Genomic DNA, 115,343 nt, shown 5'->3' with positions numbered 1-115,343 from the left:
ATTTTTACAAGTATTCTAAAGAATATACCATAATATATAAAAAATAATAACTATAATAACGTTAGGAAAGCGTTTACTTAATTGTTTTTTAGGAGGGCTATCTATTATGACAAGAGATATTAAGAACATTATTTCACAAATGACATTAGAAGAGAAGGCAAGTCTATGTTCTGGATTAGACTTTTGGAATACAAAAGGAATTGAGCGATTAGGGATTCCTTCTATTATGGTAACTGACGGACCACATGGTCTTAGAAAACAAGCAGAGGGGGCAGATCACTTAGGGATTTATAACAGTATCCCGTCGACTTGTTTCCCATCGGCAGTAGGATTAGCAAGTACATGGAATAAAGAGCTAATCAATCAAGTAGGGGTTGCATTAGGAGAAGAATGTCAGGCTGAAAATGTAGGGGTTCTTCTTGGACCAGGTGCAAATATAAAACGTTCGCCGCTATGCGGAAGAAACTTCGAATATTTTTCAGAGGACCCGTATTTATCATCACAAATGGCTGCAAACCATGTTAAAGGTGTACAAAGTCAAGGGGTTGGAACATCATTAAAACATTTCGCTGCTAATAACCAGGAGCATCGAAGAATGTCTGTAGATGCAATTGTTGATGAAAGAACATTGCGTGAAATTTATCTTGCTAGTTTTGAAGATGTTATTAAGGAAGCACAGCCTTGGACAGTAATGAGTGCTTACAACAAAATAAATGGAGAATACGCTTCGGAAAATACGTATTTATTGAATGATATTTTAAAAGATGAATGGGGATTTGAAGGCTTTGTCGTATCTGATTGGGGCGCAGTAAATGAGCGTGTTGCAAGTTTAGCGAATGGTTTGGAGTTAGAGATGCCTTCAAGTTTCGGAATTGGTGAGAAGAAAATTATTGATGCAGTTAACGGTGGTGAGTTAACAATAGAAAAACTTGATCAATCAGTAGAGCGTCTTCTCAACATTATTTTTAAAGCCGTGGATAACCAATTAGAAAATGCTGTGTATAGTAAGGAAGCGCATCATCAGCTTGCAAGAGTAGTTGCAAGTGAAAGTATGGTGATGTTACAAAATGAAGATTCCATCCTTCCATTGAAAAAAGAAGGAACAGTAGCAGTAATTGGCGAGTTTGCAAAGCAACCACGTTATCAAGGCGGTGGAAGCTCTCATATTAATCCAACAAAGCTTGAAAGTATTCTTGAAGAAATTAAAATGGTATCAGGTGAAAAAACGAATATATTATTTGCACAAGGCTATGACCTTGCAAGTGATGATGTGGATGAAAACATGATTAATGAAGCGAAAAAAGTAGCAGAGAGTGCAGATACAGCTGTTCTTTTCGTTGGACTTCCAGATCGTTATGAATCAGAAGGATTTGATCGAAAACATTTACAAATGCCAAAAAATCACGTGCAATTAATTGAAGCTATCGCTGAAGTACAAAATAATATCGTTGTAGTTTTAAGTAACGGTGCGCCAATTGAAATGCCATGGATAGGAAAAGTAAAAGGAATACTTGAAGGCTATTTAGGAGGGCAAGCGTTAGGCGGAGCGATTGCTGATATATTATTTGGTGACGCGAACCCAAGTGGGAAACTAGCAGAAACATTCCCGAAAGTGTTAAGCGATAACCCATCTTACTTAAACTTCCCTGGTGAAGGTGACAAAGTGGAATATAAAGAAGGTGTGTTCGTTGGCTATCGTTATTACGATAAGAAAAAGATTGAACCATTGTTCCCATTTGGGTTTGGATTAAGCTATACAAACTTTGAGTATTGTAATCTTTCAATCGATAAGAAAGAAATAAAAGATACGGATACGGTTTCTGTTCGTGTAAACGTGAGAAATACTGGTAAAATAGCAGGGAAAGAAATTGTTCAGCTGTATATAAAAGATGTTGAAAGCAGTATGATTCGGCCTGAAAAAGAATTAAAAGGGTTTGAAAAAGTAGAATTGCAACCGGGAGAAGAAAAAACGGTTAGCTTTACTCTAAATAAAAGATCATTTGCTTATTACAATGTTGAATGGAAGGACTGGCATGTTGAAACCGGTGAATTCGAAATTTTAGTAGGGAAATCTTCAAAAGAGATTGTTTTACATGATGGCATTTTTGTTCAATCAACAACTATAATTCAAAAACCTGTCCATCGTAATACGTTACTAGGGGAAATATTTATGGACCCAATCTTAGCGCCAATCGCAAAAGAGCTTATGGAGAAAGCATTAAAAGACAGCCCGTTTAGTAGTATGGCTGAAGGGGATAGTGATGCCTCTGAAATGATGGAGGCTATGTTGAACTATATGCCGTTACGAGCGTTAGTGAACTTTAGTGCCGGTGCTTTTACAGAAGAAATGTTGAGTGAAATCATTGGGCTATTAAACGATGCGCAAATGAGCCAATAAGTAACGTAAAAAAACGCAGTTTGCAACTAAACTGCGTTTTTTATGTTCTATAAAGTTTTGAAATTCTAAAAAAATAGAAGGTATAATTCGATAAAAATAGAATTTAATACTTAGTAAAATAAGGAGGCGATAAAATGGAAGTCTTTCACGTAACGAGTAGAAAGAGGGAAACGTACAATGTTCAAATAAAGTATTCGATACTTTTCGAATGTGCACTAGGTATTGCGGCAATTACTCATAAAAGGTTAATCGATACTCTTGAAAAGAGTCAAAATGAATGGGAAGAAATTAAGGAATCATTAACAGAAGAAATGAGAGAGCACCTACAGTTTGTAGAAGAACATAATACGTGGAAAGCATTGCTTCAGTTATTGTATGAAGGAGAGTTTCAGGATCTATCACAGTTTCATGCTACAATCGATTCGCTTTCAGAAGAAGATTTGAAGTATATATGTTTACCGTTTTTAGGCGAGAAGTATGAAGAGAAAAGACATTTAGCAGCAAGTGGAGACGTAACTGCAATACATGAACTAATGGAACTGACACATGATCATCAGTTTTTCTCCGCGTATATTCGTTTTATATGTGATGTTCATGTACAAGTGCTGAAATCCCATTTAATCACTGTTATGACAGGATGGTATGAGAGTGTTATTCAGAAAGAGGAAGAGCAAATACTATCTATATTAAAACGAGATTATGAAGCGAAAAATGAAATGAATAAAAAGATGAAACCAGAAGAGTTTGTCGAGTGGGCGACTGGAGGCGTGAACTATATGCCAGAGCCAAGTGTTCACTACGTACTTCTTATCCCACAACTGACTTACAGACCGTGGAATATTGAAGCGGATATTGAAGATACGAAAGTGTTTCATTACCCAGTCGCAAACGAAAGTATTCATCCTGAAGATCTGTATGAACCGAATTATTTTTTAGTTCAAAAACATAAAGCACTTGGAGATGAAGCGAGATTACGCATTGTAAAAATGTTGTTTGAACAAGAACGAACTTTGCAAGAAATTACAGAAAGACTGCAACTCGGTAAATCGACTGTTCACCATCATTTGAAATTGTTACGTGCAGCGAAGTTAGTAGATATACATGACGGGAAATATGTATTAAGAAAGAAGGCAGTACAGTCGCTAGCGAAAGAATTAGATGCGTTTTTAAATAGATAATATGCAACAAGAATGCACATAAAGGGAGGAATTTAATAGAAAAGTTGGTGTATGAAATTGAAAAATGTGTTGAAAAATCGTTCGTTTTTTTTCATGTGGATTGGTAGCGCGATTTCAGAATTGGGCGGGGCTTTCGGAACGTTATGTAATTCAATTCTTGTTTACGAATTAACAGGGTCAAAAACAGCATTAAGTAGTATGTGGTTATTGTACTTTATTCCATCTCTTATATTACAACTAATAAGTGGCCCATTTATTGATAAGTGGAGCCGGAAGTGGATTATGATTTTTTCGCAATGGGTGCGAGCTTCAGTTTTCTTACTACCGTTAGTCATGTTACTTACTAGTAGTATAGAAGTTTGGCATATATACATCGTACAAATAATAATTGGGATTATTACGCCGCTATATATACCTGCAAGTCAAGCAATTACACCGAGCATTGTAAGTAAAGAACAGCTCCAAGACGCAAATGCGTATATTGATGGGACGGCTCGTCTGATGATGTTTCTTGGACCGATATTAGGCGGAGTAGCCATTCATTTGATTGGAGTAGAAGTTACATTATCTTTCGTATGTATTTGTCTATTTGTTAGTGGTGCATTATTACTTAATATAAAAGAAAAGAGAACGACACAACCAATTCGGAAAACGTGGTTAGAACAGTTTCTTCACGGTTTTACATATTTTTTCACAAAACCAGTTATTGTTTGGCTCGGTATCTTTCTTACTTTCGTGCAATTTGGGGTTGGGGTAACGTTGGTTACAAATCTGCCTTATATAAAAGATGAGCTGTCAGCAGGGTATGCGGAGTTTGGTTATTTTATGGCTGGTTTCCCGTTTGGCTATGTAATTGGATCTATACTAGTCGGAAAAGTAACATATAAAAGCCCGCGTACACTTATGCTTGGTGGATTGTTTATAGGAGGACTAACTTACATTTTTCTAGGGTTCAATCATAGTATAGTAATTGCGGTGTTTATTGAAGTTGTTGCAGGCATTTGTATTTCATTTTTCAATGTTCATAACACAACAATTTGCCAACAAACAGTACCAAACAATATGATAGGACAAATATTTTCAGTGCGTTTATTTTTCATACGATCCGCTATGCCGTTAGGTGTGTTATTAGGAGGCATATTAAGTGAAATGTGGGGAATAAGAGCACTATACTTTATTATCGGTACGATTATATGTGTTACGTCTTTAATAGGGTTATTCCTTCCATATTTCAAATTTTTAGATGAAGCTGTTGAAGAGAAAACAGCATAATTCAAATAATTATAACTTTTTAATTGAAAATAATTATCATAATCAACTATAATAGAAGAATACTAGTATTCGTAATATAAAGAGGGAGTGGAATTGTATGTTTATTGAAACGAAAACATTTACAGTAAAAGAAGGTACATCAAATATAGTTGTAGAACGTTTCACTGGAGAAGGCATTATTGAAAAATTTGAAGGCTTCATCGACTTAAGTGTTCTTGTGAAAAAAGTAAGACGCGGAGACGAAGAAGTTGTCGTTATGATTCGCTGGGAATCTGAAGAAGCATGGAAAAATTGGGAAACAAGTGAAGAACATTTAGCAGGGCATAGAGCGAGTCGTGGTAAACCAAAACCAGATCATATCATTAACGTTGATCACGCAGTTTATTATGTAAAATCATCGAAAGCGGCTTATCAACAGTCGTAATATATATGTAAAGGTAGAGGATATTTGTTTAGTAATAAACAAATATCCTCTTTTTTTGATGTATAGTAAAATATGGATGTGATGTATGATTAATTGTTTCGTTATAAATGGAGGTAAATGAAGTGAAAAAAATGTTACGAATGACAGCTTTAACGACAACGTTATTATCAGCGTGTAGTAATAATAATGTGAAAGAAGAAGTATCTAACAATGAGGAAGTAAAACGTGAAAGTAGTGCAAAAATAGTAGATCAGAAAGAGTATATTATTATTGGTAAGAATTATAATGAAATATCTTTAAAAGATGCTAGCTCAAATAAAGAAGACAGTGTGAAGGTAAGTTTAAATGATTTAAATCCAACAAAATGGGAAGCACCTGTAAGAAACGGTATCCCAGATATAGGTGATCATATTTCTTTAGAAAAAGAAGAGGGGAAATATACACCTACATTAGTAAAAGATCTTGTTGGTGAAATAAAGTATGATGGTACAATTAAATATAAGATTTTAGAAGCAACTAATAAATCAGTAAAGTGGTTTCCGCTAAATAAAGAGAACAATGGAGGATATGTTCCGCCAGAGATGGTAAAAGTAGTGAATGCTTCGAAAATAAAAGCTGGAGATATAGTTACAATTCAAGATAAAACAAAAAGCAGTAAAGACGCAATTGTATATGAACTGACAATCGTTGAATAAGTATGTAGAAGATTATAAGAAAAGTACAATATATTTAGCTGAGGAATAACTCCATAATAATATGTTTGGAGGTTACAAATGTTAGAAGTACAGACATCTATTAAACATGAACAACATAAAAAATTAGTGCAAACAATAGTAGCTGAAATCTTATCAATAGATAAGGTAACTGGATGTATGCTTATCGGATCTGTCGCAAGAGGTGATGCATATCCTGATTCGGATTTAGACTTATATATTCTGTTAGAAGACGGACAAAAGAAGAAGTTTCATTCTGAAACGAGAGAAGAAATTTTGGTTGAATATAAGTATGCGGATGTTAATCAAATTCTAGTGAATTTTAAAAACAATCCGATGGAACTATATTCATTTTTAGAAGGGGAAGTTTTATTTGATAAAAGCGGCGAGTTGAAAAGGTTAAAGGAAATAGCTACAAATGAGTTTGAAAACTATCATGTTTCTAGCGACAAAATGAAAGGTATTTCTCATTGGTTGCATAGTTCGCTCATTAAAATTCAGTCTGCTTTAAAAGCAAATGATGAGTTAAAAGCTTCATACATCGTTCATACGTCAACTTGGACATTGTTAGAAGGGATATGGGCTATTAATAACAAACCTACACCGCCAGCGGGATCTGTTTTAAGGTATATTCAAGCGTTGCCTAATAAACCAATCCATTTGGAGGCATTGCTTCATAAACTATTTTTAGGTGCTACGACAGAGCGTACTTCTGCAGCAATTTTCTTGATTGAGTGGGTTTTACACAATTTGAAAAGTAAATAATGTGGTTATTTTATATCGGTACATTAATATTTCACGTCGAATGGTTCATGTAATTGCATTCATTAAAAAAGCGTTCTAGGCTATAGAGAAAAGTATTAGACTATAAAGCATAGTCTTAGATGGAACGCTTGAATATCTTGTCTTACATATTTAAGTGTTACGAAAATGAGTCTACATACCCTGTGTTTAAAAGGAGATGAGTGAATGAAGTTAAATCATTTGAATCTATGTGTTGATGATTTATTAGAAGCAAGACATTTCTTTGAAACATTTTTTGATTTTCAATTTTTAGAGCAAAAGGGAAAGGCACTAGTAGTGATGAGTGATGAAAGTGGATTTATACTTGTACTAAGTGATCCAAAAGCATTTAAAGGAAATATGGAAGTGATGTATCCAGAAGCTTTTCATATTGGTTTTTTAGTGGATACTTCAAATGAAGTTGATCAAACATATAATCGTTTAGTATCTGGCGGCATTGAAATAGAAAAGGCACCGTATTCTATGAGAGGTAGTAGTTACGGTTTTTATTTTACAATGTTTAACGGATTGTTAATTGAAGTGTCCTGCCTTGACTATAAACATGGTAAGAAAATTCAATAGCAACCAACAAGAGTAATTGTTTAATGTTGTAAATATAGCCCCTTATCCAGTTTGGAAAGGGGCTTGATTATTTTAAGGGACATAAAAGTAAAAATAAACGAATTTTAGTCAGGAAAAGGGTTTGTGAGACAGCCTTTTTATTAATCTATCTGAATTTCAAATTCAAGCACAGCTTGATCTTTCCTAAACGGTATATTAAGTTCTTTAAATCGTAAGCTTATTCCAGACAAATTATCAGGAAGGGCAGGAGATATAACGAAATGATGACTAAAATGTCCATCAGTGCCGCCACCACCTTCTGGCCAGCAATCATATGTATCATCTATTGATAATTGGAAGAAACTATGATGCTTATTTTCATTAATAACTTCATCAGAGGAATCCCAATCGCTATATAAATAAACTACACTAGCATTTGCATATTGGCGAATAAAAGTTACCGTATACATAATACCTTTATGTTCATACGTTTTAAAAACAGGTATATGTTTTTTGAATGTAGTTGGTTCGACGCGAGGTTTAAATTCACCTTCGTCCATCATAGAAGAGAATAGTGAATTTAAATAATCCGGATAAAATCCGTATTGCTTTGCCCATTTGTAAATGGCTTCATCATGTGGAAATCCTGGATCACCACCTGAAAGTTCTTTCCGTTCTTTTAATAGGGCACAAATTTTTTCATCGATCGTATATAATCTTTCATCGTAATAATCAGTAGGGCGTTCAAAAGTCATACGTTGCATAATCATTCCTCCTTTTCTTTATTTTAACAAAAAAAGAAAGGACGATACATTTTTAAATGTAAATATTAATTGTAAATCTAAGATCATTCATAACTCAAATATTGTAGATTTAAAATGAAGTTTGATAACAAGGTCTATTTTGCAGAGGAATTGCTTATGTATAAAATAATAATAATGTATGAATCAAGCAGGTTTCCCATATGGTAAAGTACGAAACTATTATAAGTAGTACAGTGATATGAATAGGAGGTTATCGCTATGACAGCTGTATTTAAAGATATGGCATTCCAGCTAAAAACGGAGCGACTCGACCTGAATATGTGGGAAGAATCTGATGCGGTCTGGTTGAGAAAGTTAATTGGTGAACGTGGTGTGGACATGCCAACCATTGAATCTGTTCGTAGCCATCTTATCGAAATGCGCAAGAAAGCAGCTGAAAATGGTATTTCTCTTCTTACTATTCGTAGGAGAGAAGAAGGGGATTTCATCGGATACTGTGGCTTAATCATCGGTCGGTCCACGCTTGAAGAACCGGAAATTGCATACGAGTTGTTCCAAAGTGCTCATCGTAATGGTTATGCGACAGAGGCAGCATCAGCAGTGCTTGAGGCTGCGATTGCTACGGATCGTCATAGACTTTGGTCTACTGTAGGGGCTTGGAATACGGCGTCTTTTCGGGTATTAGAAAAGATAGGGTTTAAGCGGCATCACAGTACGTGGGGGGAGCGCGGCGAGATTGTATGGAACGTACGTGATCTGTAGAAATCTGATCAAATTCGGAACGATAAAAAATATACAAGAAAGCCCATATGTTAGATTACTTAGTAATCTAACATATGGGCTTTTCTTTATAGAAAATATTGATTTTGTTTATATTTTAGCTTAATTTTTTACATCTTCAAATAATTGAAGTGCCTCTTTCACATTCAAGCCATTCTTCACAATGCCATGAATCGCTTGAATCATGGCAGCAGGATGTTCAGATTGCCATATGTTTCGGCCCATGTCTACGCCGATTGCGCCTTCTTGCAGTGCATTGTACGTAATGTTTAATGCGTCTTCAATTGAATCTAGTTTTGGTCCACCAGCGATTACGACTGGAGCAGGGCAAGTACTTGTAATTTTTTCGAACCCTTCGCAGTAATACGTTTTAATAATGTCAGCGCCCATTTCAACGCATACGCGGGAAGCGAGTGCTAAAAAGCGAGCTTCACGTTTTTGTAGTTCTTTCGCAACAGCGGTAATACCGAGTACTGGTAGACCGTAATCGTGAGCTTCTGAAACTACATTTGCGAGATTTGAAACTGTTTGTGTTTCATAATCTGATCCGACGAAAACAGAAACACCGACGCCAATTGCGTTTTGTTTCACTGCTTCTTTGACAGGTGTAACAATTGTTTCATTCGCTAAATCTTTACCGACGACAGTAGCTCCGCCTGAAACACGCATAACCATCGGTGTGCTGCAGTTTTCAGGAATACAGGAGCTAAGTACACCGCGCGTTAAAAAGAGGGAATCTGTATAAGGAAGTAAGTTTTTAACTGTTTCAAGTGGTTGTTCTAGCCCGTGAATGGGCCCTAAAAAGTAGCCGTGGTCTATCGCTAACATAACCGCTCTGCCATCAGGTAAAATTGTATTTAATCGATTTTTAAATCCCCAAGTCATTTGAAATCACTCCTTCGTTAATGTTGGATTTTCAGTTTGTACCGTATCTTTATTTGGTAAATGTGGTGACTTAATAAAAACTGCTTTAAAAGGTTTGTCAGAATGGTTAATAAGATAGTGAGATTCATGAGGGCGAACTTGCAGGACATCGCCTTGTTTAATCGGAACTCTTTCGTTATTCACATAGAAATCAATTTCACCTTCTAATGCATAAAAGACTTCCTCACACGTCGTATGATAGTGGTTTTGAAACTCTTGCCCAGCCTGAATGACAACAAGGCCAAGATCAATATTCGGACCTTGTATTAAATATTTCGGCCCGTTATCACCGAAGCGATAGGAAAAGTCATTTTCATTCGCTTTTAACATTTATTTCACTCCTTCATGTAATGTAATCTGTTACAGTGCACCAGGCGCAATCCACATATGTGAGGTGAGCCCTTTATCAGCTAAAGCGAGTTGACTGTCATACACAGTTTTCCATGTTTCATAGAAGTCTTTATATAGTTCATGATTTTCAGTAATTGGCTCGAATGTGTGCTCCCACTGTACAAACTGTTCAGCAGTTTCTTCCATAGATGAATATATGCCAGCGCCAACTCCAGCAGCAATCGCAGTTCCTAAAGCAGCTGCTTCTTTCACAACTGGTACTTTTACAGGAATACCGAGTACGTCTGATAAAATTTGTGGCCATAGTTTTCCTTTAGCGGCACCGCCAGCAAAAATGACTTCAGAAGGGAATGTCCCTGTGAGATTTTCTATTAATTTTAAGTTACCAAGTGTAACGAAGGCAGCATTTTCCTCAATAGCACGGAACAGTTCTTTTTTTCCGCATTTGTCAGCATCTAAACTTAAATTTAAAAAAGAAGGTGCAGCATGACGCCAAGAAATATAGTTCATAACGTTTGAAAAGGTAGGGATAATACCATGTGAACCGACAGGTACGTCTTTCGCTTGTTCTTCTAATAATGCATAAGCATCTACACCGAGTTTGTCAGCAAGTTTCTTTTCCTCTTGGCAAAAAGCGTCTCGAAACCAGCGCATAACAAGGCCAGGGAAAAAGGCAATTGTTTCATATTGCCATAGGTTAGGTACGACGTGACAATTTACCCGAATTGCAGCTTGTGGATCTGTTATCGGCTCTGTAATATTCACTTCTAGTTGCCAAAAACTACCGCCGCATATTAATGTTTGATTAGGCTTCACGACTCCAGTTCCGAGCGATGCCATTTGAGCATCTCCGCCCCCGGCGACGACAGGAATTCCTTCACGTAATCCAGTTAATACTGCACACTCTTTTGTAACGTTTCCGATAACGGTACCAGCTTCATTTACTGTTGGTGAAAATGGCAACGTTAGACCGCACTCCTTAGCGACATCGTTAGCCCACACTCTATTTTCTAAGTCAAAAATACCAGACGTACATCCATTTGAAGGGTCGATTTGCAGTACGCTGCTTAATTTATATAAAATCCAATCATTTAACATCGTAAAAGAATGAATATTGCTATAGACGTCTGGTTCATGTTTTTTAATCCAAAGTAGGCGGGGTAAAGCACCTAATGAAAAAGTTTGCCCAGATCTTGTATATAAATCTTCTTCAAGATGTGACCGAATTTCTTTTAGTTCACTAACTTCAGTTGATGCGCGCCCATCAACATTTGCGCATGCCCATATTTCTTGCCCATCTTTATCATATAAAACAAAACCTTCCCGCATACTAGTAGCGCTAATAGCTTGAATAGAAGAGGGAGGTATATTACTTCTTTGCAGAACTTCTTTCGTACATTGTTGTACAAGTTGCCAGTTTTCAATGACATCAAAATTCATAGAACCTGGGTAACGAGGATCCGTTTTATGAATCCATTCTTTTTGACTGACCGCAATTTGATTACCTAATAAATCAAAAAGAACAGCTCGAATGCTTCCTGTACCAGCATCAAAAGCTAATAAATGAGACATTAACAATCACCATCCTTTCGTAATAAGGAGAGAGCCGTTTCCTCATCGGTAATTAATGTATGAATGAACTTTCCTTTTAAAGCACCAAAAATTGCATCTATCTTTTCTGTACCTCCAGCAACACCAATGACATGCTTCATTTTGCGAAGGATATAGAGCGGTGTACCAATAAGGCGGTTGTGATGCGGGAGCTTTAATAAATCCCCATCCGTATTATAAAACTGCCCTAAAATATCGCCCGCCCCGTTTTGACTACGAATATATGTCATCTCACATAGTGTTAATTTTTCTTCTTTTACAATCGTAGCGTCTTGAGATAATCCTCCAATACCAACAACAGCCGTATGAGCAAGTGAAGCGACATGAAGCATATCCTTTACACTTGGTTCTGATAAAATGCTTTGTGCCATTTCAGTTGTAGATGCTAGAAACGGCGTAGGGATAATATGAAGATCGCCTTGCATGTAGTGTAAATAGTTTTGTTTTCTCGGGATATAGTGATTTACTCCGCCAGTTAGCGTTACGATTGAAAGATTAATGGAACTTTCAAAATGAATATTTTCTAGCATTTTGCTAATTGTTTCTCCCCAGCCAATTCCGAGTAAATGACCTTGCTGGAGCTGAGTTTCTAAATATTGTGCAGCAGCTTTTCCGAGAGAAGCGTGATAATTGTTTACTGGAGTAGGGATTATGAAAGCATCTTTTAAGTGGAATTTTTTCATTAGGTCACGTTCAATACTTAAACAGTGCAAACCAGTACCTTTTACGTGAAATGTAACGATACCTTCACTGCGTGCCTTATCTAATAACCGGACGACTTTATTTCTAGAAATATGAAGAAGTGAAGCGATCTCCTGTTGTGTTAATTGATCTTTATAATAGTACCAAGCTACTTTAGTTAATAAATTCTCTTCAAAGTTCAGCTGTGTCATACTCGTCATCCCTTTCAACAATTGACCAATGCTTAAACATATGTGCCGTATATTTTGTTTATTCCAGTTGAAAATTGAATAGGTGGGGGTTTTATTCATTACCGTTGATTAATAGTCTGACTCCCACCTAACTTCTTTGGCCAAGATGTATATTGAAATGGGAGTCATACTAAACGTTAATGTGAGTGAAAAAAATGTACAAAGTCTTTATCGGTAGGGAAAAGCTTAGAGGTAAAGAGAATTGGAAACATGTATGTTGAGGAGAGTTCTATTGATGAGGATAATTTTTAGTTGAGAGTTAATATTTATTTGTCTTTTTTTGTCGGTAAGTCGATATTCATTGTCGAATCGTTGGTATATTGAAAAAATCGTCGATATAATTTCATTCACAATACTTTTTCGCCAGATAAGCAAAAAAACGTCCGAATATATCGGACGTTTTTTCTTTAGTTATGAACCGTTTCTTTTTCATTTAATCCAAGTGTACGACCAGTCGAAGTGTGAAGGTCTTGGAACAATCTTGGGTTTTCAGTTAATGAAATGCCGTAAGAAGGGATCATTTCTTTTATTTTTCCTTCCCATTCTACCATGCGGCTTGGGAAACATTTTTCTAATACTTCAAGCATGACGTGAACGGCAGTAGAAGCACCTGGTGAAGCACCTAGTAAAGCAGCGATTGATCCATCAGCCGCACTAACAACTTCTGTACCGAATTGAAGTGTACCTTTACCGCCAGCATCAGTATCTTTAATTACTTGCACACGTTGCCCAGCAACTACAATATCCCAATCTTCACTTTTCGCGTTCGGAATGAATTCGCGTAATTCTTCCATACGCTTTTCGTGTGATAACATAACTTGCTGAATTAAGTATTTTGTTAGTCCCATTTCTTTTACACCAGCAGCTAACATCGTTAAGACGTTATTCGGTTTTACAGAACCAATTAAGTCAAGGTTTGAGCCAGTTTTTAAGAACTTAGGAGAGAACCCAGCGAACGGTCCAAATAGTAAAGCTTTTTTATTGTCTATATATCTCGTATCAAGGTGAGGTACAGACATTGGCGGAGCGCCAACTTTAGCTTTACCGTATACTTTCGCATGATGTTGCTCTACAACTTTTTGGTTTTTACATACCATAAATAGTCCACTTACTGGGAAGCCACCGATATGTTTTGATTCAGGGATACCAGTCTTTTGTAGTAGAGGTAGGCTACCGCCACCGCCGCCAATAAAGACGAATTTTGCAGTATGATGCTCAATTTTACCACTATTCATATCGTGTACTTTTACTTCCCACAAACCATTCTTTGTGCGTTTAATATTTTCGACACTATGTTTGTAGTTTAGCTCGACATTTTTAGTTTGTAAGTAATCAAACAACATACGTGTTAATGCACCGAAGTTCACATCTGTTCCAGAGTCAATCTTCGTTGCAGCCATCGGTTCGTTAGGTGCACGTCCTTCCATAATGAGTGGAAGCCAATTTTTTAATGTTTCAGGAGCATCGGAAAATTCCATACCTTGAAACAGTGGATTTTTTGAAAGCGCTTCAAAACGGTTTTTTAGAAACTCAACATTTTTTTCACCTTGTACTAAACTCATATGAGGTAGAGGCATAATAAAATCTTGTGGATTACGAATTAATTTACTTTTTACAAGATATGCCCAAAATTGTCTTGAAAGCTGGAATTGCTCATTCACTTTTACAGCCTTACCAATATCTATAGATCCGTCAGATTTTTCGGAAGTATAGTTCAGTTCGCATAGCGCAGAATGCCCTGTACCTGCATTATTCCATTCATTAGAGCTTTCTTCCCCGGCACTTGCGAGTTTTTCAAAAACTTTAATTTCCCATTCAGGTGCTAATTCTTTTAGTAATGAGCCTAACGTTGCACTCATAATTCCTGCACCAATTAAGATAACGTCTGTTTTTTGCTGCATGTTGCTCATGATAATCTCTCCATCCCCTATATTGGCAAAAAAGAATAGGTGTTCACTATATCTAAGCCGTAAAAAGAAAACACCGCCTAGGCCCCACCTAGGTATTTACCTTTTTTGTCTCAATTATATAACCATCTCATACTCTATTATAATAATTAATAGACTAAAATATCTAGTGTTATCTGATAATTTTAAACTATTTAACGTTTTATTCGCTAAAAATCTTATTTAACAAGCTCTTTTAAGGTGGTAAATAGAAAAAAATTACAGTTTGAAATTATCTCGAAAAAGCTTACGTATCGTAAAGTGGGTAGAAAGGATACCTTTTTATGGAATTTTTGTACTGTAAATAGTAAGGTTATTCTGTTAAATAATAAAAGGAGGGATACCAATGCGTACACAAGAACAAATCGCAAACTTATTTCGAAATTTTTCAATAAAGGAATGTAAAGGGTCAAGTGACTTATATGAATACTTATCAATACAAATTGCTGAAGATGAGGAAGTGCTTACACTATCTTCCTACGCTCAAGTAGGCCAACCAGTTCCAAACTTATTATTAGGCGCCGTACATTATTTATTACTTGCAGGGAAAGAACATCAGTTAAAAACGTATTATAGTAGCTTAGTTGAAAATAAGAATACAAATTTAGACAAAGCGTTTGATCATTTTAAAGACTTTTGTAAAAAGTACCGAGAAGATATCATTACTTTGTTACAAACGAAACTCGTTCAAACGAATGAAGTAAGGCGATGTGCGTACTTATACCCAAGTTTCTGCTACATATTTAATAAAGTGAAAAAGCCGTTAGCGTTAATCGAAATTGGGACAAGTTCTGGATTACAACTATTCTGGGATCAATATAGCTATTCGTATGGAACAGATGAAACATACGGAAATATAAATTCGAATGTACATTTAACTTCTGAAATAAGAGGGGAGAATGTGCCTCATTTTCTAAAAGAAAGTCCATCTGTCGTAGAAAGAATCGGACTAGACTTACATGTAAATGATTTACATAGTGATGAAGATTATTTTTGGCTCCGTGCACTCATTTGGCCAGAACATAAAGAACGACTTGAAATGTTTGACCAAGCAGCATCTTTAGTGAAAAATGAATCTGTCCAATTAATAGAAGGAGACGGGGTGGAGCTATTACCATCTATTATTGAACAAATAAGTGAAGATGCTGTAATCTGTATTTTTCATACACACGTCGCAAATCAAATACCAGAACAAGTAAAACATAAATTAGAGAAACAAGTGCAAGAAATCGGTGCAAAACGTGATGTATTCCACCTGTATAACAACATGTGGGACCGGGACCTTCATATTGATTATTATATTAACGGAAACGAATATCGTGAAACGGTTGGGGAAACGGAAGGGCATGGGAGATGGTTTAGTTGGAAGCTTGAAAATCGAACTTTATGCTAACGAAGGCCTAAAATTCATGAGCTTCCTCACCAATATTCGTAATAAAAACAGTTGACAGAAGGTAATCCGTCAACTGTTTTTTCTTTTTATTAAACTTGTTTTATGTATCCAATGTAAGTGTTAAACATGTCCCTGCTGCATGTTGCAAATAGCTCATGAGATAATTAGAAGCCACTGGTTAATGAGCTATATTACTAGTTTAAGAATTTATAATTTCAAACGAAAAAACCAAGGGAAAGTAAATATTTAAAATGAATATATAATACATGCGAGAACGAGCACAATTGGATAGGGGGCTTTCAAATGCATATGAACGAACGAATGAATTTGCAGGTAACTAGTCAGGCTCTTCAGGTAATGAATAACGGAATTGCTGTTATAAGTCATGATGGAATCATCACATATAGCAACAAACTATTCTGTAGCATGTTACATAAAAAAGAGAATGAAATAATAGGTGAGCATATATCAATGATTATTCCTGATCGTAAGAAGTTAGTAGTGAATCAAAGTGATAGTTTGTACAGGTATGAATGTAGGAGTGGCAACCAAGTTTTAATTGTGTATGAATCCCGTGTATATCAGAATGAGACAGAATACGGATCAATTGCCATTCTGGAAAGCAAGGGGAAAAGTATACAGTCTTTGGAAAGCATCATAAGTCGATATGAAAGTGCCTTACATTTACTGTCTGAGTGCATTCTAGGGGTAAATGAACAAGGAATTGTCAATTTTTTAAGTGGTTCTTATGCACAATTTTTAGGGATTGATGATCCGAAGGAAGCGATTGGAAAGCATTGTACGGAGGTTGTTGAGAATACGAGGATGCATATTATCGTAAAGACGGGACAGATGGAAATTGGGCATATTCAGCGTATAAGTAATCGGAATATAATTGCAACGCGCATACCTATCATAAAGGAAGGCAAGATTATTGGAGCAATTGGTAAAATTATGTTTCATGATATACAGCAGTTTAAAGCTTTGGGAGATCAAATTAGTGAAATGGAATCAAAGTTATCTTACTATCAAACTGAACTGCAGCGGCTGCAAGAAGGGCGACTTTCCTTTCAAAGCATTATAGGAGAGAGTGCAAAAATGAAAGAAGTCAAAATGATGGCTTTAAAGGTTTCTAAAAGTCGGTCTACCGTTTTGATAAGAGGAGAAAGTGGTACAGGGAAAGAACTCTTTGCACATGCGGTACATCGTGCAAGTCCGCGTGCTAATGGCACATTTATTCGTTTGAATTGTGCTGCGATTCCAAGGGAGCTTTTGGAGGCTGAATTGTTTGGATACGAAGAAGGGGCTTTTACAGGAGCGAAAAAAGGCGGTAAGCCTGGGAAGATTGAATTAGCCGATAAGGGAACGTTGTTTTTAGATGAAATTGGTGATATGTCTTTGGATATGCAGGTGAAGTTGCTTCGTGTATTGCAAGAGAAAGAGATTGAAAGAATTGGAGGTACGAAAATTCAAAAGGTTGATGTCCGTTTCATTGCGGCGACACATCGAAATCTCCGTGAAATGGTGCAAAGAGGGGAATTTAGGGAGGATTTATATTATAGGTTGAATGTGTTTGAGATTGATATTCCGCCGTTGCGAGAGAGAAAAGAAGATATGATACATATAACGGAATTTTTAATTAAGAAATTGAATGGTGAGCTAGGTAGTAATGTCCTTTCGTTGGATAAGAGAGTAAGAGGCATATTCATGGAACATGATTGGCCAGGGAATATAAGAGAGCTAGAAAATGTGTTAGAACGAGCGATGAATGTTATAGAAGAAATGATTATTCAAGTGCATCATCTTCCTGCCTATTTACGGAAAAAAGATTTGGAAGAAGAGTTAAACCATGAAACATTTACAATGGACCAAGATAAGCATGAGGTGAGTTATTTACTTCAGGCGGAAGTGGAAGCTGCTGAAAAACGTGCGATTACGAGAGCTTTGGAAAAAACAGCTGGAAATATAAAAGGGGCAGCCGAGCTTTTAGGAATTCATCGGGCCAGCTTATATAGAAAAATAGAAAAATACGAAATGTCATGAAGAAGAGCAAAGGGCAAACAGGCCCTTTTTTTGTTTGTAGCAATAAACATTGTCTCTCGTTTGCGACATTTTCTTATATATGCGACATGGTTGCTAATATTTGTTGCGTAAATGCGACTTGTGAAATTAGACAAGTAAGGGAGAGTACGAAGGAATAAGGGAATAGGGAATGAGTCGATTTTTGGCATACTTCTTGCTATATAAATAAAAAGGATTAAAGCAGGAAGGGGATGGAATTCAATGTTGGAAAATCAAAGTTTACCGCATTTTATTATGCAAAGTATCGAAAAAACACCTAGTAAAGTGTATTTACAATTTGAAGAACAAAGGATTACATATGAGGAGCTTTATCATCGAATTGCAAGAGCCATAGCGGGATTTTGTGAGCTTGGTATTCAAAAAGGAGACAAGGTTTGTATTATGCTTCATAACACTCCTGAATATCTGGATGTATGGTTTGCTTTATCTTTTATGGGAGCAATTGCGGTGCCTCTAAATGTGCATTTAAAAGGGGAAGGTTTGCAGTATATTGTATCTCACTCTGATTGTAAGTTAATTATCGTTGATAAGGAATTTGTTCCTGAAATTTCCTCTTGTTTGTCATGTATACATCGGGACATTCAAATTGTTGCTTACCAAAAAAATGAAAGCGCGGTCATTGCAGGTAATGGTAAAGATCGATCAGTAATTGAATTGAAAGATGTACTAAATACAAATAATCATCATCTTCCAAATACATTTGTTTCCGCCACTTCTATTAACAGTATCCTTTATACCTCTGGAACGACCGGCTTACCTAAAGGGGTTATGTTAAGTCATTCTGCTTATGTAAATTCTGCGAAATCATTTGCCAATTATATGGTTGGCGCAAGTTCAAAAGATGTCTTATTTACAGCGCTTCCGTTATTTCATATAAACGCTCAGGCCCATACAGTACTTGGCTCCATTTCTTCCAATGCGACGATTGCTCTTGGTAAGCGGTTTAGTGCTTCTAGATTTTGGGATGAAATTCGCAGTCATGGCGCAACCATTTTTAATTCTTTAGGATCTATGATTCCTATTCTCTGCAAGCAGCCAGAAAAGGAAGACGATCATGACAATTTAGTAAGGGTGACGGCTTGCGCCGCTACGCCTAAGGAGTTTTGGAAGCCATTTGAGGAACGGTTTGGCGTCCGAATTGTGGAAGGTTACGGATTAACGGAAACGACGGGTTTTTGTGTAACGAATCCATTGCATGCCAATAAGCCACCTTCTATAGGAAAACCATATTCTTACGTAGAGACGAAAATTGTTAATGAGGATGGAAATGAAGCACGGACTGGTGAAATTGGAGAGATTTTTATTCGTTCCTTTCAGGGACAAGCATTCATGGAAGGCTATTATAAAATGCTTGATAAAACAGAGGAGGCAATGAAGGAGGGATGGTTCAATACAGGAGATCGAGGTTATCTAGATGAGGAAGGTTATTTATATTTTTGCGATCGAATCAAACAGTGTATCAGGAGGCGTGGTGAAAATATCTCCTCTTGGGAAATCGAAAAAGTTGTGAATAATCATCCAAAAGTACTTGAATCAGCGGCCATCGGTGTCCCATCAGAAGTGGGGGAAGAGGATGTTAAATTATATGTGATTGTAAAGAAAGATGAAACGATGTCCCATGAAGAGATTATAGATTGGTGTCAAGAACGTATGGCTTACTTTATGGTACCTAGATATGTTCAGTTCAGTGAAACTTTCCCGAAAACCGCGACGGAACGGATTCAAAAGTTCAAGCTGAAGGAGGAAGGGATCGGCAACGCTTGGGATCGCGAACAGGTCGGTTATGTAATTAAAAGAACAAGTTGATGTGCTGATTTTACCTTATTATATATTGGAAAGAAGGGATTGGATTGGAAAATAAGCGGTTTGTTACATGGTCCAAAGAAGATGGAATTGCAACGATTATCATTGATAATCCTCCTGTGAATGTACTGAGCATTGCTGTGGTAGAGCAACTGACGGTAGTGGTCGGTGAAATCGAACGGGACGATGAAGTAATTGTTGTACTTCTAACTGGCGTTGGTGGAAAGGCCTTTGTTGCAGGAGGGGACATTAAGTCGTTTCCGGAATGGATTGGGAAAGGGAGTGAATATGCGGAGGGAAAATCATTGTGGCTTCAGAATCCGTTAAATAAAATAGAAAGATTGCCGAAGCCTGTAATTGCTGCTATTAACGGATTAGCGCTTGGGGGCGGGTGTGAATTAGCTTTATCGTGTGATTTACGGATTATTGAAGAACACGCCCAAATTGGGCTTCCGGAAGTGAAATTAGGCTTGTTTCCAGGTGCGGGAGGAACGCAACGTTTGCCTCGATTAATAGGAACTGCAAGTGCAAAGGAAATGATGTTTACTGGTGAACCGCTCACTGCCGAAGTAGCTTGGCGAGTTGGTTTGGTGAATCATGTTGTTCCGAGTGGCGAATCGCTGAATAAGGCGAAGGAATTAGCATTGAAAATGGCTCGGTTTTCTCTTCCTGCATTATCTTTGATGAAGCAATCTATCGATAAAGGGTTATCTTCTTCTCTTGAGGACGGATTAAAAATAGAAGCTGAAAATTTTGGACATGTCTTTCAAACGAGTGATGTAAAAGAGGGAGTGGAGGCTTTTATAGAAAAGAGGGCACCAATCTTTCATCATAAATAAAAAAATATAACTATAATATGCAAAAAGTAATGCCTGCTCTGGCAGGCATTACCACAATATATACAAACAAAAAAGGATACAAAGTTAAAAAATCCATATTATGGAGGGGAATTGAGGTTATGGATTTATTGATTGTATTGTTATCGCTTGGCTTACTTATTTTTGTAGCTTACCGAGGATTCTCAGTCATTTTATTCGCTCCTTTATGTGCGTTGCTCGCTGTATTTTTAACAGAACCAGCGAATGTTTTACCGTTCTTTTCTAATGTTTTTATGGCGAAAATGGTCGGATTTATAAAATTATATTTTCCTGTATTTTTGCTTGGAGCGATATTCGGTAAAGTGGTAGAAATCACTGGAATAGCAGAAAAAATCGCGAAAATTATTATCCATTTTATAGGCGTGAAAAGAGCAATTCTTTCCATCGTATTAATGGGAGCGATTCTTACATACAGTGGTGTCAGTTTATTTGTCGCAGTATTTGCGATTTATCCATTTGCGGCGCAATTATTTCGTGAGGCGGATATTCCGAAACGTCTCATTCCTGCAACAATCGCATTCAGCGCATTTACGTTTTCGATGGATTCACTTCCTGGATCGCCTCAAATTCAAAATGTTATTCCAACTACGTTCTTTAAAACAGATATTTATGCCGCTCCTACATTAGGAATTATCGGAGCACTGTTTATCTTCATATGTGGTATGTTGTATTTGGAAAAGTGTAGGAAGAAGGCTGCTGCTAAGGGAGAGGGGTACTTCGGACAAGGCGGTGCCACTTCTGAGATGGCTGCCACAACTAGTGCACAATTGGTGCAAAATCCGATTGCTTCCAGCGATGTAATTCCAGTTAGTTACTGGATAGCTTTTCTTCCGCTTATACTGGTTGGCGTAATGAATAAAGTCTTTACAGCATTCATCCCTGTTTGGTATACAAAGGGATTTGATTTTGCATCCATAGGTTTGAAGGAGTACGGAACAATTGATATGGGACAAGTCGTGGGGATTTGGTCTGTGGAAATGGCACTACTTATCGGTATATTGTCTGCTATTTTATTAAATTTCCAAGCAATAAAAGAACATTTCCAATCTATTACAAGCGTGGGCGTAAGTGGTTCAATTTCAGCTGCCATGAACACCGCGGCTGAATATGGGTTTGGTGCCGTTATAGCAGCTTTACCTGGATTTGTCATGATTCAAAACTATTTAACGGGGACTTTCTCAAATCCTTTAATTAGCGGAGCGGTCATGACGAATATATTGTGTGGACTGACGGGATCAGGATCGGGTGGAATGAGTATTACATTAGGTTTAATGGCAGAAAAATATATTGAAGCGGCAGCGAACTTTGATATTCCGTTAGATGTGCTGCATCGTGTAATTGCAATGGCGGCAGGAGGTATGGATACTTTACCTCATAACGGAGCAGTTATAACCTTACTTGCAGTTACAGGATTAACGCACCGGGAGGCTTATAAAGAGATATTTGGTATTACGATAATTAAGACACTTGCCGTATTCTTCGTTGTTGGAATGTATATGATGTTTTCTATTGTATAGCAGGGAGTTTGATCGTCAGTTAAAAAGAACGTAGCTATCAATTAATTATGAATAATAGTAATCAGAAATAGCCATCATTTTATGAAACGATGGCTATTTATATGCTTTCAATGAAATGCCTAAAAAACGCCAATGATTCATTTTTATAATTTAGTATTTTTAACGGGGCTATTATATTTTCTATCGTGTTTACTATTAATAAAGGGGGAATCTAGATAAATAATAGGTGCAAAATATTATTATGTAAATAAAATGAGGGGTAATTCTAAACTGCTAAATAAAACACACATATTTATCTATTTTATTTAGCAGTTTGAACAATATTAAAACAGTTAAAAAGGCGGAATACTTTGTGGGAAGTTAAAAACATTTTTTGGATCATATTTTGCTTTTACTTCCATTAATCGGTCAAAGTTGCAACTGAAGTATGCATCTGGCCAATCTTTAATGGATAGGTCGGGAGTATTAACGTATACACCTTTTGTAAATGGCAGCATTGCTAAGCGAAAGTCTTCCACCCATCGAATACTTGCAGCCGCACCTTCTGGTTGCTCCCAAGTGGCGAATATTGACATGTTTGATAATGCTTTTCGGTAATAATAAGCAGTCGCTTCATTTGGTACTTCAGCAACAGCACCGCCTAATCCGTGGAAAAATACGGAGGTGGTGGAATGAGGAGGTGAATTTTTAATAAAGTGATCAATTATGGATATTCCTTCTTCTGGTAGGAGTTCATATACATATGGACCAACACTTTTAAAAGGTAACGGTGTTGCAGGTTGCTTTTCAGCTATTTTCACTGCCGCGTCTGCCCATGGTATTTCTTCTATAGTTACTTGTAATGGTGAACCGGCTTTTAATAATGGCTGTAGTAGCAACTGCAATTCTTGAACAGAGCCGATAAATACACCTTGCATTAATAAAGATAGTTCAAACTCTGCAGACAGGAAAAGAGTAGTTGTAAGTCGTTTATCAGCACAAGGTAGTGTGTAATTTTGCCAAGTGTTTACTACGTCTTTTAAATCGGATATTCCCCAGCTTATTTCTGCATAGCCTACCGTATTAATTTTATGCGTCCGAAATTTGAACGAAGTACATATGCCAAAATTACCACCACCAGCACCCCGTGAAGCCCAAAAGAGGTCAGAGTTACACTTTGTATTAGCACGTATTATACAGCCGTTTGCATCTACCATTTCTAATTCAATTAAATGATCGAGAGTTAATCCAAACGGACGAGAGAGAATGCTATGTCCGCCTCCTAAAGTAACACCTGCAATACCAGGTGTCGGACAAACTCCACTTGGCACAACTAATCCTTCAGCTGCAAGTGCTTCAATTAAAGAAATGTTTCTCCAGCCTGTTCCGATTGTTACAGTCCCACTTTTGTGATCTATTGCTAATTGTTTCATTTCACTTACATCAATTACAAGGCCTGCATTACTAACGGATAATGCCTCGTAATTATGACGGCCAGAGCGCATACGCATAGGGATGTTATGCAGCCTTGACCAGCGAACAGCATTCACTACATCTTGTGTATTTTGAGCAAATACAATGATTAACGGGAATTTGTTAAAGAAAGTGTTGAACTCCTCACGAGCTGAATTATAGTCCGGATCATTAGGTGTAACGATACGACCAGTAAGTTCGATTTTTTGATTACTCATTTTCTCTTTCTCTCCTTGTCACAAAATAAAATGCTTTTAACGTGAAAAAGCAGCAAGTAATACAATGACTCTACTTTATGAGTAAATGAAGAAAGAAAGGTGATTATTCCGATAAAGAAAAAGGCAGTGCTTCATATGTAGCACTACCTTTCTGTAATTATATGTATATACTCAAAATCTCCCCAGGCAATCCATCAATCTCGCAAACTTTTTCAGTGGTGAAACCGACGTTTATTAAAATTTTGCGAGAGGGGACATTGTTCGGATCAATAATTGCTTTTAGTACGTTTATATCTGTCTGCTTCGCTATATTCATGAGTTCCATTGCAATACTGCTACCGTATCTTTTTCCCCAGTGCTCTGGCAAAATCATATAACCAATTTCAGCTTCTCTAACATTATCTTCGTTTACCGTAACATGTCCAAGACCAACATATTCATTTGTAATAGAATCATACACTTTATCCCGCTTTAATGGGCAGTAAGACCCCCACCTCAAAATTCAGCGAAAGCAAAGAATTTAGGTGGGGATCGGGCTGCCCATAAAAGTCCGATTGGTGAGGGCTAATAATCAGTGGGGGATGAAAAAACCCCCACTGATTAAAGTTTCACTTTATAGTAGCTGAATAGTTGATGGTTTTCATTACGTTTTAACAGACTTGTAAATTCATTTTGCGCTTCATCTAACGGAGTAGTGCGCTCAGTAATTTGTTCCATTACTTGTTCATTTGATACGAGTTGGAAATATAAATTGAAATCTGTTTCTTCAAATTTAATAAAATACACCTTTTGCATAATATTCCTCCAAACCAATTTTCAATTGTTCTTCAGAAAAGAAAAAGAGACATTAAATCGTAATTTCAATTTGATTACCTTCAGGATCGCTTATTACACTTTCGTAATAGCCATCTCCAGTGAAACGTGGCCCATTTAGTAAAGGATAACCAGCATCTTTTAAGATTGTAGTAATTTCATTTACACGTTCCTCACTGCCTACTGAAAACGCCATATGTGCATAGCCAGTTATATTAAGATTAGGCTCATTTTCAATACCTTTTTTGCGCATAAGTTCAAGCCTTGCTCCAGTTTCAAACGTAATAAAATAAGATTCGAATTGTTTCGCTTCATTATGATATAAAGAGTTTGCTTTACCATTAAAGTACTTCGTATAGAAAGTACGCATGAATTCTAAATCATTTACCCAAATTGCAATATGTTCTATTTTCATAGTTTTCACCAGCCCTAACTTAACTAATTAGGCTTTCACTTTATAAAAATTGTTTCTGTATTGCAAGAATTTTGACTGGGTGTTAAAGGAGGGTGTTAATTTTTGGTTATACATGAGCATATAATGTGTAAGTAAAGAATCAACATAGTTTTTACAGAAAAGGGTGAATGAAGTATATGAATCCATTTGAGCAAATGATGTACGTTGGTGTCATCATGTCTATTGTACTATCTGTAATGATTTTAGGATCTTTATATTATAATCCGCGTCTTTCGTTAACTGATTATCCAAAAGATATTCAAAAGGTAGTTTTTCCAAAATCGATTTATGAAGAAAAGCAAACAATCTACTTTAATATTGCATATCATGCGATTCTTTTCGGTACTCCGTTCGTTTCTACATATATACTACATAAACATGAAAAATTATTGTATATAGATGCCTATTTACATACTTTTGGTATTTTAATGATCTTCAATTTAGTTGATTTGTTTATAATCGATTGGCTAATTTTTTGCTGGATTACCCCGGAATTTGTTGTTATTCCTAGTACAGAGGGGATGAAGGGATATAAAGATTATAAGTTTCATTTAAGAGGTGCTATAGTTGGCACAAAATTTTTAGCAATCGTAAGTTTATTTTTGGCGGGAATTGCGACAACGATTTAGTATGCAAAAGGGCATGAAGAGTTTATAGAAGATGAAGAGATTGATAATGTATAGAATTACAAATGAGAATTTGATACTATTGAAGTGGAAAGTTTTAAAAACAGTATATTAAGCGGTATTAATATACTATTGCAAATGTTTTGATACGCTGTGGAATTTCCTGGTTTTATGGAAATTTTTCATAGAATACAAAAAACGTAATGGAGGCTAATATGAAAAAAGTAATTGGAGCAGCAACAGCAACTGTTTTTGGGTTGGGGGCTTTTACCACAACTGCTATCGCAGAAACGATCGTAACAGCAGATGTACTCAACGTACGTGAAAAACCGACAACGGAATCAAAAGTTGTTGAAAAGGTAAAAGAAGGACAAGAGTTAAAAGTAATAAATACCGAAGATGGATGGTCAAAAATTGATTTAAACGGTAAAGAAGTGTTTGTAAGTTCAGAGTTTACAAAAGATGTGTATCATGTAACAGCGAATTTGTTAAATGTCCGTTCTGATGCAAATACTGAATCAGAAATACTTGGTAGACTGAAAAAAGATGATGTTATTGAATCAACGCATCAAGTAAAAGACGGATGGCTGCAATTTGAGTATAAAGGAAAAACAGCCTATGCAAATGTTTCTTTCCTAACAAGTACAGCACCAGTTGAAAAAAAAGCTGAAGAGAAAACAAAGCAAGTAGCAAAAGTACAAAAAACGGTTAAAGCTAAGGAAGAAGTGAAAACACAAAAGGTAGCAAAGCTTAAGGAAGAGGCGAAAGTCCAAGAAGTAGTAAAACCTAAGGAAGAAGCGAAAGTCCAAGAAGTAGTAAAACCTAAGGAAGAAGCGAAAGTACAAGAAGTAGCAAAGCCTAAGGAAGAAGCGAAAGTCCAAGAAGTAGTAAAGCCTAAGGAAGAAAAGAAAGTCCAAGAAGTAGTAAAGCCTAAGGAAGAAGCGAAAGTCCAAGAAGTAGTAAAGCCTAAAGAAGAAACGAAAGTCCAAGAAGTAGTAAAGCCTAAGGAAGAAGAGAAAGCACAAGAAATAGCGAAGGCTAGAGAAGAAGAGAAAGCCCAAGAGATAGCAAAGGCTAAAGAAGAAGCAAAAGCCCAAGAGATAGCAAGGGCTAAAGAAGAAGAGAAAGCAAAAGAAATAGCCAAGGCTAAGGAAGAAGAGAGAGCAAGAGAAATAGCCAAGGCTAAGGAAGAAGAGAGAGCAAGAGAGATAGCCAAGGCTAAGGAAGAAGAGAAAGCAAGAGAAATAGCCAAAGCTAAAGAAGAAGCAAAAGCAAAAGAAGAGTCTAAAAATAACATACAGTCTGCTAAACGTGAATTAACGGTAGTAGCGACAGCATATACTGCTGATCCAAGTGAAAATGGTACATATGGTGGACGCGTTTTAACTGCGATGGGGCATGATTTAACGGCTAATCCGAATATGAGAATTATCGCAGTAGATCCGAAAGTAATCCCATTAGGATCTAAAGTATGGGTAGAAGGTTATGGCGAAGCTATCGCTGGTGATACTGGAAGTGCTATTAAAGGAAATCGTATTGATGTTTTAATGGGCTCAAAAAGTAAAGCTATGAATTGGGGAAGACAAACTGTTAAAGTTAAAATTTTATAATAAATATAGTTAACTAGATAGAAGTCAGTTCTCTTTATTGAGACTGGCTTTTATTTTTGGATCGCAACATCAGTAAGAATCGCATCAAATATATCTTTTTGCGTGAAGTTATCTGTAAAAATAGCTTCTCTGGTAACTTCAATTGTATCGTGCGGATTATACCATTTTTCTAGGGAATCCTTACCGAATTCATGTCGTTTGTCCCTTGTGTTATGTCGTCGAATCGTTTCTTTTAATGATAAATCAAAGTAATATGTATAGACGTTTCCTTCAAAAAAATGTATTAATTCTTTCAGCATATCACCGTATCTACGACTGTTTAAAATGCCTTCTAAAATAACAAATTTACATTTTCCTTTTCCGTACTTTGTAATTTCAAATAGTAAATCATGGGATAAATTCCCCATCGTATCGTGTACTCTAAGCATATCTCTACGTACAACATCCTGTGATACTAAAAGTGTACCTTGTCCGAAATGTTCTTGTAGTTGCTTTGCGACTGTTGTTTTACCACTTGCGGAGTTGCCTCTAAGAATGATTAAAGTTGATTTAAGTATAGGATTAGACATAATGTATTCCCCCAGCGCGAATGAGTATATAGAAAATTTTAACAAATAAAGTGCGGAAAGTGTATAATTAATAGGATTGAAATAAAAAGGTGGGAGTTAAATGGAACATGAATTAAATAAGGCGCAGCCGATTTGGAAAAGGACATGGTTTCGCTATCTAGGGGCATTTATAATTGTTCAATTACTATTTATTATTTGTGAGATTACAGGATGGGCACCAAATTTTAAGCCAAGTGGAGAGTTTTTAAATAGAATTTTACATTCTGAATTTTTCACGGAATGGTTCACTCCATATGAAATTCCTCATTTTAATGTGTTTACAGCATTTTTTGCGATTACATTGTTACCATACGCATTAATAGGTGTAATAAAAGAATTCACAACAAGGAAAAATATAAATAATTAAAAAGAGGTATTATATGCTATTTCAAAAAGATCATGTATCGGTACGGTACGTAAAAGAAGAGGATGCACAGGTCATTTCAAAATGGTTAACAGACCCAGAAGTCTTGCAGTATTACGAAGGGCGAGATAATCCGCAATCTGTAGAAATGGTACTGGATCATTTCATACATAATCCCAATAGTCATGAAAAAAGGTGTGTAATAGAGTTTGATAATATGCCGATTGGTTATATTCAAATGTATCCAGTTGATTCTGAGTGGAAAGCATTATATGGCTATGAAGAATCTCAAAATATATGGGGAATGGATCAATTTATCGGTGAGCCGACTTATTGGGAAAAAGGAATTGGAACGAAACTCGTTCAGGCAGCAATTACATATATTATGGAGAACACGGGAGCAGAAGCAATCGCAATGGACCCGAAAGTAAATAATGAACGTGCGATAAACTGTTATGAAAAATGCGGATTTAAAAAGGTGAAGATATTAAAGGAACATGAGCTGCATGAGGGGAAATTAGAAGATTGTTGGATGGTGGAGTATAAATAAAAGGAGCTGGGTGAAATGAAAAAAGCTTTAATAGTAATTGATGTGCAAGCAGGTATGTATACAGCAGGAATGCCAGTACATAATGGGGAGAAGTTTTTAGAAATATTGCAAGAACTTATTGGGGAATGTCGGTCTAATGATATTCCAGTTATTTATGTACAACATAACGGACCAAAAGATCATCCGTTAGAAAAAGGTACAGAGGGCTGGAAAGTGCATGAGGCGATTGCTCCGCAAAAAGGGGATCGTATTGTTGAAAAGACGACGCCGGATGCATTCCATAAGACAAACTTAAACGAAGTGTTACAAGAAAAAGGGATTGAACACGTTATGATTTCAGGTATGCAAACAGAGTACTGTGTGGATACGACAACGAGAAGAGCGTTTAGTGAAGGCTATAAAGTAACGCTAGTGAGTGATGCACATAGTACGTTTCATACAGAAGTGTTACGTGCGGAAGACATTGTACAGCATCATAATGTAGTGTTTGGAGCGTTTGCTAATGTTGTTGCGTTAAAGGATTTGAAAGTGACTGCCTCTAAATAAGAGGCAGTTTTTTATTATAAGGTATATTTGAAACATTGTTCATATAATTTCACGTATCGTATTGAATATATGAAAAAGGAGCACCACATAATTAAAAGGGCGCTCCTGCATCAAAAAGTTACTTCTTCTTATCTTTATCCAATATATTCTGCTCTTCAGCAAATTCCGTACCATATGCAAAGCGGCGATTAATATGAATGTTATCATTGTTGTGCCTTGTGTGTGAGTTAGAAAAGCGATGAACAATTACTTCAGATAATGTAAAGACAGTAGCGGAAAGGAAACTGCCCCATGCAATTTGCATGTAATTGTCTAATAAAATATTACCGAAAATCCATACGCTTAAATACGTTAGTAAGAAATCCGACATAATGGCACCGGTATTGCCAATTCGGTTTAATATGATTTTATCGACGAACATATAGGATACGATTGTAACAAAGAGACTAAATGAAATAATTTGGACGAATGTTGCAGGGAAAAATAAAGCGAGTCCAATACTAAATGCGATAATGCACGATATAAACTTAATAAGTACTACAGTAAAACCATTCAATATTTACACCTCCGATTTATACATAGTTTTACAATAAATTTAGGAGTTCATACATTGTAACAAATATATTTACATAAAACTTTTTCACGTTCGTTTTTTTTGTCTAAATATTAAAAAAACAAAGAAAAAATGTTATAGTAAAATGAGAGTATATGACATTTTTAGGTAAGGGGGAATCCATGGTGTGGATTACTTCAGAAGTAGAAATTCCAGATGAGTTAATTGATCATCTTGAACAAGGAAAGTTAGTACTATTTGTAGGAGCGGGAGTTTCTATGAAAGGGAAATCAAACTTACCGAATTTTGATGATCTAGTTGATGAAATTGCGAAAACGTTATATGTGGAAACTCGTGAAATAACAGAACCACATGATTATTATCTTGGTAAAATTGCGAAAACAAAAGATGTACATCAAGTTGCAAGAGATTTAGTTCATACTGAAAAGTCAAAGCCGAATCCGCTTCATTATGCGATTCCGAGGTTGTTTCCTTTAGATACAGAAGTCCGTATTGTAACGACAAATTTTGATCGGCATTTTACAACTGCGATGAAAGAAATGAATAGAGAATTAAACGTATATTACGCACCTGCGTTACCTACAGGTCGAGCGTTTAAAGGTCTCGCTTACATACATGGCAATATAGAACAAGAGAAAGAAGCATTAATATTAACAGATGGTGATTTTGGAAGGGCTTACTTGACGGAAGGATGGGCAAGAAGATTTTTAGTGGATTTATTCTCGAATTATACCGTTTTATTCGTTGGATATAGCCATAATGACCCAGTAATGAAATATTTAGCGACGGGTTTACCGCCAAGTACAAGGCGTTATGCATTTGTTGCACAGGGGGAAAATACGTACCACTGGGAGCATTTAGGAATACGGCCGATTGTATATCCGAATAAAGGAAATAATCATCAATCACTCGTTAAAGCAGTGAAGCGATGGGCGGAATTAATGGGAGATAATTATATTACAAAACGAATGCGAATTCGTGACATAGTAACAGTTCCGCCTTCAGTAGAGCAGGAACAATTATCATACATAAAACAATCCATAAAAAAAATTGAAACAGTCCGCTACTTTGTTGAATTTGCTCATGATTATGAATGGGTGGAATGGCTTGAAGCAGAAGGAAAATTACAAAATTTATTTTTAGTTACATCAAATGATAATGAGGTAGATGAACTACTTGCGGAATGGTTAGTGGAACAATTTCTTTTTAGTCATCAAAAAGAATTATTTCAATTAATTTTTAAAAATCATTCTAAACTATCTCCGTTATTATGGAAAACAATTTGTAGCTACTTAAACGAGACGAAAATTGAGATGGACCCGTTGTTGTTTGCGAGATGGACACTTCTTTTACTAGAAACAGCTGAAAAAGATAGTAAATCAATTGAAAAAATTTCTTATTTACTGCAAAAATGTTCTTTTCCTGAGCATAAAGAGATTGCTTTATTGTTACTAACGTTTATTTTGGATGGAAAGCTTAAGTTGAAGCGGGAAAGAAAATGGGGAAATGATACACAAGAATCGATAGAACTTGAGGAATCGAGTCGTTTACCATTGTCTACATTTTCTTATGTGGAGCAAATGTGGAATGAGAAAATGAAACCGTATATTTCCTATTATGCCGTACCAATTATGATGATGGGAATAGAAAAGATGCGACTGTTATCACTACGACAAACGGCTTTGAAAAAAAAGGATAAGGAAAATGCTGAAAAAGAGTTTCAGCAAAATGATCTTGCCTTTTTAATTCAAATTGTAAAAGAGTGTTTAGCTTATTTATGTGAAAACAATGAAAAAAAAGCAAATTATTATATTACAGAAATGATAGAAGCGAACAGCGTGCTTCAGACCCGAATTGCAATTGATGCAATGAATAAAAACATATTTATTAGCGCTGATGACAAAATAAAATGGTTGTTACAGGAAGGACTTCTTTTAGATGTCACGTATAAACACGAAGTTTTTCAACTTATAAAAAATCATTTCGCATCTTCTCTAGAAAAAACAAAGGAAGAAGTCATACAGATTGTACTGAAAGACCTTGCAGAGGAGAGAGCATTTGATGTTTGTTTAGTATTAGATTTATTGTTCACTTGTGATTCAAATAGTCCATCTACAGCAAAAGGTTATGAGGTAATGAAGCAAAAACATCCTCACTTTCATTCTGAGCGATACAGTGTACAAAAGAAAGAGACGGCAGAACAAAGTATTACTTGTAATGTAACTGCTGATGGATTATTACAGCTGAAAGACGATGAAATTATGAAACAAGTTCGGCAATTTTCTCAAGACGGAGTTTTTGAACAACGTCATTTTTTAGAGATGTTATCGAAAGCATGTAAATTGAATATAGAATGGAGTATTTCATTTGCTTATCAATTAGTTAGTATGCATGAAATAAGTAATGAAGTATGGTTTGTTTGTATTAGAGAGTGGCGAAATAACCGAGGACTGACAAATGAACAAATCCAAAAAGTTATTCCGCTATTGCAGAAATTTGTTAGAAATACTGCTTTTCATTGGTTAATAAGTAGTTTTCTATATGAAATTAGTAATCGATTAGAGGAGCTAGAGGAAAATAGCATACGCAATGTGAAACGGTTTGCTTTTTCGGTATTCCCTCAAGTAATGAAAAGTGATACGGATTTTAAGCTTGGAAAACAAGATTTTTACAATGAATCAATCCAGCATCCTGTTGGGAAAATGACAGCTGTATTATTAAAACTGTTATCATATGATCATTTATACGATCGAAACGTGTATGAATATTTATTTTTATTTGAAGAACAAGTAAGAGTTAGTTCGGAGCGGACAAATTACATGTTAGCTCGTTTAGTAGCAGATATAACATTTCTTTATCATATTGAGAAGCAATGGTGCCGAAAATATTTGTTACCGTACTTAGATTTAAAGAAGGAAAATGAGATTACGAAATATGCATGGGCAGGCTTATGTTACACGCAAATCAATTTGCCTTTATTTACAGAAATGAAGCGATTTATTAAGTATGCGGTAGAACATTTGGAAGTATTGCATCCGCATACGAGGGAAGCTTTCTTGAAATGGCTTAGTTTTGTATTTATTAAATGTGTACTGTATTGGGAGCAAAAAACAGATTGGTTATACCCGTTGCTTATACAAGAGAATGAAGAAAATAAAATTAAATTTATGCAGTTTTTATGCTATTACGTCAAAACGTTAAGTGTAAAAGAACAACAAAAATTTTGGATAGCTTGGCTCAGTATATTTTTGCGAGAGCGACCGAAAATGGGTGAAATCACAGCTAGAGAATACGTAATGCTTTTACGTATTATTTTATTTATGGATGAAATAGTAGAAAGAGGATTATCGATAATATGTAAATCATTTTCGGACGTGGGTGGAAAAGGGAATCAAACGGAGATAAAACAGTTATTGAACGAAATACTTGAAAAGACAGAGCGTATAAAAATGTCCAAAGATTTGTATGCAAATGTATTTTTCACTTTACTGCAAACGCTTCAGGAAGCCGATTTACTTGAAACGGAAATCATTCGAATAAAAGAAGTATTAATCCGGTATGGAGTAGAAAAGTATGTATTAAATGCAATAGATAATGAGATAATTCGCATCGGAATTGTGATGGAGAATTTACAAGAAGAAATGTAGGGCGAAAGTGGAATTTTAAAAAATATATAAAAAGTTGTTGACAGTGTTTTGAAAAGCGTTCTATAATACGAATCATACTTATTCAATTTCAAAAAACATTTGAATAAACAAAGTGCAATGAAGAGATCACAGTAGTGGTTAGTCTTACTGTAACAGAGAGCTGGTGGTTGGTGTGAACCAGTACAGGGATAATCATGAATTACAGTCTTGGAGCATCTTTTTCGTAGTAAAGATAGTTTTATCTTTATGAAGAAAAAGCGGTCAATTGATCGTTAACAGTGAAGAGAGGTAGACGGAAAGTTAGTCTACAACTAGGGTGGTACCGCGATAAATATCGTCCCTACTGATTTATTCAGTAGGGACTTTTTGTATTTTAGTGGTCCAACTTGAAAATTAAATATACATGCGTTGAAAGGAAAAGCAGTAGTTGTTGTTTCCCTGTAACAGAGAGCTGGTGGTTGGTGCGAACCAGTACAAAAACAAGAGCGAATTACAGTCCTAGAGCATCTTTTTCGTAGTAAAGATAATATTGTCTTTATGAAGGGAAAGACGGTCAGATGATCGTTAACAATGAAGAGAGGTAGACGAAAGAAGTCTACAACTAGGGTGGTACCGCGATAAATATCGTCCCTACTGATTGAATCAGTAGGGATTTTTTGTACAAAAAAGTGGGTTTTTATCTAGTAGATAGTGTCCTTATAGTAAGTATTCGTTTAAAATAAGAAGAGGTATCGATTCCACTTAAAATTTGTATAATTTATCAGTTCAGAAAATAGAGAATTTTTCATTCTCTTACTATACTTTTAAAACATTAGAGGAGGATTTCCAAATGGCAAATCATGAATTAGATCAATTACGTAAACAGGTAGATGAAATTAACTTACAACTATTACACCTTTTAAACAAACGTGGTGAAATCGTTCAAAAAATTGGAGAGCAAAAGCAAGTACAAGGTACGAAACGCTTTGATCCAGTACGTGAGCGTGAAGTACTTGATATGATCGCAGAACATAACGAAGGACCATTCGAAACGTCAACGGTTCAACATATTTTCAAAACAATCTTCAAAGCAAGCTTAGAATTACAAGAAGATGATAACCGTAAAGCATTACTAGTATCACGTAAAAAGAAACAAGAAAACACAATTGTTGATGTAAAAGGTGAATTAATTGGAAACGGAACACAAACGTTCATTATGGGACCATGTGCGGTAGAAAGCTTAGAACAAGTACGCCAAGTAGGGCAAGCGATGAAAGACCAAGGGTTAAAATTAATGCGCGGTGGTGCTTTCAAACCGAGAACATCTCCTTACGATTTCCAAGGTTTAGGAGTAGAAGGATTACAAATTTTACGCCAAGTAGCAGATGAGTTTGACTTAGCAATCATTAGTGAAATTTTAAATCCGAACGATGTTGAAATGGCATTAGACTACGTTGATGTAATTCAAGTTGGAGCACGTAACATGCAAAACTTCGATTTATTACGAGCTGTAGGTAAAGTTAACAAGCCAGTATTATTAAAACGTGGATTAGCAGCAACAATTGATGAGTTCATTAACGCAGCTGAATACATCATTGCACAAGGTAACGACCAAATTATTCTATGTGAGCGTGGTATCCGCACATACGAAAGAGCAACACGTAACACATTAGATATTTCAGCAGTACCGATTTTAAAGAAAGAAACACATTTACCAGTTATCGTTGACGTAACGCATTCAACTGGACGTAGAGACTTATTATTACCAACAGCGAAAGCAGCACTTGCAATTGGCGCGGATGCAGTAATGGCTGAAGTACATCCTGATCCAGCAGTTGCATTATCAGATTCTGCACAACAAATGGATATTCCAGAATTCCATAGATTCATGGATGAGTTAAAAGGATTCAAAAATAAATTATCTTAATTCCATATCATATATGCGCTGAAGAGGAAACAGTAGTGCTTATTTCCCTGTTATAGAGAGCTGATGGTCGGTGTGAATCAGTACAAAGATAAGCATGAATTACAGCCTTGGAGCATCTTTTCCGCCAACTGTTGGAGGGAAGGACGGTCTAATGATCGTTAAAGAAGAAGAGAGGTAGACGAAAGTTGTCTACAACTAGGGTGGTACCGCGATAAACATCGTCCCTACTGAGCGCTCAGTAGGGACTTTTTTGTACAAAAAAATAGTAAAGGGGCAAGAGAAATGAGATACATTACAGCTGGAGAATCACATGGGCCGCAGTTAACAGTTATTTTAGAAGGTGTACCAGCAGGTTTAACATTAACAGCGGAACATATTAATAAAGAATTATTAAGAAGACAAAAAGGGCACGGACGCGGAAGACGTATGCAAATTGAAACTGATACAGTTGAAATTGTAAGTGGTGTTCGTCACGGGATGACACTCGGCTCGCCGATAACGTTAATCGTAAAAAATGATGATTTCAAACATTGGACGAAAGTAATGGGTGCAGAGCCAATTTCGGAAAAAGAAAGTAAAGAAATGAAACGTACAATTACAAAACCACGTCCAGGGCATGCGGATTTAAACGGGGCAATTAAATACGGTCACCGTGATATAAGAAACGTGCTAGAGCGCTCATCTGCAAGAGAAACGACAGTTCGTGTAGCTGCTGGTGCAGTTGCGAAACAAATTTTAAAAGAATTAGGCGTAGAAATTGCAGGGCATGTACTTGAAATTGGCGGAGTAAAAGCAAAACATATTTCAAACTTATCAATTGAAGAGATTCAAACCATTACTGAAAACTCACCAGTTCGATGTTTAGATAAAGAAGTAGAACAAGAGATGATGGATGCGATAGATAACGCTAAAAGTAGCGGAGATTCAATCGGCGGCATTGTTGAAGTCATTGCAGAAGGCATGCCAATAGGGGTTGGTAGTTACGTTCATTACGATCGTAAATTAGATGCAAAACTAGCTGGTGCAATTATGAGTATTAATGCATTTAAAGGTGCTGAAATTGGCATTGGTTTTGAAGCAGCAAGACAGCCAGGAAGTAAAGTGCATGATGAAATTTTATGGGATGAAGAAAAAGGATACACGAGAAATACGAATAATGCCGGCGGCTTAGAAGGTGGTATGACAACAGGCATGCCAATTGTCGTAAGAGGTGTGATGAAGCCAATACCTACATTATACAAACCGTTAGCAAGTGTTGATATTGATACGAAAGAATCATTCCAAGCGAGTATTGAAAGATCTGATAGTTGTGCAGTACCAGCAGCAGGTGTAGTAGCTGAATCTGTTGTAGCATGGGAACTTGCACACGCACTAGTCGAACAATTCGGAAAAGATCGTATAGAATTAATTCAGCAAAACATTACGCAACATAATAAATACGCAAAAGAATTTTAATAAAAAGGTGGTTTTAACATGCAAGTAAAAGATCAACTCTCATCATTACAACCATATACACCAGGTAAATCACCTGAACAAATGAAAGAAGTGTACGGAAATCATACATTTGTGAAATTAGCATCGAATGAAAATCCATTCGGCTGTTCCCCGCGTGTGTTAGATGAGTTGCAAACATCGTGGTTGGAACATGCTTTATATCCTGACGGAGGTGCTACAATGCTCCGTCAAACAATTGCAAATAAGTTACATGTACAAATGGAACAAGTACTTTGCGGAAGTGGATTAGATGAAGTCATTCAAATAATAAGCCGTGCAGTACTTAAAGCAGGAGATAATATCGTGACGGCTGGTGCGACATTCCCTCAGTACCGTCATCATGCAATTATTGAAGGCTGTGAAGTGAAAGAAATCCCTTTAAATAACGGAGTATACGATTTAGACGAAATTTCGTCAGCGGTAAATAATAATACGAAAATCGTATGGATTTGTAATCCAAATAACCCGACAGGCACATATGTGAATGATCAAAAATTGTCTCAATTTATTGAAGGTATTAGTGAAAATACGTTAATTGTCATTGATGAAGCGTACTATGAATACGTAACAGCAAAAGATTTCCCAGAGACATTACCGCTTTTAGAAAAACATAAAAACATTCTTGTACTTAGAACGTTTTCTAAAGCATACGGATTAGCTTCTTTCCGCGTTGGATACGCGATTGGACACGAAGAGCTGATTGAGAAATTAAATGTCGTACGTTTGCCATTTAACGTATCTTCATTAGCGCAAAAAGCAGCGACGATTGCTTTTGGTGATGACGAGTTTATTGAAGAAATAGTTCGTGTGAATACAGAAGGATTACAACAATACGAAAGCTTTTGTAAGGAAAAAGAAATTCCATTTTATCCATCGCAAACAAATTTCATCTTCTTGCCAGTTGAGAATGCTGGGGAGATTTATGAAGCTTGTGCACACGCAGGATTTATTATTCGTCCGTTCCCAAATGGTGTCCGTATTACAGTCGGAACAGGGGAGCAAAATGAAGGAGTGATTTCAGTGTTACAACAACACTTTGAAAATAAAAAAAGAAAGTCTCGAGATGAGGCAAATGCGTAAAAAGGTAGTTTTAATTGGAACAGGTTTAATCGGAGGCTCTCTCGCATTAGCAATTAAGAAAGAGCACGATGTAACGATAACAGGTTATGATATTTTTCAAGAACAAGTAGAGCGTGCACAAGAATTACACGTAGTAGATGAAGTAGCGGTAGATTTACAGCATGCGTGTGAAGAGGCGCATTTAATTGTTTTTGCTTCTCCAGTTGAAGAAACGAAGAAGTTATTACACAAATTAGCGTCATTTCGTTTACGAGAAGATGTTATTGTAACCGATGTTGGTAGTACAAAAGGGACGATTATGAATGAAGCGGAAGCTTTATTTTCAAAGGAAGTTTCTTTCATTGGTGGACATCCAATGGCAGGTTCTCATAAAACGGGCGTTGAAAGTGCAAAAGCACATTTATTTGAAAATGCATTTTACATTTTGACACCGATGAATCATGTGCCAAATGAACATGTGGAAGAACTAAAGCGTTGGTTACAAGGGACAGGATCTCATTTTCTCGTTTTAAATACGGAAGAACATGATTATGTAACAGGAATTGTAAGTCATTTTCCGCATCTTATTGCAGCAGGATTAGTAAAGCAAGTGGAGAAACATGCAGGAGATAATCCACTTATTCATCAACTAGCTGCTGGAGGTTTTAAAGACATTACACGTATCGCATCTAGTAGCCCAAAAATGTGGAGTGATATTGTTAAGCAAAATCGTGAGCATTTAATGGTATTATTAAAAGAGTGGATCTCTGAAATGGAAGATTTATATGATACAGTTTCTACTGGAGATGCAGGCGAGATTCAAAACTATTTTGCAGACGCGAAAGAATACCGTGACTCTTTACCAGTACGAAAAAGAGGGGCAATTCCTGCCTATCACGACTTATACGTCGATGTTTTAGATAAAGTAGGAGCATTGGCTCACATTACGAGCATTTTAGCGCGCGAAGAAATTAGTATTACGAACTTGCAAATATTAGAAGCGCGTGAAGGATTGCTTGGGGTGTTACGTATTAGCTTCCAAAGAGAAGAAGATCGTATGAAAGCAAAGCTAGCGCTTGGAGAAGAAAAATACCAAACTTATGAAACAATTTAAATGAGAAGGTGAAAACGTGAAGGAAAGAACGATACAACCTGTTAATAACGGATTAAATGGCAACATTACAATTCCAGGTGATAAATCCATTTCACACCGCGCTGTCATGTTCGGCGCGATTGCAGAAGGAAAAACAACAATTAAAGGTTTCTTGCCTGGTGCAGACTGTTTAAGTACGATTTCTTGCTTTAAAGAAATGGGAGTAGACATCGTGCAAAATGGTGATGAAGTCACTGTAGTTGGTAAAGGATTAGAAGGTTTACAAGAACCGAAAGCTGTATTAGATGTTGGTAATTCTGGTACAACAATACGTTTAATGTCAGGAATTTTGGCAAATACACCATTTTTCTCTTGTGTACAAGGTGATGCATCTATTGCAAAAAGACCGATGAAACGTGTTACAAATCCATTAAAACAAATGGGTGCAAACATTGATGGCCGCGAAGAAGGAACGTTTACACCGTTAACGATACGTGGCGGGAATTTAAAAGCAATTGAATACACTTCACCTGTAGCAAGTGCACAAGTTAAGTCAGCTATTTTACTTGCAGGACTTCGAGCAGAAGGTGTAACAGCTGTTACAGAACCACATATTTCACGCGATCATACGGAAAGAATGCTTGAAGCATTTGGCGTTAAAGTAACGCGCGAAGGAAAAACAGTAAAACTTGCAGGTGGACAAAAGCTAACAGCAACAGACGTTCAAGTGCCAGGTGACGTATCGTCAGCAGCATTTTTCCTAGTAGCGGGCGCAATTATTCCAAATAGTAAACTAGTATTACAAAATGTAGGGATGAATCCAACTCGTACTGGTATTATTGATGTATTAGAGAAAATGGGTGCTAGGTTTACTGTAGAACCAATTAACGAAGGAGCATCAGAACCAGCTGCAAACATTACAATTGAAACATCCTCATTAAAAGGAACTGAAATTGGCGGAGATATTATTCCAAGATTAATTGATGAAATTCCTGTAATTGCTTTAGCAGCAACACAAGCAGAAGGAATTACAGTTATTAAAGATGCGCACGAATTAAAAGTTAAAGAAACGAACCGTATTGATACAGTCGTTGCAGAATTAACGAAGCTAGGAGCTCGCATAGAAGCAACTGAAGACGGAATGATTATTTACGGGAAATCAGCTCTAAAAGGTAATACAGTAAATAGTTACGGTGACCACCGCATCGGAATGATGCTTGCGATCGCTGGATGTATTGCAGAAGGAAAAACGACGATTGAAGATGCAGAAGCAGTAGGCGTATCATATCCTACATTCTTCGAAGAACTTCAAACGTTAGCTAAATAAAGTGAAACTTTAATCAGTGGGGGGTTCTTAATCCCCCACTGATTATTAGTTGAACCAATCGGACTTTTACGGGCAGTTGATCCCTCACCTAAATTCTTTGCTTTCGCTAAATTTTGAGGTGGGGGTCTTACTGCCCGTTAAAGCGGGATAAAGTAATAAGAAGCAGATACGGGATGTATCTGCTTTTTTATATTGGATTCGTTTCGTGAAGTTCATATAATTTCATTCACCGTACTGCAATATTAAGAATTATGGTACAATTCAAACAAGGAATGGAGGAGAAGTATATGAACGTTATACGATTAAAAGAAGATAAATTCAAAGAAGCATTACGCTTATCAGAATACGCTTTTCAATATAAAGTTGAAGAGGAACGATTGCAGCAGCAACTTAAAAAGATGAAAGAAAGTCATGAAATATACGGTATTATGGAAGGGGAAGATTTAGCAGCAAAACTGCATCTCATTCCGTTTCATATATACATAGGTAAAGAAAAATTTAAAATGGGTGGCGTTGCAGGGGTAGCGACGTATCCAGAGTATAGAAGAAGCGGGTATGTAAAAGAATTGCTTCAACACTCACTACAAACGATGAAAAAAGATGGATATACAGTATCGATGCTACATCCATTTGCCGTTTCGTTTTACCGTAAATATGGATGGGAACTTTGTGCGAACCTCCTTGTATGTCAAATGACAAAGAGCGATTTAGTAATGAAAAAACAAGTAAACGGTACTGTGAAACGATTCAATAAAGAAAATCACTCTGAAGAGGTCGAGAAACTTTATGAAACATTTGCAAAACGTTTTTCCGGTATGCTAGTTCGCGATGAAAAATGGTGGTTACAAGCTGTTTATGATGATTTAACATTAGGGATTTATTACGATAAAAATAAAACGGCAGCAGGCTACATGCTATATAAAATTGAAAACAGCAAAATGACAGTAGAAGAATTTGTTCCACTGCATAATGAGGCGCGAAATGGCCTGTGGAACTTTATTTGTCAGCATGATTCTATGATTAAAGAACTTGAAATGACTGTAAGTGAAAACGAACCGCTATTATATACACTGCAAGAGCCACGCGTGAAGGCAGAAATAAAGCCGTATTTTATGGGAAGAATTGTAGATGTAGAGCAGTTCCTAAAACAATATGAATTAAATTGGAACAATGTACAGCAAGAAGTGATTTTACATATTACAGATTCGTTTGCACCGTGGAATAACGTATCAGTGAGGCTTGCGAATCATGAAATAACAATTATGAAAGAGGAAACAATAGATAAAGGAATTAAGCTGGATATAAATGCATTATCTACAATAATGTTTGGATACAAACGTCCGTTAGAACTTAATGAACTAGAATTCATTACCGGAAGCGAAGAGGAAATACAAGCATTTGAAAATATAGTTCCAGCACGTAAAGCATTTATTTATGATTTCTTTTAAGATTTAAATAGGAAATGGGGCTGTCTCAAATAAAAATTTGGGACGGCGTTCTCTTTAATTGTCGGTTTTTATCGGTAAGTCTACATATTTTGAAAATCGCTGATATAAATTGATTCACAAACAAGGGATTAAAATGGCAACTATACGTAGTTACGCACTTGACTTTTAGTTCCTGTAATTTATAATTAAAAACGGAATGAATTTTCATTCCTGAAAATAGAGGTGGAAAAAATGGCTAAAAACAAACAAGAGGATATTTTTGATGCTGCGATGCAACTTTTTGCAGAGCGTGGTTACGATGGTACGACAATTCCAATGATTGCTGAAAAAGCAAATGTCGGTGCGGGTACTATTTATCGCTATTTTGCAAATAAAGAGGCACTAGTTAACTCATTATTTTCAAAAAGTATGTTACAGCTTTCTGAAATGATAAAAACGGATTTTCCTGTTGAAGCAAATATTCGTGAACAGTTTAGTCATACGTATAACCGTTTATTTGAATTTGCGAGAAACAATGTGGATGCTTTTTTATTTACAAATTCTCACTGCGATAGTTATTTTCTTGACGAACAGAGTAAGAAAATATTTGATGATTTTATAGGCTTCTTTATGAATATTATTGAAGATGGAATCGCAAAAGGTTTTCTTCGTCCATTGCCTCCAGTTGCTTTAATTATTATTGTATATCAACCGTTAGAAAAATTAACGAAAGTAATTGCAACAGGGCAATTAGAATACTCGAAAGAGTTAGTAAAAGAATTGGAAGAAAGCTCTTGGAATGCTATTAGAATCATTTGATTCTATAGCTTTATAAGGACAGGAATGAATATTCATTCCTGAATAGATTTAAAAAATGAAAGTAGGAGAGGATATTTGTGCAACCAAGGGAATGAACATTCATTCCGGAAAGAGTAGTTTAATAGAGTTTATAAAATAAATTAATAGAACGATAGGAATGAACGTTCATTCCTAAAAATAGTTTCAAAATAATAGGAATGAATATTCATTCTTAAACTAACGTGAAACTTTCAAAACGGGAGATGATAAATATGAGTAAGCTAAAAAATTGGAGAAGTTTATCTTTTCTATTATGGATAGTTATTACTATTACAATGATCGTAACGATGCCTAATATGGATAAATTAGTGAAAGAAAAAGGGCATATTACGATTCCTAATACAGAGCAAAGTAGTATCGCTGACAAAATGATAAGAGAGATGGATAAAGACGGGACAGAAAAATATGATGTTATAGCTGTTTTTAATAGTGGAAGTAAAGCAGCTTTAACAGCGGAGCAAAAAGATGAAATAATAAAAACAATCAACGCCCTGCAAAATGAAAAAGAGCAATTAGGAATTAAGGAAGTTGTTTCACATTTAGATAATAAAGACTTGGAAAAACAATTGATATCTAAAGACAATACGACTATTTTAACGCAAATCTCTGTGGATAAAAAACATGGTGAAATATCAAAAATTGCAAATGGGCTTCATAATAACATTAAACCGAAGGGCGTTAAAACGTACTTAACAGGAAGTGATTTAATAGCGGGTGATTTTCTTACATCCTCTCAAGAGGGAGTGAAAAAGACAGAAATTATTTCTATCATTTTCATTTTAGTTGTATTAATCATTGTATTTCGTTCACCAATTGTTCCAATCGTTTCTCTTCTTACAGTTGGTGTATCGTACTTAGTTTCAATGGGGATTATTGCTCATTTAGTAGATCAATTTAATTTTCCGTTTTCTAATTTTACACAAGTGTTTGTAGTTGTTGTCCTGTTTGGGGTTGGAACAGATTATAACATTTTATTATATACAAGGTTTAAGGAAGAATTAAGTAAACAAGAAAATGCATTTTTAGCTACGAAAGAAACGTTTAAATCGGCAGGGAAAACCGTTTTATATAGCGGAATAGCAGTACTAATTGGTTTTGCATCTCTTGCTTTAGCGAGTTTTAAACTGTATCAATCTACTTCAGCCGTAGCAATTGGTGTCGCAGTATTATTACTCGTATTAACTACGTTAAATCCATTTTTCATGGTGCTATTAGGAAAAGGAATGTTTTATCCAGTAAAAACATTTAAAGGCCATGAGGATAGTCGTTTATGGGGATTTCTTGCGAAAAACTCAGTAGTAAGACCATTCGCAGCTTTAATCATTGTATTTGTGATATCGATTCCTTTCGTAATGAAATACTCTAATACACTAAATTACAATGATTTATTTGAAGTAGATAATAAATATGAGTCGAAAATGGGGATAAACGTAATTGAAGAGCATTTTCCACCTGGTTTTTCTTCACCAAGTACGTTAGTCATTCAATCGGATAACAAGTTAGACGAGGCGAGTTCTCTTCAAACTTTAGATGAACTAACTGATAAGATTTTGAAAGTGAAAGGTGTTTCAGAAGTATATTCACCGACGCGTCCAACTGGTGAAAGGATAAAAGAACTATATATAAATAAACAAGCGGGAGAACTAAATACAGGTTTAGGAGATGCTAATGGTGGTATAAAGGAAATTAATGATGGATTAACTACTGCGAAAGATGAAATGGGTAGTAAAGACTCAAATAGTCTTGCAAACGTTCAAAAGTTAATTGATGGAACAAACGAAGCGAAAAACGGTGTAACAGCATTAGGAATAGCTTTACATCAACTATCAAGTGGTATAAATGACGGAGCACAAGGTGCGCAGCAAATTGAGAGTGGATTAACTTCAGTAAATGAAAATATAAACGTTTTATCTAATGCAACTTCACAACTTCATGCTGGTTATTCGCAGTTAGAAAAAGGTTTAAGTTCTTACGATCAATACTTCGGAAGTATTTCTCAAGCCATTGATGGTGCGAAAAAAGGCTATGAACAAATTGAAATGCTAATGACCAATTTCATTCAAACGAAACCAGAATTAGCAAATGATCCGAACATACTGCAAACGATAGGAATTGCTAAAGAGGCTCAAAAGCAATTAGGTGTGCTTTCCAATGAATTAAATCAATTAGCAACGCAGCATAAAGCAGCGATGGGCTCATTTAAAGAAGCAAATCAATCGTTATTGAAAGTGGATAACGGCTTAAAAGAAATGAACAATGGAGTTACTAAATTACAAAAAGGAGCAGCTGATCTTAAAAATGGATTAGATGAAGGTGCTTCAGGTTCAAAACAAATTGCGAACAAGTCATCTGAGTTACAAACCGGATTAACAAATATAAATGATGGGCAAGGCCAATTATTAACCGGGCTGAAAGACTTGCAAGAACAGATGGGGCAATTACAATCAGGATTATCTAAAAGTACAGAAGGGCTTGAAAAGGTAAGTAACGGACTAGGGGATGCTCAGAAATATTTAGGAGAACTGAATGAATCAAAAAGCTCTGAGGAATTTTATATTCCAAAAGAAGTTTTAGACGGAGAAGATTTCCAAAAAGCATTGAATACGTATATGTCACATGATAGAAAGACTGCTAAAATGACAATCATTTTAGACGTAAATCCGTATTCAAAAGAAGCGATGCCAATCATTGAAGATATTAATAAAACGATAGACGGTACGTTAAATGGTACAGAATTAAAATCAGTCAAAAAAGCGATCGGCGGTACAACTGCTAGAAACGTTGATTTAAAAGAAGTAACAGGTCAAGATTTCTTACGTACAGCTACGATTATGTTAATTGGAATTGCGATTGTATTACTCGTTATTACACGGTCATTTTTAAATACAATCTTTATTATTGGATCTTTAATATTAGCTTATTTTGCATCACTTGGTATAAGTGAACAAATTAGTACACACTTACTAAACGTAGAGTCATTAAGCTGGAATGTACCATTCTTTAGTTTTATTATGATTGTCGCTTTAGGTGTGGATTATAGCATTTTCGTAATGATGCGTTACAATGAGTTAGAGGGAGACCCAGCAACGAAAATTGTAAATGCCTCTCGTCACATAGGAGGAGTCGTATTATCAGCGGCACTTATTTTAGGTGGTACATTTGCTGCATTAATCCCTTCAGGTGTATTGACACTTATACAAGTAGCATCTGTTGTTAGTGTTGCGCTGTTACTATTAGCTATTATTGTAATGCCAATATTGTTACCTGCTTTAATAGGGTTAACGAATAAAATGAAGAATTATACGAAGAAATTAAGCAAAAGAAAATAAGAAAAATCCCCTTTTAAAAGGGGATTTTTCTTATTTAATAAACTTGTCCATCACATCTTTATATTTTACAAATTCTTCATCTTTCATATCTCTATTCATTATGAAATTTGCTTCTATATAATATTGTTTCGTTAAAAACATACATTTTATTCAAGGTAGAAAAGGGATGAATAGCAATCAACCGTTGCTATTCATCCATCTTCTACTATATAATAGCTATAGTCTACAATAATTGAGTCGTAATATGCGATTTTTTAAGACAATCGGTGAGAAAACGCTGAAATAAGCGGTATTAGTAGGAGGACACAAATGATTACAGTAAGTAACGTTAGTTTGCGTTTCGCGGATCGCAAATTATTTGAGGATGTTAACATAAAATTCACGCCGGGTAACTGCTACGGTTTAATCGGAGCAAACGGTGCTGGTAAATCAACATTTCTAAAGATTTTATCTGGAGAAATCGAACAATCAACAGGTGATATACATATTACGCCAGGTGAGCGTCTAGCAGTATTAAAACAGAACCACTTCGAATATGAAGAGTTCCCAGTATTAGAAACAGTAATTATGGGTCACACGCAACTTTATAAAGTAATGCAAGAGAAAAATGCCATTTACATGAAAGAAGACTTTAGTGATGAAGATGGTATGCGTGCTGCTGAACTTGAAGGTGAGTTCGCTGAGCTTAACGGTTGGGAAGCAGAATCAGAAGCTGCAATCCTTCTTAAAGGTTTAGGTATTGGTGAAGATGTTCATGATAAGAAATTGTCAGAATTAACTGGGGCAGAGAAAGTAAAAGTATTACTTGCTCAAGCTTTATTCGGTAAACCAGACATTCTATTATTAGATGAGCCTACCAACCACTTGGACTTAAAAGCGATTCAATGGTTAGAAAACTTCTTAATGAACTTTGAAAATACAGTAATCGTTGTATCCCATGACCGTCACTTCTTAAATAAAGTTTGTACGCACATGGCTGATCTTGATTTCGGTAAAATTCAACTTTATGTTGGTAACTATGACTTCTGGTATGAGTCAAGCCAATTAGCTTTAAAATTAACACAAGATGCTAATAAGAAAAAAGAAGAGAAAGTAAAAGAGTTACAAAACTTTATTGCACGCTTTAGCTCAAACGCATCTAAAGCGAAACAAGCAACTTCTCGTAAAAAATTATTAGATAAAATTACATTAGATGATATTAGACCATCATCACGTCGTTATCCATTCGTTGGCTTTACACCAGAGCGAGAAATTGGAAATGACTTATTAACTGTTGAAGGTCTTTCTAAAACGATTGATGGCGAAAAAGTGTTAGATAATGTGTACTTCACTTTAAATAAAGGTGATAAAGTTGCATTTATCGGTCGTAACGATATTGCGATGACAACATTATTTAAAATCCTTATGGGTGAAATGGAGCCAGATAGCGGTTCATTCAAATGGGGCGTTACAACATCTCAATCTTACTTCCCAAGAGATAACTCTAAATACTTTGAGAACAGTGACTCCAACTTAGTTGATTGGTTACGCCAATTCTCTCCACAAGATGAGTCAGAAAGCTTCTTACGTGGTTTCTTAGGCCGTATGTTATTCTCAGGTGAAGAAGTTAAAAAGAACGTTTCTGTATTATCTGGGGGCGAAAAAGTTCGTTGTATGCTATCTAAAATGATGTTAAGTGGTGCAAACGTAATCACACTTGACGATCCAACGAACCACTTAGACCTTGAGTCTATCACTGCATTAAACAACGGTTTAATCGCATTTAAAGGTACAATGTTATTCACATCTCATGACCATCAGTTCGTACAAACAATTGCAAACCGCATTATCGAAGTAACGCCAAACGGTGTAATCGATAAAGAGGCTACTTACGATGAGTTCTTAGAAAATGAAGAACTTCAAAAACAAGTAGATGCAATGTACAAAGGTCAATAATAAATGATGAAAAACCTCGCTCTCGTAATGAGAGTGAGGTTTTTTTATAATCATTGATTTTATGAACCGTGAATAATTATACAGAAATAACTTTAGAGGTTGAAAGATATTTTGATGTTGCATATAGAGAAATGGCTGCAGCATGAATAAACTTGAAATACATGAAGCGATATAAAATGCATCAAAAAAACAAGTGTTTTCTATTGTGAATTTCATTATATTACATTAATGTTCCAGAACTGGAGACATATTTATTTGCGAAGCAGTGAATAAAGGTATATAGTATGTGGAGTCATAATTAGTGGATGAGACTTGGGAGAAAACAGAAAATGTTACAAAAGTATTTTGTTAAATAGAAACCAAGGTCAAAATGTTTGAAAAGAAATAGTTGAATAAATAAAAGCTACAAATTATAATTACTAATATTCTTCATATAGTTAAAAAAATAAAATCTATATGAAGATGAAAATTGAATAGAGAGACAGACTTATATCAAAATAAGCCTTGGATGATCAAAAGAGGTGGAGAGATGAAACAATTACTATTAAAGAGTAAGAAAGTGTTAAGCAATCACTTTGGATTTTTCGTGTTTGCCATTATTTTATTCTGGTTAAAAACATACGCAGCATATGTGACAGAATTTAACTTAGGGATATCCAACACAATCCAAAAGTTTTTACTGTTTTTCAACCCGTTAAGCTCGGCAGTTCTATTTTTAGGACTTGCATTATTCGCAAAGGGGAAACGTGCTTACATTTGGTTAATTGTTATTAATTTGTTAATGTCTATACTTTTATACGCAAACGTAGTATATTATCGTTTTTTCAGCGACTTTATTACGTTCCCGACATTAACACAAACGAATAACTTTGGAGATTTAGGTGGTAGTATTTTTGCATTGCTACACGTATATGATCCACTATATTTCTTAGATACAATCATTTTAATTGTTTTGGTCGCAACAAAATTTGCAAACCCAAAACCAATTCGTGTTGCGAAACATAAATTATCACTAGTATTTGTAGCAGGTATTTTATTATTCAGCATTAACTTAGGTCTTGCAGAATCTGATCGTCCTGAACTATTAACTAGAACGTTTGATCGTAATTATATTGTGAAATATTTAGGGGCATACAACTATACGATTTATGATGGCATTCAAAGTGCGAAAGCATCAACAGAACGAGCGTTAGCTGATGGAGATAATATGACAGAGGTTAGAAATTATCTTGCGTCAACATATGCAAGTCCAAATCCTGAGTACTTCGGTAAAGGTAAAGGAATGAACGTAATTTATATTCATTTAGAATCATTCCAAAACTTTTTAATTAATTACAAATTAAATGGGCAAGAAGTTACACCGTTTTTAAATTCATTTACAAAAGATGCGAATACGTTATATTTTGATAACTTCTTCCATCAAACAGGTCAAGGTAAAACATCTGATGCGGAGTTCATGCTTGAAAACTCAATGTTTGGATTACCACAAGGATCTGTTTTTACAAATAAAGCTCATAACACGTATCAATCAGCACCAGCTATTTTAGGGCAACAAGGATACACATCAGCAGTGTTCCACGGTAACTATAAAACATTCTGGAACCGTGACGATATTTATAAATCATTTGGTTTCAATAAATTCTTTGATGCGTCATACTACGATATGAACGAAAAAGATGTAGTAAACTATGGATTAAAAGATAAACCGTTCTTTAACGAATCTATTCCGTTACTACAAACACTGAAACAACCGTTCTATACGAAGTTCATTACGCTATCGAACCATTTCCCTTATCCGATTGATAAAGAGGAAGCGACGATTGAACCAGCTAAAACAGGCGATTCATCAGTAGATACGTATTTCCAAACAGCACGTTATTTAGATGAGTCTGTAAAAGGATTCTTGGATTACTTGAAACAATCTGGTTTATACGATAACTCAATTATCGTTATGTACGGTGACCATTACGGTATTTCCGATAATCATAGTACAGCAATGTCTCAAATAATGGGTAAAGAAATGAACTCATTTGAAAATGCACAACTGCAACGTGTACCATTAATCATTCGAGTTCCAGGAATGAAGGGCGGCGTACAGCATCAATACGGAGGAGAAATTGATGTTCTTCCAACGTTATTACACTTACTAGGTACTGATACAAAAAATTATGTCCAGTTCGGATCCGATTTATTATCACCAGAGCATAAACAAGTTGTTCCATTCCGTAACGGTAACTACGTAAGTCCAACAGTTACTGCACTGAACGGCAAATACTATGATACAGCGACTGGTAACCCTGTTGAATTAACAGACGAAATAAAACAAAATGAACAAATGGTTCAAAAATCATTGAAATACTCTGATCAAGTCGTAAACGGTGACTTATTACGATTCTATACACCGGAAGGATTTACACCGGTAGATCGTTCGAAGTACAACTATAACCATCGTGATAAAAATAAAACGAAGGTAAAGACGACTGAAGACGGGGAAACGAAATAAATATTAAAGAGCGCTACTCCTATGAGTAGCGCTTTTGTTTGTGCATATACCGTTGTTATGATATAGAAATATCTTTCTTTTTTTGTTTCATCTTTCCAAAGAATACTACACCGGCAATGATAATAATGATAAAGGCCCATTTTATGAAAGGGTTACTTTCGAAAAATCCAGCGAACCATTTCTCATCTACAATCATTTTCGCGGCAGTATAAGCTAAAACAGCTGCTCCAATTGTAATGATGACAGGGAATCGGTCCACCCATTTTAAAATTAATGTACTACCCCATACTACGACTGGAATGGATACTAATAGTCCGATGATGACTAAAGAAAAATTACCATGCGCAGCTCCTGCAACAGCGAGCACATTATCAATACCCATTAATGCATCAGCAATGATAATGGTTTTAATAGCAGACCAAAATCCTTCTTCTGCTTTAATATCATGATCTTTGCCTTCAGCAATTAATTTGTATGCAATCCATATAAGGAGTACACCACCAATTAGAAGTAGTCCTGGTATTTTTAATAACCAAACGACAATTAAGGTAGCGAGGGCTCTAATCGCGATTGCCCCGATAGTACCCCATATAATCACTTTCTTTTGCTGTTCTTTCGGTAATCGCCTTGCTGCTAATCCAATTACAATGGCATTATCACCGGCTAACACTAAATCAATTACAATGATGGCAAGTAGGGCAGACAAATATTCGGCTGAAAGAAAATCCATATACACATCACTCCTTAAGAGTAATATGTGCTAAAGTGTTGATAATATAAAAATAGGATTGAATTTGTATATTCAATCCTAAATTTTTTACTGTATTTTTATATATGTTTTAATTTCGTACTAGTCGTTTTTAGAATAACATGTTTTGTTTTTAAGTTAAATTAATGTAATTTTTATTTTCTATTGATATAAAGGAAGGGAATCGAATATAAGAGAAGTAATGCCCAATACGAAAAAAAGACTCAATAACCTACTAGAGGAAATAGAGTCTTTCATATTACATACGATTATCATGCCAGAAGTTTAATGGGAAGTGTTCGTTCTCATTATAGGCTTCTAATTCATATCCTTTTTCTTTCAGTCCTTTTATAATTCCAGGTACTGCTTTAACGGATTGAGGATGAATGTCGTGCATAAGAATAACTTCAGTTGGTTTGTTAGCAACGTTAAGAACGTTTTCTACAATTTTAGCTGATGCAGCGTCAACAGGCATTTTGTTATATTTCCAGTCTAAAGAATCAATTGTCCAATCCCAAACTTTTAAGCCATTTTCGACAACTTTGTTGCGAAGAGCTTCGTTTAATCCTGGCATTGAGCCGTAAGATGGACGAGTTAATACAGGCGATTTACCTAGAACGCCGGCGATTAAGCCTTGATCTTCCTTCATTTCATCTACGTAATGACCTTCTGTGTAAAGTTTCTTGTAGTTATGAGTCATACTGTGCATCCCAACATAGTGGCCTTCAGCATCTTCACGTTTTACAAGTTCCGGGAATGCTTTTACATTTGAACCGATTAGGAAGAATGTTGCTTTTGCATTTTCTTTCTTTAACATATCTAAAAGCTCGGCTGTGTATTTTCCAGGACCATCATCAAATGTTAAGTAAGCGACTTTTCTGACTTGCCCGTTATATTGTTTTGGAGCTTCTTTCGGTGCAAGAGATGATTGAATTTCACTTACAAGTTGAACAGATTTTGTTTCATCCTCTGTACTTGCTAGAGCAGTATGTGTTGATCCTAAAGTTGCTTCGTATGTAAATAATATCCCCGCGCAAATCAACATAGCCCTTTTTACTAAAGTTGTCATTCGAATTCCATTGTGCATAATTTTCCTTCTCTCTATAAAAGTTCTACTCTACTATATTAGCAATTATAGGGCGGTAATTGCAAAAAAACTTTTTTACAAGCACAAAAAAGTTTGGTCAAAAGTATGCAAGATTTTGTATCAATTGTAGTCTTGAAAAAATAGGGTAATTTTAAACTTTATTATGAAAATTTTCAAGCATTAAATTTAATTCTTTTAATAATGAAGTATATGCTTTTTTAGACGAACGGGTATCAAAACGAAAAGGGATTCATCATACTTTCGTATCACTTCATTTTCATTCCAATTATTGATTCGAATATTTTTGTTTTCTATTAAAATATTGGTATAAGAACAATTAAATTTAATAAAGGAGTGGGAATATGGTTAATTATATTTGCACTACATGTGGAGTGCAGTATCCTGAAAATGAAGAAGCGCCTTCTAGTTGTAAAATTTGTAATGAGGAAAGGCAATATGTGAATCCAATTGGGCAGTCATGGACAACATTAGAAACTATGCAAAATAGCAATTTATACAAAAATGAAATAATAAAAGAAGAAAGTGGTTTGTATAGCATTACTACAAAACCTAAATTTGCAATTGGACAAACAGCATTTTTAATACAAAGTAAAACTCTAAATGTTATGTGGGATTGCATTAGTTATTTAGATGATAAGACGATTCAGAGTATATATGATTTAGGTGGTATTCAAGCAATAGCACTTTCTCATCCACATTATTACTCTACACAAGTAAAATGGGCGGAAACATTCAATGTACCTATCTATATTCATGAAGATGATAAAGAGTGGGTGGTTCGCCCGAGTAAACAAATTAAATTTTGGTCTGGGGAACATTTGATATTATCGAAAGAACTTACATTGCATCGCTTAGGAGGCCATTTTAAGGGTGGGACTGTTATGCATTGGAAAGAAGGTAACGAAGGGAAAGGAATTTTGTTATCAGGTGATATTATACAAGTAGTTTCTGATCAAAAATGGGTAAGTTTTATGTATAGTTATCCAAATCTCATTCCATTACCAGCGAATAAAGTTAGAGATATGGCAGAGAAAGTAAAAGATATCCAATTTAGTCGACTATATAATGCATTTCATGGTGTGGTGGAAGATGCGAATAAGGCTGTACAAAGGTCTGCTGATCGGTATATAAAGGCTCTGCAAGGAGAACTTTTTCATACGTAATAAAATATAAGAAATAACTATTTATTTCATCTCAATATTTATATAACTACTTTTATATGAATTTAATACTAAAGTCCTACTATTTATAAACTAATAGGTCTTTCAACTTAGGTAGTTCTCATACTAATGAGGGATATGAAAGGAAATATATGTAACTTATAATGATTACTATAAAGCTTTGGAAAATGAAAAGGAGGAGATTTGCATGAAGAATTGGGTTCAATTTAGAATTGCAAGACCAACAGATAAATTTGAAGAAGTTATAAGTTTTTATGAGACGGGGTTAGGGTTAAAGCGTATAGGAGAATTTCACCATCATGAAGGATATGATGGGGTTATGTTTGGATTACCGGATGCCGAGTATCATTTGGAGTTTACAACGCACGTTAATGGAAGTCCATGTCCGGCACCGACAAAAGATAATTTACTAGTTTTTTATATGCCTAATAAAGATGAAATTGAAAAAATAGTGAATCGATTAAGTAATATGGGCTATCATGAGGTAGAACCAGAAAATCCGTATTGGATAGAGAAAGGGATCACAATAGAGGATCCAGATGGTTGGAGAATTGTGCTTATGAATGCATTTGAATAAAGAAGCTCTTTTTGTATGTAATGTAGTGTAACAAAATGATTTAGTCATAAATCCCTACAGCATTTGTAGGGATTTTTATATAAAAAGATTTAGTTAAGAGAGTTATGAAAATGTAGAAAGTATTTTAGCTAAAAATAAATATAATTTATGTAGGAGGAATAGAAGTATGACATTAAAGCATTTTAATGAGTTTGCTAAAAATGTTGGGAACACACCTCTCATTAAATTAGAATGCGAAGAAACGAAGGATTTTTCTATTTATGCTAAATGTGAATGGCACAACCCTACAGAATCGATTAAAGATAGAGCTGCACTTGGAATGATTAATAAATATTTACAAGAAGCGGACAAAAAACAACCTATCTTAGAGTATAGTGGTGGAAGCTTAGCGAGATCAATTAGTTATATTTGTTATTATTTAGAGGTTGAATGCACGTTAGTTTTAAGTTCTGGAACTGGTAAATCATTACTAAATGAACTTGAGTGTTATGGAGCTAACGTGATTTTAGTTGATAAATGTATGGGTTTCTACGCAGTAATTGAAAAGGCAATTGAGATTAGCAAACAAAAACCAGAGTTATACTTTTTATTCCAACATTATAATAACGCAAATCTATTAAGTCATATAGAAGGTACAGGCAGAGAAATTATTACACAAATGAATGGAAAACCAATACACGCATGGGTAGCATCTGCTGGTACTGGTGGAACTCTAATGGGAGTCTATAAAGAAGTAAAGAATTATACCAAAAATGTTGAGCTACATTTAGTAATGCCTGCTGAATTGCCTTATGGTTCCGAACAACCACTGAATGATTTAAAGAAATATGCTGGATCAGGTGGGTTTGGCTTAGGAAGGAAACAACATTTCATAGAACAGGAAGACAATTTGATAGAAAAACAATGGACTTATTCATATGAAGAAACCTTGTATGAAATGGCACGTTTTTATAATGAAACTGGTATGAAAATAGGAACGTCTGCGGCAGCGAATTTATTAGCTGCTAAACAAATTGGAAAAGAAAAAGGTGCGAATTTTAATGTAGTTACAGTTTTTCCGGACGCAGGGTCTATAGAAGAGTGGTCAGATGTAAAGAGCTTACAAAAAATAAAGAGAGAATCAAACAAATAAAAGTTCTTTCAAATTCTATTTCTTACACTTTGGGAAATTGATGAAATGAAAACCTGTATATGTAAAATGTACAGGTTTTTCGTGGTTGTTTTAGTTATATATAGCAACTATAAAATTTCACTTACCGTATTTTAAAAATAAATATAGGAAAACAAGAAAATAATGTAGAATATAACGTACATACATATGTGGAGTCAACAAAATATAAAAGAGGTGGCATATGTTACTTGAAGAAGTAATGCAGCAACTAGAGGAATATGGAACAGAACAAAATCGTAAGATCTTTAAAAATCATGGGGCGAAAGAGCCGTTATTTGGAGTTAGTTTTGCCAATTTAAAATTGTTAAAAAAGAAGATAAAAAAAGATCATGATTTAGCGATTTTATTATGGGAAACAAAAAATATGGATGCAATGACTTTAGCGACTATGATTTTAGATCCGAAGAAAGTTACGACAGCACAACTAAATAAATGGGTGCAGGAAGTTGATTATTATTGTTTAATGGACGTTTTGATGACCGCTATTTGTACGTCGCCAATTGCGATAGAAAGAATGGAAGAATGGACAAAGTCTGATGATGAATGGATCGGAAGAGCAGGTTGGTCATTATTAGCGAATATCGCGATTAAAAATAAAACGTTACATGATGATTTCTTTTTACCGTATCTAGAAGAGATTAAAACTTATATACATAATGAAAAAAATCGTAAAAGAGAAGCGATGAATAGAGCTTTAATTGCAGTAGGTGTTCGGAATGAAAGTTTGGAACGACAGGCGATTGAAACTGCACGCGTGATTGGGAAAGTAGAAGTTGATCACGGTGAAACATCATGTAAAACACCTGATGCAGAAGCCTATATTAAAAAAACAAAAGAAAGAGCTGAAAAAAAGAAAGTGAAATAAGAATAGGAGAACGGCTATGAAACCAATGGAAGCGGCACAAAGCATCATTACATCACAATTTCCGAATTGTGATGTAGCTTTACTGGGAGGAAGTGTTGTACGAGGGGAAGCGACAAAAACATCTGATTTGGACATTGTAATAATAGATCGTAGTTTGTCATCTTGTTATAGAGAATCTTTTTATAGTAATGGATGGCCCGTTGAGGTGTTTGTACATAATTTTGAAACGTATAAAACCTTTTTTAAAATGGATTGTGATCGCGGAAGACCTTCATTGCCACAATTAGTTTCAGAGGGAATTGTATTAAAAGGTGAAAATGAAATTGTTGAGGAATTAAAAAGAGAAGCAAATGATTTACTAAATAAAGGACCAGCTAAATGGACTGAAGAAATGATGAAGCAGAAGCGATATTTTATTACGGATACTTTGGATGACTTTATCGGGGCGACAAAAAGAGAAGAAGAATTGTTTATCGCGAATTTATTAGCTGATTTAGTACATGAATATGTATTAAGAGTAAATCGTAAATGGCTTGGTAATTCAAAATGGTTTATAAGGGTACTTAGAAAATATGATGAACAATATGCAGATCAATTTGTAGCGGCGTTTGATCATTTTTATACAACGGGAGAGAAAAGTAAATTAATTACTTTTGTAGAAAAAACGCTAGAACAGTATGGAGGAAGAATGTTCGAAGGATTTTCTATAGGAAAATAAAAAGGGGATAGCACAATGAATGTACCATTCGTTCAATTAAGAGAACTGACACTAGATGATGTAGAAAGTCGTTATCAATGGTCATTAGATACAAAAGTAACAAAACATCTAGTTGTACCAGATCAATATCCACCGTTTACTCGTGAAGAAACGAAAAAATGGATTGAAGCATGTATAAATCGGAAAAATGGCTATGAACAAAGAGCTATCACTGCAGAGAACGGCATACATATTGGATGGGTAGATCTTAAAAATTTTGATAAAACAAATCAAAATGCAGAACTGGGAATCGCGATTGGTAATAAAGAATACTGGGGTAAAGGGTATGGAATAGCGGCTCTAGATAGTATGTTACATCTAGCATTCTATGAATTTGAATTAGAAAAAGTTTGGCTACGTGTAGATGAAGATAATTTTCAAGCTAGAAAGAGTTATGAAAAGGCTGGTTTTGTTTGTGAAGGGCTAATGAGAAATGATCGATTACGTCAAGGGAAGTTCATTCATCGTTATCGTTATAGTATGTTAAGAAAAGAATACGATTCTTTAAAAAGTGGTTTATAAAAATATTATGTTAACTTAAAGGGGCTGGAATAGTATGATTCGATTACTTACGAAAGAAGATGCGAAACAATATTGGGAGTTACGTTTACAAGCATTACAAGTAAATCCTGAGGCATTTGTAACAACTTATGAAGAGGCGATTCGCCAGCAAAATCCGATTAAGCGAGTGGAAAGTAATTTAACAGCTAATACTAGCTGTACATTTGGTGCTTTTAATGAGGATCAACAATTAGTTGGAGTTGTCACTTTACTAACAGAAGAGAAAGAGGCGTATAAACATAAAGGTCATATCGTTGCGATGTATGTAGATGCAAGTAATCGAAGAAGTGGCCTTGCACGTGAGTTAATACGTAAGGCAATTGAAAGAGCAAGTGAAATGAATTTGGAACAATTAAATCTAGGTGTTGTGTCCACAAACGAACCAGCAAAAAAATTATACGAATCAATGGGCTTTCAAACGTATGGAATCGAAAAAAGAGCTTTAAAAATGAACGGTGTATATAGTGACGATGAATATATGGTGTTATTCTTGTAAGAAAGGGAGTTTAGTATGAAAGATCTCCATTTAGACAAAAATATGAACCCACAAGTAGCGATTTTGTATGCGATGGTTACAGATACATATAAACGATTGCAAAAGTTAGTAGAAGGTACTGATGAGAAGGAACTGTTTTTTAAAGGGGCAGAAAATAATGAAAATAACATCGGACAACTACTTCAACATTTAGCAGTTGTTGATTTACATTGGGTGTATCGCTTAAAAAGAGAAGCAGTTCCACTGGCACTTGAAAAAATATATGGACCTATGTTAAATGAAGTAGGAGAACTGCCAAGTTTAAGAAAACAGACTCTGCAACAATTAATGCAAGATTATGAAGCTGTGCAACGTATGTTATATGAGGAATGTATGAAACTAACAGAAAATGATTTAACACGGGAAGTTTTTTATGAAAAGGGAGAAAGTGCGACTATAAGGTGGGGGATATGGCATATAGCCGATCATAATCGGTACCATCAAGCTCATATTAGTCAGTTAAGAAAACTATATAGGGCTAGAATAGATGCGAGATAAAGATTTCGAATTTTAATTATATTTAATTTGTTGTATAGTATTAAGAAGAAACTAAACAAGGGGTTTTATAATGAAAGCTATTGCAGTAGGAATATTGGCATCATTTTTCTTTGCCTTTACCTTCGTTTTAAACCGGGCAATGGACTTAGAAGGTGGAAGCTGGATTTGGAGTGCTTCATTACGGTACTACTTTATGGTTCCAATGCTTTTACTTATTGTCATGTATAGAGGTAATTTAAAGCAACTCTTTCAATATATGAAAAATAATCCGAAAGAATGGCTAGTGTGGAGTATCGTAGGATTTGGTCTCTTCTATGCACCAATTAGTTTTGCTGGAGCTTTTGGACCTGGTTGGCTCGTTGCATCAACATGGCAAATTACAATCGTCGCAGGAATTTTATTAACACCATTTTTTGCTGTAGATCCATTACATAAAAAACTTCCAATTAAGGAATTAGTTATGTCGGGTATTATTTTATGCGGTGTTGTACTCATGCAAGTAGAACATGCTTCTTCATTAGGGATTCGTGAAACCGTTTTATGTGTAGTTCCTGTCCTTATTGCAGCGTTTGCGTATCCTCTTGGAAACCGGAAAATGATGCAAGTTTGTAAAGGGGAATTAGATGTATTCCAGCGAGTTCTCGGTATGACATTAGCAAGTTTACCATTTTGGTTTTTACTATCTGGTTATGAAGTATCAACAGGCGAGCTACCGTCAAGTAGCCAAGTTTTCCAATGTTTTATTGTAGCAGTTAGTTCTGGTTTAATCGCGACAGTATTATTCTTCTTTGCGACAGATCTTGTAAAAGATGATCCGCAAAAACTAGCAACAGTAGAAGCAACACAATCCGGTGAAGTTTTATTTGCGCTAGTAGGAGAGCTCATCTTACTATCTGCTCCAATTCCGTCATCTTTATCTTGGATTGGTATGAGTCTTGTTATTGTCGGAATGATACTACATAGTTATGTAGCGGTCGTTGTGAAGAAAGAAGAAAAAATAACGGCGTAATGAGATTAGCTCTTTTTATAAAGAGCTAGTCTTTTTTCATAGAAAGGGATGGAAGAATGAATTTACAGCGTGTTGAACAAATTGAAAAAGATCCAATTTTACATGTACTACAGTATGCAATTGGTCCAAGTGAAACTAGCTTAAAGAAAGCAGTTTTATTTTATGAAAAGAATAAAGGGACTTTTTATAAATATGAAGAAAAAGCTTGTATAGGTATTGAAATAATCGGAGCAAATAAAGCGAGAATTTGCCATATAGCAGTCGCTCCGAAATATCGTTATAAAGGAATTGCATTGCAAATGATAAAGGAAGTATTAAGAATACATCAATTGACTTATGTAGAAGCAGAGACAGACAAAGAGGCAGTAGAATTTTATAAGAAAATTGGTTTTCTGGTTAAAAGTTTAGGAGAAAAGTATCCGGGAGTCGAAAGGTTTCAATGCTATCTGGAAGGATAGCATTGAAAATATGCAAATATACATATTAAGTATAGTTTGAAAAAAGTAAGAATTACATTATATAATAAAGGTATCTGGAAAAATATAGATAAAAGAAATTAGGTGTATAACACATGAGAATGGATAAAAGTAAATTTATAAAAATTGCTACTTCAATTGGGGTGTCATCTTTTTTATTAACAGGCTGTGGCGATTATGAAGAAGAAACGGCCCAGAAAGAAAGTACTGCTGTTAAAACAGATGGTGGAAAACAAGGGAATGAACAAGAAACATTAAATTGTGATGATAAAACTCCTACTAATGAAAATGCAGAAAATGATGAGTTATGCAAGGAAAATAACCCATCATTTTCATCGTATAATGAAAATTCACATTTACCAATACTTCCATTCGTAGCAGGATATTTATTAGCAAGCAGAACTTCAAATATGAATTATACAGCAAAACCAAATATAATGAAGAAACCGTATGCAAATAATGTTATTCCATATCGTGAAAAAGACCAAGGTAGAACTGGTGGAAGCGGTGGTGGAGGTTATTACGGCGGAACTAACAGTAACAATAATAACTCTTCCAATAAAGTAGATTTAAATAAACAACAGCCAAATTCCTCAAATAAAGTGACGCCAGATACAAATGCGCCGAAATCATCTACGACACAAACGCCAAAAGTGAATTCTGGTTCCAGTGGAATTGGGAATGCAAAAGCACCAGCCGGATCATAACACGAAAGGATAATGGAGTCATGTATACAGAACAAGAGCAGAAAGAGTATATGAAAGTATGGTTTTCACTTGCGGAAGAGGCTGGTAGGAATGGATTTACATGGCCGAGCCTTTTAGAGAAAGAAGAATGGAATCAATATATGGCAACGGGTATGTATCGTATGCCAGTAAACACGTATACTGCAATTTCAAAAGCGACAGAGGAAATTATGTATGTATTATATAGAACGTATCAATATATTGTAAATACGACAGAAGATTTTCAAAAACTAGGATGTCCAGCTGAAACGTGGGAAATTGTGAGAATGAAACATATTGGTTTGTTTTCATATTTTACAAGGTTTGACTTTATCGTAAATGGCGAAGATATAAAATTAATAGAAGTAAATTGTGATACACCAACAGGTTATTTAGAGCCGTCCGTCGCAAATGAAGTGTTATGCCGTTATCACGATGTGAATCACCCAAATCATATAGAAGAGCATATTGTGCAGGCGTGGGAACAAATTAAACATGACTATAATATAAGTCCTATCGAGACGATTTATTTTACTAGTTATGATTGGCACGATGAAGATCATCAAACAGTTCAATTTTTAAGAAGCTATTGCTTAGATCAATCAACGGACTATATAGGCATACAAGATATCGTCGTTGCAGATGATGGTATATATACGCCAAATGGTGAACGAATCCATTATTTATATAGACTATATCCAATTGAATATTTAGTTTCAGATGCCGATAAAAATGGGAAAAGAATTGGACTTCAGTTTTTAGATCATATAGCGCAAGGAAGAGTGAAAATCATTAATCCACCTGCAGCTTTTCTTATGCAAAATAAAAGTGTTCTCGCATTAATTTGGCAACTGTTCGAAGAGGGAGCTTTCTTTGAGAAAGAAGAGAGAGAAATCATTCAAAACTACTTCATACCAACATATTTTACAAATAAGCCGTTTATAGAAAGAGATGCATCATATGTTTCTAAGCCTTTATACGGCCGTGAAGGCGGAGGGGTATCTATATACGATAATGATGACCTATTAGCTGAAGATAAAACGGAGTATTACTTTGAACAGCGAAAAATATACCAGCAATACATAGAAATGCCTGACTATACAATTGACACATGGGATGGTCCGTATACTGGTAAACTATTAATTGGTTCACACTGTATTAGCGGGAGAGCCGCAGGGCTATTTTTACGTGTAGGCGAGAAAATCACGGGAAACTTATCGATGTTTACAGGGGTTACGATTGAAGGGTAAGAAATATATGAAAAAAAGCATTAATGGTAGAGCACTTTGAAATTAAAAGTGCTCTTTTTATTTTGAAAAAAATATTATTAAAGAGCGTATTAATTAAAGTGGGACAAATTATATAAATATTAGTATAATTCGATAGTGGTATATTTAATGGGAGATGCTATGATATTTAATTTTTTGAAATGGGGAGAAGAATATGAAGAGTGATAATATTTCAAAAACTATTTCACTTAGTACACAAGTATTAAATCAAGGGGAGGTACTTGCTGCATTAGAACGTTCACTAGCTATGATTGAGTTTGATCCCTATGGAAAAGTAATATGGGCAAATCATAATTTTGCATATGCAATGGGCTATGAAGTGGATGAACTATTAAACAGTCATCATCGTCAGTTTTGTACTTCACAGTTTGCTCTAAGTCCAGAATATGATATCTTTTGGAGAAATTTTCGGAATGGAGTCTCATTTCAAAGGAAAATACAGAGAATCACTAAACAAGGGGAAATTATATGGCTAGAAGCGACATATGCCCCTGTTGTAGATAAGAATGGAAAAGTTCAAGCGGTTATTAAAGTCGCTACAGATATTACTGCGCGTGAGAATGGGACGGCAAAGGTAACACTTGAATTGCAAGAGATGGCGGAAAATCTAAAGGAACGTGCGCAAGAAGGGATTAAGCGTAGTCATATGGTTTCCGCGGCCATTAAACAAATAGTCGAACAAACTAATGACAATATGAAGTTATTACACGAGCTTAACGTACAAACTAATATGATACGCGACATGGTAAAAACGATTAATGAAATTGCCACACAAACTAATTTATTGGCCTTAAATGCTGGAATTCAGGCCGCCCATGCTGGTACCTATGGTAGTGGTTTTAATGTTGTTGCAAATGAAGTTCGTAATTTAGCAAATAAAGTTAAAACTGTAACTACAGATGTACACTTTAATGTGGAGAATATAACCAAACAGGTACAAAAGATTAGTGCAGGGACCCTTCAATCAGAAAAGAGAGTTACTGAAAGTTACTCATGTATAGAACAAGCAGTTCATGAATTCAATGGTATTGGTGAAGCGGCCCAGAGACTTGATATACAAGCAAAAACTATAGTAGAGCAACTACAAGGGCAAAAATAACTTCAAATGTTCCTGAAGTTCGAGGTTTAAATACATAAATTGAAAAATATTTATAAGAAACACATTTTAAAATTAAATATGCCATTTTTTGTTGAAATGGGGCATCGTTATCTTATAGAAAAAGAATCACTAACATAAAATGTGATTCTTTTTTTCGGTGTTATTTTTGTTAATTGATAAAAACTACACGTTTTTAAGAGGAATTAAACGCTCTTTCTGTATATGTTAAAAATCAATTTGTTTTTATAGTTCGCTATTTTATAAGTATAAAAATGATTAAGTTAAAAATTAAGAAAAATATGATAATATATGTATGTAGTAGTTTTAAAAAATGGGGGAACAATCGTGAAAATGAATGACATAGTGGCAAGTACACAATTGCCAAATACAATCAAAACAATTACAAATGATTTAAGAGAATTAGGGTTAGAAAAAGGAATGACGGTTATTGTGCATTCTTCGCTCAGTTCTATTGGCTGGGTATCTGGCGGAGCAGTTGCGGTAGTAGAGGCGCTAATGGAAGTTATTACGGAAGAGGGAACAATTATTATGCCAACACAATCTTCGGATTTATCTGATCCGAAACATTGGTCAAGACCGCCTGTCCCTGAAGAATGGTGGCAAATTATTCGAGATAATGTCCCGGCATTCGAGCCACATATTACACCAACAAGAGCAATGGGAAAAGTAGTTGAATGTTTTCGTACATATCCGAATGTAGTACGTAGTAACCATCCGTTAGGAAGTTTTGCTGCATGGGGAAAGCAGGCAGATGAAATAACGATGAATCAGTCGCTATCAATGAGTTTAGGAGAGGAATCTCCATTAAGAAAAATATACGATTTAGACGGATATGTATTATTAATTGGTGTTGGATATGATTCCAATACGTCTGTTCATTTATCTGAAGTACGTACTGGTGCATGTGAGTTAATAAAAGTAGGGGCACCAATTATAGAGAATGGGGCAAGAGTATGGAAAGAGTTTGTTGATATGGATTACGATTCTGATAAGTTTGTAGAAATCGGCGTAGAGTTTGAGCGAAAGGGAACTGTAATAAATGGAAAAATAGGAAATGCAACGTGCCGTCTTATGAAGCAACGAGATATCGTTGACTTTGGAACAGAATGGTTTCGTAAGAAAAATCAGTAAGGGATGGTTACAATGAAGGGAAAAAAGGTATTAATTACGAGCGGTGGTTGTTTAGAAAAATGGGACCAAGTACGCGGGCATACGAATATGGCGAAAGGCACAATTGGGAGAATAATCGCCGAAGGGCTTATTAAAAAAGGGGCACATGTTATATATTTACACGGTTATTTCGCCGAAAAACCGAACGATATATATAATCAATTGGAATTACATCCATTTGAAGGAATTGTTGATTTACAAGATAAAATGAAAAGTATAATTACGCATGAAAAAGTAGATGCGGTTATTATGGCAGCCGCTGGATCAGATTGGATTGTAGACAAAATTTGTGATCAAGATGGTAAGCTACTTGATATGAATGGGAAAATTTCAAGTGATATAGCACCAATTATTCATTTTCAAAAGGCTCCAAAAGTATTAAAACAAATAAAAGAGTGGGATCCAGAAACGGTACTAGTTGGCTTTAAACTTGAAAGCGATATAAATGAAGAAGAACTGTTTGAAAGAGCGAAGAAAAGAATGGAAGAAGCGAAGGCAAGTGTAATGATTGCGAATTCACCACATTCTTTATATTCACGCGGAGCGGTACACCACGTAATTGGAGAAGACGGTAAAGGGAAGTTATGTAACGGGAAAGATGAAACAGCGAAAGAAATTGTCAAAAGGTTAGAAGTACTATGTAATCACATTACTGTTTTATAATTTTAAGTATTTGGATAAGAATGAATCCGCATAATATATATAGGTAAGCGAAACTTTAATTAATGGGAATTTTACTTTTACACGAACATTAACCATTCAAGATGGATACATAGAATAATTGGTGAGGAGTGGATTCTATGGAACATTTATTAAAGCAAGCTATAAAACTAAGAAATGAAAAGAAATATGCACAATCGAGAGAGATACTTATAGGGCTAACAAACTTTACGCGAGATGCCGAAGTGCTGTTTCAATGCGCCTGGATACATGATGTAATGGGACTTGAAACGGAGGCTTTGCCGTATTATGAACAGGCAATTGCAAATGGTCTTGATGGTGAGTCACTTTGTGGTGCATATATCGGTCTTGGCAGTACATATCGTTGTATAGGTGAGTATGATAAAGCAATTACAGTTTTAGAAACAGCTTTGCAGCAGTTTCCGGATAATGATGTGATAAAAGTATTTTTGTCATTAGCAAAATATAACGTAAACGATCATGAATCCGCAATGAAATTATTACTTGAAACAGTTTTGAAAGTAGAGGAAGTAAAAGAATATGAACGTGCCATTTCATTTTATAAAGACCATTTAGACGAGGTTTTTAAATAGAGGGTGAATGTATGAATGCCACACTATCACGAAGGCGAAAAGGTATTTGGTTTGGATTAATATCTTTCATCTTGTTATCAAACTATTTATTGTATGCTCTTCCAATTGTACCAGGTGCTCCGAAAGAAGTAGTGCTTGGCTCTTTGCTAGATTGTATGTTTGTAGTTCCAGTCGTTACGTATTTCTTTATTATTCGAAAAAGATATTCGTTAACGTATATAATACCTGTCGTAATAGCCGGGTATATATTTGCAAGGTTTATTATTCCAAATGACTATTTTCAAGTTTTTTCGTACGTTTCCTATATTATAGTTGCAGGAGAAATTGCGTTTGTATGCTTAGAGTTATTCCTTCTTTATAAAATCGTTAGAATGCTGCCTAACATAATAAAAAAATATAAAGAATATAAAAGAGAGTGTTCTCCATTTTCTTATGCGATTGATGCAGCGTTTGATGCTACTATGGAAAGAAATAAATTAGTAGATATCATTGTAACAGAGTGTAAGTTAATCTATTATGCATTTTTATCGTGGCGTGCAACAGTACCGGAAGGTGAATCTGTATACACCTATCACAAAAAGACTGGTGCAATAGGTGTATATATCATGATCATTCATGCTACCTTAATAGAAAGTATCGGTTTTCATTATTTGCTTCATCAATGGAATCCAGTAGTAGCATGGATTTTACTTGTCTTAAACGTATACGGAATGGTTTATTGTTTAGCTGAAATACAAGCAATGCGTAAAAATCCGATTATCATTACAGAAGAACAAATAATCATTCAAATCGGATTAGGAAAGAAAATTGTTATACCATTTACACAAATTGATAAAATTTCGTTTTATAAAGGAGAATATTTAAAGAAAGAGAAAGAGGTCCTTGACGCAACTGTGATGGAATTTATAAAGGAACCTCCAACATTTGAAATAACACTAAAAGAGCCAGTGAAGGCGCGATTGTTATATGGATTTTCTAAAACTGTAAGTCGTGTTCACTTAAATGTTGATGAGGAACGGAAATTTTATGATATGGTTACGGAGAAGTTGAAACATGAATAATGCTATTGGAGTTCCTTCTAACGTAGAAGGAACTTTTTTGTGAAGTAGAAAATGAAATCATATAAATTTTAACTTAAAAAACAATAAATGAATAGACTGAACGCTTTCTTAGCGGAAATATAAAGAGTTATAATGAAAGAACTAAAATAAAAGGGGCATTTAAAAATGAGTTGCTTAAGTCCGTCAGGGATTGAAATTATTGAAAGAAAAATCCGATATGATGTTACAACTGTAGATCATGCTTGTTTATTAATAGAAACGCAGCCAGATAATATTGTTTTATACCATGAAGTACAGTACTCTTTTACAATGGAAGCGAACGATAAGAAGTTAACGATCCCGAAAGGAAGTTGTACAATTGCATACTACTGGAGGAATCGTCCGTATAATTTATACGTTTGGAGAAATCAGAGTGGGAGTTATCTAGGTTCTTATTTTAATATTGTAAAGAATACTTGTATAACGGATGAAGTGGTATCCTTTGAAGATTTAATCCTTGATATTATGGTACTTCCAAGTGGAGAGTTTTTTATATTGGACGAGGATGAATTACCTGAGCCGTTAGAACAATTTAAAGACGGATATGTAGAAAAAGCTCTTCATACAGTCAAAAATACAATTCAAGAATCGCTTCTGAATATCATTTCAGAAACTGCTACCATTTTTAAAAATAAATAACGTTCATTAAAACCTAGTTGACTTATCGGAAAAATTTGTATAGTATGTAGTTAATTCTATAACGTATAGCTGATTGGAGAAACCAAAGGCATTTCATTTTGTAATGAAATGCCTTTGGTTTTTTTATTATATAAATACTGAATCTGTTCATTTAAATGAATCATTTCAAGGAGGGGGAAAAGTGACTGTTTCAATTAATGGGGTATCAAAATATTTTTCGAAACAAACTGGTACGGTCCAAGTATTAGAAGATATTAATTTTCAATTAGAGAGAGGGGATTTTGTCACTGTAATCGGACCGAGTGGTTGTGGGAAAAGTACGCTTTTGAAAATTGTTGCTGGATTAGATGACGAATTCGAAGGTAAGGTTGTTATCGATGGGGAGCAAATCGTAAAACCGAGTAAGAAACAAGGGTTTATTTTTCAAGAACACCGCTTGTTTCCATGGCTAACAGTTGAAGAAAATATTGCTGCAGATCTATCGTTAAAGGATAAGTATGTAAAAGATAAAGTAAAAGAATGGGTTGAAATCGTTCGATTAGACGGTTTTGAAAAATCCTATCCGAAAGAAATTTCAGGCGGGATGTCACAACGTGTTGCGATTGCGAGAGCTTTATTAAGAGATCCGAATGTATTATTACTTGATGAACCGTTTGGGGCACTTGATGCTTTTACTAGAAGTCATTTGCAAGAAGTACTGTTGAACATTTGGGAGCAGAAGAAAACGACAATGTTATTCGTTACTCATGATATAGACGAAGCTATATATCTTTCAAACCGAATGATCATCATGAGTGCAAAGCCTGGAAAAATACATAAAGTGATTGAAAATAATTTGCCTTATCCTCGAAATAAAACTTCTCAATCGTTCCAACAACTTCGAACGAAAGTGCTACATCAGTTTGAATATGGGGGACTGGTTCAAACGAGTATATAGGAAAAGGGTGGATTATATATGAATAAAACATGTAAAGTTCTTTCATTTGCGTTAGCTATATCTCTATTTTTATTTGGATGCGAAAAAAGTACAGCAAGTAGTAAGAAAGAAGATGTAACCATTCAAATAGGTATACAACAAGGATTAAGCCCGCTCTTACTGGCACAGAAAAAGGGATGGTTTGAAGAGGAGTTTAAAAAAGAAGGAGTTAAGGTGAAATGGACAGAGTTCCAAAGCGGACCTCCTTATTTTGAGGCAATCGCATCAAATCGATTAGACTTTGGCGAAGTTGGCAACTCTCCAGTTATTTCCGCGCAAGCAGCAGGTATTGTATTTACTGAAATTGCTAATACAAGTTACGCAAGAAAAGGAACAGGTATTCTTGTACAAAAAGATAGCAAGATTACGAGTGTAAAAGATTTAAAAGGTAAAAAAATCGCAGTAGCAAAAGGAAGTAGCGCATTTAATTTATTATATCGAGCATTAGATAAAGAAGGTATTAATGCGAAAGATGTAAATGTCATTCAGTTGCAGCCAGATGAGGCACAACCGGCATTTGAATCAGGGTCAGTAGATGCATGGGCAATTTGGGATCCATTCATTTCGCTACATACGTTAAATAAAGGCGCCAAGGTTATTACAGATGGTGAACAATTAAATGTTTCTTCTCCAGAATTTTTAATTGCGCGAACAAAATTTGCGAAAGAACATCCAGAATTAGTTGAGAAATTCCTTGAAGTTTATGAAAAGGCACGTGTATGGCAAGAGTCAAACTTAGATGAAGCAATAAAAATATTTACTTCTGCAAAGAAAATAGATGCTGAAATTGTAAAAGAAGTGTTTGATCACGACAAGCCAATTTTAGTTCCAGTAACGAAAGAAATAATAGCCGAACAACAAAAGACAGCGGATTTTCAATATAAACTCGGTTCTATAAAGAAAGAAATAAAGACAGATAAAGTTGTAGACAATTCTTACGTAGAAAAGGCGTTAAAGGCGAATTGAAAAGAGGTTTTGTAAATTGGAGAATACGAAAGCTGTTATGAAAAGGGCGAGTATAACGATTGGCAAAAACAATGTAAAGAAAGTACGGAAAACGAATGTAAGGGTGTTAGTAAGAGCGATTACGATACCAATTGTCGTATTAATTATTTGGCAGTTAGCTGGCGTATTCGATCTAGTTTCTAAAACTGTTTTACCAACGCCATTAGATATATTTTTAGCTTTTCAAGAACTTATAAAAACAGGAGAGTTATTCGGCCATCTAAGTATTAGTGTATTCAGGGCTGCGGCTGGTTTCTTTATTGGCGGGAGTTTAGGAATTATTTTAGGAACGATTGTTGGATTTTCAACGAGAAGTGAGCAATATTTAGATCCGTCTGTACAGATGTTAAGAACTGTGCCCCATTTAGCAGTTGCACCGCTTTTCGTACTATGGTTCGGTTTTGGAGAAACATCGAAAGTATTATTAATTGCGGACGGCGCATTTTTTCCTTTATACGTAAACGCGTTTTTAGGGATTCGAGGTGTAGATTCAAAGCTATTTGATGTTGCGAGAGTGTTAGAGTTTAGTAAAAGAAAATTAATTACGAAACTGATTTTACCTGCCGCATTGCCAAACCTATTACTTGGAGCAAGATTATCTTTAGGAGTTGCATGGGTGAGTTTAGTAGTAGCAGAACTTATGGGATCTACAGAAGGTATCGGCTATATGATTATGGATGCAAGGCAATTTTCAAACACAGATATCGTATTTGTCGGTATTATTATCTTTGCATTCGTCGGGAAATTTTCTGACTCACTCGTACGTTTACTAGAAGTGAAATTTTTAAGATGGCGAGATAATTTTAAAGGGGAGACAGGGAATTAACATATAAAGTGAAACTTTAATTAGTGGGGGGCTTCATCCCCCACTGATTATTAGTTGAACCAATCGGGCTTTTATGGGCAGTTGATCCCTCACCTAGCTTTTTTGCTTTCGCTGAATTTTGAGGTGGGGATCTTACTGCCCGTTAATGCGGGGTAAATTATTAGGGGTAATTTATATAGAGTATTTCAGTATACGTTTTAATAAAAATAAGGGATGTGTAAAGTTATGAATTTGTTATGGTTTATTCCAGCTTATGGAGATGGTCGATATTTAGGAACGACAAAAAGAGGAAGAGCAGCTGAATATGGTTATTATAAACAAGTTGCACAGGCAGCTGATTATTTAGGATATACGGGTGTGTTACTTCCAACTGGTCAAGGTTGTGAAGATCCATGGGTATTAGCATCGGCACTTGCCGCTGAGACAGAGAAATTAAAATTTTTAGTAGCAGTTAGACCAGGACTAATGTCACCGACAGTAGCAGCGAGAATGGCAGCTACATTTGATAGAATTTCAGATGGGAGGTTACTTATTAATGTAGTAGCTGGAGGTGATCCAGTCGAACTGCAAGGGGATGGATTATATCTTGAACATGATGAAAGGTATGAAGTAGCAGCTGAATTTTTAAAAGTTTGGAAATCTACGCTACAAGGAGAAAGTATTTCTTTAGAAGGAAAACATATTAAAGTTACAGATAGTAAAGTTGTGTTCCCGCCAGTTCAAACACCGTATCCACCAATTTATTTTGGCGGATCGTCTGCTGCAGGTAAAGAAGTTGCAGCTGAACATAGTGATGTATATTTAACGTGGGGCGAACCACCAGAGCAAGTGAAAGAGAAAATCGAAGAAGTAAGAAAACTTGCAGAAGAGAAGGGGCGTACAGTAAGATTCGGTATCCGATTACATGTAATTGTAAGAGAAACAGAAGAAGAAGCATGGGAAGAGGCTGAGAGATTAATTCAATATGTAGATAACGAAACAATTGAGCTCGCTCAAAAAACATTTGCAAGATATGATTCAGTCGGTCAAAAACGAATGACACATTTAAATAAAGGTACACGGGAGTCGTTAGAGATAAGTCCTAACTTATGGGCTGGCATAGGGCTTGTAAGGGGTGGTGCAGGTACTGCTCTTGTAGGAGATCCGCATACAGTAGCAAATAGAATAAAAGAATATGAAGCGTTAGGAATTGATACGTTTGTTTTATCTGGATATCCGCATTTAGAAGAAGCGTATGAAGTAGCAGAATTACTATTCCCATTATTGAAAGACGAGAAGAAACAAGAAAATAAAATTGTTGGTGAAATGATTGCGGATGCATATGCATTAAAAAAATAGTGAGGATTAAAGTTTCACCTATGTTTTGCTTTATTATGTTTACTACCTATTAATATGGAATAAAAAATCGCAAGTATATAAAGTGAAGTGAACCTAAATAGTGGTACATGAAAAAAACACCTCCATCGAATTCGCATACTTAGTATGCAAATCTGATGGAGGTGTTTTTCGGCGGTAAATTCAAATACAAATTAGTACGGGTATCGAAATAGTACTTCTTTTTGTCATGTTAAAAGTTCTTATAATATGATGTTATGTAAATTTTAAATATATACAAAAGGAACTTTTTTGAAAGAGTGTATACATATAAGGGGATAAATGAACTAATTATCGTGTTTTTAGGATTTGTACACGCATTCTTTTATCCTTAATTATTACTATGTAGAGAGATGTAAAAACGTGTAATACGAGGTGAGTATTTTGAAGCGATTTGACAAATGTAAATGTCATTTTCCATGTGTTTTTCCGCCTCTCGTCGTTGGACCAACAGGGCCAACAGGACCAACAGGAGCAACAGGACCAACAGGTTCAACAGGAGCGACTGGACCGACCGGGACAGTTTCAGCTATTTTACAACCATTCGCAAATAGTAGTATTAATACGCAAACAATTGCTAGTGGGGGTCTTGTAGTACTTCCAACAGCACCGGGGCCAAATATACAGGTTGTTGGAATAACTTATAATAACGTAGATACCTTTACAATTGTTACACCTGGTCTTTATTATCTTAGTGCCCAATTAAACTTTAATGTAGGCACAGCACCAAATTCTAATTTTGCAATAGCAATTAATGGAGTTCCTATTGCACCCGCTTCAAATGCAAATGGTGCAGGTATGATTACAATATCACAAGTAGCTAATTATGCTGCTGGCACTACAATAAGCATTTTTAATAATTCACCAACTTCAGTAACTATAGAAAATGGTGTAAATACAACTGGAGCTATACAAACTTTTAGTGCAGGTAGTTTCGCACTGTTTAGATTTGCTGACGGACCAATTTAATGAATAAAACGAAAGAATTCGCCTTCCTCAAGGGAGTGTAGGTACTGTACTTGTTGCAGATCAGATAGAATAATAGAGTATGAAGCGTTAGGAACTGATACATTTGTTTTATCAAGATATCCTCATTTAGAAGAGGCGAATAAAGTGGCAGAATTGTAATTTCAATTATTGAAAGACGAGAAGAAATAAGAAATAAGAAATAAACTTGTTGGAGAAATAATGTGAAACTTTAATCCTTTGGGTGAATTGTCCCAAAGGATTATTAGTTGAATCAATCGGGCATTAGCAGGCAGTTTCACCTATGGTTTGCTTCATTTGGTTTACTTCCTGTTAATACAGAATAAAAAACCCGCAAGTATTTCACTTGCGGGTTTTCATCGTAAACTATTAGAAAATATGGTAAAATTAAATAGTAACTTAAGGTACGGTTGGTTGTTCAATTATCACTTCTCCAAAGTAGGAGGGGGGTGATAATACGTGAGTGAAATAGCGTTGCTACTGCAGGGTGGACTGTTTCTCGTTGCATTGTTAACGTTCGTCGTCGTTTTAATAGACAAACTCAAAAAATAACAACCCACCTATGCCAATAGAATGTGGGTTGTTTTGTTTGTAAGAAACAAATAGGATAAATGAACAATCCAATCTGCTAAGTTACGTGGACTAGTGTGTAGCCGCACACTAGTCTTTTTTATTTATATACAATTAATAATTGGTTTATGTGATTGTATTGTTCTTTTCATACTTATTATAACACAGTGTCTTTTCATCAAGAAAGGAGACCGTATGTTCTGATTCTGATTAAATAGAAGTAGTTTTTTCTTTAAATAGCCCATCCATATACTGTTTTAAAGTTTGGACATAAAATTCCTGCTTACTTACATTATTTACGCCGACAATAGGCGATGAAAGTTCATATCTCTTTTCTGATAAATGAACGACAACGTCAAAAATATCAAATAGACGAATGAAACAGAACAGGCCATCTTTATCACTTAATAAAATAAAGTAATGGTTTTCGCTATTTGTATTTAATGTATTCCATAAAGAACTTTTACTTAAATCACGAACAATGCTCTTTTCTTTTAATTCCATGAAATCCGCATTTGATAGAATGTTAGAAATATCAATCGCATCTGGATCTTCCAAATAGCCATCAACAGCTTGAACAGCGAAAGTATAAGCCATTTTTAATACACTCATTTTGTATTTACGGTTATCTAAAAGTAATTCACGTTGAATAGAGCTAGCTACTTTCGTTACACGTTCTTCTTTCCAAATTTCATTATGTAGTGAAATATCGTGTTTTTTACATAGTTTCATAATTAATGCATTGGAATAAAGTATTTCATCACTTACTTCAACAACATCTGTCTCAGCAGCCGCAAGTTCCTCACCATGCTCATTCGTATAGAGAGGGGAATCAATTTGTTTTTTCATTTGCTCAATCTTAAATTGACTTAATTTATGTCGAATTAAGGGACGATCAATATTTGTTGTCATTTGTTCATGGCAAGTATCACAAATTGAGTTTGTGAAATAATATCCACATAATATTTCGGGGATGACATATTGTTCACTAAGTTCTTTCGTATCTTTTCTGCAAATGATGCATTGTGTCATTTTTATCACCTTTACCTGCAAATTTGTATGTAATCTCATTGTAGTGTATTTATTGGTATTTTGGAATATTGTAAAGGAAAATATTATGTGAAATTCTTGTTTATTTTGGTACAATGAAGAGAAGTGCTAGTTTAAAGGAGGACGTTTTTTTGAAATCGAAAGTGCACTTTTGGACATTAGAAGTGCTAATGGTTGTAGCGATCATATTTATTTGCACAAAAATATCGTTTCTATTTCAACCGATTGGTATCTTCATATCAACGTTGTTTTTCCCAATCTTAATCGCGCTATTTTTATATTTCATATTTAACCCACTGTTAGTCTTTTTGGAGAATAAAAAAGTCCCTAGAGGTTTAGCGATTTTACTACTGTATCTTTTTATTATTTCTTTAACTGGAGTGGCTATTGGAGTTGTTGTTCCAACCGTCTCACAACAGCTAATGGATTTAGTGAAAAACATGCCGATGTATATAAAAGAGGGAAAACTATACATACAAGATTTATCCCATCATAGATTATTTGAATGGTTATCTACACAAAATTATGTTTCCATTGAAACAATTGAGAAAAATGCGATTGAATACTTAAAGGGTATACCAAACACAATTACGTCGAGTGCAACGGCTTTATTTGGTATTATCACAAACGTTGCATTAGTTATCTTCACAGTACCATTCATTTTATTTTATATGTTTAAAGATGGACATGCCTTTCCAGGTAAAGCAGTAAGCTTATTACCAGAGTCTTACCGTGAAGAAGGACTTCGCATCATTAAGGAAACAAATGAAACATTATCTGCATATATTCAAGGGCAAGCGCTCGTTTGTATATTTGTAGGTGCTTTTACTTTTATCGGTTATTTAATTATCGATTTACCGTACGCTTTCGTTTTAGGAATTATAGCAGCATTTACAAATATCATTCCTAATTTAGGTCCATTTATCGGTGCAGCACCAGCTGTAATTGTGGGTCTGTTCGTATCTCCGATGCAAGCGTTGTACGTAATTATTATCGTAACAATTGTACAACAGTTTGAAAGTAACATCATTTCACCGCGTATTATGAGTTCAAAATTAAATATCCATCCGTTAACAATTATTATTTTAATTTTAGGGGTAGGTAACTTTGCGGGAATTATCGGAATGATTTTAGCAGTGCCAGTTTATGCAGTAACGAAAACAATTGTATCGAACTTAGTGAGACTGTTTAAGACGAAACGAAGTAATCGAAAATAGTATATGTTGAGAAAGATACACCGCTTTTTAAGTGGTGTATCTTTTGTTTATTACTAAATGTTAAAAGCCTGAAAATATAATTTTATTATATATTTATTACACATCAAATGTAACGATATACTTGTGTGATAATATGTCTATAAAACTATGTGGAATCCCTCTGAACTATCCAAATCATTTCTTTAGAACGTGCTATCAACATCATAATCGACTCCTTTCAATTTTTATATTTTAAAGATTTATAGGTGAGAGTAGTATTTGCTTCTACGATCTCGAATTTCGTCCATAATCTGTTTATATTGTTGTTCTTGCTTTAATTCAGTTTCAGAAAGGGTTTCTTTCTGGATTGTGATTGTTAAAAAGAAAAGGTGAAACTTCATAATGCATTCCTCCTTTCGAAAGGAATTACAGATGGCTACAGTAGTGACTTTGACGTTCTTTAACATCTTCCATAGCTTTATTAATTTGTTGATCATGCAATTTCTCACTGTCCGAGAACTTAGTTTTTTGAATCGTAATTGTTAAAAAGAATACTTTAAATTTCATTAGTTTTTTTCCCCTTTATAAATTATTTAGAAAAGACGGCTGTAATAAAAAGCTTGGCGCTCTTTTACTTCGTTCATAATTGATTGAATGTGTTGTTCACGTGAAATTTCTTTCTGTGAAAGCTTACGTTTTTGAATAGTGATAGTTAAAAAGAATGCTTTAAATTTCATTAAGATATTGCTCCTTTACAAGTTATTTAGAAAAAACGGTTGTAATAAGATGCTTGACGCTCTTTTACTTCGTTCATAATCGATTGAATGTGTTGCTCACGTGAAATTTCTTTCTGTGAAAGCTTACGTTTTTGAATAGTGATAGTTAAAAAGAATGCTTTAAATTTCATGAAGGTATTTCTCCTTAAAAATATATTTTTAATACATTTGTGTATAGTATGAACTTTTAATGTCAGTCATTTTATCAGTCAGTTGTTTTAATTGTTGTTTACGAACGATTTCGTCTTCAGATAAAGTGTTTTTCTGAAGTACAGTCGTAAAAAAGAAAATATGAAAAGTCATAAATGAATTCCTCCTTTCGAAAAGGAATTACAGGTGATCACAATAAAGCGCTTGGCGCTCCTTAACATCATTCATAGCTTTTTCAATTTGTACATTATGAAACGTTTCATCTTTGGAAATTATATTTCTTTGAATCGTAATACTTAAAAACAATACGCTAATAGTCATCGAATGTTGCTCCTTTCTTAACAAAATGATATAAGAGGCTAAAAAATCGCACAAAAAAGCCACAGGAAGATATAGTTCTCCTATGGCAGGGCGCGAAAAAGCCACAGGAAAGTATACGACCTCCTGTGGCGAATTTATGAATTAATCGAAACAATGTACGATTTTCAATTCTCCATTAGGGTGGTCGAATTCATATTTAATTGTCCGAAAAACAAAGGTGCAGTTAACGCTAAAGTTAAAGCATGTAATTGTAATTTCATCATTTCCTTCGACCTCCTTTTAGAATATTTTTCTTACGTTAGTAAGTATATACAATTAATGGATAATTGTAAACAGGAAAATTGAAAATTTTTAATTTTGATTAAAATGCGTATATTTTAAAGGGTTTTGAGAAGATGTATTATAATTAACTAAATATTGATAAAAATGGGGGAAGCTAAATGAAATATATGCATCGTGATGTGATTGTTATGCTAACAATTTTTTTATTTATTGCTGCTTGTTCTAACGGAGAAAGAATAAAAGAAATATCTGATGTTGAACCTAGTGATTTTAAAAAATATGCTGGGACATACGTTGGTAATAACTCAGTTGTGGTTGCAATTGTTAATCATTTACCTGGTGGTGATACATTTCAAAGTATTAGTTTGGAGAATGAAAATATAAAGGTAAACTATGGTGCAAAAGGAAATGGAACTCTGACAGAAGACATGGTTGAGACGTATTGGTTTGATGGTAAGGACACGATGGAGAAGAATTTTCTCTTTAACGTTATTTATCTAGCTATTTTAGTACCAAATGCGAAAAGTTACGAGTTTCAAGTAGAAAATAAAAATTTCAAGATAAAAAGAGAAGAAATACTATCAATCTTGTATGAAAAAATTGATGATTTTCCAAAAGAAGATGATATATGGAATAAAAAGAAAGTAGTAAAGTTCCTTAGCGACAATAACGAAAAAATTACAATGCTTATAAATGATAAAGATTTTCGGAAATCTTTATTTGCTAAATAGCCAGTGCAGCAGTTGGAATAAAATGAAAAGAAATTGAGAACAAGAGTTGAAACTTCAAAATTTTAGAAAGAGAGTCATCCGTAAACGGATGACTCTCTTTTTTGTAAAAGAAATTTATGGAAATAAATATTTTAATGTGATATGGTTAATTACATAAGTAATGAACCTATGAACCTAAGGTGGTGAAGTTGTGCAACCTACTCTGGAACAAAATAAATTAATATACTTACAAATTGCAGAAACGATTGAATCTGATATTTTAAAAGACATATTACTTGAAGAAGAACAAGTTCCATCAACAAATCAATTTGCGAAGATGTTACAAATAAATCCAGCTACTGCAGCTAAAGGGGTAAATGTATTAGTGGACGAAGGGATTCTATATAAAAAGAGAGGGATCGGGATGTTTGTTGCAAAGGGAGCGAAAGAAGTCGTACTTAAAAAAAGACAAAATACTTTTATGACCGAATATTTACCTAAAGTATGGGAAGAAGCAAAAGTATTAGAAATATCCAAAGACGAATTGATGGATATGATTCAAAAAATTACGAAGGAGGGAAATAGGGGTGATTGCTCTTGAAACAAAAGGTGTCACGAAAAAATATAAAAAGAAGGTAGCAGTAAATGAAATAACGATTGCATTAGAAGAGCATAAAATATATGGTTTACTCGGTAGAAACGGAGCAGGAAAAACGACACTATTAAATTTACTTGCAGGCCAAATTACTTCAAGTAGTGGAAGTGTATCAATATTTGGTGAACATGTTTTTGAAAATAGTAAAGCGATGCAAAACATTTGTTTTGTTAGAGTGAAAGAAGAAGCGCATTTCAGTTATAAAGTAAAAGAAATATTTAAGATGTGCAGCATGTTTTATAAAAACTGGGATGGAAATTATGCTGAAGAACTCGCTGATAAATTTCAGCTTAATATGACAGTGAAATATCATAAACTATCACACGGCATGCAAACAGTTGTCGGAATTATTCAAGGATTAGCAAGTAGGGCACCTATAACAATTTTTGATGAACCGACTACAGGTTTGGACGCAGCACATCGAGAGTTGTTTTATAGTTTGCTATTAGAAGATTACGGTGAGTATCCACGAACAATTATATTATCAACACATTTAGTAGAAGAAGTAGCCCATGTGATTGAAGATGTAATCATCATAAAAGAAGGAAAACTAGTTGTTCAATCATCAGTGGAAGATTTATTGCAACAAGCTCATATTATTTCAGGAAAAAAAGATACAGTTGATAAATTTTTGGTAAATAAGAAAGTAATAAATCGAGAAGTCTATGGGAATAAAGGCATTAATGTTATATGGGAAGAACTTTCTAATGAAGATTATTACTCTCTTGAAAAAGAAGGTTTAGTAATCGATAGAATTACATTACAAAAACTATTTATACATATAACTGGTGGTGAAGTGAAATGACGATGTTAATGAAGCAGTTGAAGTTACATATAAATTTTCATTATAAAGCAATTGTAATATTTTGGATTGTAGCTTTGTTAATAAAAGGGGCTTTAAATGCTGCTCATTTAAATGGAGTAAACATTGGTTATTTACCTGAAATTATAAATAACCCTTCAATAGCAATTATGTTATTTATAGTAGGGAGTGTTTTCAACATTCAAGATGAGCTTTTTCGTTTAGCTGTTTCATTTGGTGTAACGAGAATACAATATTTTATCGGGGCAATTTGTTATATCGTATTGCAATCTGTATTATTTTCATTTCTTCAAGTCATGCTTTTACAAGACATAAAATATAATTTAGTAAATGTTAGTTTTGGGGAGCAATCGGTACAACAATTTATTTTGCAATTTTTATTTTATGTTACAACAGCATGTTTCTTCCAAGTGGTAGTAGTTTTTAAACAAAGATTTCAGTGGATTGGTCTGATGATTGGTGGATCCCTTTTCTTATCAACAAATAGTGTGCTTTATGGGGAAGCAGGGATAACTGGTTTATTATTTACCAGTGATGGATCTTTAGTAGATATTCCATATTTTACTGTTATTTCAATTGGATTAACTGTTCTTTATATCGTAACTAGTGGTATATTTATTCGAAAAGTATCATTCGAAAAAACGATTTGAAATAGTATTAGATTACTAAAGAGAGAAGGATAGCGAATGAGAGATACATCTTCACTCATTACCGTATTTTTATGTATTGCACTACTAATATTTTGGCGTCGTTATCGTTCTATGCATAAGCCAATTAAGGGGACGGGAAAACGTATTTTGTGGCCATTATTATTTTTAACACCAGGTGCTTTATGGTTTTTTGGTCCTATGCATCCAGCTATTTTACAAGTTATTATAGCAGCATTCATTGGAGTTCTTTTCGCCGTACCACTTATAGTTTTAACAAATTATGAACGGAGAGATGATGGGAATATTTATACGAAAAAAAGTGCTGCTTTTTTAATTACTTTTATTGGACTTGTCATTTTGAGATATGGTTCAAGACAATTTATTGTTGATTTAGATCAACAAACGATTGGTTTATTATTTTATGTTGTTGCAGTATCGTATATTATTCCTTGGAGAATTGCTTGTTATATAAAGTTTAGGAAAGTTTGGCAAGAAAATAATAATCACACTATATAAAAACTTCTTATTTGAGAAGTTTTTTATTCTTACATGTAAGCAAAACATGTTGTTGAAGGGTAGACTGTCATAGATTATGATAATGAGGGGAAGTTGAGGGGATAAAAATGCGTACAATTTTAGTTTTTCTAAATAACATGTCCATCGATAAAATAGAGAACATTAGACAAAAATATGATCCTTTATTTGGGTTAATTCCACCTCATATAACAATTGTATTTCCATTTAAGAGTGATATTTCAGATGATGAATTAAAATCTCATATTTTGAATTTATCAAAAGGGGTAGGTAAAATTGAAATTGAGTTTGCAAATCGTATCACTAGTGTAGGAAACTATTTGTTTTTAGAAGTTGAGGGAGGGAAAGTACAAATAGAAGAATTACATGATTTGCTGTATACAGAAGCTTTATTACAATTTTTGAAAGAAGATATACCGTACATACCGCATGTAACAGTCGGGAGAAAAGAAAGTGCTGAGTTAGCTGCTGAAGTAGCTAAAGATATTCCAAGTTTCCCTGAAAAGTTACAATGTGTAGTTGATAGAATTAGTGTAGAGCGAATTGGAGAGAACGGAGAATCAATTATTGAATTTGAAGTACCGTTGCAAAAAAGCTGACAAATGTCAGCTTTTTTTATTCGTAACATGAAGTAGAGCACCAATCGCACCGCTATTACCACCATCTTGTAAAAAGATAGGTGTTTTATTTTGATATTTTGTGTAGCTACTAATAATATTTTGAAGGTGTACGTTATTACATAGAGTCGAACCAATATAAATAATATGGTCAATGTTTTTTGTTTCAGCGAATTGAAGGCTTAATGCAGTAACAACTTCACCGACGAGTCCTTGTACAGTAGCAAGTATATCTGAGCTATTATAATTTGATTCTGTAATAGCGGCTTTACCAAAATTACTTGCAGTTAAGCTATTATCAATAGGTGAGAGAATGCCATCATAAATATCTCCAACAGTAATATCTAGTGCTTTTCTAGAACCTACATTTGTTAAAGGGATCACATCTTCAAAATGATTTATATTTGTTAATAATTTTGAAAGCCCCATAATAGTACCACCGCCAACACCGGTACCACCAGCGCGAATATATTGGTCATTATAAACGTAATGAATGGAAGTACCTGTACCGATATTTGTTAATATAAAGTTATTTATATCATATTTCTCTTCTTTTAATATGTATCGTACACCTACAAGAGTAGCTTCAAATTCGTTTCGTTCTACTATTTTATATGAGTGTGAAAGTAATTGCTGTAATTGTTTTGCTTTACCACCTGTTATACATATTTGTTTTATACGAGTGTTTTTCTTAAGCCAATCTATTATTTTATCTTGTTCATTTGAATAAAATTTTTCAAAAGCTAATTGCTTTTGTTCGTTCAAATAAGCAATTTTCGTTAATGTTCCTCCAGCATCGATACCGATAGTACTTTCCATTTTCTTGCTCCTAACCAAGTGATTTGTTTACTCTGTTCATGTTGGTGAGACGAATTTGTAGGAGGTAGATCCCCCGCGGATTAAATCGTCTCTAATCTGCTTGATATATTAATAGCTTTTCCACAGTTACAATCGGCTGATTATTAACAGTTGCAGTACCTTTACCGAGAATAAAACCTCGACGATTGCGAGTTAATTCATAATGTAAATCAAGTTTACCACCGGGATATGCGTTTCCATGGAATTCAACCCCATCTAATGAGGAGAGGAACCCTAGACCTTCAGAGTCATTTGGATGTACAAATGCACTAACCTGAGCAAGTGCTTCTACAATTAGCATATGAGGCATATGTTTTTGACTATCATTTATAAACCATTCATTATTTGTAATGAGTTTATATCCTGTAACAGATTCACCAAGTTTTACATTTGTTACTTTATCAATCATTAAAAATGGATAACGATGAGGAAGAGTGTCTTTAATGTGCATATGGGAGTACCTCCAATGAATAATACCCCTGCTACAGTTAAGCAGGGGAGTTACCATTAATTTTTAACTAATTCATTTACTTTTTCAAGAGAAAAAATACCACTATTTCTAATGTTTTCAACAACTTGTTGTAACACATCTTTATCTTGAACGAGTGCAATACGTACAAAGCCTTCTCCGTGAGGCCCAAATGCATGACCTGCTGTAACAACGACATTCGCACGATCCATTAATGCATAAGCGAAATCTATAGAAGTCCAGCCTTTCGGAATTTCGGCCCAGACGAACATACTACCAGCTGGTTTATCAACATTCCAGCCAAATGTTCGGAATCCATCAACTAAAGTATCTCTACGTTCTTGATAAATACCGCGATTTTTCTCGCAAAACGAAGCGCCATTTCTTAGTGCAGCTGATGCTGCTTTTTGAATTGGTAAAAACACTCCGTAATCTGTATTTGATTTAAACTGCGTAAGTGCACGAACAATTTCTTCATTACCAATCATATAACCAATACGGCTACCTGCTAAACTATAGCTTTTTGACAAAGAGTTGATTTCTACGCCAACTTCTTTAGCCCCAGGTACAGAGAGGAAGCTAATTGGTTTATTACCATCAAAATAAAACTCAGCATAAGCAAAATCATGGACGACAATAATGTTATGCTTTTTTGCGAATGCGATTACTTCTTTAAAGAAATCTTCATGAGCCATAGCCGGAACTGGATTCCCTGGGAAGTTTAAAATCATCATCTTCGCTTTATCGGCAATTTCTTCAGGAATTAGCTCTAAGTTAGGTAAGAATTCATTCTCTTTCTTTAATGGCATGTAATAAGATGTTGCACCAGCCATTTGAATACCTGTTTCATAAGCTGTATATCCTGGATCAGGAACTAATATAATATCTCCCGGATTCGCATAAACCATAGGTAAATGAACGAGTCCGTCTTGTGAACCCATTAATAATAAAACTTCTTTATCGGCATTTAAAATAACGTTATGAGTGTTGTTGTAATATTCAGTTACAGCTTCGTGAAATTCTTGAATACCACTTAATGTGTATCCATAGCTTTCTTTTTCACTTGCTGTATGTACCATTTCTTCTCTTACGAAGTCAGCAGGCGGCATATCAGGATTCCCGATACTTAAATCAATCATTTTGTGACCTGCTGCAATTTTTTCTTTTTTATAAGCCCCTAATTCACTAAATATAGAAGATTGGAATGCTTTCATTCTAGTTGCTAACGTGTAAGTCATCAAAACCCCTCCTAAAAACAGTGTTTTCTATCTGCGTTTTTAATTATTCTGAAAACACATGATTACATTTTATCATTTTTTTATGAAAATTAAAACGATTGACAAATTTAGAGGGAGGATAAAAATAACGCAGAAAATATTTTCTACGTTTTAAATGAAGTGTAATCATTTCTTCTTATATGTACATAACTTTTCCACTGCATAAAAGTATACATTTAATTTGCCATCGACAACTTTTAAAGTTTGATCTGATGTAAATGAGTTACCATAATCAATGTGATATACATTAGAATTCTTTACAAATGAGCCTTTGTATAAATCTTCTTTTTCCTTTGATGTTTGCATCTCCACTAAATATTGAACAATTTTTTCTTTCTTTTCTTCTTTTACAACTGTTTCAAATTTATAAGATGCAGGGCAAAGACCATTTTTGTTGTCAATGACTTCCCAAGAACCGTATATATCATTATTGCTACATCCGCTAAGTAGAACGATGAATATAGGAATAATCAATAGAATCTTTTTCATTTTGTGCTCCTTTCATTTCGTTTTCAATAAACGTGCGAATCCGATAGTGATATTGTAATAAATAAAGTTTAAATTTTTATAAAGAATTATTTAATTTCACATAAAAATTGGGGAAAGGGGATGTTTTTAAAATAAAAAGGCATGAATCTAATGTAATCCAGATTCATGCCTAGTGTGCTATCTTATATTTTGTTTTTTGAGGATAAATGAAGCAGAAAGAAGGATGACAATACCGTTTAAAATATACAAGTTTACAATAGAAGAGGATAGGTTAATTGCTCCAAAAACAGCGTTATCGGATATAGAAGTGAGTGCCGTAGTTGTCAAAAAAATAATAGGCGTTAGCAGTAAAAATATGAAGCCTGCCACAATTCTCCTTTTAAAGTTATGTTGAGATAGGGAAATTGCTAAAAAGTTTATGATACTAAACATAACGAATATAACCAAAAGGATAATCAATAACTGGATGCCATTAGACATTTTGCGCCTCCTATATACCGTATTTATATATTATATTCGAAAGTAAAATGGGGTACTCCTTTAAATCATTTAAGTAAACGCAATAAATAAGATTATATATAACAAAGAAGCATGGATCATTATTAATCTATGCTTCTTTGTTATGTTATAAATTCGCAGATTGCGAAGGTTGTTTTTCATACTGTTTCTGTTTAGATAGTGATATGAAAATAATTAGTAATGAAATAACTCCGAAGATTAGAACCATATATTGCAATCCAATTGTATCTAAGAAGAAGCCTGTGCCAAGTAAGACAATTTGGAACATAACTCTTTCAAACATATTACGGAATGAGAAAAGACGGCCGTGATAACTTTTTTCCACTTTCGTTTGGAAAATTGTAGACATAATAGGGAAGAAGCAACCGACACTAAAACCAAACAAACCAAATGATGTAAGTGACATCCATTTTATATCGCTAAAGAACAAGGAAAGGTGCGCAAAAGCCGTACAAACTGCGAAGAAATATAATAATTTTTCGGGTTTGAAATGGTCAGATAAACGTTTAATAACGAAGGCCCCTAACATAAATGCGACACCTTCAATTGTATATATAAAGCCTTTAATCGTTGGATCATGTTGCATTTCACTAATATTGATTACCATTAAATTAAATCCGGCTATAAATAATAGAGGGATAATACTTAATATAAGTGCTGTAAAAGCAATAGGAATTCCTTTTAGAATACGAAATACTTCCATAAAGCTATTATCTTTTGCAGCTTGTTTACTTGGTGTTGTTGATTTCTTATCCTCGAATTGTAGGAAGAAAGTTGAGAGGAATAATAAAGCGTATGCTGCCATTGAGAAGGCATACATATACTGTAAACTCATTACAACTAAAAGAATTCCACCTAGTGAAGTACCTGCAATACGAGCGATTGTACCTACATTCATATGTACACCGTTCATCTGTAATAATTCATGCTCACGTACGATGAGTGGGATTACAGATTGTAATGCAGGGAAATAAAATGCTGCAGAAATTTGAAGAGCAACCATAAATGCAATCATAAAGGCGATACTTTCAAATTGGATTGCGAAAAACATAAAAATAACACTAATAACACGACCGAATCCAGCGTAAAGAAGAACTTTTTTCTTTTCATACTGATCAATGACACGACCTGCCATAGGGCCAACTAGAACACCTGCTAATAATCCGATAAATAATATAACTGATTTCATGAAATCAGAAGGGACATATTTTTGCATAAATTCAAGGTTGCCAAGAATACCAAGCCATAACCCTAGACCAGCAATAAACTCCCCAATTAACACAATCCAAACATTTTTATTACGCCACATAATGTAAAACCTCTCCGTCTTTTAAAATGAAAAACTCGTATATAAAACCTCCTTATTTTAAGTATTATTATTAACGAACTTTTTTAGAGTCAGAGTCTATATTACGTGTTTCATGAGTGGATTTCAATCTTTTTGATTTGTCAAAAAGATGATTTGTTAGTTGATGAAATAAGCAATGAAAATGTAAAAGAAATGTGATGAAGTATCTATTGAAAGTAAGGATAAATTTGAACAAAATAAAAAAAGCAAGAACGTACAAACTACGTCTCGCTTTTTTTTCAAGTACAAGTTTAAATTTTAGATTTAGCTAGCAACATTTACGATCTTGTCCAATAGCTAAACCACTAAAAGAGAGTGGACCAACTATATTTGCACTAGCACCACTAGTTAGGTTTTCTACAGTTAATGAATATACATGAGTTCCACAGTTTAAATCTTGATCTATAGCTTGAAATGTTTGAGCGTAGAATTGTTCAGAATCTGTTGATTCAATACCTACTTGTGTATTGAAAATTTCAACATTATCACGGAAAATTCGGAATAAAACTTGTGAAATCTCAGTTATACCTTCAACTCCAACTGTAGCAATTAATTCAACACGATTATTACCTGCGTCTCTTTTTGAAATTTTTAATTTAATGTTTGCAAGAATTGCTCTATCTGGAGAAGCTGGAATTACAAAAGTTATTTCACCAGTTTTACTTAAGGGTTGAGTAGCTTGATAATCAATGATATGAGTCATATTCGTCACCTCCTCATATACTAAAATATGAAATTTACGATAAAATAGATTGGACATATAATAGAATGTTTTAAGAGAATGGAGCACAATTGTTGAAATGAGGGGGATTATATGGGGGCATTAAGAATATATCACAATTAAGTGAGATATTCTTAATGCCTTTTGTAATTAAGCAGAATATTCTTCTTTACGTACTTCGAAAAATTCGTTACGACGTAAGTAATTATAAACTTTCTCAGAAACCTCTTCTTCTTCAGACATTAAGAAGCGATGATCAAAAGCATAGAATGATTGACCTTTAATTAATTTTACGTAGTATATTTTACACGCCTCCTCTAGCAGAATTGGAACTTACCTAATCTTATGATGGCCTATATGCTTGTGAATCATACTTGAAGTTTCAAAGGATAGAAGCTAAACAAATTGAAAAAGCTTACAAAACTGTAATGTTGTTGTCACGTTTTCCGATAGTTAAATACAATTACTCCCATCTATACTACAAATAAGTTACATAAAATAAGGGGGTAAAAAGATGGATGAAGTAATTGGAGAAGTAGTAGCAGGTATTTGTGAATTTGTGGTGGAAGTAACGGCGGATGCTATTGGTAGCCTAACTTCAGGAAATGAAAAAAGGGAAAAAGAAACTATATAGAAAGATTTAAAAAACAGATTTTAGCATACTTAAAAAACTGTGAGATACATTCTTACAGTTTTTTATTATTTTTTTCAAAATAATAAATGACATATGTTTAAAAGAGGAATTGAAAATATGAAATAGAACTTATTAGTTATCTGAATCGTGCACAAATAATAATAGAAAGAAGATGATAAAATGAGTAAAGAAGAGCTTGTAAAACAACAGTTTGGTAATAATGCGGAAAAGTATGTGAAAAGTAAAATTCATGCTAAAGGGCCGGATTTACAATATGTAGTTCAACAAGTTGAGTCTCGTCATAATTATCGTCTTCTTGATATCGCTACTGGCGGTGGACATGTTGCAAATGTATTAGCTCCATTTTTTAAAGAAGTAGTTGCCTTAGACTTAACTGAAAAAATGTTAGAGAGTGCGAAAAATTTTATTATAAGTAATGGACATGAAAATGTATCTTTTGTCGCTGGAAACGCTGAAAGTTTACCATTTACAGATAGTTCTTTTGATACGATTACGTGCCGAATTGCAGCACATCATTTTATGAATCCATCTCAGTTTATAAATGAAGTAAATCGTACGTTAGAAGATAACGGATTGTTTATTTTAATAGATAATGTTTCACCGGAAAATAATGAATTTGATACATTTTATAATTTTATAGAAAAAAAGAGGGATCCGAGTCATGAACGGGCGCTGAAAAAAACAGAATGGATTACCTTGTTAGAAAAAAACGGTTTGCAATTGCAGTCATGTCTTACTTTTGACAAGAAATTTGAATTTGACTGGTGGTGCGATATGATGAATGTACCTTTGCAGAAACGCGTGAAACTCACAGAATGTATGATGAAAACATCAGTTGAAATGCAAGAATTCTTTAACATTGAATATGAAAATAATAAAATTATATCGTTTTATACTGAAATGGCACTGTTTGTATGTAAAAAAAGTGCGACATTAAAAAGATAAATTTCTTGCAGTCTTTTCAAAGTACGTTATACTTAGTACAGAGAAAATGAGAATTGAGGAAATGTAATAATGATTCGCGTACGTATTGAAGGAACTGAAGAAGAAATGCTTGAATTTATGGAGAAAATGCCGGATATTCCTGGATTTGAAAAAACACATATGAGAGAACCGAGAAAAGGAAATAATCCAAAATACGATTCAAGTAAAAATGTACTAGCATATTTAACTTATAAAAAGATTGAAGTCGCCAATAAATAGGCGGCTTTTTTAGTTTGCACCGTTTCACAGCCTTGTCTTTTTCACATAATAATAATAGTAGATTATGCTGAAGAGGGGTGAGGATAGTTAATAAGAAAATCATCTTTTTTGGAGACTTTGGTATTGACGATGCGGTGGCATTAATCTATGCAAATAAAACATGTAAATTAGATATTATAGGTATTGTTGCTGAATACGGGAATGTATCGCGAGAAATTGTAACGGAAAATGTGTATTTTTTAGAAAGATACTATGCTACAGAAGTAAAAATCATAGAAGGTGCGGCAAGACCGATGACAGCTGAAGAGCCTTTGTTCTTTCCTGAAATTCATGGGGATCACGGTTTAGGACCTATTATTCCACCTGAAATGAGGATTTGTAAACGGAAAAATTTTTGTGAATTAATTAAATTAATTGAACCTTGTCCAGAAGATATTATTATCGTAGCGACAGGACGATTAACAACATTGGCAACGTTATTTTTATTATATCCAAATGTAATGGATAAGGTATGTTCGTATTATATTATGGGCGGTGCTTTTTTATTTCCAGGTAACGTTACTCCTGTATCAGAAGCTAATTTTTATGGAGATCCAATCGCCGCAAATATTGTGATGAAGTACGCAAAGAATGCGACTATTTATCCGTTAAATGTAACGCAAGGAGCCCTCATTACTCCTGAAATGGTGGATATTATTAATAAAGAAGGAACAGGGCAGGCTAAGCTTATTAAACCAATGATTGATTTTTATTATGAGAACTTTTATAAAAAAGAATACCCAGGTATTGCTGGAAGTCCAATTCACGATTTACTTCCGTTCATTTCTTTTATAAATGACGATATTTTTGAATATAAAAAGTCTGCAGTTTGGATTAGTACGACAAATGACGTAACAAGAGGACAAAGTGTGGCGGACTTTAGAAAAATAGCTGAGCCAACAACGTTTGATAATAGGCCTATTCAAAAAATTGCGGTTGGTTTTAACTATCCAGCTTTTAAAGAAGAGTTTATGCGGACCATATTAAAGCCTGACTGTCCTTAATATGTGTAATGCGAATAACATCAATCCTAAGTCAAAAAATGGTCGTTCATTATTTTAAAATAAATTAATAGTTGATCTGTATGAATAACTACTGAAAAATGTAACATAACTAAGGATAAGCAATTGTTTCTAATTATATTTTGATCTGTGAAATATAAAGGAGGTTATCATATGATTTGGTCTTTAATCGTCGGTGGTATATTAGGATGGCTTGCGAGCTTAATTACTGGAAAGGATGTACCTGGTGGTGTAATTGGTAATATTATTGCTGGTATTATCGGTTCTTGGATTGGTTCGAAATTACTTGGTAGTTTTGGTCCAGTCATTGGAGGATATGCAATTATTCCAGCTTTAATCGGTGCGATCGTTTTAATTTTCATTGTAAGCTTCTTATTACGAGCAATGCGAAAATGAATGTAAGGACTGTTTACATTTGTAAGCAGTCCTTTTTATATGTTATGCTAGTATTATACAATCAGGAGGTGTCAGCATTGAAAACATTTACAGTAAATTTCCATCAAGAAGATAATGCTAAAGCGACAACAGTACATAAATTAAGTGAAGAGGACTTCAATAAAGCAACAGAAAAAGGTACTCGTCATCTATTTGATTTAGATACAAACGTTGGATTCTTCGTATTCTTTGACGCAGAAGATGCAGAAGGTAATGATCAATACTTAATGTTACAATACGAAGGGGATCATGAAGAGCCAACTGCGTGCTACGGATTTGATTTAAAACTATACTATCAATTTTTAGCACTATACTTAAATGATCTTGAATTCCACGGTGAAACAGATGAGGAAGAGGAAGAGTATGGCCCAATTCATCATTTAGCTCACTTACTATATCATATTGTTGAAGATGGTAAGTCAATCGAAGTTTAAAAATACATATGTAAAGCTGTCCCTTTTTGGGCAGCTTTTTTCATTATTATGATGAATGTTATGATTTACATAATGGTAAATGGATTTCTGATGATGATAGATGGTTCGATTAAACAAAAAAGCAACAAGGAAGGCTCATCCTTCTTTGTTGCTTTTTCTATGTTTAAAGGGAGGATTTTAGTGTAAATGGCGAGAAGGGATATATTAAGGAGATGGGAAAAATGATAAATAATACAATCCCGAATTTTTTAAAATTATGGGAAAGTGACGATGTAGAATTAGAAGTTCTTAATCAATACTTTACTTCGCATCCAGAGATATTTGATGAATACTTTAAATATCATTGTCCTAAAACGAGAGAACGTCTTTCGAATGCCATTAAACAATATCCTGAAAAAATAGAAGATATTCGTATCATTGCAGAAGCATTACTGACTATTATTCAAGAGATAACGAATGCATATCATTATAAATATAACTTTGATGTAAATATGAAGTTTCATCTGTTTGTTGGAGGATTTGGCTCTAATGCATTTGTAGAAAGGAAAATTATTGGTGACATATTTTTTGCGGCAGAAAAATTATCTCCAGATTCGAACCATCTTCGCGTTATTGTCGCTCACGAAATAGGCCATATATATCATAATGTTATGTTACAAAATGATGGCATAGATTGGGCAAAAGCTGAGTGGACTGACGCAGCAGTTACTTTGTATCGTGAAGGTGTCGCAACATATTTATCAAAGCAAATTATAAAGGGCGTCAATGAATCAGTGTATTACTCATATGACAATGAGGGTGAACGTTGGTTACAATATTGTATAGAAAATGAAGAACATATAAAGAAACGTTTTTTGGAAGATTATATAGAAGGATGGACGTTTGAAAAAGAGAAAGAATGGTTCCGTTTATCGGGAGGAAATTATTTCGGATATAACCGACTCGGTTATTTTTTAGGAACAGCTTTTGTAGAATATGTGGTGCAAGCATTAGGTGAGAGTGAATCATTTACTTTTTGGAACAAACACAATTTGAAAAGTAATGTAATGGATTGGTTATCGAAATGAATAAGATTATTATAAGGGGCTGAAATGTATGAAATTGTATGTAAAGATAGTTATGTTATTTCTCGCTTTTACATGCATATTTGCATTAGCAGCATGTAAAGGGACAGACGAAAAAAAGGAAACAAATCAGACATCGGAAAATAGTAAAGACGATCAGAATAACTCTGCTGAAGAAAAGAAAGAACCTGATGCAAAATCAAATAATGAAGGATCAACAAAACCAAAGACTGATTCAAGCACGAAAGATACAGTAATAAATCAAAAATCAATTAACTATGTTAAAGATTTGTTTGAACTAGCGAAAGAAGGAAAAGTACCTAACGTTCCGTTCGCAGCACATACAGGAGATATTGAAGAAATAGAAAAAGCTTGGGGGAAAGCAGATAAAACGGAACAAGCAGGTAACGGAATGTACGCAACTTTTACAAATAAAAATGTTTCCTTCGGTTTTAATAAAGGATCACAAGTTTTTGATGTACGCTCCTATCATGCTGAGCTAAAATCAATTACATTACAAGAAATAGAGAAAGCATTTGGAAAACCAGCTTCAGTTAAAGTAAATGGGGAAGATAAAATATATGTATATAAAGTAAACAATCAGTTTGAGTTAAAATTCATTATTCCAAAATCGACTGGTAAGGTAAATCATATTTCGGTATTTTCGCCAGAGGATAGTATTAATAAAATGGCAGGGTAATAAAAAGGATGTCACAAAAGTCTTGAGATTTTGTGACATCCTTCTTTTTATAAAGAAAGCATCCTATAAAATATGAGGAGTATGCTCTGAAACATCTTTATTTATTTTACTACGCTCTACATTTTGAATAAACAGCGCTTGAATAATACCTCCGAATACTAAGAAACAAGCACAAATATAAAATAGCATACTACCGTTTAGTTTACTTAGTAAAACCGCACCAATAACAGGACCGCACGTTCGAGATATATCCCAATGTAATCCATAAATTGAAAAATACAATCCACGTTTATCTGTAGGAGCGATTTCTGAAACGAATCGAAATAAATGGTTTAAAGCAATACTTTCCCCAATAACTAAAAAGAGTAATGTGAAAAATAATGAAGCGATTATTTCTGAAAGCCCGTAGCCAATGGCAGTTATTGTATAGCAGGTGTAAGAAATAAGAATAATTTTCGCCATTGAAAATCGTTCAGACCATTTCACGAGAAAAACTTGTAGAGTGATTTCCATAATAGCTTTGCATGTTGTAATAAACACGATTATGCGTTCGAAATCCGGAAGTGTATGTTTCACGAAAATAAGATAATTTGTCTCAGTTTGTGCATAAAAAAAGCTAATAGGAAGTGTAGTAATCATCAGTGCTAAAACGGTGTAATGTTTGTGTACAAATTGTTTTGGAGATGATACTTCAAGTTTTTGTGTTGGTTTTGTCATTGCTGGAGCGGTTTCTGGAAGTTGCGTCCAAATAACGACTGCATATACTATAAGTGCAATGCTTTGCACCGTAAATACATATTCAGGGTGAGTCCGATAAAAAATAGTACCAATTAAAGGGCCAATCACGGAACCGATTGCAGCCATCGTATGCAAAAGAGCAAAAATTTCTGCTTGTTGTTTTTGTTTTGTTAAATCAGCAATTTGTGCCCGTTGAGCGGGAATATATAAGGAACGGCCAACCCCATTTATGACGTATAACAATGCAAATATAAAAACGGATTGAGCAAAGACGAAGCAGCCGATTGCAATGCCTTGTAGTAATAAGCCGAGTAACATAATTTTTTTTCGTCCATATTTATCAGTAACTCCCCCAGCAATAATTGTAAATACAATATCTGAAAGCGGTTGTAATCCGAAAATGAGCATGGTTATTATTATATTACCGTTTAACATTTTATTAACGTAAATAATCATAATGATGGCTAACATGGATTCTGTTGTTCGAGTTAATAATTCACCGCATAGTCTAATGATGATTGGTTTATTGTAACGTAATAAGAGATGATTCAATATTATTTCCTCCTTTCTATATTGAAATGATAAGATGAAAGGAGAATTGGAAAAAGGGTAGAAAGAATAAGGAGTATTTTTCACCTTTTAGGGGGAATATGATGTTTATTTTAGATCAATACATTGAACTATGGATTGCCTATGGCAAAAGGGAAAAAGAAGGAGAACAATTAGAAATAACAGTGCAAAATATATCCGAAACATTATTTTGTACGGAGCGTAATAGTAAATTAATAATAAAAAAATTAGAAGAACTACGTTGGATTACTTGGTTTCCAGGACGCGGGAGAGGAAATCGTTCAAAATTAATCTTTCAAAAGCAACCAATTCCACTAATTTTAGAAAAAGGAAAAGAACTAACGAAAAAAGGAGATGTGAAAAGTGGAATCTCATTTGTAGAACGCTACAGCTCACAATTTCCATCAGTAAAGGAAGAGTATAAAGTTTGGATAGATTCAATATTTGGTCATCAAATAGAACGGACACCTGAAGGAAGAAAAGACGTACTTCGTTTGCAAGTACAGATGAACCTGGACATCGCTTTAGATCCGGTTTACGCTACAATGCGCTCAGAATGTCATATGGTTAAACATATTTTTGATACACTCGTATATGTAAATGAGGAAACAAATTGTATAGAACCAAGGCTTGCTTTTCACTGGGAATATAATAATGCTGACAAGGTTTGGACATTTTATTTAAGAAAAAGCGTATATCTTCATAATGGAAAACGACTTACTGCACATCATGTTATACATTCGTTGAATCGATTTATGGAAGCTGAAAACAACCCACACGCATGGATGTTACAACATGTTGAAAATGTTCGTGCAGTGGATGAATATGTTGTTGAAATTCAATTACATACGGAAAATAGGATGTTTTTACACATGCTAAGTGCAGAACAATGTTCTATCGTACATGAAGATGAAACAGGAATCTTCATTGGTACAGGTCCTTTTATATTACGTGAGAAAAATGCACAGTTATTTGTATTAGAAGTGAATGATTTATATTATCGTGAAAGACCTTTTCTTGACCGAATTGAACTAATGAATGTAGAGCAAAATGTAAATACGTATGATGTATTAGTAAAGGCGCAGTATAAAGATAAAGAAAAGCCTAATAAAGAGTTGTCTCGGCTTGAATCGAACGTGACATATGTAACGTGTAATCTTGTAAAAGAAGGGCCAATGCAAGATGAGTTGTTTCGAAAGGCGCTATATAAAATTATTCATGGCGATAAAATTGTTCAAGAGATCGGTGGTGAACGTGGAGAAATAGCGAAGAAACTAATATTAGCAAATGAAAGCATAGTAGAGATTGAGGAAGATATTGCTAGTTTAATGAAAAGGAGTATGTATCAATATGAAGTGTTGCAACTCTACACGTTTACAGGACGAGATCACGTAGAAGATGCAATATGGATACAAAAAGAGTGTGCGAAGTACGGGATTCGTGTAGAAACTAATTTTCTTGAAATAGAAGAGCTATTGGAGATCAGTACGATACAAAAGGCTGATATGATGCATGATAGTGCAACTATTAGCGAACGAATTGAAGATAGTCTGCTATATATGTTTCTTACAAAAAATAGCTTTATTCATGGGCAAAGCAACATAGACTTTCATAAAACGTTGTCCCCGTATTTTAAACAAGAACAAGTAGAAAAAAGAGTTACATTGTTACGCGATATTGAGAACAGTTTGTTACGTCAAATTCATATTATTCCTTTATACCGCAACAAACAACAAGTAACTTCTCACGAAAAAGTACAAAATATAATGATTAATTCACAAGGGTGGATTGATTTTTATGAAATATGGTTTACATGTTGATATATAAGGGTTTTTACGCATTTTATAGGATGCGTGAGAACTCTTTTTTTTGTGTGAAATAGGGTTGTTTTACACATTGTTACGTTACTTGTGATAAAAGTTTATTTACAGCGTAACAGTGTTATGTTACATTGTTATCAGGAAGGAGTGTTATACAGTTGAGTACAGATTTAATTTCAAAAAAAGATTTATTAGAGCTAACTGGTATTTCATACGGACAGTTATATAGGTGGAAAAGAAAAAATTTAATACCGGAAGATTGGTTTGTACGAAAGTCAACATTCACGGGTCAAGAGACATTTTTTCCGAAAGAAAAGATATTAGAGCGTATTGATAAAATCCAAACGATGAAAGAAGATTTATCTCTTGATGAACTAGCGAATATGTTTTCACCGAGTGTAAGTGAAATTCTTTTAACAAAGGAAGACGTCTTACGTAAAGGGATTGCATCAGAGCCAGTTTTACAATTCTTCATAGAACAAACGAATAAAACAACAGAGTTTCAATTTGTAGATATTCTTTATGTGTATATGTTAGAAGAATTACTACAATCGGGAGAGATTAGTTTAGAAGAAGGAAAAATGGTCCTGCAAGTTTTACGTGAAAATTATGAAGCGATTAAGCATAAAACTTGTGATTTAATCATCGTTCGAAAGTTAGGGATTTCTACATGTTTCTTAGTTTCAAACGTGGATGATTTAATTTTTGAAAAAGGAACCAAAATTGTTTTACGCGAAGCGATTATGAAATATACCGAAGCATTAAAAACGAAACTGTTGTAGTGGAGGAGAAAGTATGCGTACAGATAATTTGATTATAAATGGTTACGGTTCATCGAATGGCGGCGAGTTTCATAAAGTGCAATTAAATGGAAAAGGGACTGTAACTGGAAATGTTGAATGTGACCAGTTTGAATGTAACGGTTACGGTGCCGTTACTGGAAATTTGAAAAGTAGCAATGCAAGAATTAGTGGATCGGGTAAAGTCGATGGCACAGTTCATGCAGAAACGATGCGCATTGATGGAAAAGCAACAATTACGCAAGATGTGAAGGCGAACAGTTTGAAAATTGCAGGAAAAGGTACGATAGGTGGAAATGTAACTGGTGAAGAGTTTAAAGTCAATGGTCAAGCGACGATTGATGGTAATTGTGAAGTGGATACTTTTTCTTCAGAAGGCCAATTTACAATTGGTGGATTATTAAGCGCCGATGAAATAAATATTAATATTCACGGTACATGTCGAGCGAAAGAAATTGGTGGTCAAACGATTAAAGTAAAACATAGACTAAGTACTTTTAGTAGACTGTTTAAATCAGTATTTGGTATGCAGTTAGAGGCTGAACTATTAGAAGGTGACAATATTGATATTGATTATGCTCACATAAGAACGGTAAGAGGAAACAATGTGACAGTAGGAGCGAACTGCGAGATTGAACTCATTGAATATACGGGTGTTCTGACTGTCGATAAAAGCGCAAATGTAAAAGAAATTAAGCAGGTTTAATGGGAGGGGAAAAGTAATATGGAACATCAACATAGTCTTACTGTCAATGGCTCTGGTAGTTCAGCAGGCGGGGATTATAACAAAGTGAAGATACGCGGCGAAGGAACGATTTCTAATGATATGAGTTGTAATGAATTTAAAACGTACGGAACGAGTGATGTACAAGGTAATATGAAAGTGAAAAATTATGTCGTGTATGGAGATAGTGAAGTACAAGGAAATGTAACTGCGGAATATGTAAAAATATACGGAAATACACAAATGAATAGTGATGCTCATATTGAAAAAACGAAAGTAAGAGGTATGATAGAAGTTAAAGGGAAGTTTACTGGTGATTTCGTAGATGTGAAAGGCGCTTTAAATGTGAAAGGAGATATCGAAGTTGAAGAACTATCACTAACTGGTGGTCTTGAAAGTGATGGATTACTTAATGCTGAAAATATTGAAATTTCACTTCGTTATGAAGGAAGTAAAGTGAGAGAAATCGGCGGTAAAAAGATTACTGTTCGTAAAAAAGCGAGATTTATTCCATTTACAAGTCACGCAGGAAGCCTCCAAACGTCTGTCATTGAAGGAGATGAAATTTATTTAGAGCATACTATCGCTGAAGTAGTAAGAGGTAATAACGTTACCATTGGTCCAGGGTGTGAAATTAGTGTTGTAGAATATCATACTAGTTTTAACCAAAAAGGTAATGCAGTCGTAAAAGAGCATAAACAAATATAAGTAGTACGAGGGAGAGCAAGGTTATGGTTGAGAAGAATAATAAGCTCGGCTTTGTTGTGGCGGGCTTATTGCTAGGTATTTTAATGGCATCAATGGATAATACCATTGTCGTAACGGCAATGGGAACGATCGTTGGTGACTTAGGAGGCCTTGAAAACTTTGTATGGGTCGTTTCTGCCTATATGGTCGCAGAAATGGCAGGTATGCCGATATTCGGAAAACTATCAGATATGTATGGTAGAAAAAGATTCTTTATTTTTGGTTTAATCGTCTTTATGATTGGTTCGGCACTTTGTGGTACTGCTGAAAATATTACACAGTTAGGTATTTATCGTGCCATTCAAGGTATTGGCGGCGGGGCATTAGTGCCGATCGCGTTTACTATTGTTTTTGATATTTTCCCTCCTGAAAAACGCGGGAAAATGGGTGGATTATTCGGAGCAGTATTTGGTTTATCAAGTATTTTTGGTCCGTTACTTGGTGCATATATTACAGATTACATTAGCTGGCACTGGGTATTTTACATTAACTTACCGCTTGGCGTTTTAGCACTTATTTTTATTACATTCTTTTATAAAGAATCACGAGTTCATAGAGAGCAAAAAATTGATTGGTTTGGTGCAATTACTTTAGTTGGTGCAGTAGTTTGTTTAATGTTTGCTTTAGAGCTTGGTGGACAAAAGTATGATTGGGATTCTAGCTTTATTTTAAGTTTATTTGGCGGATTCGCTATTTTAATTATTGCATTTATTTTTATTGAACGTAAAGTAGAAGAACCGATTATTTCATTTGAAATGTTTAAACAACGTTTATTTGGAATGAGTACTATAATTGCATTATGTTACGGTGCTGCATTTATGTCAGCAACTGTATACATACCGTTATTCATTCAAGGTGTATACGGCGGCACTGCAACAAACTCAGGATTATTACTTTTACCGATGATGTTAGGCTCAGTTGTAACAGCGCAATTAGGTGGATTTTTAACGACGAAGCTTAGCTACAAAAACATTATGATTATTTCTGCTGTTATTATGCTGATTGGACTATTCTTATTAAGCACATTAACGCCAGAAACAAGTCGTATATTATTAACGGTTTATATGATTATCATTGGATTTGGAGTAGGTTTCTCATTCTCTGTACTAAGTATGGCAGCTATTCACAACTTCGGTATGGAACAGCGCGGATCTGCAACTTCAACGAGTAATTTCATTCGTTCATTAGGAATGACACTTGGTATTACAATCTTCGGAATGATCCAAAGAACAGGTTTCCAAGATCAATTAGAAGAAGCATTTAAAGGGATGAGCGGAGGAATGAATACAAATGCTTTAGGAGATTCAAGAGCTATTCTATCAGAATCGGCAAGATCTCAAATCCCACCGCAAATATTAGATAAAATTATTGAAGCTCTTTCTAGTTCAATTGTTCAAACATTTATGTGGGCATTAGTACCAGCTGGTTTAGCATTCGTATTTATTTTCTTTATGGGAAATGAGCGCATGGTAATTAAGAAACAACAAACGAATAAAAAGAGCGAAACATCAAAAGCGTAATGAAAAAGCTCCTTTCCAATTGGAAGGGAGCTTTTTCGTATGTACGGATTTAGATTAGCCTTCGATAATTTCGTATTCTTCGTCTGCTAATAATAAAACTTGTGTTTTCTTACCTTTGTTTTGAACTTCGATTACATCGTATGCACCTAAGTCTCTTAGCTTGCTTTGAGAAGCGTTAACCATAACTTCCATAGAATCAATTAAGATATCTTCTTCAATGTATGATTCAGGCAATGCCATATCTTCTGTTTCTAATACACATGCATATAGATTTTGTAAGTTTTCGGCAGTTGGGTTTTGTTCCTCAACATCAATGATGTTTTTTACTGCTTCCATATTTTCTTCTTTTGCTTGGTATACTTTAATTTTAGCCATTGTTTTATTCTCCTTTATAACGTAATCGTAGAGGCTACACCTTATTATAACGTTTTTTTCATGAAAGATGAAATTGTTATATGTATTTATAGAAGAATTTATGTGTTATTACTCATTATTGACGTAATTTCACTATTAATGTGATGAGTAAGTAATTATATTCCGAGCTTAAAGTTATATTGTCCAAGCTTTTTTATAAGCCGTTCATATTATATGTATTAGATAAAATATAAAGAGAAGGGATGGAGTGTAAGTGGGTTGTGAGCCGAAACGAAATTATCGATGTTGCCAAAATAGTATTTGTGAATTTTTGCGAAATCTAGAGCCTTCTACAAAAGTTGAGAGTATTGTAATCGCCGGAAACGAAATTGTTGTATCTTATTTTCTTTCATTTAATAAGAGGAATGGAATCGTATCCTTCGTACAAGAGGACAATGAGGTTATCTTTGTAGATTGCTCGAGAATTGATGCAATTCGAATAGGAAAAGTTTGTAGCTGCAAAACGAAAGTTAAATTTATTGAAGAGGATTTTAGTCTACTTGGAAATGTTTGTCCGCAATGTTTAACGGAGGGAAGTACACTCTTTTTCGACTTTCATAATCCTGAGTTGAATGTATCACTACAAGCAAAAACAATTGATACACCTAGTTGTACTGAGTTTATAGATGAGATGGGGAATGTCGTAAAGCAAATTACTATAATAGGTGAAGCGATTGTTTCTAAAGATTTTGTTCAAGTGCCTGAACTATTAAACTTTCGATTAGTTTTATCTGATACGGATGCGAATCCTGTAAAGTTTGGAATACTGTTCATTAATTTCCCAGATCTTACGTTTATTATTCTTTTCGCATCGAGTGGATATCTCAACATCTCGAACTGTTTGAAAATCGAGAGTGGAGCTGGTAATACTGAGATAGAAGAGATGAAAAAGATGATATCGAATGATGATAATACGTACACATCAGTTGTTCAAGTGACTAAAGTATATAAAAACGGAGGAACAGAATCATTTGTTTATAAGAATGAGTTATAACATATGTATTTAAATGAACCCTTAAACTAATGTTGAGGGTTTTTACATAATAAAATATAGATTGCGAATTATTATTAAGTATATTATATGTAAACCTCTTGTTACAGGACAGCCATTTACTTATTATTAGATGTTATAATAATTTTATATTTATGAATAATTTATAATAATATGAAGTTTAGTAGAAGTTTGCTTATATGTAGAATAAAAGGACTTATGAAAAAAGTAGAAGTACATTGATTCTAACGAAAGAAGGAATGCGAATGATATATGAAGCGAATATATATACGAGAGAAAAATTAGTTACTATGTTCGAAGATTTCAATAATGTTGTTTTACTTTCTTATTTACAAGGACATATGGGCACTGCTTGGGTAAATGATCTTGAAAATCCAACAGTAGTGCAAGTTACGGTAGGGATCTTTACATTTTACGCTGGGGATTCGAATGCGAAAGAAACTGAAGAATTAATACGTAACATTCCTGATAGAATGTTAGTAATCGCAAATAGTGAAGAGTGGAAAAAACGCCTAGAAACATGTTACGAAAGAAAAATAGATAAGTTTTTACGCTATAAATTCAAACGTAATGCGGAAGTTTTTGATCGTTCAAAATTACAATCTTTTATATCTTCGCTTCCAAAAGGATACGAGTTACGAAGAATAGATGAACATATTGTAAATATCCCTACATTACATAAGGTTTCTGAAGATTTTACAAGTCAATTTCAATCAGTAGAAGATTATTTAAACCGAGGTATAGGGTATAGTATTTTGTACAACGGAGCAGTTGTATGCGGTGCATCATCATACAGCATTTATGATGATGGTATTGAAATCGAAGTGGCGACTGATCGCAATCATAGAAGAAAAGGATTGGCGACTATAGTTAGTGCAGCATTAATCTTGGATTGTTTAGAAAAAGAGATATATCCAAACTGGGATGCAGCAAATACTACATCTGCTAAACTAGCTGAAAAGCTAGGATATGTTTTTGATAAGGCGTATGATACTTATTTTGTGGATAATAGTTGAATTCGTTTTAAATAAAAGAGCAGCTAGCAAAAGCTAACTGCTCCTCTCCAAGGGAGAATGGAGAAATACAATCATGTTATTTACATTATTGACGGAACAGTAATTTTTAATCAAATAACTATATAAGTTTAGATAAAATATCTTTGATTAAACCTGATGCTCCGATAAAGAGTACTGATAGAAAAACGATTGAGAATATACTTTTTTTAGGTTTTTTAAACTCTAGGTAAATGTTAAAAATGGCACCAATTGCAACTACAATAAAGATAACGAGTCTTATTACATCTATCATGAATAACGCTCCTTTTTATTACTTAATTGTATTATATAGGAATTCGTCTTCTGATTGGTTTATTGGAATACGATTTAAGGTAACTTTAAACAAAATAATCTTTTATACGAATGTAATGTTGGGGGAAAAGGAGACGTATGTAGTAATTGTATCTCTTGTAGAAGCTGATGGTGACCAAATAAAGTACGGTTCTTAGTTAAGTGGGAGAGATAATTTATATTTTGATATACGCTCTCTTTAGGCGCACTTACAGCTTACATAATAAAACATGCTTATCATAATGATCTAAACACCAATTATATTTTTTTAGAATAATTGGATGAACAGCTTCTTTCGTAGCATCGACCTCCGTATAGCCATATTTCATATAAAACTTTTCTAATTCCTCAAAAGGAAGACAATAAACATCTTGTACTTGTAATTTATTCGCAGTTTCTACTAAAAATGAAACAAGTTCCCCAGCTAATTGTAGACCCCTAAATTGAGGGAGAATAAAAATCCCACCCATTTCTATAGTATCTTTATCTATTTGGACTAAACGACCAACACCTGCATACGAATTGTCATATGTAATGATTGCCACGATATCGCGTTTTAAATCACTGGGTACAAATCCTATCGATTTATATTGATTATTAATCCATTCTAAATCATTAGAGGTGGCTAGTTGAATACTCATTTGTATCACTCCTTTGGAAAATTCGATATATTTTTATTATACAGAATGTAAAGCGGTTAAATTTAGATGATTTTTAATAACAGTTCAAGTTTTGAAGAATAGTGCATACAATATAAAGTCTTTTCCTTTCTTCATTTAAGTTTTACGTATATAATTTAAAAGTACTATTTTTATTTTATATTTTTTATATTTATAACAGAATAGAGGTTTAAAAATGGGTGTTAAAATCATTACGGATAGTGCGGCGGATTTACCGGTAGAATTGCTGCAAGCATATGATATTGATTTAATTCCACTCCGTGTTTATGATGAAGCAGAAACAGAGTATTTAGATGGAGTTACATTAGAGTCAGTTACATTATTGCAAAAAATGAGAGAAGGCGCTGTTTATAGAACGTCATTGCCTTCACTTGAAACTTTCCAAGAAAAATTTGTTTCTTATGCAAAAGAAGGGAATCCTTGTATATATTTAGCTTTTTCATCTGAACTATCTGGTACATATCAATCGTCAGTTGTTATTAAAGAAGAAGTGAAAGAAACATATGCTGATTTAGATTTAGACATTATCGATACGAAATGTGCTTCGCTTGGTCAAGGGCTTGTCGTATTAGAAGCTGCTAAAATGGCGAAAGACGGCGCATCAAAAGAAGATATTTTAAAACGTGTCGATTTTCTAATGAACCATATAGAACATATCTTCACAGTAGCTGACTTACAGTACTTAGTGAGAGGTGGGCGTTTAAGTAAAGTAGCTGGTTTTATCGGTGGTTTACTAAACATTAAACCGATCTTAAACGTGCAAGAAGGAAAACTTGTACCACTTGAAAAGGTAAGAGGGAAAAAGAAAGTACTAAGCCGAATTGTAGATATTATGGAAGAGCGCGGAAAAGACCTTAAAGGTCAAACAATCGCTATGACTCATGGCGATGACTTAGAAACAGCTGAAGCATTAAAAGCATTAATTACTGAAAGATTTGGCTGTGAAGTATTTATCGTAAATACAATTGGAGCAGCAATCGGAGCGCATACAGGACCTGGTGCGTTAACATTGTTCTTCTTAAATGAAGTAGAGTAAAGGATTGATCTTTTGATCAATCCTTTTTAATTCTAATATAATTGTTTTATGTGGATGGAAAATATGTAATTTTATATTAGTTAGTAACTTTCTTTTTAGTAGGTATGAAGGTAGATAGGAAACCAGTGAAGGCTAGCATGAAACCAAATGTTTCAGTATCATCAACTACTAAACCATTGTTCCACTGATAAAGGAAGGATGCTAGTATTAAAAGAGTAGCGGCTCCTCCAACATATCTTACTATTTTTCGTGTTGAATCGTTTTTAGGTTTTACAATCATATTTATCATCCTTTCATATTTAATAAATAATTCGATAAACTAACGTACAGGATGTGATATTTATAATTCCTTTATTGAGTCTATTTATTAACTTTCTCTTTAATAGGTAAGAAAGTAGATAGGAAAGTAATGATAACTAGTCCAAAGCTGACTCTTTCAGTTTGATCAATTACTAAGTCATTTTTCCACTGATAAAGGAAAGAAGCGATTATTAAAAGTAAAGCAGCGCCTCCAACATATCTTACTATTTTTCGTGCGGATTCATCTTTAAATCTTACAATCATGTTTATCATCCTTTCGTTTTTATTGAATAATTCGACAAACTAATTTCTAGGATGTGATATTGATAATTCAGCTATTGAGCTCATTTACAATAGATGTCTTCCATGTACTAGGTAAATGTAATTAACCATTCGATCTATTTTAAGAATGATAGTTTACATGTAATTAAATCTTTTTCATTAAGTTTATCGTAATGCAAGTATATGATGCTGTGTTTGTTAATAACAAGTAGTAAAATTGTATGAAAAAAGTGGTCAGAAAAATCAAATTTCAACCATTATATTTAACAAGGTATCTAGAAATAATCATAATATGAATGTAAAATCAAAATGGGTGATACATTTTTTTACATTCATGAAATTATACATTTTATTTAGTATGAAAGATTAAGAAATACATAATGGCTTATTTAGTAAAAAGTATGAAATGGTTAAACAGGGAGAGTAGAGAGATGGAAATTGGGGAACGTATTCGGCAAGTTCGTATGCATAAAGGATTGACACAGGGGGAGCTCGTATCAGAAATATGCTCAGTAACCTATTTAAGTAGAATTGAGAGTGGGAAAATCAAACCATCATCTTCTTTTATAACGAAGGTTTCTAAAAAGTTAGAAGTTAAGAGCGATTATCTTATAAATGGAAATTACGAGGAGATAAAGCTTACTATTTTTAAAATATGTAATAAATATAAAAAAGATAAAAGTATTACAGAAGCTGACTTATCTTTGTTAGAATTATACGTTCGTGAAGTGGATTCAATGCATTTATTACTAAAGGTATATGGTGTACTTATATATTATCATGCCCGACAAAAAAACGTTTTACATGTAAAGTCGCTTATAGATCAAGCTTCGCAAATGATACCAAGTCAGGTCGAACTACAAGATCCAGAAGATTATATTTATTACTTAAAAGCCCGAGGTTTATATTTTTATAATAAACAAGACTACATTGCTGCGCATGATATTTATGTACAGGCAGAGAGTTTACTTGGTGTAGAAGAAACTGAACAACATGGTCATATATACTATAATTTATGTCATGTATATAAGGAGCTTTATAAAGATAAAAGTATTAGTCGTTTGTATGCCTTAAAAGCTTACAACGTATACAGAAAAAATGGTATGCAGAAAAACGTAATAAATGCACTTTTAATGCTTGCAATATTGTATATTATGGATGAGTTATATGAAAAGGCACTTGAAATTTTACAGCAAGTAGAAAAAAGTTTGGCTATTAGTGGTGATTCAAAGTATTTACCTATAATTTCATATGATTACGGGAAAATTTATCAAGGCTTAAAAGACTATACGAATGCCATTAAATACTACGAAAAAACTTTGGAATTAAGTGAATTTTTATCACAGAAAGATCAAAAAGTATATGCGTTACGAAACATGTTGGAGATTTACATAAAACTTAAAGATTGGAAAAATGTTAATAAAGTTATGAATGAAGCATTTCATTTTTTATCGATTTATGATGTGCCAATTGCATTTGTCCAACTATATGGTTTGAAAGCTAAAGTATTCAAAATACGTGGGGATTATTATGAATATGAAAAAAATATGCAAAAAGCAATTGAAGTAGGAGTAGAAAAAAACCAACAGCGTTTAGTTGCTGAATTATCCTATGAATTAGGTAACTTTTATAATGAAAATCGCTCTTATAAATTATCTGCGAAGTATTTTAAAATATCAGCTGAAAATAAAATAGATTAAAAGCAAAGTTTAGTCGGAAGCTTTTATGAATTTTAAAATTAAAGTGGTTATTCAAAAAGTAAAATGTTTTATACTTTTTGGATAACCTCCTTTTATTGGGTGAGTGATATTTATTCCAGTGGCTGTATCATTCATGTGCTTATGCTATGTGCGTTTCATTAACGGAAGTAAAGAATATCAATAAGACTTCGCTTTTAGAAATCTAAATATTTAAAGATATTAAAATTTTACCATTTCTTTTATAATTGTGTAGGGAGAAACATCTGTAACTATTTATAAAAATAGGAGGCGGCTATAAAAATGCATGAAATTGCTAAGTGGGATTTAGATCGATTGTATCCAATTGAGGATATTCTAACTCCAATATTGGGGTTGAAAGAACGATATTATGCGACAAAAGATGTAGAGATTCTTTCAAAACTTATACAAGCTATTGAAAAAGCAGACTACTATTTGTATTGCCAATCTGCTGAAGAAAGTGTTTCATCTAATATTACTATATTGACTACGGCAGTAAAAGATCTGAAAAGGGAAGTGCAGCAAGTAATACAACAAAGTGAAGTGGAAACTTCCGATAATATTAATACTAGGTTAATAAAAGATGAACTTAATGCATGGGAAAATATGTACATACAATTAAGGGGTAAAATGGAAATAGAGCACGATAATAAGCAATTATCATTTGGCCAAGCAAATAATATTGCAATGAATAGTGATAATGAAAAGGAAAGATTAGAAGTATTCGAGTTATTAACAAGTGCCTTACATAAGGAAAAAGAAATCTTTGCTACTGTCTTAAATCAAATAGGGAGATTACGCAATACAAAGAGTAATGAATTAGAAGAAAGAGAGATTTTAACGCAATCTCTACATGCGAATGGTATTTCTGAAACTGTATTATTACAAATGTGGAATGCGACAGAAGAAAATCTTGATACATTAGTAAGTGCTTTAAACGTGTGTAAGAAGGGGGAAGCTTCGATTACATGGCATGAACTTATGACCGTAAAGGAAAATAATGAGGTTAATATCCCTTTTTCAGTAGCAGTTCAAAACATATACGATACGTTTGAAAATATAGATAAAGAACTAGCAGAATTTGCACGGAATGCAATAGAGAGTGGATGGGTGGATGCGGAACCGAGAGAAAATAAACCACCTGGTGGATTTTGTGCTCCATTTTTCAGTGAAAAAGAATCACGAATCTCTATGCGTTATGACGGAAGTATCGATAGTGTAAGAGTACTTGCGCACGAACTAGGACATGCTTGGCATTTTTATAATATGAGTTTTGAGCAATCTACTTCTTTTTTAGATGATTATTTGCCAATGAGTACGGCTGAATCGGCGTCTATTTTCTTTGAAACGATACTGTTAAACTATCTAATTCAAACAACAGATAGTATAGATATGAAAAAATCATTGCTTAGTTGGAAAATAAGAAACTGTTTTAATTATGTAATGGCAATTCGGGCATCATTTGAATTTGAAAAGAATTTTTATGAAAAATGTAAAGAAGGTCCTTTAAGTGCTGATGAAATCGAGAGGTTATCTATAGTAGCACAAGAAAAAGCATACGGGAATGCATTATTAGAATATCAGCCGTTTGTTTGGATGAAATATGTTCAGTTTTATATAGCAGATTTACCTTTTTATAATTATCCATACATATTTGGGTATTTAGCTAGTTTTAGTTTATTAGAAATAGCTAAAGAAAGTAAAAGTACTTTTCATTTAAAATACAAAGAGTTTTTACGAGAAACAGGAAAAGCTCCAGTGGAAGAGCTTATGAAAAAACATTTTGAAATAGATATAACAAGTTATGCATTTTGGGATAAAGCTTATAAACAAATTTCTAAAGATATTGATGAATATTTGAGGCTTATTTAGAGTGAAAAAGGGGACAACATACATGAACAGAATAGGAATTATCGGAGCAATGCAAATTGAAATAGACTTACTTTTAGAAAAACTAGCTATACAAGAGGAACAGACGATTGCGGGAATGCCCTTTTACATTGGCGAATTCATGGGAACAGAAGTAATTATTACACGTTCTGGTGTAGGGAAAGTAAATGCAGCCGCATGTACGCAAATATTAATTCATAAATTTGATGTAGATGCTATCATCAATACGGGTGTTGCTGGAGGGTTACACCCAGATGTAAAAGTTGGTGATATCGTTATTTCAACGAATGTTACCCATCATGATGTAAATAAAACTCAAATGAAAAACTTATTCCCGTTCCAAGAAGAATTTGTCGCAAGTAAGGAATTAGTAGAGTTAGCACGTATTGCATGCGATAGTAGTAGTTTACATATGGAAGTTCATGAAGGAAGAATCGTCAGCGGTGAATGTTTTGTTGAAGATTCAAAACTAAAAGCGAAATTAATAGACGATTATGCACCACATTGTACAGAAATGGAAGGCGCAGCAATTGGACATGTTGCGCACATAAATGATATACCGTTTCTCGTTATACGATGTATTTCTGACAGTGCAGACGATGAAGCTCAAGTTTCCTATGATGATTTCGCAAGAACTGCCGCAAATTATTGTTCAGAAATTATCGTTGAGATGCTGAAAAAGATATCGAGTAATACTTATAGTTCAAAAGGAGAGAATGAAATGTTACAAGCATTAATTTTTGATATGGACGGTACGTTATTTCAAACAGATAAAATTTTAGAATTATCGTTAGATGATACATTTAATCACTTAAGATCATTACAGTTATGGGATACGGTGACACCTATTGAAAAATACCGTGAAATTATGGGTGTGCCATTACCGAAAGTTTGGGAAGCTTTATTACCGAATCATTCTCTTGAAGTAAGAGAACAAACTGATGCATATTTTTTAGAAAGACTAATTGAAAACATTAAGAGTGGAAAAGGTGCTTTATACCCGAATGTAAAAGAAATTTTCACGTATGCAAAAGAAAATAATTGTTCAATTTATATTGCTAGTAATGGTTTAACTGAATATTTACGAGCAATCGTATCTTATTATGATTTAGACCAATGGGTTACTGAAACATTTAGTATTGAACAAATAAACTCACTTAATAAAAGCGACTTAGTAAATAGTATTTTAAACAAATATAATATAAAAGAAGCAGCTGTAGTTGGGGACCGGTTATCTGATATAAACGCTGCTAAAGATAACGGCTTGATTGCGATTGGATGTAATTTTGATTTTGCACAAGAAGATGAGCTTGCTCAGGCGGATATAGTAATAGATGATTTATTGGAGTTGAAGGGGATATTTCCTGTTGTGCAGAGGTAATAAAGTCATTTAAAAAAATTATATAATTGTATAAAAAGCCTTCTTCCACTAGTGAAGTAGAATTCATTTGTGATAAATCAGTAATAGTTTGATTTATTTTAAAACTGAGTAGAGGATTATAAATTGTGCAGTTTTTTGCCAATACCTATATGTCTTATTTCACGGGGGAAAGTATGCTTAAAGATAATTTTAAAATTAGTAATATTCCTACGGTTTTATGGGGAGATAAGAGTGAAAAAATTTTTATTGCAGTACATGGAAATATGTCCAATAAGGAAGATGCAGTTATTCAAATATTAGCTGAAGCAGCCAATCAAAAAGGTTATCAAGTATTAAGCTTTGATTTACCTGAGCATGGAGATAGGAAAAATGATAATGCTCCTTGTAAAGTACAGTTTTGTGTTAGTGAATTATCTATAATCATGAATTACGCAAAAGAACATTGGAAAGAAGTAAGTGTGTTTGCATGTAGTATCGGAGCTTATTTTAGTCTTTTAGCCTATAAAAATGATGTGATAGAAAAGGCATTATTTTTATCACCAGTAGTTAATATGGAACGAATTATCGAAAATATGATGAAATGGTTTAATGTAACACCAGAACTTTTGCAAAAAGAAATGACTATAGAGACACCGATTGGTCAAAGATTATATTGGGATTATTTATGCTATGTAAAAGAACATCCTATTAATTCATGGAATACAGATACATATATTATGTACGGAGCCAAGGATGAACTGTGCGAATTTGAAACTATGAATTATTTTACAAAAAAATATCGTTGTGAATTAGAAGTCATGGAGACGGGTGAACATTACTTTCATACTGTAGAACATTTAAAGATATTTGAACAGTGGTTACACAAACATATCAATTAACAAATTATAATTTATTTTGAGTCTGTTAGAGAAGAATGATGAATATATAAACTAATACAATATTTGAGAGATATTATAAATGTATTTACTTAAACGGCTTTATTCATGACTTTTGAGTACAAATAGCTTTAAATATATAGAAGTTAAACAATTATATTATCGATTTACATCTGAAGTGAAGAAAAATCATTCTATGAATTGAATAAAGTAACAACCATAAAAATGCTCAGAATAAAATGATTCTAGAGCATTTTTATGCATTTTCACATTAAGGGGGGAATTTAATTGAAAGATATACATATTCAAGAAATAGAAAATTTGAAGAAACATGTATTCAATCATCTAGTTCAAGAGAGTGAAGAAGAAGGCTTTAACTTCCTAAAAAAATTAATAAGTGATTATGAAAATAAAATAAACACATTTAATAAAATTGGTGAATGTTTATATGGTATTTTTCAAGGGGAAAAGTTAATTGGAATAGGAGGGTTAAATGAGGATCCATATACAGAAAATAATAAGGTTGGCCGATTAAGGAGATTTTATATTTCAAAGGACTACCGTCGTATAGGGTTAGGGAACTTGTTATTAAACCGATTGTTATTTCATGCAGAAAAGTATTTTAAAGTGGTTGTTTTACATACGGATACGAAACAAGGTAATGCGTTTTATACTGCAAATGGATTTGTGAAAGGAGAATTTTATAAAGGGTCTAGTCACTTTAAAGTATTATATGAGTAAAACAAGAGACTTTATAAGCTTATAAAGTCTCTTGTTTCTATTTAATTATGTTTCACATTCATTTCTTTCAATAATCCCTTCGGATCACCTTTCACATAATAAAAATGCGGGTTGTTTTCATCATCGTAAAGCATAATATAAGGTTTTTGATTAAGCGGGAGGAGAATAAGTACTTCATCAATTGTTGTATGTAACCATTGATTTGTAATAGAAACTGGTTTAGATAAAGGGATTTTTATCATGTGACCATCTTTTGGAACGACGTTTAAGTTTTTGAATGGGCCAGTAATGGATTTAGCATATTGAACAGCTTCTTTTTGAATAGCTGGATCTAAAGATTGTTTTTGAATGACCATTTCTTTTTGACAATCAAATACTTCAATTTGTTGATTAGTATTTGCGAGCGCATTTGTTGATAATAAGAAACAAAGAAGAGTAATGACCCCGATTTTTTTAATCATGATACAACACCTCGTCTTTACTATACCCTTAAAAGGTTCAAATATTTTTCTGTCACATTGATGTAACAAAGAAGTTGTATAATACAATTGGTTTTGTTTAAAAGCAATGGAGGATCATGCATGAGAGTATTAATCGCAGATGATGAACAAGATATGTTAAGAATTTTAAAAGCTTATTTTGAGAAAGAAGGCTTCGAAGTTTTATTAGCGAAAGATGGAGAGGAAGCACTTCAAATATTTTTTGATGAAAAAATTGATTTAGCTATTTTAGATTGGATGATGCCGAAACATAGTGGTATTACTGTCTGTCAAGAAATAAAAAAGAATTCAAGCGTAAAGGTATTAATGCTTACGGCGAAAAGTGAAAGTGAAGATGAATTAGCAGCGCTTCAAAGTGGTGCAGATGAATACGTAAAAAAACCATTTCATCCAGGCGTACTCATTACGCGAGCGAAAAAGCTAATACAGCACGATGATGTCATTCAAGTTCAAGATTTGAAAATAGATTTCACTAAAAATAAAGTTTATAAAAATGACAAAGAGTTGGATATTACAAAAACAGAGCTAGAATTAATAAAGTGTTTTTTAAATCATAAAGGCATGATTTTAACTCGTAAAAAATTGTTAGATATCGTATGGGGATTTGACTATTTTGGTGAAGAGCGAACTGTTGATACACATGTAAGAAGATTACGTAAAAAAGTAGGAGAGAATATCATAAAGACGCACCGCGGGCTAGGATATAGTTTGGAGGAGCAGAGTGAATAAACTTGGAAAAAAGCTATTTCTCAGCATTTCTTTAACTGTTATTCTTATTTTTACAATCTCTTTATTATTAATTAACTATTTTTTACCGAAATATAATATTTACAAAACGCGAGAAAGCTTAGAAGGTATAACAGCACAAATACAGTCCATACCGAGTAAACAACTGGATGAAGCAATTACTAGCATTGAAAATGAAGGAAATGTTACGATTGCGTATGCATCCATAAAAGACTCAGAAGATCATATTAATGATGAATTACGAATGCAACTTTCAAGGAAAAGAGTTGCACTTAATAAACTTTGGATTACTAAAGAAGAAATAACGAAAGTAAAGCACTTCGGGCAATCGAATAAAATATATGATCAAGAGAAGATGAAATCTAGCTTTTTTGTGAAATATATTGCGAAAGACGATATGCTGATTTTGGTAGGGGTTTCGATTGCACATTCTAATGAAGTAATAAAAACGTTAAATTCATTTTATTTGTACATTTTAGGTATTACGATTTTTCTCATTATCGTCCTTGTATGGATACTTTCAACAACAATCACCAAACCATTAAAAGAATTAAGTGATGTGGCAGAAGATATTTCAAATTTGAAATTTGAACGAGCGAAAGTGAAAACGAATGATGAAATAGGGGAATTAGCTAATAGTATTAATGTCATGAGTGATAAATTACATGAGGCACATGAAGATTTAACGGATCGAAATGAACATTTAAAACGATTTATGGGTGATGTAACGCATGAATTAAAAACTCCAATCGCATTAGTAAAAGCATATTCTATGGGGATAAAAGATGGTTTAGATGATGGTACATACATAGATACTATTATTAAACAAACGGATCACATTTCGAATTTAATTGAAGAGTTATTACGATTTGCTAAACTAGAGAGAGATGTTTTACAAAAAGAACAATTTCCTATCGTATCACTAGTCCAAAGTATATTAGATAAGCATAAGATTGAACTGGAATCGAAAGAAATTGATTTGCATGTGAACTATAATGTTGGCGATGCAATTATTTATGCAGATATAAATAAAATGAAAATGGTGTTTCAAAATTTAATATCTAATGCGATAAAATATACAGCAAATCAACATATAAAAATTACTTTAGAAGAACGAAATGACAGTGTATATTTTCAAATTCAAAATGGTATGAATGTAGAACATATAAAAGATATCGATAAAATTTGGGAACCTTTTTATGTCTTAGAATCTTCTCGTAGTAAAGAACATTCCGGCACGGGACTAGGCTTAGCGATTGTGAAAAGCATCTTAGAAAGACATGGTTTTGATTATGGAGTCTCTACAATAGAGGGAGATATACGATTTTATATTAATATGAAGAATGACTAATTCAAATACTATTAGAAACATCGTCTATTATTAGGCGATGTTTTTTATTGATTATATGAGAGTAGTAAATCAGAATATATAACTTCGAAAGCTCGTTTAAATGGTGCTCTACCAATTTTTCAAGTTATTGCATGAAATATAAACTGAATTTTCAGTGATTTTATCGTATAGTAAAAAGGAGACATATATGGGGAGGAAAGAATATGGGGAAAAAGAAAATAGCAATTACATTATCGACAATCGTATCTTTATCAGTTACATCAGGAGTTTCTAGTATGACTGCGTATGCAGACAAGAAAGAAACAAACTACATAAATGAGAATGACGTGAAGTTAAATGGGAAAGTTGCAGAAGGACTACAATCGAATACGAAGATCGAATTAGAAAATGGGATGACAAAGCCGATTTACTCGCTTGATGAAGCAATTATCGAAAATCTATTTGTAGAGACGGAAGTTGATAGTGATCGAGATGGAAAAAAGGATCGTGTATCAGTAAAGGTTATGCGTCCAAAAACAGATCCTAATGTGAAAGTGCCCGTTATATATGAAATGAGCCCATATCGAGCTGGTTTAAAAGATGTTCCTGTATATAATGTAGATGAAGAATTGTATGCGTATGAAAGCAAACCGTATGGGGCTGTTAATCTTGGTTCATACGGCAATTATTATGTACCAAGAGGCTATGCGGTCATTTTAGGTGAAAGTATTGGAACTGGAAAGTCAGACGGATGTCCAACTACTGGGGATGAGCAAGAAATATTAGGGACAAAATCTGTTATTGATTGGGTAAATGGACGTGCGAAAGCATATACAGAAAATGGTGAGGAAGTTAAGGCTGATTGGTCAACAGGAAATGTAGGTATGACAGGAGTATCTTATAATGGTACGTTACCGAATGCTGTTGCGACGACTGGTGTTGAAGGGTTAAAAACAATTATTCCAATCGCAGCGATTAGTAGTTGGTATGATTATTATCGTGCAAACGGTGCAGTCATTGCGCCAGGTGGATACCAAGGAGAAGATACAGATAATATGGCAGAAGCAGTACTAACAAGAGAAAATCCTGAAGTTTGCGGACAAGTAATAAAAGAGTTAACAACTGGCCAGGATCGGAAAACTGGTAATTATAATGATTTTTGGGATAAACGTAATTATGTAAAAGATGCTAAAAAAGTAAAAGCAAGCGTATTTGTTGTTCATGGTTTAAATGATTGGAATGTTAAGACGAAGCAGTTCGCACAATGGTGGGATGCACTTGGAGAAAATAATGTTCCTCGTAAAATGTGGTTACATCAAGGTGGACACGGTGGGACTTCAACGAATGACTGGCAAAAAACACAAAATAAATGGCTCGATTATTGGTTATATGGAATTGAAAATGGAATTATGAATGAACCAATGGTTGATGTACAACGTGAAAATAAAACTTGGGAAAAATTAAAAAACTGGCCGGATCCATCGGCTGTGCCGTCAAAAGTTCGTATGTATTTAAGTAACAAAGCAGTTAATTTACCACTAAGTATGGGCTCTGCAAATAAAGTTTTCTCATTCGTAGATGATGCAAAACTGAAATCAAATCAATTAATAGCAAACCCAGAATTAGAAGTAGCAAATCGATTAGTGTATACAATGCCGGTATTACAAAAAGATATGAGAATAAGCGGGACACCAAAGATTTCAATTACAGGAAATATTGATCGTCCTGTATCAAATTTAACAGCATTACTTGTTGATTATGGCGGAGCAAAGCCTGAAATTGTTACGAGAGGTTGGATGGATCCTCAAAACTTAAATAGTATAAAAGATTCAACAGCACTTAAACCAGGTAAAGATTATACATTCACATGGGACATGCAGCCAGATGATTATGTATTTAAAGCGGGGCATCAAATAGGGGTTGTTTTACTC

Annotated in this window: 117 protein-coding genes, 2 pseudogenes and 3 other annotated features (1 of these 122 only partly in view); of the genes and pseudogenes, 84 read left to right on the top strand and 35 right to left on the bottom strand. The window is 34.3% G+C overall.

Annotated elements, in window-relative coordinates:
- Positions 1 to 106 precede the first annotated feature (106 nt).
- The 7 genes from MR115_RS03290 (at position 107) to MR115_RS03260 (ending at position 7,350) form a co-directional block, all read left to right on the top strand.
- On the top strand, positions 107 to 2,398 hold the full coding sequence (locus tag MR115_RS03290; protein ID WP_242239863.1) for a glycoside hydrolase family 3 C-terminal domain-containing protein: 2,292 nt from the start codon (positions 107 to 109) through the stop codon (positions 2,396 to 2,398).
- A 134-nt stretch (positions 2,399 to 2,532) separates the two neighbouring features.
- Complete coding sequence (locus tag MR115_RS03285) at positions 2,533 to 3,576, top strand: ArsR/SmtB family transcription factor (protein WP_242239861.1); 1,044 nt, start codon at positions 2,533 to 2,535, stop codon at positions 3,574 to 3,576.
- A gap of 51 nt (positions 3,577 to 3,627) precedes the next feature.
- Positions 3,628 to 4,848 (top strand): MFS transporter, encoded by a 1,221-nt coding sequence (locus tag MR115_RS03280; RefSeq protein WP_242239860.1) that lies wholly within the window; start codon positions 3,628 to 3,630, stop codon positions 4,846 to 4,848.
- 97 nt (positions 4,849 to 4,945) lie between these two features.
- Positions 4,946 to 5,272 (top strand): heme-degrading monooxygenase HmoA, encoded by a 327-nt coding sequence (gene hmoA / locus MR115_RS03275; RefSeq protein ID WP_000469503.1) that lies wholly within the window; start codon positions 4,946 to 4,948, stop codon positions 5,270 to 5,272.
- A 107-nt stretch (positions 5,273 to 5,379) separates the two neighbouring features.
- The gene (locus MR115_RS03270) at positions 5,380 to 5,967 is read left to right on the top strand and encodes a hypothetical protein (RefSeq protein WP_242239859.1); all 588 of its coding nucleotides are present in this window, start codon (positions 5,380 to 5,382) and stop codon (positions 5,965 to 5,967) included.
- Between the two features lie 78 nt (positions 5,968 to 6,045).
- Positions 6,046 to 6,750, top strand: a complete 705-nt coding sequence (locus tag MR115_RS03265) for a nucleotidyltransferase domain-containing protein (protein WP_242239857.1) — start codon at positions 6,046 to 6,048, stop codon at positions 6,748 to 6,750.
- Positions 6,751 to 6,954: 204 nt separating this feature from the next.
- Positions 6,955 to 7,350, top strand: a complete 396-nt coding sequence (locus tag MR115_RS03260; protein ID WP_132132631.1) for a VOC family protein — start codon at positions 6,955 to 6,957, stop codon at positions 7,348 to 7,350.
- 140 nt (positions 7,351 to 7,490) lie between these two features.
- Here the strand turns inward: MR115_RS03260 and MR115_RS03255 are convergent, their stop codons facing one another.
- Complete coding sequence (locus tag MR115_RS03255) at positions 7,491 to 8,093, bottom strand: hypothetical protein (protein WP_242239853.1); 603 nt, start codon at positions 8,091 to 8,093, stop codon at positions 7,491 to 7,493.
- Positions 8,094 to 8,351: 258 nt separating this feature from the next.
- Between MR115_RS03255 and MR115_RS03250 the strand changes: the two genes are divergently transcribed.
- A complete protein-coding gene (locus MR115_RS03250) occupies positions 8,352 to 8,855 on the top strand; it encodes a GNAT family N-acetyltransferase (RefSeq protein WP_242239850.1) in 504 nt (167 codons plus the stop codon).
- 120 nt (positions 8,856 to 8,975) lie between these two features.
- Here the strand turns inward: MR115_RS03250 and lsrF are convergent, their stop codons facing one another.
- The 5 genes from lsrF to MR115_RS03225 form a co-directional block, all read right to left on the bottom strand.
- Positions 8,976 to 9,758, bottom strand: a complete 783-nt coding sequence (gene lsrF, locus MR115_RS03245; RefSeq protein WP_000219776.1) for a 3-hydroxy-5-phosphonooxypentane-2,4-dione thiolase — start codon at positions 9,756 to 9,758, stop codon at positions 8,976 to 8,978.
- Between the two features lie 6 nt (positions 9,759 to 9,764).
- Complete coding sequence (locus MR115_RS03240; RefSeq protein ID WP_242239849.1) at positions 9,765 to 10,127, bottom strand: cupin domain-containing protein; 363 nt, start codon at positions 10,125 to 10,127, stop codon at positions 9,765 to 9,767.
- A gap of 30 nt (positions 10,128 to 10,157) precedes the next feature.
- On the bottom strand, positions 10,158 to 11,720 hold the full coding sequence (lsrK, locus tag MR115_RS03235; RefSeq protein ID WP_242239848.1) for an autoinducer-2 kinase: 1,563 nt from the start codon (positions 11,718 to 11,720) through the stop codon (positions 10,158 to 10,160).
- Positions 11,720 to 12,652 carry a sugar-binding transcriptional regulator gene (locus MR115_RS03230; protein WP_242239847.1) on the bottom strand — a complete coding sequence of 311 codons (933 nt, stop codon included), beginning with the start codon at positions 12,650 to 12,652 and terminating at the stop codon, positions 11,720 to 11,722. Before MR115_RS03230 ends, lsrK begins: the two co-directional genes overlap by 1 nt.
- Positions 12,653 to 13,098: 446 nt before the next feature.
- On the bottom strand, positions 13,099 to 14,601 hold the full coding sequence (locus MR115_RS03225) for a malate:quinone oxidoreductase (RefSeq protein ID WP_242239846.1): 1,503 nt from the start codon (positions 14,599 to 14,601) through the stop codon (positions 13,099 to 13,101).
- A gap of 382 nt (positions 14,602 to 14,983) precedes the next feature.
- On the opposite strand from MR115_RS03225, the gene MR115_RS03220 reads away from it, so the two are divergent.
- The 5 genes from MR115_RS03220 to MR115_RS03200 all read left to right on the top strand — a co-directional run bounded on the left by MR115_RS03220 (position 14,984) and on the right by MR115_RS03200 (position 22,310).
- On the top strand, positions 14,984 to 16,030 hold the full coding sequence (locus MR115_RS03220; protein WP_242239845.1) for a DUF2332 domain-containing protein: 1,047 nt from the start codon (positions 14,984 to 14,986) through the stop codon (positions 16,028 to 16,030).
- A 303-nt stretch (positions 16,031 to 16,333) separates the two neighbouring features.
- A complete protein-coding gene (locus tag MR115_RS03215; protein WP_242239843.1) occupies positions 16,334 to 18,073 on the top strand; it encodes a sigma 54-interacting transcriptional regulator in 1,740 nt (579 codons plus the stop codon).
- A 240-nt stretch (positions 18,074 to 18,313) separates the two neighbouring features.
- Entirely contained in the window at positions 18,314 to 19,918 is a 1,605-nt protein-coding gene (locus MR115_RS03210) for an ATP-dependent acyl-CoA ligase (protein WP_242239842.1), read from the top strand.
- Between the two features lie 44 nt (positions 19,919 to 19,962).
- Positions 19,963 to 20,754 carry an enoyl-CoA hydratase gene (locus MR115_RS03205; RefSeq protein ID WP_242239841.1) on the top strand — a complete coding sequence of 264 codons (792 nt, stop codon included), beginning with the start codon at positions 19,963 to 19,965 and terminating at the stop codon, positions 20,752 to 20,754.
- Between the two features lie 119 nt (positions 20,755 to 20,873).
- Positions 20,874 to 22,310: a GntP family permease gene (locus MR115_RS03200; RefSeq protein WP_242239840.1), complete on the top strand. Its 1,437-nt coding sequence runs from the start codon at positions 20,874 to 20,876 to the stop codon at positions 22,308 to 22,310.
- 332 nt (positions 22,311 to 22,642) lie between these two features.
- On the opposite strand, the gene MR115_RS03195 is transcribed toward MR115_RS03200, so the two are convergent.
- The 4 genes and pseudogenes from MR115_RS03195 to MR115_RS03180 form a co-directional block, all read right to left on the bottom strand.
- Positions 22,643 to 23,980 (bottom strand): FAD-binding oxidoreductase, encoded by a 1,338-nt coding sequence (locus tag MR115_RS03195; RefSeq protein ID WP_242239839.1) that lies wholly within the window; start codon positions 23,978 to 23,980, stop codon positions 22,643 to 22,645.
- Between the two features lie 157 nt (positions 23,981 to 24,137).
- A pseudogene (locus MR115_RS03190) lies at positions 24,138 to 24,443 on the bottom strand (GNAT family N-acetyltransferase); the annotation flags it as partial.
- Positions 24,444 to 24,582: 139 nt separating this feature from the next.
- A pseudogene (locus tag MR115_RS03185) lies at positions 24,583 to 24,775 on the bottom strand (GNAT family protein); the annotation flags it as partial.
- A 52-nt stretch (positions 24,776 to 24,827) separates the two neighbouring features.
- On the bottom strand, positions 24,828 to 25,208 hold the full coding sequence (locus MR115_RS03180) for a VOC family protein (RefSeq protein ID WP_063259471.1): 381 nt from the start codon (positions 25,206 to 25,208) through the stop codon (positions 24,828 to 24,830).
- Positions 25,209 to 25,384: 176 nt separating this feature from the next.
- Here MR115_RS03180 and MR115_RS03175 point away from each other — a divergent pair, with 176 nt between their 5' ends.
- Both MR115_RS03175 and entB read left to right on the top strand, forming a co-directional pair.
- Positions 25,385 to 25,876, top strand: a complete 492-nt coding sequence (locus tag MR115_RS03175; RefSeq protein ID WP_242239837.1) for a nitroreductase — start codon at positions 25,385 to 25,387, stop codon at positions 25,874 to 25,876.
- Positions 25,877 to 26,088: 212 nt separating this feature from the next.
- Positions 26,089 to 27,483: a cell wall-binding protein EntB gene (gene entB, locus MR115_RS03170; RefSeq protein ID WP_242239836.1), complete on the top strand. Its 1,395-nt coding sequence runs from the start codon at positions 26,089 to 26,091 to the stop codon at positions 27,481 to 27,483.
- Positions 27,484 to 27,533: 50 nt separating this feature from the next.
- Here entB and MR115_RS03165 read toward each other — a convergent pair whose 3' ends face one another.
- Positions 27,534 to 28,052 carry a kinase gene (locus MR115_RS03165; RefSeq protein WP_242239834.1) on the bottom strand — a complete coding sequence of 173 codons (519 nt, stop codon included), beginning with the start codon at positions 28,050 to 28,052 and terminating at the stop codon, positions 27,534 to 27,536.
- 100 nt (positions 28,053 to 28,152) lie between these two features.
- Between MR115_RS03165 and MR115_RS03160 the strand changes: the two genes are divergently transcribed.
- The 3 genes from MR115_RS03160 to MR115_RS03150 are packed head-to-tail and all read left to right on the top strand — an operon-like array spanning position 28,153 to position 29,551.
- Entirely contained in the window at positions 28,153 to 28,458 is a 306-nt protein-coding gene (locus tag MR115_RS03160) for a YfzA family protein (RefSeq protein ID WP_242239832.1), read from the top strand.
- Between the two features lie 13 nt (positions 28,459 to 28,471).
- Positions 28,472 to 29,005 (top strand): GNAT family N-acetyltransferase, encoded by a 534-nt coding sequence (locus MR115_RS03155; RefSeq protein ID WP_242239830.1) that lies wholly within the window; start codon positions 28,472 to 28,474, stop codon positions 29,003 to 29,005.
- A gap of 15 nt (positions 29,006 to 29,020) precedes the next feature.
- The gene (locus tag MR115_RS03150) at positions 29,021 to 29,551 is read left to right on the top strand and encodes a cysteine hydrolase family protein (RefSeq protein ID WP_242239827.1); all 531 of its coding nucleotides are present in this window, start codon (positions 29,021 to 29,023) and stop codon (positions 29,549 to 29,551) included.
- A 118-nt stretch (positions 29,552 to 29,669) separates the two neighbouring features.
- Here MR115_RS03150 and MR115_RS03145 read toward each other — a convergent pair whose 3' ends face one another.
- Positions 29,670 to 30,107 carry a YndM family protein gene (locus tag MR115_RS03145; protein ID WP_001013095.1) on the bottom strand — a complete coding sequence of 146 codons (438 nt, stop codon included), beginning with the start codon at positions 30,105 to 30,107 and terminating at the stop codon, positions 29,670 to 29,672.
- 152 nt (positions 30,108 to 30,259) lie between these two features.
- Between MR115_RS03145 and MR115_RS03140 the strand changes: the two genes are divergently transcribed.
- The 11 genes from MR115_RS03140 to ltaS all read left to right on the top strand — a co-directional run bounded on the left by MR115_RS03140 (position 30,260) and on the right by ltaS (position 50,703).
- The gene (locus tag MR115_RS03140) at positions 30,260 to 33,772 is read left to right on the top strand and encodes a DUF4020 domain-containing protein (protein ID WP_242239826.1); all 3,513 of its coding nucleotides are present in this window, start codon (positions 30,260 to 30,262) and stop codon (positions 33,770 to 33,772) included.
- 108 nt (positions 33,773 to 33,880) lie between these two features.
- Positions 33,881 to 34,117 (top strand) — a binding site (T-box leader).
- A gap of 54 nt (positions 34,118 to 34,171) precedes the next feature.
- Positions 34,172 to 34,407, top strand: a binding site (T-box leader).
- 194 nt (positions 34,408 to 34,601) lie between these two features.
- On the top strand, positions 34,602 to 35,678 hold the full coding sequence (locus MR115_RS03135; protein WP_001273575.1) for a bifunctional 3-deoxy-7-phosphoheptulonate synthase/chorismate mutase: 1,077 nt from the start codon (positions 34,602 to 34,604) through the stop codon (positions 35,676 to 35,678).
- A gap of 9 nt (positions 35,679 to 35,687) precedes the next feature.
- Positions 35,688 to 35,907 (top strand) — a binding site (T-box leader).
- A 53-nt stretch (positions 35,908 to 35,960) separates the two neighbouring features.
- The gene (aroC, locus tag MR115_RS03130) at positions 35,961 to 37,133 is read left to right on the top strand and encodes a chorismate synthase (RefSeq protein WP_242239824.1); all 1,173 of its coding nucleotides are present in this window, start codon (positions 35,961 to 35,963) and stop codon (positions 37,131 to 37,133) included.
- Positions 37,134 to 37,151: 18 nt separating this feature from the next.
- On the top strand, positions 37,152 to 38,252 hold the full coding sequence (gene hisC / locus MR115_RS03125) for a histidinol-phosphate transaminase (protein ID WP_242239818.1): 1,101 nt from the start codon (positions 37,152 to 37,154) through the stop codon (positions 38,250 to 38,252).
- Positions 38,245 to 39,345: a prephenate dehydrogenase gene (gene tyrA / locus MR115_RS03120; protein ID WP_242239816.1), complete on the top strand. Its 1,101-nt coding sequence runs from the start codon at positions 38,245 to 38,247 to the stop codon at positions 39,343 to 39,345. The genes hisC and tyrA overlap by 8 nt, the downstream gene beginning before the upstream one ends.
- Before the next feature lie 16 nt (positions 39,346 to 39,361).
- The gene (aroA, locus tag MR115_RS03115; protein WP_242239813.1) at positions 39,362 to 40,651 is read left to right on the top strand and encodes a 3-phosphoshikimate 1-carboxyvinyltransferase; all 1,290 of its coding nucleotides are present in this window, start codon (positions 39,362 to 39,364) and stop codon (positions 40,649 to 40,651) included.
- A gap of 287 nt (positions 40,652 to 40,938) precedes the next feature.
- Entirely contained in the window at positions 40,939 to 42,099 is a 1,161-nt protein-coding gene (locus MR115_RS03110) for a GNAT family N-acetyltransferase (RefSeq protein ID WP_242239811.1), read from the top strand.
- 231 nt (positions 42,100 to 42,330) lie between these two features.
- Positions 42,331 to 42,897, top strand: a complete 567-nt coding sequence (locus MR115_RS03105; protein ID WP_001107306.1) for a TetR/AcrR family transcriptional regulator — start codon at positions 42,331 to 42,333, stop codon at positions 42,895 to 42,897.
- Positions 42,898 to 43,148: 251 nt separating this feature from the next.
- The gene (locus tag MR115_RS03100) at positions 43,149 to 46,265 is read left to right on the top strand and encodes an MMPL family transporter (RefSeq protein ID WP_242239808.1); all 3,117 of its coding nucleotides are present in this window, start codon (positions 43,149 to 43,151) and stop codon (positions 46,263 to 46,265) included.
- A gap of 309 nt (positions 46,266 to 46,574) precedes the next feature.
- Positions 46,575 to 48,200: an ABC-F family ATP-binding cassette domain-containing protein gene (locus tag MR115_RS03090; protein WP_000633871.1), complete on the top strand. Its 1,626-nt coding sequence runs from the start codon at positions 46,575 to 46,577 to the stop codon at positions 48,198 to 48,200.
- Between the two features lie 529 nt (positions 48,201 to 48,729).
- Complete coding sequence (gene ltaS / locus MR115_RS03085) at positions 48,730 to 50,703, top strand: lipoteichoic acid synthase (protein ID WP_242239807.1); 1,974 nt, start codon at positions 48,730 to 48,732, stop codon at positions 50,701 to 50,703.
- Positions 50,704 to 50,758: 55 nt separating this feature from the next.
- Here the strand turns inward: ltaS and MR115_RS03080 are convergent, their stop codons facing one another.
- Positions 50,759 to 51,433, bottom strand: a complete 675-nt coding sequence (locus MR115_RS03080) for a TerC family protein (protein WP_242239805.1) — start codon at positions 51,431 to 51,433, stop codon at positions 50,759 to 50,761.
- Positions 51,434 to 51,710: 277 nt separating this feature from the next.
- Positions 51,711 to 52,538 (bottom strand): peptidoglycan-N-acetylglucosamine deacetylase, encoded by an 828-nt coding sequence (locus MR115_RS03075; RefSeq protein WP_132132590.1) that lies wholly within the window; start codon positions 52,536 to 52,538, stop codon positions 51,711 to 51,713.
- Positions 52,539 to 52,900: 362 nt separating this feature from the next.
- On the opposite strand from MR115_RS03075, the gene MR115_RS03070 reads away from it, so the two are divergent.
- The 24 genes from MR115_RS03070 to MR115_RS02950 all read left to right on the top strand — a co-directional run bounded on the left by MR115_RS03070 (position 52,901) and on the right by MR115_RS02950 (position 73,226).
- Positions 52,901 to 53,722 (top strand): MBL fold metallo-hydrolase, encoded by an 822-nt coding sequence (locus MR115_RS03070; protein ID WP_097843549.1) that lies wholly within the window; start codon positions 52,901 to 52,903, stop codon positions 53,720 to 53,722.
- Positions 53,723 to 53,927: 205 nt separating this feature from the next.
- A complete protein-coding gene (locus MR115_RS03065) occupies positions 53,928 to 54,317 on the top strand; it encodes a VOC family protein (RefSeq protein ID WP_242239803.1) in 390 nt (129 codons plus the stop codon).
- A 166-nt stretch (positions 54,318 to 54,483) separates the two neighbouring features.
- Positions 54,484 to 55,449 (top strand): pyridoxal-phosphate dependent enzyme, encoded by a 966-nt coding sequence (locus MR115_RS03060; protein WP_242239801.1) that lies wholly within the window; start codon positions 54,484 to 54,486, stop codon positions 55,447 to 55,449.
- A gap of 220 nt (positions 55,450 to 55,669) precedes the next feature.
- The gene (locus MR115_RS03055) at positions 55,670 to 56,353 is read left to right on the top strand and encodes a DNA alkylation repair protein (RefSeq protein WP_132132586.1); all 684 of its coding nucleotides are present in this window, start codon (positions 55,670 to 55,672) and stop codon (positions 56,351 to 56,353) included.
- Positions 56,354 to 56,369: 16 nt separating this feature from the next.
- A complete protein-coding gene (locus tag MR115_RS03050) occupies positions 56,370 to 57,071 on the top strand; it encodes a nucleotidyltransferase domain-containing protein (RefSeq protein WP_132132584.1) in 702 nt (233 codons plus the stop codon).
- 15 nt (positions 57,072 to 57,086) lie between these two features.
- Positions 57,087 to 57,632, top strand: coding sequence for a GNAT family N-acetyltransferase (locus MR115_RS03045; RefSeq protein WP_242239800.1), 546 nt, complete (start codon positions 57,087 to 57,089; stop codon positions 57,630 to 57,632).
- Between the two features lie 34 nt (positions 57,633 to 57,666).
- Positions 57,667 to 58,167, top strand: coding sequence for a GNAT family N-acetyltransferase (locus tag MR115_RS03040; RefSeq protein WP_061679636.1), 501 nt, complete (start codon positions 57,667 to 57,669; stop codon positions 58,165 to 58,167).
- 15 nt (positions 58,168 to 58,182) lie between these two features.
- Complete coding sequence (locus tag MR115_RS03035) at positions 58,183 to 58,704, top strand: DinB family protein (protein WP_098586924.1); 522 nt, start codon at positions 58,183 to 58,185, stop codon at positions 58,702 to 58,704.
- 70 nt (positions 58,705 to 58,774) lie between these two features.
- Entirely contained in the window at positions 58,775 to 59,713 is a 939-nt protein-coding gene (locus MR115_RS03030; RefSeq protein ID WP_242239799.1) for a DMT family transporter, read from the top strand.
- Between the two features lie 56 nt (positions 59,714 to 59,769).
- Positions 59,770 to 60,171, top strand: coding sequence for a GNAT family N-acetyltransferase (locus MR115_RS03025; RefSeq protein WP_132132578.1), 402 nt, complete (start codon positions 59,770 to 59,772; stop codon positions 60,169 to 60,171).
- A 113-nt stretch (positions 60,172 to 60,284) separates the two neighbouring features.
- Positions 60,285 to 60,896, top strand: a complete 612-nt coding sequence (locus tag MR115_RS03020; protein ID WP_132132576.1) for a hypothetical protein — start codon at positions 60,285 to 60,287, stop codon at positions 60,894 to 60,896.
- Between the two features lie 20 nt (positions 60,897 to 60,916).
- Entirely contained in the window at positions 60,917 to 62,164 is a 1,248-nt protein-coding gene (locus MR115_RS03015) for a glutathionylspermidine synthase family protein (RefSeq protein WP_242239798.1), read from the top strand.
- Between the two features lie 193 nt (positions 62,165 to 62,357).
- A complete protein-coding gene (locus tag MR115_RS03010) occupies positions 62,358 to 63,302 on the top strand; it encodes a methyl-accepting chemotaxis protein (protein WP_242239797.1) in 945 nt (314 codons plus the stop codon).
- A 351-nt stretch (positions 63,303 to 63,653) separates the two neighbouring features.
- Positions 63,654 to 64,454, top strand: a complete 801-nt coding sequence (gene aacC / locus MR115_RS03005; RefSeq protein WP_132133136.1) for a BA2930 family N-acetyltransferase — start codon at positions 63,654 to 63,656, stop codon at positions 64,452 to 64,454.
- A gap of 12 nt (positions 64,455 to 64,466) precedes the next feature.
- The gene (locus MR115_RS03000; RefSeq protein ID WP_242239795.1) at positions 64,467 to 65,156 is read left to right on the top strand and encodes a phosphopantothenoylcysteine decarboxylase domain-containing protein; all 690 of its coding nucleotides are present in this window, start codon (positions 64,467 to 64,469) and stop codon (positions 65,154 to 65,156) included.
- 137 nt (positions 65,157 to 65,293) lie between these two features.
- The gene (locus MR115_RS02995) at positions 65,294 to 65,767 is read left to right on the top strand and encodes a tetratricopeptide repeat protein (protein ID WP_132132568.1); all 474 of its coding nucleotides are present in this window, start codon (positions 65,294 to 65,296) and stop codon (positions 65,765 to 65,767) included.
- Between the two features lie 11 nt (positions 65,768 to 65,778).
- The gene (locus MR115_RS02990; RefSeq protein ID WP_242239794.1) at positions 65,779 to 66,828 is read left to right on the top strand and encodes a hypothetical protein; all 1,050 of its coding nucleotides are present in this window, start codon (positions 65,779 to 65,781) and stop codon (positions 66,826 to 66,828) included.
- Between the two features lie 165 nt (positions 66,829 to 66,993).
- Complete coding sequence (locus tag MR115_RS02985) at positions 66,994 to 67,506, top strand: ribonuclease FAU-1 family protein (RefSeq protein WP_242239792.1); 513 nt, start codon at positions 66,994 to 66,996, stop codon at positions 67,504 to 67,506.
- Positions 67,507 to 67,687: 181 nt separating this feature from the next.
- Positions 67,688 to 68,443, top strand: coding sequence for an ABC transporter ATP-binding protein (locus tag MR115_RS02980; RefSeq protein WP_242239790.1), 756 nt, complete (start codon positions 67,688 to 67,690; stop codon positions 68,441 to 68,443).
- A gap of 18 nt (positions 68,444 to 68,461) precedes the next feature.
- A complete protein-coding gene (locus tag MR115_RS02975) occupies positions 68,462 to 69,448 on the top strand; it encodes an aliphatic sulfonate ABC transporter substrate-binding protein (protein ID WP_242239788.1) in 987 nt (328 codons plus the stop codon).
- Positions 69,449 to 69,464: 16 nt separating this feature from the next.
- Positions 69,465 to 70,313 carry an ABC transporter permease gene (locus tag MR115_RS02970; RefSeq protein WP_242239786.1) on the top strand — a complete coding sequence of 283 codons (849 nt, stop codon included), beginning with the start codon at positions 69,465 to 69,467 and terminating at the stop codon, positions 70,311 to 70,313.
- 225 nt (positions 70,314 to 70,538) lie between these two features.
- Positions 70,539 to 71,651: an FMNH2-dependent alkanesulfonate monooxygenase gene (ssuD, locus tag MR115_RS02965; RefSeq protein WP_242239785.1), complete on the top strand. Its 1,113-nt coding sequence runs from the start codon at positions 70,539 to 70,541 to the stop codon at positions 71,649 to 71,651.
- Between the two features lie 420 nt (positions 71,652 to 72,071).
- The gene (locus MR115_RS02960) at positions 72,072 to 72,656 is read left to right on the top strand and encodes a hypothetical protein (protein ID WP_242239995.1); all 585 of its coding nucleotides are present in this window, start codon (positions 72,072 to 72,074) and stop codon (positions 72,654 to 72,656) included.
- Positions 72,657 to 73,133: 477 nt separating this feature from the next.
- The gene (locus MR115_RS02950) at positions 73,134 to 73,226 is read left to right on the top strand and encodes a putative holin-like toxin (RefSeq protein WP_001289320.1); all 93 of its coding nucleotides are present in this window, start codon (positions 73,134 to 73,136) and stop codon (positions 73,224 to 73,226) included.
- Between the two features lie 228 nt (positions 73,227 to 73,454).
- Here the strand turns inward: MR115_RS02950 and MR115_RS02945 are convergent, their stop codons facing one another.
- On the bottom strand, positions 73,455 to 74,276 hold the full coding sequence (locus MR115_RS02945) for an HNH endonuclease (protein ID WP_088029946.1): 822 nt from the start codon (positions 74,274 to 74,276) through the stop codon (positions 73,455 to 73,457).
- Positions 74,277 to 74,425: 149 nt separating this feature from the next.
- On the opposite strand from MR115_RS02945, the gene MR115_RS02940 reads away from it, so the two are divergent.
- Entirely contained in the window at positions 74,426 to 75,511 is a 1,086-nt protein-coding gene (locus tag MR115_RS02940; RefSeq protein WP_097820343.1) for an AI-2E family transporter, read from the top strand.
- A 239-nt stretch (positions 75,512 to 75,750) separates the two neighbouring features.
- Here MR115_RS02940 and MR115_RS02935 read toward each other — a convergent pair whose 3' ends face one another.
- From MR115_RS02935 to MR115_RS02910, 6 genes are read right to left on the bottom strand one after another with little or no spacing between them, the layout of a single operon-like run.
- Entirely contained in the window at positions 75,751 to 75,891 is a 141-nt protein-coding gene (locus tag MR115_RS02935) for a YrzI family small protein (RefSeq protein ID WP_087953365.1), read from the bottom strand.
- A gap of 25 nt (positions 75,892 to 75,916) precedes the next feature.
- Complete coding sequence (locus MR115_RS02930; RefSeq protein WP_097863438.1) at positions 75,917 to 76,057, bottom strand: YrzI family small protein; 141 nt, start codon at positions 76,055 to 76,057, stop codon at positions 75,917 to 75,919.
- A gap of 26 nt (positions 76,058 to 76,083) precedes the next feature.
- Entirely contained in the window at positions 76,084 to 76,227 is a 144-nt protein-coding gene (locus tag MR115_RS02925; RefSeq protein ID WP_132132556.1) for a YrzI family small protein, read from the bottom strand.
- 26 nt (positions 76,228 to 76,253) lie between these two features.
- Entirely contained in the window at positions 76,254 to 76,397 is a 144-nt protein-coding gene (locus tag MR115_RS02920; RefSeq protein WP_097863440.1) for a YrzI family small protein, read from the bottom strand.
- A 28-nt stretch (positions 76,398 to 76,425) separates the two neighbouring features.
- Positions 76,426 to 76,569: a YrzI family small protein gene (locus tag MR115_RS02915; RefSeq protein WP_097820347.1), complete on the bottom strand. Its 144-nt coding sequence runs from the start codon at positions 76,567 to 76,569 to the stop codon at positions 76,426 to 76,428.
- 27 nt (positions 76,570 to 76,596) lie between these two features.
- Entirely contained in the window at positions 76,597 to 76,737 is a 141-nt protein-coding gene (locus tag MR115_RS02910; RefSeq protein ID WP_132132554.1) for a YrzI family small protein, read from the bottom strand.
- A 440-nt stretch (positions 76,738 to 77,177) separates the two neighbouring features.
- Here MR115_RS02910 and MR115_RS02905 point away from each other — a divergent pair, with 440 nt between their 5' ends.
- The 6 genes from MR115_RS02905 to MR115_RS02880 all read left to right on the top strand — a co-directional run bounded on the left by MR115_RS02905 (position 77,178) and on the right by MR115_RS02880 (position 80,990).
- Positions 77,178 to 77,750: a DUF4825 domain-containing protein gene (locus MR115_RS02905; protein ID WP_132132552.1), complete on the top strand. Its 573-nt coding sequence runs from the start codon at positions 77,178 to 77,180 to the stop codon at positions 77,748 to 77,750.
- A gap of 190 nt (positions 77,751 to 77,940) precedes the next feature.
- Positions 77,941 to 78,330, top strand: coding sequence for a GntR family transcriptional regulator (locus MR115_RS02900; RefSeq protein WP_132132550.1), 390 nt, complete (start codon positions 77,941 to 77,943; stop codon positions 78,328 to 78,330).
- Positions 78,317 to 79,189 carry an ABC transporter ATP-binding protein gene (locus MR115_RS02895; RefSeq protein WP_242239784.1) on the top strand — a complete coding sequence of 291 codons (873 nt, stop codon included), beginning with the start codon at positions 78,317 to 78,319 and terminating at the stop codon, positions 79,187 to 79,189. The genes MR115_RS02900 and MR115_RS02895 overlap by 14 nt, the downstream gene beginning before the upstream one ends.
- Positions 79,186 to 79,857, top strand: a complete 672-nt coding sequence (locus tag MR115_RS02890; RefSeq protein WP_061679659.1) for a DUF4052 family protein — start codon at positions 79,186 to 79,188, stop codon at positions 79,855 to 79,857. Before MR115_RS02895 ends, MR115_RS02890 begins: the two co-directional genes overlap by 4 nt.
- A gap of 36 nt (positions 79,858 to 79,893) precedes the next feature.
- Positions 79,894 to 80,373, top strand: a complete 480-nt coding sequence (locus MR115_RS02885; RefSeq protein WP_061679660.1) for a CcdC family protein — start codon at positions 79,894 to 79,896, stop codon at positions 80,371 to 80,373.
- Positions 80,374 to 80,480: 107 nt separating this feature from the next.
- The gene (locus MR115_RS02880) at positions 80,481 to 80,990 is read left to right on the top strand and encodes a 2'-5' RNA ligase family protein (RefSeq protein ID WP_088029947.1); all 510 of its coding nucleotides are present in this window, start codon (positions 80,481 to 80,483) and stop codon (positions 80,988 to 80,990) included.
- Between the two features lie 6 nt (positions 80,991 to 80,996).
- Here the strand turns inward: MR115_RS02880 and coaW are convergent, their stop codons facing one another.
- From coaW to MR115_RS02840, 8 genes are all read right to left on the bottom strand, one after another.
- Positions 80,997 to 81,827, bottom strand: coding sequence for a type II pantothenate kinase (gene coaW, locus MR115_RS02875; protein ID WP_242239783.1), 831 nt, complete (start codon positions 81,825 to 81,827; stop codon positions 80,997 to 80,999).
- A 91-nt stretch (positions 81,828 to 81,918) separates the two neighbouring features.
- A complete protein-coding gene (locus MR115_RS02870; protein ID WP_242239782.1) occupies positions 81,919 to 82,317 on the bottom strand; it encodes a 3-hydroxyacyl-ACP dehydratase FabZ family protein in 399 nt (132 codons plus the stop codon).
- A gap of 56 nt (positions 82,318 to 82,373) precedes the next feature.
- Positions 82,374 to 83,573 (bottom strand): LL-diaminopimelate aminotransferase, encoded by a 1,200-nt coding sequence (locus MR115_RS02865; RefSeq protein WP_242239779.1) that lies wholly within the window; start codon positions 83,571 to 83,573, stop codon positions 82,374 to 82,376.
- A gap of 165 nt (positions 83,574 to 83,738) precedes the next feature.
- On the bottom strand, positions 83,739 to 84,101 hold the full coding sequence (locus MR115_RS02860; protein WP_132132540.1) for a hypothetical protein: 363 nt from the start codon (positions 84,099 to 84,101) through the stop codon (positions 83,739 to 83,741).
- A 177-nt stretch (positions 84,102 to 84,278) separates the two neighbouring features.
- Complete coding sequence (locus tag MR115_RS02855; protein ID WP_242239778.1) at positions 84,279 to 84,581, bottom strand: hypothetical protein; 303 nt, start codon at positions 84,579 to 84,581, stop codon at positions 84,279 to 84,281.
- A 145-nt stretch (positions 84,582 to 84,726) separates the two neighbouring features.
- Complete coding sequence (locus MR115_RS02850; protein ID WP_061679667.1) at positions 84,727 to 85,929, bottom strand: MFS transporter; 1,203 nt, start codon at positions 85,927 to 85,929, stop codon at positions 84,727 to 84,729.
- 307 nt (positions 85,930 to 86,236) lie between these two features.
- Positions 86,237 to 86,671: an exosporium protein ExsC gene (gene exsC / locus MR115_RS02845; protein ID WP_061679668.1), complete on the bottom strand. Its 435-nt coding sequence runs from the start codon at positions 86,669 to 86,671 to the stop codon at positions 86,237 to 86,239.
- Positions 86,672 to 86,839: 168 nt separating this feature from the next.
- A complete protein-coding gene (locus MR115_RS02840) occupies positions 86,840 to 86,992 on the bottom strand; it encodes a YqbF domain-containing protein (protein ID WP_071680000.1) in 153 nt (50 codons plus the stop codon).
- 511 nt (positions 86,993 to 87,503) lie between these two features.
- Between MR115_RS02840 and MR115_RS02835 the strand changes: the two genes are divergently transcribed.
- The 7 genes from MR115_RS02835 (at position 87,504) to MR115_RS02805 (ending at position 92,241) form a co-directional block, all read left to right on the top strand.
- Positions 87,504 to 88,289: a class I SAM-dependent methyltransferase gene (locus MR115_RS02835; RefSeq protein WP_061679670.1), complete on the top strand. Its 786-nt coding sequence runs from the start codon at positions 87,504 to 87,506 to the stop codon at positions 88,287 to 88,289.
- Positions 88,290 to 88,358: 69 nt separating this feature from the next.
- Positions 88,359 to 88,547, top strand: coding sequence for a DUF3970 family protein (locus tag MR115_RS02830; protein WP_242239777.1), 189 nt, complete (start codon positions 88,359 to 88,361; stop codon positions 88,545 to 88,547).
- A gap of 77 nt (positions 88,548 to 88,624) precedes the next feature.
- Positions 88,625 to 89,590 carry a nucleoside hydrolase gene (locus tag MR115_RS02825; RefSeq protein WP_242239776.1) on the top strand — a complete coding sequence of 322 codons (966 nt, stop codon included), beginning with the start codon at positions 88,625 to 88,627 and terminating at the stop codon, positions 89,588 to 89,590.
- 171 nt (positions 89,591 to 89,761) lie between these two features.
- Entirely contained in the window at positions 89,762 to 90,004 is a 243-nt protein-coding gene (locus tag MR115_RS02820; protein ID WP_000638305.1) for a GlsB/YeaQ/YmgE family stress response membrane protein, read from the top strand.
- A gap of 77 nt (positions 90,005 to 90,081) precedes the next feature.
- Complete coding sequence (locus MR115_RS02815) at positions 90,082 to 90,477, top strand: hypothetical protein (RefSeq protein ID WP_000847586.1); 396 nt, start codon at positions 90,082 to 90,084, stop codon at positions 90,475 to 90,477.
- A 221-nt stretch (positions 90,478 to 90,698) separates the two neighbouring features.
- Positions 90,699 to 91,544 (top strand): gluzincin family metallopeptidase, encoded by an 846-nt coding sequence (locus tag MR115_RS02810; protein WP_061679673.1) that lies wholly within the window; start codon positions 90,699 to 90,701, stop codon positions 91,542 to 91,544.
- Positions 91,545 to 91,572: 28 nt separating this feature from the next.
- Positions 91,573 to 92,241 (top strand): YjgB family protein, encoded by a 669-nt coding sequence (locus MR115_RS02805; protein WP_132132536.1) that lies wholly within the window; start codon positions 91,573 to 91,575, stop codon positions 92,239 to 92,241.
- 63 nt (positions 92,242 to 92,304) lie between these two features.
- On the opposite strand, the gene MR115_RS02800 is transcribed toward MR115_RS02805, so the two are convergent.
- A complete protein-coding gene (locus tag MR115_RS02800) occupies positions 92,305 to 93,531 on the bottom strand; it encodes an MDR family MFS transporter (protein WP_242239775.1) in 1,227 nt (408 codons plus the stop codon).
- Positions 93,532 to 93,632: 101 nt separating this feature from the next.
- On the opposite strand from MR115_RS02800, the gene MR115_RS02795 reads away from it, so the two are divergent.
- From MR115_RS02795 to MR115_RS02775, 5 genes are all read left to right on the top strand, one after another.
- Positions 93,633 to 95,369: an ABC transporter substrate-binding protein gene (locus tag MR115_RS02795; RefSeq protein WP_132132534.1), complete on the top strand. Its 1,737-nt coding sequence runs from the start codon at positions 93,633 to 93,635 to the stop codon at positions 95,367 to 95,369.
- 158 nt (positions 95,370 to 95,527) lie between these two features.
- On the top strand, positions 95,528 to 96,151 hold the full coding sequence (locus MR115_RS02790) for a YhbD family protein (RefSeq protein WP_000102259.1): 624 nt from the start codon (positions 95,528 to 95,530) through the stop codon (positions 96,149 to 96,151).
- A 13-nt stretch (positions 96,152 to 96,164) separates the two neighbouring features.
- Positions 96,165 to 96,875 carry a bactofilin family protein gene (locus MR115_RS02785; protein ID WP_242239774.1) on the top strand — a complete coding sequence of 237 codons (711 nt, stop codon included), beginning with the start codon at positions 96,165 to 96,167 and terminating at the stop codon, positions 96,873 to 96,875.
- 18 nt (positions 96,876 to 96,893) lie between these two features.
- A complete protein-coding gene (locus tag MR115_RS02780) occupies positions 96,894 to 97,601 on the top strand; it encodes a cytoplasmic protein (RefSeq protein ID WP_063259962.1) in 708 nt (235 codons plus the stop codon).
- Between the two features lie 23 nt (positions 97,602 to 97,624).
- Positions 97,625 to 99,160, top strand: a complete 1,536-nt coding sequence (locus MR115_RS02775; protein WP_242239772.1) for an MDR family MFS transporter — start codon at positions 97,625 to 97,627, stop codon at positions 99,158 to 99,160.
- Positions 99,161 to 99,214: 54 nt separating this feature from the next.
- Here MR115_RS02775 and MR115_RS02770 read toward each other — a convergent pair whose 3' ends face one another.
- Positions 99,215 to 99,535: a hypothetical protein gene (locus tag MR115_RS02770; RefSeq protein WP_001062734.1), complete on the bottom strand. Its 321-nt coding sequence runs from the start codon at positions 99,533 to 99,535 to the stop codon at positions 99,215 to 99,217.
- Positions 99,536 to 99,788: 253 nt separating this feature from the next.
- Here MR115_RS02770 and MR115_RS02765 point away from each other — a divergent pair, with 253 nt between their 5' ends.
- The 3 genes from MR115_RS02765 to MR115_RS02755 all read left to right on the top strand — a co-directional run bounded on the left by MR115_RS02765 (position 99,789) and on the right by MR115_RS02755 (position 102,090).
- Positions 99,789 to 100,568, top strand: a complete 780-nt coding sequence (locus MR115_RS02765; RefSeq protein ID WP_242239770.1) for a BC_2878 family exosporium-associated protein — start codon at positions 99,789 to 99,791, stop codon at positions 100,566 to 100,568.
- 263 nt (positions 100,569 to 100,831) lie between these two features.
- On the top strand, positions 100,832 to 101,602 hold the full coding sequence (locus tag MR115_RS02760; RefSeq protein ID WP_061679681.1) for a GNAT family N-acetyltransferase: 771 nt from the start codon (positions 100,832 to 100,834) through the stop codon (positions 101,600 to 101,602).
- Positions 101,603 to 101,841: 239 nt separating this feature from the next.
- Positions 101,842 to 102,090 (top strand): hypothetical protein, encoded by a 249-nt coding sequence (locus MR115_RS02755; RefSeq protein WP_186369186.1) that lies wholly within the window; start codon positions 101,842 to 101,844, stop codon positions 102,088 to 102,090.
- Positions 102,091 to 102,141: 51 nt separating this feature from the next.
- Here the strand turns inward: MR115_RS02755 and MR115_RS02750 are convergent, their stop codons facing one another.
- Positions 102,142 to 102,573, bottom strand: a complete 432-nt coding sequence (locus tag MR115_RS02750) for a GNAT family N-acetyltransferase (RefSeq protein WP_242239767.1) — start codon at positions 102,571 to 102,573, stop codon at positions 102,142 to 102,144.
- 214 nt (positions 102,574 to 102,787) lie between these two features.
- Between MR115_RS02750 and MR115_RS02745 the strand changes: the two genes are divergently transcribed.
- Positions 102,788 to 103,648, top strand: coding sequence for a DegV family protein (locus MR115_RS02745; protein ID WP_242239765.1), 861 nt, complete (start codon positions 102,788 to 102,790; stop codon positions 103,646 to 103,648).
- Positions 103,649 to 103,724: 76 nt separating this feature from the next.
- On the opposite strand, the gene MR115_RS02740 is transcribed toward MR115_RS02745, so the two are convergent.
- Together MR115_RS02740 and MR115_RS02735 are read right to left on the bottom strand one after the other, a co-directional pair.
- On the bottom strand, positions 103,725 to 103,928 hold the full coding sequence (locus MR115_RS02740; protein WP_098208896.1) for a hypothetical protein: 204 nt from the start codon (positions 103,926 to 103,928) through the stop codon (positions 103,725 to 103,727).
- Between the two features lie 80 nt (positions 103,929 to 104,008).
- The gene (locus tag MR115_RS02735) at positions 104,009 to 104,212 is read right to left on the bottom strand and encodes a hypothetical protein (protein WP_016129684.1); all 204 of its coding nucleotides are present in this window, start codon (positions 104,210 to 104,212) and stop codon (positions 104,009 to 104,011) included.
- A 449-nt stretch (positions 104,213 to 104,661) separates the two neighbouring features.
- Between MR115_RS02735 and MR115_RS02730 the strand changes: the two genes are divergently transcribed.
- From MR115_RS02730 to MR115_RS02710, 5 genes are all read left to right on the top strand, one after another.
- Positions 104,662 to 105,930: a helix-turn-helix domain-containing protein gene (locus MR115_RS02730; protein ID WP_242239763.1), complete on the top strand. Its 1,269-nt coding sequence runs from the start codon at positions 104,662 to 104,664 to the stop codon at positions 105,928 to 105,930.
- A 300-nt stretch (positions 105,931 to 106,230) separates the two neighbouring features.
- On the top strand, positions 106,231 to 107,820 hold the full coding sequence (locus MR115_RS02725; RefSeq protein ID WP_242239761.1) for a M3 family metallopeptidase: 1,590 nt from the start codon (positions 106,231 to 106,233) through the stop codon (positions 107,818 to 107,820).
- Positions 107,821 to 107,842: 22 nt separating this feature from the next.
- Complete coding sequence (locus MR115_RS02720) at positions 107,843 to 109,219, top strand: 5'-methylthioadenosine/adenosylhomocysteine nucleosidase (RefSeq protein ID WP_242239759.1); 1,377 nt, start codon at positions 107,843 to 107,845, stop codon at positions 109,217 to 109,219.
- A 173-nt stretch (positions 109,220 to 109,392) separates the two neighbouring features.
- Entirely contained in the window at positions 109,393 to 110,097 is a 705-nt protein-coding gene (locus MR115_RS02715; protein ID WP_242239757.1) for an alpha/beta hydrolase, read from the top strand.
- A 285-nt stretch (positions 110,098 to 110,382) separates the two neighbouring features.
- Positions 110,383 to 110,835, top strand: a complete 453-nt coding sequence (locus MR115_RS02710) for a GNAT family N-acetyltransferase (RefSeq protein WP_242239755.1) — start codon at positions 110,383 to 110,385, stop codon at positions 110,833 to 110,835.
- A 41-nt stretch (positions 110,836 to 110,876) separates the two neighbouring features.
- Here the strand turns inward: MR115_RS02710 and MR115_RS02705 are convergent, their stop codons facing one another.
- Complete coding sequence (locus MR115_RS02705; RefSeq protein WP_242239751.1) at positions 110,877 to 111,296, bottom strand: hypothetical protein; 420 nt, start codon at positions 111,294 to 111,296, stop codon at positions 110,877 to 110,879.
- Between the two features lie 120 nt (positions 111,297 to 111,416).
- Here MR115_RS02705 and MR115_RS02700 point away from each other — a divergent pair, with 120 nt between their 5' ends.
- The 3 genes from MR115_RS02700 to MR115_RS02690 form a co-directional block, all read left to right on the top strand.
- Entirely contained in the window at positions 111,417 to 112,064 is a 648-nt protein-coding gene (locus tag MR115_RS02700) for a response regulator transcription factor (protein WP_061679693.1), read from the top strand.
- On the top strand, positions 112,057 to 113,433 hold the full coding sequence (locus MR115_RS02695; protein ID WP_242239749.1) for a sensor histidine kinase: 1,377 nt from the start codon (positions 112,057 to 112,059) through the stop codon (positions 113,431 to 113,433). Before MR115_RS02700 ends, MR115_RS02695 begins: the two co-directional genes overlap by 8 nt.
- Before the next feature lie 203 nt (positions 113,434 to 113,636).
- A protein-coding gene (locus MR115_RS02690; RefSeq protein WP_242239747.1) for a Xaa-Pro dipeptidyl-peptidase crosses the window boundary here: on the top strand, positions 113,637 to 115,343 show its 5' portion. Its footprint extends 90 nt past the window's final position; the window shows 1,707 of its 1,797 coding nt (coding positions 1-1,707); its start codon is at positions 113,637 to 113,639; its stop codon lies beyond the right edge, outside the window.

This window comes from Bacillus cereus group sp. BfR-BA-01309 (genome assembly GCF_022664315.1).
Classification (GTDB): Bacteria; Bacillota; Bacilli; order Bacillales; family Bacillaceae_G; genus Bacillus_A; species Bacillus_A mobilis.
Note: the sequence above shows the minus strand (reverse complement) of the source record. Positions and strands in the feature narration are given on the sequence as shown.

Bases quoted from the DNA above. Each gene is read 5' to 3' on its own strand.
- MR115_RS03290 (WP_242239863.1), top strand. From the start codon at position 107: ATGACAAGAGATATTAAGAACATTATTTCACAAATGACATTAGAAGAG.
- MR115_RS03285 (WP_242239861.1), top strand. From the start codon at position 2,533: ATGGAAGTCTTTCACGTAACGAGTAGAAAGAGGGAAACGTACAATGTT.
- MR115_RS03280 (WP_242239860.1), top strand. From the start codon at position 3,628: ATGAAATTGAAAAATGTGTTGAAAAATCGTTCGTTTTTTTTCATGTGG.
- hmoA (WP_000469503.1), top strand. From the start codon at position 4,946: ATGTTTATTGAAACGAAAACATTTACAGTAAAAGAAGGTACATCAAAT.
- MR115_RS03270 (WP_242239859.1), top strand. From the start codon at position 5,380: ATGGAGGTAAATGAAGTGAAAAAAATGTTACGAATGACAGCTTTAACG.
- MR115_RS03265 (WP_242239857.1), top strand. From the start codon at position 6,046: ATGTTAGAAGTACAGACATCTATTAAACATGAACAACATAAAAAATTA.
- MR115_RS03260 (WP_132132631.1), top strand. From the start codon at position 6,955: ATGAAGTTAAATCATTTGAATCTATGTGTTGATGATTTATTAGAAGCA.
- MR115_RS03255 (WP_242239853.1), bottom strand. From the start codon at position 8,093: ATGCAACGTATGACTTTTGAACGCCCTACTGATTATTACGATGAAAGA.
- MR115_RS03250 (WP_242239850.1), top strand. From the start codon at position 8,352: ATGACAGCTGTATTTAAAGATATGGCATTCCAGCTAAAAACGGAGCGA.
- lsrF (WP_000219776.1), bottom strand. From the start codon at position 9,758: ATGACTTGGGGATTTAAAAATCGATTAAATACAATTTTACCTGATGGC.
- MR115_RS03240 (WP_242239849.1), bottom strand. From the start codon at position 10,127: ATGTTAAAAGCGAATGAAAATGACTTTTCCTATCGCTTCGGTGATAAC.
- lsrK (WP_242239848.1), bottom strand. From the start codon at position 11,720: ATGTCTCATTTATTAGCTTTTGATGCTGGTACAGGAAGCATTCGAGCT.
- MR115_RS03230 (WP_242239847.1), bottom strand. From the start codon at position 12,652: ATGACACAGCTGAACTTTGAAGAGAATTTATTAACTAAAGTAGCTTGG.
- MR115_RS03225 (WP_242239846.1), bottom strand. From the start codon at position 14,601: ATGAGCAACATGCAGCAAAAAACAGACGTTATCTTAATTGGTGCAGGA.
- MR115_RS03220 (WP_242239845.1), top strand. From the start codon at position 14,984: ATGCGTACACAAGAACAAATCGCAAACTTATTTCGAAATTTTTCAATA.
- MR115_RS03215 (WP_242239843.1), top strand. From the start codon at position 16,334: ATGCATATGAACGAACGAATGAATTTGCAGGTAACTAGTCAGGCTCTT.
- MR115_RS03210 (WP_242239842.1), top strand. From the start codon at position 18,314: ATGTTGGAAAATCAAAGTTTACCGCATTTTATTATGCAAAGTATCGAA.
- MR115_RS03200 (WP_242239840.1), top strand. From the start codon at position 20,874: ATGGATTTATTGATTGTATTGTTATCGCTTGGCTTACTTATTTTTGTA.
- MR115_RS03195 (WP_242239839.1), bottom strand. From the start codon at position 23,980: ATGAGTAATCAAAAAATCGAACTTACTGGTCGTATCGTTACACCTAAT.
- MR115_RS03180 (WP_063259471.1), bottom strand. From the start codon at position 25,208: ATGAAAATAGAACATATTGCAATTTGGGTAAATGATTTAGAATTCATG.
- MR115_RS03175 (WP_242239837.1), top strand. From the start codon at position 25,385: ATGAATCCATTTGAGCAAATGATGTACGTTGGTGTCATCATGTCTATT.
- entB (WP_242239836.1), top strand. From the start codon at position 26,089: ATGAAAAAAGTAATTGGAGCAGCAACAGCAACTGTTTTTGGGTTGGGG.
- MR115_RS03165 (WP_242239834.1), bottom strand. From the start codon at position 28,052: ATGTCTAATCCTATACTTAAATCAACTTTAATCATTCTTAGAGGCAAC.
- MR115_RS03160 (WP_242239832.1), top strand. From the start codon at position 28,153: ATGGAACATGAATTAAATAAGGCGCAGCCGATTTGGAAAAGGACATGG.
- MR115_RS03155 (WP_242239830.1), top strand. From the start codon at position 28,472: ATGCTATTTCAAAAAGATCATGTATCGGTACGGTACGTAAAAGAAGAG.
- MR115_RS03150 (WP_242239827.1), top strand. From the start codon at position 29,021: ATGAAAAAAGCTTTAATAGTAATTGATGTGCAAGCAGGTATGTATACA.
- MR115_RS03140 (WP_242239826.1), top strand. From the start codon at position 30,260: ATGACATTTTTAGGTAAGGGGGAATCCATGGTGTGGATTACTTCAGAA.
- MR115_RS03135 (WP_001273575.1), top strand. From the start codon at position 34,602: ATGGCAAATCATGAATTAGATCAATTACGTAAACAGGTAGATGAAATT.
- aroC (WP_242239824.1), top strand. From the start codon at position 35,961: ATGAGATACATTACAGCTGGAGAATCACATGGGCCGCAGTTAACAGTT.
- hisC (WP_242239818.1), top strand. From the start codon at position 37,152: ATGCAAGTAAAAGATCAACTCTCATCATTACAACCATATACACCAGGT.
- tyrA (WP_242239816.1), top strand. From the start codon at position 38,245: ATGCGTAAAAAGGTAGTTTTAATTGGAACAGGTTTAATCGGAGGCTCT.
- MR115_RS03110 (WP_242239811.1), top strand. From the start codon at position 40,939: ATGAACGTTATACGATTAAAAGAAGATAAATTCAAAGAAGCATTACGC.
- MR115_RS03105 (WP_001107306.1), top strand. From the start codon at position 42,331: ATGGCTAAAAACAAACAAGAGGATATTTTTGATGCTGCGATGCAACTT.
- MR115_RS03100 (WP_242239808.1), top strand. From the start codon at position 43,149: ATGAGTAAGCTAAAAAATTGGAGAAGTTTATCTTTTCTATTATGGATA.
- MR115_RS03090 (WP_000633871.1), top strand. From the start codon at position 46,575: ATGATTACAGTAAGTAACGTTAGTTTGCGTTTCGCGGATCGCAAATTA.
- ltaS (WP_242239807.1), top strand. From the start codon at position 48,730: ATGAAACAATTACTATTAAAGAGTAAGAAAGTGTTAAGCAATCACTTT.
- MR115_RS03080 (WP_242239805.1), bottom strand. From the start codon at position 51,433: ATGGATTTTCTTTCAGCCGAATATTTGTCTGCCCTACTTGCCATCATT.
- MR115_RS03075 (WP_132132590.1), bottom strand. From the start codon at position 52,538: ATGCACAATGGAATTCGAATGACAACTTTAGTAAAAAGGGCTATGTTG.
- MR115_RS03070 (WP_097843549.1), top strand. From the start codon at position 52,901: ATGGTTAATTATATTTGCACTACATGTGGAGTGCAGTATCCTGAAAAT.
- MR115_RS03065 (WP_242239803.1), top strand. From the start codon at position 53,928: ATGAAGAATTGGGTTCAATTTAGAATTGCAAGACCAACAGATAAATTT.
- MR115_RS03060 (WP_242239801.1), top strand. From the start codon at position 54,484: ATGACATTAAAGCATTTTAATGAGTTTGCTAAAAATGTTGGGAACACA.
- MR115_RS03055 (WP_132132586.1), top strand. From the start codon at position 55,670: ATGTTACTTGAAGAAGTAATGCAGCAACTAGAGGAATATGGAACAGAA.
- MR115_RS03050 (WP_132132584.1), top strand. From the start codon at position 56,370: ATGAAACCAATGGAAGCGGCACAAAGCATCATTACATCACAATTTCCG.
- MR115_RS03045 (WP_242239800.1), top strand. From the start codon at position 57,087: ATGAATGTACCATTCGTTCAATTAAGAGAACTGACACTAGATGATGTA.
- MR115_RS03040 (WP_061679636.1), top strand. From the start codon at position 57,667: ATGATTCGATTACTTACGAAAGAAGATGCGAAACAATATTGGGAGTTA.
- MR115_RS03035 (WP_098586924.1), top strand. From the start codon at position 58,183: ATGAAAGATCTCCATTTAGACAAAAATATGAACCCACAAGTAGCGATT.
- MR115_RS03030 (WP_242239799.1), top strand. From the start codon at position 58,775: ATGAAAGCTATTGCAGTAGGAATATTGGCATCATTTTTCTTTGCCTTT.
- MR115_RS03025 (WP_132132578.1), top strand. From the start codon at position 59,770: ATGAATTTACAGCGTGTTGAACAAATTGAAAAAGATCCAATTTTACAT.
- MR115_RS03020 (WP_132132576.1), top strand. From the start codon at position 60,285: ATGAGAATGGATAAAAGTAAATTTATAAAAATTGCTACTTCAATTGGG.
- MR115_RS03015 (WP_242239798.1), top strand. From the start codon at position 60,917: ATGTATACAGAACAAGAGCAGAAAGAGTATATGAAAGTATGGTTTTCA.
- MR115_RS03010 (WP_242239797.1), top strand. From the start codon at position 62,358: ATGAAGAGTGATAATATTTCAAAAACTATTTCACTTAGTACACAAGTA.
- aacC (WP_132133136.1), top strand. From the start codon at position 63,654: ATGAATGACATAGTGGCAAGTACACAATTGCCAAATACAATCAAAACA.
- MR115_RS03000 (WP_242239795.1), top strand. From the start codon at position 64,467: ATGAAGGGAAAAAAGGTATTAATTACGAGCGGTGGTTGTTTAGAAAAA.
- MR115_RS02995 (WP_132132568.1), top strand. From the start codon at position 65,294: ATGGAACATTTATTAAAGCAAGCTATAAAACTAAGAAATGAAAAGAAA.
- MR115_RS02990 (WP_242239794.1), top strand. From the start codon at position 65,779: ATGAATGCCACACTATCACGAAGGCGAAAAGGTATTTGGTTTGGATTA.
- MR115_RS02985 (WP_242239792.1), top strand. From the start codon at position 66,994: ATGAGTTGCTTAAGTCCGTCAGGGATTGAAATTATTGAAAGAAAAATC.
- MR115_RS02975 (WP_242239788.1), top strand. From the start codon at position 68,462: ATGAATAAAACATGTAAAGTTCTTTCATTTGCGTTAGCTATATCTCTA.
- ssuD (WP_242239785.1), top strand. From the start codon at position 70,539: ATGAATTTGTTATGGTTTATTCCAGCTTATGGAGATGGTCGATATTTA.
- MR115_RS02945 (WP_088029946.1), bottom strand. From the start codon at position 74,276: ATGACACAATGCATCATTTGCAGAAAAGATACGAAAGAACTTAGTGAA.
- MR115_RS02935 (WP_087953365.1), bottom strand. From the start codon at position 75,891: ATGAAGTTTCACCTTTTCTTTTTAACAATCACAATCCAGAAAGAAACC.
- MR115_RS02930 (WP_097863438.1), bottom strand. From the start codon at position 76,057: ATGAAATTTAAAGTATTCTTTTTAACAATTACGATTCAAAAAACTAAG.
- MR115_RS02925 (WP_132132556.1), bottom strand. From the start codon at position 76,227: ATGAAATTTAAAGCATTCTTTTTAACTATCACTATTCAAAAACGTAAG.
- MR115_RS02920 (WP_097863440.1), bottom strand. From the start codon at position 76,397: ATGAAATTTAAAGCATTCTTTTTAACTATCACTATTCAAAAACGTAAG.
- MR115_RS02915 (WP_097820347.1), bottom strand. From the start codon at position 76,569: ATGACTTTTCATATTTTCTTTTTTACGACTGTACTTCAGAAAAACACT.
- MR115_RS02910 (WP_132132554.1), bottom strand. From the start codon at position 76,737: ATGACTATTAGCGTATTGTTTTTAAGTATTACGATTCAAAGAAATATA.
- MR115_RS02905 (WP_132132552.1), top strand. From the start codon at position 77,178: ATGAAATATATGCATCGTGATGTGATTGTTATGCTAACAATTTTTTTA.
- MR115_RS02890 (WP_061679659.1), top strand. From the start codon at position 79,186: ATGACGATGTTAATGAAGCAGTTGAAGTTACATATAAATTTTCATTAT.
- MR115_RS02885 (WP_061679660.1), top strand. From the start codon at position 79,894: ATGAGAGATACATCTTCACTCATTACCGTATTTTTATGTATTGCACTA.
- MR115_RS02880 (WP_088029947.1), top strand. From the start codon at position 80,481: ATGCGTACAATTTTAGTTTTTCTAAATAACATGTCCATCGATAAAATA.
- coaW (WP_242239783.1), bottom strand. From the start codon at position 81,827: ATGGAAAGTACTATCGGTATCGATGCTGGAGGAACATTAACGAAAATT.
- MR115_RS02870 (WP_242239782.1), bottom strand. From the start codon at position 82,317: ATGCACATTAAAGACACTCTTCCTCATCGTTATCCATTTTTAATGATT.
- MR115_RS02865 (WP_242239779.1), bottom strand. From the start codon at position 83,573: ATGACTTACACGTTAGCAACTAGAATGAAAGCATTCCAATCTTCTATA.
- MR115_RS02860 (WP_132132540.1), bottom strand. From the start codon at position 84,101: ATGAAAAAGATTCTATTGATTATTCCTATATTCATCGTTCTACTTAGC.
- MR115_RS02855 (WP_242239778.1), bottom strand. From the start codon at position 84,581: ATGTCTAATGGCATCCAGTTATTGATTATCCTTTTGGTTATATTCGTT.
- MR115_RS02850 (WP_061679667.1), bottom strand. From the start codon at position 85,929: ATGTGGCGTAATAAAAATGTTTGGATTGTGTTAATTGGGGAGTTTATT.
- exsC (WP_061679668.1), bottom strand. From the start codon at position 86,671: ATGACTCATATCATTGATTATCAAGCTACTCAACCCTTAAGTAAAACT.
- MR115_RS02835 (WP_061679670.1), top strand. From the start codon at position 87,504: ATGAGTAAAGAAGAGCTTGTAAAACAACAGTTTGGTAATAATGCGGAA.
- MR115_RS02830 (WP_242239777.1), top strand. From the start codon at position 88,359: ATGATTCGCGTACGTATTGAAGGAACTGAAGAAGAAATGCTTGAATTT.
- MR115_RS02820 (WP_000638305.1), top strand. From the start codon at position 89,762: ATGATTTGGTCTTTAATCGTCGGTGGTATATTAGGATGGCTTGCGAGC.
- MR115_RS02810 (WP_061679673.1), top strand. From the start codon at position 90,699: ATGATAAATAATACAATCCCGAATTTTTTAAAATTATGGGAAAGTGAC.
- MR115_RS02805 (WP_132132536.1), top strand. From the start codon at position 91,573: ATGAAATTGTATGTAAAGATAGTTATGTTATTTCTCGCTTTTACATGC.
- MR115_RS02795 (WP_132132534.1), top strand. From the start codon at position 93,633: ATGTTTATTTTAGATCAATACATTGAACTATGGATTGCCTATGGCAAA.
- MR115_RS02785 (WP_242239774.1), top strand. From the start codon at position 96,165: ATGCGTACAGATAATTTGATTATAAATGGTTACGGTTCATCGAATGGC.
- MR115_RS02780 (WP_063259962.1), top strand. From the start codon at position 96,894: ATGGAACATCAACATAGTCTTACTGTCAATGGCTCTGGTAGTTCAGCA.
- MR115_RS02775 (WP_242239772.1), top strand. From the start codon at position 97,625: ATGGTTGAGAAGAATAATAAGCTCGGCTTTGTTGTGGCGGGCTTATTG.
- MR115_RS02770 (WP_001062734.1), bottom strand. From the start codon at position 99,535: ATGGCTAAAATTAAAGTATACCAAGCAAAAGAAGAAAATATGGAAGCA.
- MR115_RS02760 (WP_061679681.1), top strand. From the start codon at position 100,832: ATGATATATGAAGCGAATATATATACGAGAGAAAAATTAGTTACTATG.
- MR115_RS02755 (WP_186369186.1), top strand. From the start codon at position 101,842: ATGGCACCAATTGCAACTACAATAAAGATAACGAGTCTTATTACATCT.
- MR115_RS02750 (WP_242239767.1), bottom strand. From the start codon at position 102,573: ATGAGTATTCAACTAGCCACCTCTAATGATTTAGAATGGATTAATAAT.
- MR115_RS02745 (WP_242239765.1), top strand. From the start codon at position 102,788: ATGGGTGTTAAAATCATTACGGATAGTGCGGCGGATTTACCGGTAGAA.
- MR115_RS02740 (WP_098208896.1), bottom strand. From the start codon at position 103,928: ATGATTGTAAAACCTAAAAACGATTCAACACGAAAAATAGTAAGATAT.
- MR115_RS02735 (WP_016129684.1), bottom strand. From the start codon at position 104,212: ATGATTGTAAGATTTAAAGATGAATCCGCACGAAAAATAGTAAGATAT.
- MR115_RS02730 (WP_242239763.1), top strand. From the start codon at position 104,662: ATGGAAATTGGGGAACGTATTCGGCAAGTTCGTATGCATAAAGGATTG.
- MR115_RS02725 (WP_242239761.1), top strand. From the start codon at position 106,231: ATGCATGAAATTGCTAAGTGGGATTTAGATCGATTGTATCCAATTGAG.
- MR115_RS02720 (WP_242239759.1), top strand. From the start codon at position 107,843: ATGAACAGAATAGGAATTATCGGAGCAATGCAAATTGAAATAGACTTA.
- MR115_RS02715 (WP_242239757.1), top strand. From the start codon at position 109,393: ATGCTTAAAGATAATTTTAAAATTAGTAATATTCCTACGGTTTTATGG.
- MR115_RS02705 (WP_242239751.1), bottom strand. From the start codon at position 111,296: ATGATTAAAAAAATCGGGGTCATTACTCTTCTTTGTTTCTTATTATCA.
- MR115_RS02700 (WP_061679693.1), top strand. From the start codon at position 111,417: ATGAGAGTATTAATCGCAGATGATGAACAAGATATGTTAAGAATTTTA.